The following is a 111452-nucleotide window of genomic DNA, read 5'->3' as shown; positions in this document are numbered from 1 at the left end:
ATCGAGACCCATACGCCCTGGCATCGCGGCAATGGACGTTTCGAGGGACCCCTGATCCGGGGGCTGCTCGAAATCGTCGGTGTCGACGGCGATCACGTTCACATCAGGGCCCTCGACGACTTCGAGGCGGAAGTCCCGGTGGCAGATTTGCATTCCTACGACGTGATCCTGGCCATGACGCGCAACGCCGAGCCCCTCGGTATCCGTGAGTTCGGGCCGCTGTTCGTCCTTTACCCCTTCGATGCCCATCCCGAGCTGCTCAACGAGGCCGTGCGCTTCCGCTCGGTATGGCATGTCGAGCGAATCATCGTACCCTGAGATGCCCTGGATGCGCAGACATGGCCTGCTGGACTACCCCCTCAGTCTCAAGCTGGGCGCCATCGCCGCGCTGGTGTTCTTCGCAGCGGCTCTGGTAGTGGCGGGCCTGGTCGCTTGGCGTCAGGAAAGGCTGGCCGAGAGTGTGGGCGGGGATGCCGCCTGGCACGCCTACAAGCTCGATCGGGACACGGTGGAACTGCGAAGCTTCCTGGCTCGTCCCGACCTGGGCGCCGAGCCCCTGCCAGACCTGCGCATGCGCTTCGAGCTGCTCTACAGCCGGGTCAATCTGCTTCAGGATGGCGACATCACTCAGTTGCTGGAGAACATCGACGTCGCCGATGAGCTGGTGGCGGAGGTCGAGCGGCACCTCGATATTCTGGATGCGCGGATCCATGGCCTCCAGCGGCTCGATGCCGAGGCTCGGACGGATCTGATCGCGCGGTTGGGGGTCCTGGGGGGAGTCACCGAGCGGCTGATCGTCTCCATTAATGGCCATCTGGCGGAGGCTGCCACCCGTGAGCGGAAAGAGCTGCAGACCCTCTATGGGCTATTGCTGCTGCTGATCCTTGCCATGAGCCTGGCAGCGTCGCTGGTGGTGGTCTTTCTCTTCCGCGAGTCCGGCGACAACGCCGCCGCTCGACGGGAACTGGAAACGTTGAGTCGTGAGCTGCAGGTCACCGCACGCCGGGCCGAATCCTCGAGCCGCGCCAAGTCGGAATTTCTCGCGACCGTCAGCCATGAAATCCGAACACCGCTAAATGGTGTGATCGGCATGAGTGACCTGCTGCAAGATCAGCCGCTGCCCGAGGAGGCACGCCACTATGCCGATACCATCCATTACAGCGCCCAGCGGCTGCTCGACCTGATCAACGACATCCTGGATTTTTCCAAGATCGAGGCACAGCGGCTCGAGTTCGAGGACCAACCTTTCGAGCTGGCCGAACTGGTCGACGGCGCGGTCTCGCTGCTCGCGCCGCGGGCACAGGCCCGGGGCCTCCGCCTGGAGTGCGAGCTGGATCCCCTGCTGCCGGTGCATCTCCGGGGAGATGCCGGCCGCCTACGCCAGGTCCTGCTCAACCTGCTCTCCAATGCCATCAAGTTCACCGAGCATGGCGAGATCAGGCTGGCTGTGCACGCCCACGGCGCAGGGCAGGTAATGTTCGAGGTGATCGACTCGGGGGTAGGTATCGCCCCCGAGCGCCAGGCCCAGCTGTTCGAGCCCTTCCAACAGGGTGATCCTTCCACCGCACGACGCTACGGCGGCACCGGGCTGGGGCTCGCCATCTGCAAGCAACTGATCGAGGCGCAGGGAGGGCGACTCGCTTTCGAGAGCGAGGTGGGCCTGGGAAGCCGATTCTGGTTCGTGCTGACGCTGGCATCGGCTTCCTCCATCGAGGCGGTGGAGGGCACGACGGTGGCTGCCCAGGAGGGGCATCTGACCGACGTCCGATTGCTGGTGGTCGAGGATGACCCCGTCAACCAGCAGGTAGCCCGTGCCATGCTCGAACGGCTGGGTTGCCGGGTAAGCGTGGCCGAGACAGCAGGCGAGGCGCTTTCCCAGGCCTCGCGTGAGCGCTTCGACCTGATCTTCATGGATGTACAGATGCCCGGTATGGACGGGCTTGAGGCCACACGACGCCTGCGGGCTCGCGGTGACTGGTCCGCCCGGGTACCGATAGTGGCCATGACTGCCGGAGGACCGAGCGGTGACCAGGCGCGTTGTCTGGCCGCCGGCATGAACGGCTATCTGACCAAGCCGCTCTTCCAGGATTCCCTGGTGGCGCTGCTGTGTCGGCATCTGCGCCCTGCGGGGCTTGCTCCATCGGCCGACCTGTCGCTCGATTCGACTACCCTGTCGGCCCTACGGGAGAGCATAGGCCAGCAGGGACTGACGGATCTGATCACCGTCTACCGGCATCAGTCGACGGAGCACCTGGCTGACCTCGAGAAGGCTGCGGCCGATGGGCTGCCTCGCCGTGTCGAGTCCCTCGCCCATCGCCTCAAGGGGGAGTCCGCCAGCCTGGGCGCGACGCAGGTGGCGGGGCTTGCCAGCCGCCTGGAGCAAGTGGGGAAAGAGGTCCGCCTGGACGAGATCGCTGTCACCCTGAGTGCCCTGCATCGCTGCCTGGCACTGACTCTGGTGGCTCTGCAGGCTTGGTCACCGAGTGACCGATGATGCGCCGTTCAGGGACTTCGACGCCTCCCAGAAGGGCCGTCTGGCGCTGGTGCGCCAGCCGGTCGCGCTGCCTTGATCTTGATCGTGCCTGGGCGGGTCAGGGCGAGGAGTCAGGTCAGGGCGGCGGCGCGGTGGGCCTCGTCCCGGATCTCCTCGAGGAGAAGGCATTCGCCGCGTTTGCTGGCGATGAAATGAACCAGCAGGGCGTCCAGCGTCGAGAGGTGGTGATACCGAGCCATCAGTTCGCTGAACTGTCGCGAGTGCTGGGCGAAGGCCAGGGCGTAGCCCAGGGTCTGGCAAGCCATGGCGTCGTCGGTGATGAAGAGATGGAGCCGGTTCTCTTTCCCTGGCCCTCGGCGGTGGTAGGGAGCAGCCGGCAGGCAGTGACGCAGCTGCAGCTCGTCGGCGAGCGCCTCCAGAGCGACGAGGCGTTGCTCACACTCGATGCCCAGCGCGGCCATCAGGCGGCTGACATGAGGGCGAGTGGGAAGGAAGCTAAGGGCAAGGCCGCGGTACCGCTCCATCTCTCGGGACTCGTGGTCGTGAGCGATGGACAGTGGTTCATCTGCAGCTCTTTTGCGGGTGTCCCCTCCGGGGAGGCTGGCAGGCATGGGCATCTCCTCTTCTTGTCATCCGGGCCTCTTCCGGGCACCGTCTGGACAGGGTAGCCGCTTCCGTTCATGACCACCCTTGACGTCAGTCAATTTCGTTCCCGGATCAGCACAAAGTATCAGACGGCATGATGCCAATGAGGAGGTATCTCCTCTTCGCCATGGATCGGCGTTGTCGCCCCATGTACCGGCGAATACACCGCCGTTAAACGAGACAGGCAGGCCGACATGCTCGATCTTTCCACCGCCACGCCCGGCGTTTCCGGCTCGGCCGACACGCGTGTGCCGCTTCGCACGGCCGCGAGTCACCGGCGTGATCCACGGGCCGCGGCATCCAGGCCGGGCGTGTCTGGACCAACTGCTACCACCAGTACCCGGCCCATGCCGCCTTCGGCGGCTACAGGAAGCCCGGGGTCGGGCGCGAGACCCACAAGGTGGCCCTCGAGCACTACCAGCAGACCAAGAACCTGCTAGTGAACTATGACATCAACCCGTTGGGCGTCTTCTGACCGAGTCGGCCGAAAGACGCCTCTGCGAGCACCGAGCAGGCAAGTTGGGCGCGACGCCAGTCGCGCCTTTTTTCGTTCGGTGCTACACGCCCTGCACTCTTTGCGTCATCATCTGTCGCCCGGTCCCCGCGGAGACGCCATGACGATCATCGACCTAGAAGCCCCCGACCTCCACCAGGCGCGACTGCAGCGTGCGGCGTCTCTGATCAGGAGTAGCGGTGCACGGCGGGTGCTCGACCTTGGCTGTGGCTCCGGGGGGTTGCTGCAGTACCTGCTGCGGGATAGGCAGTTCGAACGGGTGGTGGGCCTGGAGCTCTCCGGCGAGCTGCTCGCCCAGGCCAAGCTGAGACTGGAGAACCTGCCGGCGGCCCATGCAGGGCGCCTCGAGCTGGTCTGCGGGTCCTATGCCGAAGCCCACCCGGCGTTGGTGGGCTTCGAGGCTGCGGCCATGGTGGAGACCATCGAGCATGTCCCACCAGAGGAGCTCTCTCGGGTCGAGCGTGCGGTCTTCGCCGGGCTGCGGCCGCATCTGCTGGTGATGACCACACCCAACCACGAATACAACCCGCTTTATGACATGGCGCTGGGCGAGTTCCGCGATCCTGACCACAAGTTCGAGTGGGGCCGGGCGCGCTTTCGTGACTGGACACTGGGCGTGGCCCGGCGCAACGGCTATCGGGTGCGCTTCTCCGGGGTCGGCGAGATGGATGCTCACCTCGGCCAGCCGACCCAGGTGGCGGTGTTCACGCGGCACCTCGCGCCGGGGTCGAGCTGATCCGGTCGTTCCAGTTCCATGAAGCACCGGTGAGGCGTCAGTCGTCCGAGAACACCACAGGTGGCAGGGGCGAGCGGCTCACCGACAGCGAGAAGATATCGGGCCGGGCATAGTGGCCGCAGACATCCAGTGAGCGGCGGGCCCGGCGTGCGTTTTCGACCTCTATCTCAGCATAGAGGATGCCCTTCTCGCGGTTGAGCGGCCCCGCCACCACCTCGCCCGACGGTGCGATGACGACGGCATTGCCCACATTGATCCACTCCTCCGGGGTGAATAGCCTGTCGCGTTCCGGGAAGGACGCAGGGATGTCGCTGCCCTGGATGGCGGTGGCCGTGCCGATCACCCAGCAGCCCGCTTCCCTGGCAATGTGGCGCAGCGTGGCGAGACAGGCATCGCTTGAGTCCCAGGTCGGGTTGATGAAGATCTCCAGGTCCTGGGCATAGAGGGCGTAGCGGGCCAGCGGCATGTAGCTTTCCCAGCAGATCAGGCTGCCGAGTCGCCCGACGGGGGTCTCGACGACCCTGAGTCCGCTGGCGTCGCCCATGCCCCAGACCATGCGCTCGGGATTGGTCGGCATCAGCTTGCGGTGGCGGTTCAGCAGGCGGCCATCCGGGCCGATCACCACCACGCTGTTGTATAGGGTGGTGCCGCTGTAGCGGCGGTCGATCTCGGTGAGGCCCGTCACCAGAGTCACCCCATGCCGTGCGGCGGCGTCCCGCAGGGGCTGGAGGGTGTCTCCGTCAAGGTCGACGGCATTTTCGCGCAGCCGGGCATGCAGTTCGCTTGCAAGCGACATGTCGCCGCCCGGTGCGAGTCGCCAGATCCAGGTCGGATAGCCGGGGAGATGGGCCTCCGGGAACACCAGCAGGCTAGCCCCGACGCCGACCGCCTCGTCGATGGAGGCCAGCATCCTGTCCAGTGTCTCGTCTCGCTCGAGCAACACGGGGGGCTTCTGAATCACCGCGACGTTTGTGGCCATGGCGGGGTCCTCGTGCGCGGTGCGGGCGCCGAAGGGCGCCTGTCACGGGCACTGTCCTGATCTTCACTATAGCGGCGAGGGGCGCAGAGCGCCGTGATCGGGGACGACAACGCCTCGTAGTACGAAAACCTCGAGGCGCTCGCCGCACCCGGGGCAGGTCCAGGCCGGGCGAGACGGGATAGATGGCTGATGGCATGACTCCTTGGGGGCCCAGGCGGGCCGGGGTTGACGTTGCCAGTCTCATCGCTCGGGGTGCAAGCGGCATGCAGCGAGGTTGCAAAGGCCGTGCATCCGCTGGGACTCACTCCTCCGGCTGATACTTGTAGCCGACTCCGTAGACCGAGCGGATCACCTCGCGTTCCGGCCAGGTCTCGGCAATCTTGCGGCGCAGCTTCTTGACGTGGCTGTCCACGGTTCGCTCGGAGACGATGCGGTGATCGCGGTACATGTGATCCATCAGCTGCTCGCGGGTGAAGATGCGCCCAGGCGAATGCATCATCACCTTCAGCAGCTGAAACTCCACCGCGGTCAGCCCCAGGTCCCGGCCATCGGCGAGTGCGCGCCAGCCCTCCTCGTCGAGGATCAGGTCGCTTGCCCCGGCGAGCGCGGGGTCCCTGGCCGCTCGACTGCGTCGCAGCACGGCCTTGATCCGCGCCACTACCTCGCGTGGGCTGAAGGGCTTGCAGATGTAGTCATCAGCACCCAGTTCCAGCCCGAGCAGGCGGTCGACCTCCTCGACCCTGGCGGTGAGCATGATGATGGCGATCCCCGGCCAGCGCTGACGGACCTCTCGACAGAGGGTCAGGCCATCGGTGCCCGGGAGCATCAGGTCGAGCAGTATCAGTTCGGGGCGCGTCGTTTGGGCTCCGAGCCAGGGAAGCACGGCATCGCCATGCTCCAGATGGTGGCTGGTGAAGCCGCTGCCTTGCAGGTAGTCGGCGACCAGGCGGGCGATCTTGGGTTCATCCTCGACGATCAGGACCTGGGGCTGATCGGTGTCCGGGGTGCTCATGCGGCGTCCTCCCTGAGCGGGTGATCCTGAATGGCGGTGAAGGTCAGGGTCCAGCATAACCCGCCGAAGGCCGACGGTGAGGCCTCCATCCTTGCGCCATGTGCGCGAGCCAGTGCCGTGGCGATGGACAGTCCCAGGCCGCTGCCGCCGCTGGCACGGTTGCGAGACCCCTCGACCCGGTAGAGCCGCTCGGTAAGCCTCGACAGGTCGGCTTCGGGCACCCCCGGGGCGCTGTCTTCCCAGGTCACCCGCACCTGGCCGTCGTGGCAGGCCAGGCGCACGCGCAGCCTTCCCGGGGGCCGGGTGTAGGCGCAGGTATTGTCGATCAGGTTGTTCCATAGCTGACGCAGGCGCTGGGTGTCGCCGCGGATCCAGGCCGGCCCGTCGATCTCCTGTTCCAGTCGGATGCCGCTGTCGTCCAGCCAGCCGATGGCCTCTTCGAGTCGCGAGGCGAGGCTCTCGGCCAGGTCCAGCGGGGCCAACTGGACTTCCAGTGCGCCTGCATCGCTCTGAGAGAGCAGCCGCAGGTCGGCGACCAGGCGTTCCAGTTGGCCGACTTCCTGGGCCAGCGAATGCAGGTTGTCCTGATCCAGCGGGCGGATGCCGTCCTGCAGCGCCTCGATCTCGCCGCGCAACACCGCCAGCGGCGTGCGCAGCTCATGGGCGATATCGGACACCCAGCGATTGCGCGCCTCGCGGCTGGCCTCCAGGGTGGCGGCCAGCACATTGAAGTCATGGGCCAGGCTGGCGAGCTCGTCGCGGCCATGCTCCGCCAGTCGGGTGCTGTAGTCGCCCTCGGTGAGACGCCGGGTGGCCTGGGCCATGCCGCGGGTGCGCCGCCCCAGCCACCAGGAAAGGCCGCCGGCCAGCAGCAGTGAGGCCAGCCCCAGGGCCGCGACGATGATGCCCAGGTTACGCTGCTGGCGGGAGAGGAAGATGCGGTCCATGCGTGCCATCAGCTGCTGGGGCGGGCGGTAGCCGAGGATTCCGACCTCCTCGCCGTCGCTCAGTATGGGCAGCCAGCGCAGCTCAGCCGCCTGCTGGTCGTCGTCCGGGGGCAGGCCGATCACCGGCAGGCCGCCGGCGTCGTGGAGTACGAAGTCCTTGGGGTCGCCGAGGCGTCGCTCGATGCCCTCCGGTGGTAGCGTGTCTCCGGGCCACAGCTGGCGGCGCACGAGACGATGCCAGGCGCGAGGTGACTGGCGCAGCCACTGCCAGTCGCCGCGATGCGCCCACTCCTCGGCGAGTCCCTCTGCCAGTGTCTCGGCGCGGCGGGTCTGGGTCTGGTCAAGGTACTCGATGAAGCCCTGATCGAGGCTGCGCGAGACCGCCAGGAACACCAGTCCGGAGATGGCCACGTTGACCACCAGGATGATCGCGAACAGCTTGACGCCGAGTCGCGATACGGCCAGGCGGGGGAGGCATGGCGCGCGCATGGGCAGGCTCCAGGGTCGAGGGACAGCGAGTCAGTCAGGCATTCTCGCCGCCCGGCGTGCAGCCTTCGGTCAGTTTCTGTGCAGGCAATGTGAAGGTTGTCGCCAGCCTCGCGCACTCGGCGGGTGTGGGCAAGGCCGAAAACTGCTCAAAGCGAGAGCAGGAAGAGGATCAACGGCGGGGAAAGCAGCGAGAGAATGAAGCCCGAGACCACGGCCACCGGGACGCAGTCCACGCCGCCGTGCTGCTGAATCACCGGCAGGGTGAAGTCCATGGAGGTGGCGCCCCCGTAGCCGATGGCCAGCGCAGCATGGCGACGGATCACCAACGGGATCAGCACGAAGGCGAGGAGCTCCCGAGCCAGGTCGTTGAAGAAGGCAACACCGCCCAGCAGCGGACCGAGCTGGTCGCCGACCAGGATGCCGGAGAGGGAGTACCAGCCGAAGCCGGCCGCCATGGCCAGCCCTTCGTTCCAGGCCAGGTCCAGCATCGGGGCCGCGAGCAGGCCGCCGACCAGCGAGCTTCCGGCCAGGGTCAAGGCGATGGCCAGGCCGAAGCGATTGAGCACGATCTGGCGCAGTGGCATGCCGGAGTTGCGCAGCTGACAGCCGATCAGCGCCAGCAGGGCGTAGAGCACCCACTCCGCCAGGACCTCGGCGGACTCGAACAGGTCGCTGCCGGTCAACCATTCCAGCAAAAGGCCGATCACCATGCCGGCCACCACCACGGCTACTAGTGACAGCGAACCGACCATGGCGGCCAGCTTGCTGGTGGGCGCACCAGTCACCACCTTCGAGGTGCCGGCGGTGAGGCCGAGCCGCTGTGACAGCCACCACAGGGCGGCCAGGTTGCAGGACGAGATCACCGCAAACAGCAGCAGGGCCTGGCCGCCCAGACGCGAGAGCTGGCCTGCCAGGTTGTCGAGTCCGGCCAGGCTCACCCCCATCAGCAGCAGGATCACATAGATCGAGGCATTCACGCCGCGGTTGATCAGGGCCATCAGCCGGGCATCGTGTGCCGGGATCAGATAGCCCAGCACCAGGGGCAATAGCACGATCAGCAGGCCGGTCAGCATCGAGACTCCCTTCCCGTCAAGGGTCGCCGGCGGCGACCAAAAGCCGCCCACTCTAGTCAATTTCCCTTCGGGGAGGAAGCGCGCTCAGCGCGGGCCCAGGGCGAGTTCGATCAGGGTCAGGCGGCTTCGACGCTTGCCATCGCGGTGGTACTCCATGGCGAGCAGCAGGCCTGGCACGCCGGGGTGAAAGCTGAAGGTCATCTTGCGACCGGGCTCGTCCGGCTCACTGGCCTCTACCCTGACGGCCTCGAAGTTACCGGGTGGTAACGAGAGTGTGTCGCGCAAGAGCACCCGGTACTCGATCAGCTTCTCGCGACCGCGGTGGTCGAGATAGCGCAGTCGGCAGGGGTGCGCGCAGTCTGCCGCAGCGGCGCGTCGGGATAGATCGATCAGGGCGGTCTGACGGTCGGGTAATCGAGCCAGAGCCTCGTGGTCCAGCTCGTATTCCTTGCCGAATCCCATCAGGGTGTAGCCGCTGGCGTAGTGCAGCGAGCGGATGGCTTGGCCGGCGAGGAAGCGGCTCCGCTCGCTGCCCCGGGCCACCCCGATGTCGGCGCTCATCTCGCTAATCCACTGTTTCCCGTCGCGGGACAGTCGGTGCTCGATGGTGGCATTCGGCCAGCCCTTGACCTCGAGGCGGTAGCGGGCGTCGAAGGGGCTCGGTTCCATGGCGAGGGCGCTGCCGGTCGCCAGCAGCAGTAGCAGCAGGAGGGCGGTGCAACGGCGTGGCAGTGATGGCATGACGGGCCTCCATGGCCTTCTCTCGGGCAGGGGTGAGAGTCCTGGCGGGCCGCAGGGTTCCCGGGAGTGAGCCATGGCGGCCTCTCCTCGCTGCCAGGCGTTCCGCCAAGAGTGGCGTGTCCGTCGCCGTCACGCCAGCGAGGAGACCCCCATGGCCAGTAGTGTTGCTGGTCGCCGATGACCATGCCGAGATCACGGCCCCGGTGCCCCGGCCTGGTTGAAGCAGTTTGCCGCCCTGCAGAACCGAGCCTCGGTCGAGTTTGACGCAGATAGACGACTGGTCTATTCTTTCCAGCATGAAGACGCAAGCCACCCGTGACAAGCTGATCCAGATCGGCGCCGAGCTGATTGCCGAGCAGGGCTTCAACGCCACCGGCATCAACGCGGTGCTGAGCAGGGCAGGGGTCCCCAAGGGCTCCTTCTATCACTACTTCTCGAGCAAGGAGGATTTCGGCCTGGCCGTGATCGATGCCTTCGCCGAGCAGTACGATGACCGGCTGGCGGCCATCTTCCACGACCCGGAACTGACGCCCCTGGGTCGCCTGCGGCGCTATTTCGACGCGGGCAGGGCCGACATGCTCTCCTGCGACCACGCCCGCGGCTGCCTGATCGGCAACCTGGGGCAGGAGCTGTCGTCGCGCAGCGAGGTGTTCCGCGCTCGCCTCGACCAGGTGTTCCGCCGCTGGGAGCGTCGGCTGGTGGCCTGCCTCGAGGAGGCGAGGGCCGCCGGCGAGGTGTCGGAAGACCTCGATACCGAGGTCCTTGCCGGCTTCATCCTGACCGGCTGGCAGGGCGCCATGCTGCGCGCCAAGACGACCAAGTCGTTGGCGCCTATGGAGTCCTTCGAGCAGGTCCTGTTCCGTCACATGCTGTCACGCGAGGTTCCAGCGGTGACGTGACTCACGTTACCTCCCTGACAACGTATTGCGTCCCGTCACTAGTAGACTGGTCTATACACGATACGCGGCGCGAGCCTGGCTCGACGGCCCGATATTCCCACGACCCCGGCCGGACCGCTCGGGGTCATTCCAACGATTACCCTCACAGGAGACGTTTCCATGTCCGAGATCAACGGCAAGGTCGTGATCATTACCGGGGCCAGCAGCGGCCTCGGCGAAGCCACCGCCCACCGCCTGGCGAAGGCCGGAGCCAAGCTAGTGCTCGGCGCACGCCGCGAGGAGCGCCTGCAGGCCCTGCGTGACGCCATCGTCGAGCAGGGCGGCGAGGCGATCTACCACGTCACCGACGTGACCGAGCGCGATCAGGTCGAGGCGCTAGCGCAGGCCGCCAAGGAGGCCTACGGCCGCATCGACGTACTGATCAACAACGCCGGCCTGATGCCGCTGTCGCCGCTCGACCAGCTCAAGGTCGACGAGTGGGAGCAGATGATCGACGTCAACATCAAGGGCGTGCTCTACGGCATCGCCGCGGTGCTGCCGACCATGCGCGAGCAGCATGCCGGCCACATCATCAACCTCTCCTCCGTGGCGGGCCACGTGGTGTTCCCCTCCGCCGCCGTCTACTGCGCCACCAAGTACGCGGTCAAGGCGCTGTCCGAGGGCATTCGCCAGGAGGGGGGCGAGGAGATTCGCTCCACCAACATCTCGCCGGGGGCGGTGGCGACCGAGCTCACCTCCACCATCAGCGACCCGGATACCGCCAAGGGCGTTAACGAGCTCTACGAGATGGCCATCGATGCCGATGCCATCGCCCGGGCGATCGTCTACGCCATCGAGCAGCCGGCCGACGTCGACGTCAACGAGCTGATCATCCGGCCGACCAAACAGCCGCTGTAAGCCCCTCGTCCGCCGAGTGCGGCGGGCAGGTCCCCGGCGGGTCGCCGCCGGGGCAGGCCATGTCATCGACACGACAGCGAGGAACGATCATGACGGACAAGACGCAGTATCAGCCCCCCAGGGTATGGACCTGGGAAGGCGAGAGCGGTGGCAAGTTCGCCAGCATCAACCGCCCGGTGTCCGGGGCCACCCACTACCAGAGTCTGCCCATCGGCCAGCAACCGCTGCAGCTCTACTCGCTGGCCACGCCCAACGGCGTCAAGGTGACGATCCTGCTGGAGGAACTGCTGGCGCTGGGCCACCAGGAAGCAGAATACGATGCCTGGCTGATCAGGATCGGCGAGGGGGACCAGTTCTCCAGCGGCTTCGTCGAGGCCAACCCCAACTCCAAGATCCCCGCGCTGGTGGATCACGGCGGCGACGCGCCGCAGCGGGTGTTCGAGTCCGGCTCGATTCTACTCTACCTGGCCGAGAAGTTCGGCGCCTTCCTGCCACAGGACCTCGGGGCGCGTACCGAGACCCTGAACTGGCTGTTCTGGCAGATGGGGTCGGCTCCCTATATCGGTGGCGGCTTCGGCCACTTCTACGCCTACGCCCCGGAGAAGCTCGAATACCCGATCAACCGCTTCACCATGGAGGCCAAGCGCCAGCTCGACGTGCTGGATCGCACCCTGGCCGAACGCGAGTACATCGCCGGTGACGAGTACACCATTGCGGATATCGCCATCTATCCCTGGTACGGAGTCCTGGCCCAGGGCCGGCTCTACGATGCCGGGGAATTCCTGTCCGTCGACGAGTACCCACACCTGCAGCGCTGGGCGAGAGCCATCGCCGAGCGGCCGGCGGTCAAGCGGGGGCGCATGGTCAACCGTACCTGGGGGGAGGCCTCGGAGCAGCTGCACGAGCGTCACGCGGCCAGCGACTTCGAGACTCGCACCGAAGACAAGGCATAGCGGTACCGCCTGCGGGGCACCCTGGTAAAAGAGGAAGGGCACACGGTTTTCCGGTGTGCCCTTGCTTCGTTATAAGGACAGGGTTGTCAGCCCGGTCAATAACCGGCCTCTGGATCGACGGTATCGATCGGCTTCCCCGCCTCCAGGGCGCGCAGTGCCTCCGCCACCTGGTCGATCGCTTCACCCAGCGGTGTGGGCCCCGCCATGTGGGGCGTGATCCAGACCCGCGGATGCGACCAGAGCCGGCTGTCCTGGGGCAGCGGCTCCACCGGGAAGGCGTCGAGGATGGCGCCGCGCAGGCGGCCCTGCGTCTCTCCTCCAAGGTCGCTGCCGTGATCCAGCGCCTCGAGCAGCGCGGCCTCGTCGATCAGGGTGCCGCGGCCCGGGTTGATCAGGCTGGCCCCCTCGGGAAGCCTCGCCAGAGCGGCGGCATCGATGACATGGTGCGTCGATGGAGTGTCCGGCAGCAGCAGGACCAGGCTCTTCACCCGGCCGAGCAGTTCGATCAGCCCCTTGTCGCCATGGTGACAGGTGATGGTCGGTAGCGACTTGGGCGAGCGGCTCCAGCCATGCACCGGGAAGCCATCTGCGGCCACCATGGCCGCCACTCTGGCGCCGATGGCGCCAAGCCCCAGCACCCCCACCGGCCAGTCAGCCTTGTCGGTCACGGCATGTTCATGCCAGTCGCGGCGAGCCTGCTGGCGGCGATAGCGGTCGAAATCGCGCTGGAAGTGCAGGATGCTGTAGCGGACATAGTCACCGATCAGCTCTGCCATGCCCGCATCGCGCAGCTTGACGATGGGCACCCCCTCGGGGAGTCCCGGGTTCCCCAGCAGGGCATCGACCCCGGCACCCAGGTTGATGATGCCCTTGAGCCCCACGGGCTCACCCAGCAACTCGGCGGAGGGTTTCCACGCGGCGAGGTAGTCCGCCTTGCGACGCTGCTCGGCCGGTGCGGCGCTGGTGATGACCTCGGCCTCGGGCAGCCGCTCGGCCAGGGCTTCTCGCCACTGCTCGGCGTCGTCGATATGGAGCAGAACCTTCATGCTGCCTTCCTCGCCTTGTGTCTGTCCCCATCATGGGAGCGGTGACGGCCATGAACAAGCGTGACTTCTCCGAGGAAATGCTTGACCGCCCACCATGGGGTGGCAGTAACCTTCCCCCCCAAGGTAATCGATTGATTGTCCGGAGCGACAGCCTGGCCCATGACCAGAACAGCCTTCGACAGTGATGCGGCACCCCGGCCCGGCCTTCTCGACGCAGAGCAGAGAGGGCCGATTTCTTGATGATGCGATGGCGAGTGGCTTCATGATTCAGGTTTCCCTTCCCTTCACTCGTGAAGAATATGCGACCCGCCTGTGGAAGGTGCGCGCCGAGATGGCCAGCCGTGGCATCGACGTGCTGATCGTCAGCGATCCCTCCAACATGGCCTGGTTGACCGGCTATGACGGCTGGTCCTTCTACGTGCACCAGTGTGTGCTGGTCGGCCTGGAGGGGGAGCCGGTGTGGTACGGCCGGCGAATGGATGCCAATGGTGCACTGCGCACCTGCTGGATCGACCCGGACAACATCACCTACTACCCGGATTACTACGTCCAGAATCCGGACATGCATCCCATGGACTATCTCGCTCAGACCATCTTGCCCGACCGAGGCTGGCACGAAGGCGTCGTGGGGATGGAGATGGACAACTACTACTTCTCGGCCAAGGCCTACCAGTGCCTGCTGAGCGAGCTGCCCCATGCACGCTTCATGGATGCCAACGCCCTGGTCAACTGGTGTCGTGCCATCAAGTCGCCCCAGGAGATCGAGTACATGCGCGTGGCGGCGAAGATCGTCGAGGGCATGCATACGCGGATACTGGAGGTGATCGAGCCGGGGCTGCCCAAGAGCAAGCTGGTCTCCGAGATCTACCGGGTCGGCATCGAGGGCTGGCGCGATGATCAGGGCAAGATCTATGGAGGCGACTATCCCGCCATCGTGCCCATGCTGCCCACCGGCTCCGATGCCGCCGCCCCGCACCTGACCTGGGACGACACGCCGTTCCGCGAAGGCGAGGGCACCTTCTTCGAGATCGCCGGTGTCTTCAAGCGCTACCATGCCCCCATGTCGCGGACCGTATTCCTGGGCAAGCCGCCGCAGGAGTTTGTGCGTGCCGAATCGGCGCTGCTCGAGGGCATCGAGAATGGCCTGGCGGTGGCAAAGCCAGGCAACCGAACCGCGGATATCGCCATGGCACTGGGCTCGGCGATGGACAAGTATGGTTTCGACCGCGGCGGGGCCCGTTGTGGTTACCCCATCGGCATCAGCTACCCCCCGGACTGGGGCGAGCGCACCATGAGCCTGCGCCCCTCGGACGAGACTATCCTGCGGCCGGGCATGACCTTCCACTTCATGCCCGGCCTGTGGGAGGAAAACTGGGGCCTGGAAATAACCGAGAGCATCCTGATCACCGAGACCGGCTGCGAGACGCTGGCCGATTTCCCCCGTCAGCTGTTCGTGTGCTGAGGCAGCCGCGAGACGCCCGCCAAGACGCTCGTACAAGACAAGGAGAACACTACATGAGTACGCGACCCGGCCAAAAGCGGCCCAGTCCGATTTCCGCCACCGTCGACTTCGATGCCGACGGCGTACAGCACGGGTTTCTCAAGCTGCCGATCTCCAATGACGACTCTGCCTGGGGGGCGGTGATGATCCCTGTCACGGTGGTCAAGAACGGCGATGGCCCGACCGCACTGTTGACCGGCGGCAACCATGGTGACGAGTACGAGGGCATCACCGCGCTGATGAAGCTGACCAGCTCCCTCAAGGCGGAAGACGTGAATGGCCGGGTGATCATCGTGCCGATGATGAACGTGCCGGCGGCGATGGTCGGCAGGCGAACCTCGCCGATGGACGGCGGCAATCTCAACCGCAGCTTTCCCGGTGATCCGGACGGCACCGTGACCGAGAAGATCGCCGACTACTTCACCCGGGTGATGGTGCCGATGTGCGATGTGGTTCTCGATCTGCATTCCGGCGGCCGCACTCTGGACATCATTCCGTTCGGCGCCTCCCACGTGCTGGAGAATGCCGACCAACAGCGTCAGGCGCTGGAGGGAGCCAAGGCCTTCGGGGCTCCCTACGCCATGATGATGTTCGAGCTCGACGCGGCGGCGCTGTTCGATACCGCGGTGGAGGCACAGGGCAAGGTCTTCGTTGCCACCGAGCTGGGCGGCGGTGGCACCTCCACCCCGGATAGCCTTGAGATCACCGAGCGTGGCGTGCGCAACTTCCTGATCCAGTTTGGTCTGATCGAGGGTCGTGTGGAGATGCCCGCCGAGCCCCAGGTCTTCCTGGACATGCCCGATGCCAGTTGCTATGTGCAGAGCGAGCATTCGGGCCTGCTGGAGCTGACCCTGGCCCTGGGCGACACGGTGCAGGAAGGGCAAGTGATCGCCCGCGTCTATGACATGACCCGCAGCGGCACGCCCCCGGTGGAGTACTTCGCCGAGCGCAGCGGGATCCTCGCTGCCCGGCGTTTTCCGGCACAGGTCAACATGGGTGATACCATTGCGGTGATTGCCGAGATCGTCGATTCGCTCGGCTGAACAGCACAGAGAAACGCATGAAGCTCGATCGTTATGATCTGAAGATCCTCGAGATTTTGTCCCGCGATGGACGCATCACCAAGTCGAAGCTGGCCGAGGCGATCAACCTCTCGGTCAGTCCCTGCTGGGAGCGGGTGCGGCGGCTCGAGAAGGCCGGCATCATCGAAGGCTACGCGGCGCGCATCAATGCCGAGGTTCTCGTCAAGCAAACGCCGGTATGGGTGCAGATCGAGCTCAAGGCACACAATGCCGAGAGCTTTGCCCGCTTCGAGGCTCTGGTCCACGCCACCCCTGAAGTCACCGAGTGCGTGGCCGTCGGTGGTGGCGTAGACTATCTGATCAAGTTCGAGACCGAGTCCATCGATGCCTACCAGCGCCTTATGGATGCCTGGCTGACCGGGGAGGCCGGAATCGAGCGCTACTTCACCTACATCGTCACCAAGACGGTGAAGCGTCCCGCTCCGGGGTTTTCCCCTGTCGACGTCGCCTGAATGCAATTTCAACGTTGAAGTCCCCCCGCCTCATATGGCATAAGCTGGTAGCATGAGGGTGAGCCAGAGTTCACCCGGCCGGGCGATCCACCCGGCATGCTTTCGATGGTGCCGGTTCGAGTTCGATACTGCCCCGGAAGTCCTCAAGATCGCCTGACGCAGAGAGATCCAATGTCCTATTTCACGATTGCTGGGGTGCAGATGCACGCCCACCACCATGGTGACAACACCGAGGCCATGCGCCACCGGATCGACGTGCTGATGAGCCGTTTTCCCCAGGTGCAGATGGTCCTGTTCAGTGAGCTGATGCCCATGGGGGCCTCGACTCACCATGCCCAACCGATGCCCAGCGACGCTGAGGCGCTGTTCTGCCGGATTGCCGAGCAGCATCGCATCTGGCTGATTCCCGGCTCGATGTTCGAGCAGGCCGAGGACGGCATCTACAACACCCTCTCGGTGATCAACCCCCACGGGCAGGTGGTCAACCGTTTCCGCAAGCTGTTCCCTTTCCGTCCCTATGAGATAGGGGTCGAGAGCGGCACCGAGTTCGTGGTCTTTGACGTCCCCAATGTCGGTCGCTTCGGGGTCTCGATCTGCTACGACATGTGGTTCCCCGAGACCACCCGCACCCTGGCCGCCATGGGCGCCGAGGTGATCCTGCACCCGACCATGACCGACACCATCGACCGCGACATCGAACTGTCCATGGCGCGCACCAATGCCGCGATCAACCAGTGCTACTTCTTCGACATCAACGGTGCCGGGGCCTTGGGCAACGGTCGTTCCATCGTGGTAGGGCCCTCCGGCGACGTCATTCACCAGGCGGGTATCGGCGAGGAGATCATGCCGATCGAGATCGACATGACGAGAGTGCGTCGTGAACGCGAGGCGGGGCTGCGTGGCCTGGGCCAGCCGCTGAAGAGCTTCCGCGACCGCAAGGTGGATTTTTCGCTGTACCGGAGCGAGACCGGCTCAACTCCTTTCCTCGACACCCTGGGTCCGTTGGCCAAGCCGGTACGTGCCGACGTTGAAGAATATTGACCCCTCGTCTGCGGGCGGTGCATAGAAGAGAAGAAACTTACAAAGGACAGGAGACCTCATGCTGGAGTACCTGACTCGACTGCTGCGCCGCCTGCTTGGCCAACCGATTGCAGACATTTCCCCGCAGACGGCGCCCGGCGCCTCTCCCGTATCCGATGGAGTGACCACGATGAGCAAAATAACAACCATTGCCGATGTACGCCGCCACTTCCTTAATAATAAGGAGCCGATCTACTTCATCTCGGCTACCAACTTCAACCTGCTGGGGATCGGCGATTGGGTGGGCAACTTCCGCCACATCAACTATATCGATTGCTTCGAGGGCCAGCAGCGCAACGTCTTCGTTCCGAAGGAGAAGTTTCCCCGCGACTTCGAGAGCATCGAGGACATCAACAACTACCTCCTCGAGCACAAGGAAGTCATCGACTTCATCCAGTCTCGAACCGACGGTGAGAATGGCGGCACTGCCGCCTTCCTGATGTTCGATGAGCACACCGAGGAAGTCTGCGAGCAACTCGGCCTCAAGGTGGCGTTCCCTCCGGCCAAGCTGCGTTCGCGCATGGACAACAAGATCGAGACCGTGCGCATCGGCAACAAGGCTGGCGTGCCCAGCGTGCCCAACGTGCTGGCCAAGGTGGGCAGCTACCAGGAGCTGTGCGAGGTGAGCAAGGAGCTGGGCGACGACCTGGTGGTTCAGACTGCCTTCGGCGATTCCGGCCACACCACCTTCTTCATCTCCAATGAAGACGACTACTACAAGCATGCCGAGGAGATCGAGGCCGAGTCCGAGGTCAAGATCATGAAGCGCATCAACTGCCGCGGCTCGGCCATCGAGGCCTGTGCGACCCGCTGTGGCACCGTGGTCGGCCCGCTGATGACCGAGCTGGTAGGCTTCAAGACGCTGACCCCCTACAAGGGTGGCTGGTGCGGCAACGAGATGTTCGCCGGCGCCTTCGACCAGTCGGTCCGCGACAAGGCCCGCGAGTACACCTTCCAGTTCGGCGAGGCGTTGCGCGAGGAGGGCTATCGCGGCTACTTCGAGCTCGACTTCCTGATCGACATGGACAACGGCGAGGTCTATCTGGGCGAACTCAATCCGCGTGTCACCGGGGCCAGCTCGCTGACCAACGTGGCGGCCTTCGCCCACTCAGACATCCCGCTGTTCCTGTTCCACCTGCTGGAGTTCTCCGACGTCGATTTCGATCTCGATATCAACGAGATCAATGAGCGCTGGGCGCATCCGGAGAGTGTCGACAGCTGGAGCCAGCTGGTGATCAAGCACACCGACGAGAGCGTCGACCTGCTGACCGAGGCACCGCGTACAGGGGTCTGGAAGATGGCGGGAGACGGCAGCATTGGCTACCACCACTACAACTATCACCCCCATGCTGCCGAGGATGAAAGCGAAGGCTTCTTCCTGCGCATCAGCGGGGCCGGTGACTTTCGCTACGAGGGTGCCGATCTTGGCATCCTGATCACCCGCGGACGACTGATGGATGACGACTTTCAGCTCAACGAGCGCGCCAAGGCGTGGATCGAGGGCATCCGTGGCCAGTATGCTGGTCAGTCCCTCCAGGATCCGGTGGTGGAGAAGGTGGCCGTCAGCCATGCCGTCGGCGGCGGCAACTTCAAGATCCTGTGAATACAGCGATCGAATACCCTTCGCCCCGGGAGGTGCCTCCGGCCGATATGGACAAGATGCTCGATTTCCGGACCGTGCGCGAGGAAACGGCAGGCCCCCGTTGGCAGGCGTTGTTCGAGTACCACTGGCCGGCCTACGAACAGTGGTACCTCAGCGAGGGAGAGCGTGAGCGGCCGGGGTATCTCGCCTGCTATAACGCCCTGCGCAAGCACATGCCGGAGCTTCTCGATACCTACCGCACCCTTTGCCAGCTGGCAGGTGGCAGCGATCTGGCCGCGCGATTCTTGAGCCTCTACCAGCCGCCGGCCTACATCACCGGCTGCTCCCAGGCGGTGCTGGCTAGTCCCGCGTCGACGGTGCTGGCGCGCAACTATGACTATCCCCCCGAGCTGTGCGAGGGGACCATCCTCTACACCCACTGGAACGAGCGGCGGGTGATCGCCATGACCGACTGCCTGTGGGGCGTGCTGGATGGCATGAACGACCGTGGACTCACCGTGTCGCTTGCCTTCGGCGGACGCAAGACGGTGGGCCAGGGCTTCGGTGCGCCGATCATCCTGCGCTACATTCTGGAGTTCTGCGACACCGTGCCCGAGGCGTCCGAGGTGCTCGCCCGGATTCCCACCCACATGGCCTACAACATCACCGTAGCCGATGCCGCGGGTCGCTACGTGACGGCGATGATCGGCCCGGATCGTCGTGCCAGCATCCGGCGTGTGCCGGTGGCGACCAATCACCAGAAGAAGATCGAGTGGTATGCCCATGCCCTGGCCTCGGAGACGCTGATTCGCGAGCGTCAGCTATCGATCCTGGTCGACGACGAGGCCACCACCGAGGAGCGGTTGATCACCGCCTTCTCGGCACCACCATTGTTCCGCCATGATTACCGGCGGGGGCTGGGTACCATCTATACCGCGGTCTATCGTCCCGCTTCGGGACAGGCAGAATTCCACTGGCCCGGCCTGAAACTTGACCTGACCTTTGACGACTTTCCCGAGGAGCGGATCACCGTGCGCTATGGCACGCGGGGACTGCATGTTGGCTGAACTCGGGACGGCCTATGCATTTCATGAGATGCATTTCATAAAATAACGAACACGGATGGGTGTTTCCATGCCAGAGACGAGTCAAACCGAGACGCCCTATACCGCCCTGGGCTTCTACCACAAGATCTCCCAGTTGCGTGCCGACACCTGGAACGCGCTCAAGCGCGACCTGGGCCACCTGATTCGCCTGAATGACGCGAGCCGCGCCAAGAATCTGGTCAAGGCCATCGACGTCAAGCTCACCCGCCTCGAGATCATCGAGGACTATCATGCCTTTCCCTCCAAGGAAGACTTCCGCCACCTCTGGTCGCTGTTCAATCGCGAGGAATACGGGCTTCTGGAGAAGGTGGTCAAGCGCCTGGTACGGGCGCTGATCAGCGAGTCCTACCGGCGTCGCCATGTCGATTTGAGCGAGAACGATGCCGACGCCGAGGATCTGGAGACCCTGGATGCACTGAACCAGCTCCGTCGTGGCCATCCGGCCTCCAACAGTTCGGCCCAGCCTTACTTCGAGCTGCTGATCGTCGATAACCTCTCGGCCCCCGAGGAGGAGGTGGTTCGCGAGGCCTTCCACAACATGCGTCGTCCTGAAGACCGCTTCGTCTATGACGTGGTCACGGTACGCAGCTTCGAGGACGCGCTGATCGCGGTGCTGGTCAACCCCAACATCCAGGCCTGCCTGATTCGCTACGAGTTTCCCTACAAGTCCAAGTACAATCTCAGCGCCCTGCGCAGCTACCTCGAGGGGCTCTCCGAGCAGTCTCTGGAGTACCAGTCAGAGGCCGAGCGCAGCATCCTGCTCAGCTCGATGATCCACGAGCTGCGGCCCGAGATCGACCAGTTCCTGGTCACCAGTGGCGACGTGGAGGCCACGGCCAGTCGCGACATCCGTCACTTCAATCGCATCTTCTACCGCGAGACGGACTACATCGAGCAGCACCACACCATCATGCGGGCCATCGACAACCGCTACCGCACGCCCTTCTTCGATGCCCTGCGCGAGTACAGCAAGAAGCCCACCGGGGTCTTCCATGCCATGCCCATCTCCCGGGGCAAGTCCATCACCCGCTCCCACTGGGCTGGGCAGATGATCGACTTCTACGGCATCAACATCTTCCTCGCCGAGACTTCGGCCACCTCCGGTGGGCTGGATTCACTGTTGCAGCCATACGGGCCGATCAAGAAGGCCCAGGAGTACGCCGCCCGGGCCTTCGGGGCGCGCCAGACCTTCTTCGTCACCAACGGCACCTCCACGGCCAACAAGATCGTGGTACAGGCGCTGGTCAAGCCCCGTGACATCGTGCTGATCGACCGCGACTGCCACAAGTCGCACCACTACGGCATGGTGCTGGCCGGCGCCCATGTCAGCTACCTGGATTCCTATCCGCTGGACGACTACTCCATGTACGGCGCCGTGCCGCTCAAGGAGATCAAGAAGACGCTGCTCGAGTACAAGCGCTCCGGCCAGCTGCACAAGGTCAAGATGCTGCTGCTCACCAACTGCACCTTCGACGGGGTGGTCTACAACGTGCGGCGTGTGATGGAGGAGTGCCTGGCGATTAAGCCCGACCTGGTCTTCCTGTGGGACGAGGCCTGGTTTGCCTTCGCCGGCTTCAACCCGACCTACCGACCGCGTACCGCCATGCATGCCGCCAGGACGCTGCGTGACCGCTACCGCAGCGAGTCCTACCGTGAGGAGTATGACGCCTGGAAGGCAGAGTTCGAGACACTCGACCCCGACGACGATGCCACCTGGCTCGACCGGCGCCTGATGCCCGACCCCGACGCGGTCCGCATCCGGGCCTATGCTACCCACTCCACCCACAAGACCCTGACCTCACTGCGCCAGGGCTCGATGATCCATGTCTGGGATCAGGATTATCGCCAGAAGGTCGAGGCACCCTTCCACGAAGCCTACATGACACACACCTCGACCTCGCCGAACTACCAGATCATCGCCTCGTTGGATGTGGGGCGCATGCAGGCCGAGATGGAGGGCTTCGAGCTGGTCCATGCTCAGGTCGAGACAGCGCTGTCACTACGTGAGCAGCTCTATACCCACCCGCTTTTGAAGAAGTACTTCCGGGTGCTGGTCAACAAGGACATGGTGCCGCTGGATTTCCGTGAGTCGGGGGTGGAGACCTTCTACGATCCGGTCACCGGCTGGAACAAGATGGAGGAGGCCTGGGCCAATGATGAGTTCGTCGTTGACCCCTGCCGCATCACCATCGCCATCGGCGCGACCGGCATCGATGGCGATACCTTCAAGAATGAATACCTGATGAACAAGTACGGTATCCAGATCAACAAGACCTCGCGCAATACCGTGCTGTTCATGACCAACATCGGCACCTCGCGCGGCGCCATCGCCTACCTGCTCGACGTGCTGATCAAGCTGGCCAAGGAGTTCGAGTACCGTTGGGAGGAGAGCAGCCGACCCGAGCGCAAGATCATCGAGAATCGTGTTCACTCCCTGACCAAGGAGCTGCCGCCGTTGCCGGACTTCAGCCGCTTCCACGATGCCTTCCGCCCCGCGCCCGGTGGCAATACCCCGGAGGGGGATATCCGTCGTGCCTACTTCCTCAGCTACGACGAGGAGAACACCGAGTACCTGCGTTTCGATAATGGGGAACTACAGGCGCAGATGCGCAACGGGCGCGACGTGGTCTCGGCGAGTTTCGTGATTCCCTATCCGCCGGGTTTCCCGGTGCTGGTGCCCGGACAGGTGGTCAGCGAGGAGATCCTCTACTTCCTCCAGGCACTGGACGTGACCGAAATCCACGGCTATCGGCCTGAGCTTGGCCTGCTGGTCTTCACCGAGGAGGCCCTCAGCGACCCGCCGCTCGGCTGAACCCCGGGCCCAACAGAAAAAAGCGCACGATCTCGGCACAGGACAAAAAATCCTGTGCCGTTATACGAGGCTAACGAAAAGTCTCGCCCCGCCAGACCCCTTATCCTGTACCCATCGAGCCGCCCTGGAGCTTCACGAACAGGCGGCTCGCCCGTTTTTATCCACGCCGGCCGTGAGTCTGCCGGCGCGTCAGGGGAGGTACAGCATGACATTATCCAACAAGCTCAGCGATCCGCGTCTGTTCCGTCAGTATGCCTATGTGGACGGAAAGTGGACCCACGGCGAAGGCGGCCGCGAGGAGGCCGTTTTCGACCCGGCCACCGGCGAGAAGCTGGGACATATCCCCTGGCTGGAAGCCCACCAGATCTCCGAGGCCGTGGATGCCGCCGAGGCTGCCTTCGTGCATTGGCGCGCCCTGCGTGCCGATGAACGCTACGAGCGCCTGCTCGCCTGGTATGACCTCCTGCAGGCCAACCGCGAGGACTTGGCCCTGATCATGACCCTCGAGCAGGGCAAGCCGCTGCCCGACGCCCGCGGAGAGGTGGAGTACGGGGCCAGCTTCGTGCGCTGGTTTGCCGAGGAAGGCAAGCGCACCTTCGGCGAGACCATCCCGAGCCATATCCCCAATGCTGCCCTGGGCACCATCAAGGAGCCGGTAGGGATCGCCGCCCTGATCACGCCCTGGAACTTCCCGCTGGCGATGATCACCCGCAAGGCCGCCGCCGCCATGGCGGCTGGCTGCACGGTGATCGTCAAGCCCGCCGGCGAGACCCCGTTCTCGGCGTTGGCACTGGCGGAGCTGGCCGAGCGTGCCGGCATCCCGGCCGGGGTGTTCAACGTGGTGCTGGGTGATCCGCCCGAGGTGTCGCGGATCCTGTGTGCCGAGGATCGCGTCAAGGCGCTCTCCTTCACCGGCTCCACCCGTGTCGGCCGATTGCTGCTGGAGCAGTGCGCCAACACCGTGAAGCGCGTCTCGCTGGAACTGGGGGGCAACGCACCCTTCATCGTCGGGCCGGACATGGACCCCAAGGAAGCGGCCTTCGCTGCGGTGGCGGCCAAGTTTCAGACCGCCGGGCAGGACTGCCTGGCTGCCGACCGCATCCTGGTTCACGAGTCGATCCATGACGAGTTCGTCGAGTACTTCGCCGAGCGCATGGCGGCCCTGACCGTGGGCAACGGCCTGGAGAGCGAGGTCGACCTGGGGCCGCTGATTCACCGCCAGGCGGTGGAGAAGGCCGCGGCCATCGTCGATGACGCCATCTCCAAGGGCGCTACCCTGCTGGCCGGCGATCAGACCCAGGCCCCGGGGGAGAACTTCTTCATGCCGGTGCTGCTAACGGGCGTGACCCATGACATGAAGATCTGGCATGAGGAGAGCTTCGCTCCGGTGGCGGGGATCACAGCCTATGCGGACGACGACCAGGTCATCGAGATGGCCAATGACACCGAGTATGGCCTGGCGGCCTATATCTACACCCACGACATCCGCCGCATCTGGAAGCTTTTGCGGGCACTGGAGTTCGGCATGGTGTCGGTGAACTCGGTGAAGATGACCGGCCCCCCGGTGCCCTTCGGAGGTGTGAAGCACTCCGGCCTCGGTCGCGAGGGTGGGGTGACCGGCATCGACGAATATCTGGAGACCAAGTACTACTGCCTGGGTGCCTTGGGCTCCGTATCCGGGAGCTAGGCTCGCGGAGCGCTCCAGCCTGCCGACGAACCGATGTACCACCTCCCCGCCGCGGCGGGGAGACCTGATGAGAAAGAGGGAACGAGATGAGCCAGCAGCACCGGGACCTGATCGAGCGCGATCGCAAGGTTACCTTCCATGCCTCCACCCACCTGCGTGATTTCGCCCATGGCGATGCGCCGGGGCGCGTGATCTCGGGCGGCAAGGGCATCCACATCGTCGACAAGGATGGCCGCGAGTTCATCGACGGCTTCGCCGGCCTTTACTGCGTCAACATCGGCTATGGCCGCACCGAGGTGGCCGAGGCCATCTACCGCCAGGCCCTCGAGCTCTCCTACTACCACACCTACGTGGGGCACTCCAACGAGCCGCAGATCGCGCTCTCCGAGAAGATCCTCGAGCTCGCCGGCCCCGGCATGTCCAAGGTCTACTATGGCATGTCCGGCTCGGACGCCAACGAGACCCAGCTGAAGATCGTGCGCTACTACAACAACGTGCGCGGCCTGCCGCAGAAGAAGAAGGTCATCTCGCGCATGCGCGGCTACCACGGGTCCGGCATCGCCTCGGGCTCGCTGACCGGCCTCAAGGCGTTCCACGACCACTTCGACCTGCCCATCGACACCATCCGCCACACCGAGGCGCCGTTCTACTACCAGCGGGCCGCAGAGCTGGAGGGCATGACCGAGCGCGAGTTCTCGAAGCACTGCGCCACCAGGCTCGAGGAGATGATCCTGGCCGAGGGGCCGGACACAGTGGCCGCCTTCATCGGCGAGCCGGTGCTCGGCACCGGGGGCATCGTGCCGCCGCCAGAAGGCTACTGGGACGAGATCCAGGCGGTGCTGGCCAAGTACGACGTGTTGCTGATCGCCGACGAGGTCGTCTGCGGTTTCGGGCGCATCGGCACCGACTTCGGCAGCCACTTCTACGGCATCAAGCCCGATCTGATCACTGTAGCCAAAGGCCTGACCAGCGCCTACCAGCCGCTCTCCGGTGTGATCGTCGGCGACCGCGTCTGGAAGGTTCTGGAGCAGGGCACCGGCGAGTATGGCCCGATCGGTCACGGCTGGACCTACTCCGGCCATGCTCTGGGCTGCGCCGCGGGGCTGGCCAATCTGGCGATCATCGAGCGTGAGGGTCTGACACGCAACGCCGCCGAGACCGGCGCCTATCTCCAGCAGCGGATGCAGGCCACCTTCGGTGACCACCCCATCGTCGGCGACGTGCGTGGCGTGGGCATGCTGGCGGCGCTGGAATTCGCCGCCGATCCGGCCCGACGGGTGAGCTTCGACCCGGCGCTCAAGGTAGGCCCGCGTATCGCCGCCGCGGCGATGCAGGAAAACCTCATCGCCCGTGCCATGCCGCAGGGTGACATCCTGGGCTTCGCGCCGCCGCTGATCACCACCCGCGAGGAAGTCGACGAGATCGTCGCCCGAGCCCGCCGCGCCGTGGATGCCGTGCTTGACGAGCTGGTCCGCGAGGGCGCCATCCAGGCGATGGCGGACACGGTCGCCTGACGACCTGCCGAGATCCCGGCCTCCTTCGGGAGGCCATCACCCCTGAGCGTCGGCGCGGGCCGGCCCCCGGCGCCGGCGGTGGCGAGGTGGAAAGGATGCACCATCACGGCGTCACCCTTGAGAGGCTCTATCAGGCGCGTCGGCGCATCGCCGGCCAGGTGGTGCGCACGCCCCTGGTGCGCTCGGCGGCCCTCTCGGCGCGCTTCGAGGCCGAGATCCTGCTCAAGCTCGAGACCTGCCAGCCCACCGGCGCCTTCAAGCTACGCGGCGCCACCAACATGATCGCCGCCTTGATCGAGCGTCACGGCCACGAGGCCCTGGCGGCCGGGGTGGTGACCGCCTCCACCGGCAACCATGGCCGGGCCGTGGCCCATGCCGCGGCGCATCAGGGGATACCGGCGGTGATCTGCCTATCGCGCCTGGTGCCACCCAACAAGGTGGCCGCCATCGAGGCCCTGGGCGCCGAGGTGAGGCGCGTCGGGGCCAGTCAGGACGAGGCCTTCGAGGAGGTCGAACGACTGGTGAACGAGCAGGGCATGACCCTGATCCCGCCCTTCGACGATCCCCTCGTCGTGGCGGGGCAGGGGACCATCGGCCTGGAGCTGATGGAGGATGCACCAGATCTGGACCGCGTCATCGTCGGGCTATCCGGCGGTGGCCTGCTGGGTGGCATCGGCACCGCGATCAAGGCGATCAGGCCCGACTGCCGAGTCACTGGGGTGAGCCTGTCGAGGGGGGCGGCCATGTGGGAAAGCCTCAAGGCAGGCCATCCCGTGGTCGTAGAGGAGGTCGAGAGCCTGGGGGATTCGCTGGGCGGCGGCATCGGGCGTGACAACCGCTGTACCCTGGCCCTGGTGCGCGAGGTGATGGACGATCACTTCCAGGTATCGGAGCCTGCCATCGCCCGGGCCATGGTGGCGATCCTCGAGCACGAGAAGCGGCTGGTGGAAGGTGCTGCCGCCGTGGGGCTCGCGGCCATCCAGGAGCATGCCCTGAAGAAACAGGCTTTCGAGGTGCGAGGCCAGAAGATCGCGCTGATCCTCTCCGGCAACGCGGTGTCCCTCGAGACTCTTGACCAGGCTCGGGTCCTGGCGAGACGCTGACGCCTCAGCCCTTTCACAGAGATCTCCATGCGGCTCCACCATCGCGATGCCATCGAACGGGCCGTCGGGATCGACCACGATGCCCTGGCCGCCGTGGGTTCGGACAGCCCGGAGAAGCGGGAGCTCGATGCCTCGGTGCTGACCCGCGCCGACGCCTTCGTCTGCGATACCCGGGCCCAGAGCGAGGGCAACGGCGAGCTCAAGGCGTTCGAGGGCGGTGAAGTCCCCTTCAAGGTCCATGAGCTGGGTCGGGTCATCGCCGAGGGCCAGCGTCTGCGTCTGTCGGACGATACCCTCACGGTGTGCGATCTCACCGGCACAGGTGTACAGGATACCGCCATCGCGGGCTTTGCCCTGTCACGACTGGTGGCCGGCTGAGCCATTTCGCCTCGGGTCGACTTGTCGCGGCAAGTGTCCTGGCGCAGGCTTGGGGCATTCACCGATGAAAGGAGCAGGGGCATGGCAACGATACTCGCCTTCGACGTCTACGGAACCCTGATCGACACCCATGGCGTGGTCGCCGAGCTCGAGCAGCGCCTCGCCGGACAGGTTCGTTCCGACCTGGCTCCGGAGTTCTCGCGCCGCTGGCGCGACAAGCAGCTGGAATACAGCTTCCGCCGCAGCCTGATGGGGGCCTATGTGGACTTCTCCCAGTGCACCAGAGAGGCGCTGGAGTTCACCGATCGCGCCCTCCAGACCCGATTCTCCGAGACCGACAAGGAACACCTGATGGAAATCTATGCGCGGTTGCCGGCCTTCCCCGAGGCGTCGGCTGCGCTGGACCGTCTCGTGGATGCGGGGGTGCGCTGCGTGGCCTTCTCCAATGGCAGCCGCGTGGCGGTAGAGGGATTGCTGATGCAGGCCGGGATCCGCGAGCGCTTCGATGATGTGGTCAGCGTCGATGAGATCAAGCGTTTCAAGCCCGATCCGGCAGTTTACGCCCATCTGCGTTACCGGCTCGAGAGCGAGCCTGGCGACACCTGGCTGATCTCCAGCAATGCCTTCGACGTGATCGGCGCCCGCCATGCCGGCCTGCATGCTGCCTGGGTGCGACGCAGCCCGGATGCTCCCTTCGACCCCTGGGGGATCGATCCGGACATGACGGTGGCCGACCTCGGTGCCCTGGCCGAGCGACTGGTCTGAGGGGCTGGGCCGAGCCCGTGCCAATCGCCCCGACCCTTCTACGGGCCAACGTGAAGACGCCCTGGCCGGTTTCCGGCCGGGGCGTCTTATGTCGAGGCGAGCGAGGAGATTATCGCTGTAAGGTGCAGGTGAAAACGCCGACAGAGTAATCACAGATCAACGGCAACAACACGACAATCGCGATGGCCGGACAGGAGATCCCGAGCATGACGCAGCAGCATTCGCAGACAAGACGCTTCTGGCTGGGCGGCAAGCGGGATGCCGAGCAGGACCGGTTCTTCCGTGAGGCCCTCGAGCCTCTGGGCTGGCAGGCCGGGAACGAGCATGACTGGCATGCCGGTTGGGTCACCGGCATGCCGGATGCCGCGCAGTTCCGGCGGGTCTCTCCGACACGCAAGATGAACCACTTCCCGGGCAATGCGGCGCTCACCGTCAAGAGCCGCCTACATGACAGCCTGTCCACCCTTCGCGAGCGCATCCAGGACGGCCATGGGACCGACCACGAACTCGCCCGGCGGTTGGCGTTCTTTCCCCGTGCCTATGTGATGCCCGGTGACTACCACGCACTGCAGAAGGCCGCCCTGGCCAACCCTGCCCAGCGCTGGATACTCAAGCCCACCAATGCCTCCAAGGGCAAGGGCGTGCGGGTGCTCACTGAGGTCGCCGAGGCACCTCTCGCTCCGAACTGGCTGGTGCAGGAGTATCTGGCCAATCCTCATACCATCCGTGGCCACAAGTACGTGCTGCGGCTCTACGTACTGATCACCTCTCTCGAGCCGCTGCGCGTCTACCTCTACCGCCAGGGCTTCGCCAAGCTGGCCTCTGCGCCCTGGGATCCCGACGATGCCGACAACCCCTATAGCCAGCTGACCAATCCGGACATCAACGCCCTGAATACCGGCGCCGAGGTGCCAGTGGAGTTCATCGACCTCGATCGCTACCGCCAGTGGCTGCGTGACCAGGGGCACGACGACGAAACCCTCTTCGCCCGGATCGAGGATCTGGTGGCCCTCACGCTGATCTCCGCCGTCGATGCCCTGCGAAGCCGCACGGAAGAAGCCGGAGCCGACCCGCGTGGCTGCTACGAATTGCTGGGACTCGACTGCCTGGTCGACGACGCCCTCAAGCCCTGGATTCTGGAGTGCAACCTCAGCCCGTCGTTGGGCATCTGTGCCGCCCCGGAGACAGGCGGGCGTATCGAGGAGGCCGTGAAGGGTGGGCTGGTGCATGACATGGTCTCGCTGGTCGATATCCCTGGAGAAGCCTTATCCGAGGCTGGCACTGCCGGGCAGGCGTCTGACGCCAGCGTTGCGCGGCTGGTCGCCGAGGCCGAGGCCGAGCAGGCTCGCGCCGGTGGATTCCTGCGGCTGCTGCCGGCCGCCGAGCCCGAACGCTACCTGCCCTATTTCACCCTGCCGACACTGGCCGATCTCCGGCTGGCCGAGGGGCTGACGGGACGCCCCATGCCGCCCCTGCGGCTGCAGCGGCGAGACGTGGCGGAAGTGATCGACGCGGAGCGCCTCGCCCTTTACGACACGCGCAGCGGTGACGTCTACCGGCCCAACGACACGGCGGCCCTGATCTGGTTGCTGGCGACCGAGGGGCTTTCCCCCGATGCCATCGCGGATGAACTGGCCCGTGCCTCCGCCGAGGCGGGTGCGCCGGCGCCGATATCGACGCTGCATCAGGAGGTCTGGCGCACCCTGCATCACTGGTGCCGAGTCGGCCTGCTCTGCCAGCAGGGCGACCGATCAGGGGCCTTGCCTGTGGAGCCCGAGATTCCCGAGGCGAGCGAAGCGGTGGCGCCGGCTAGGCGCGCCATGCTTCTGAGCCTCGATGGGCGAGACTGGCGGCTGGACGTGGGCAGTGACCCCGCCATGGCGAGGTTGACGACATGGTTCGGTGAGCGGCTTTCACCGCTCACCGATGAAGCGACGAGCCGTCTTCCGCGGCTGGCGGTGCTGCGCGAGTCCGGTGGCTATGCCCTGGCCACCAATGACCGGCTGTTGGCATCGCGACTGACGCTGGCGCAACTGGGCCCCGTGTTGACGGCTCACCTTATTCGTCAGGCCGCGATGCCCGGGCGCCCGGTGGTCGACGCTGGCCTGCTGGTCACGCCCCATGGCACCGGGGTGCTCTGTCTGCTCCCCGGCGGGGAGGAGAACCGCATCCTGCTGCAGAGACTGCTGGCGGCCTCGGGTGGCGTTCTGACCCGCGGCGTGCGCCTGGATATCTCGGACCCGACGATGGCCGAACCCCTGGATTTCCCCCTGCCTGACGTCGCTGGCGAGACCCCGCCTGGATTGCCCGAATCGGTGGCCCTTTGCGGCGTGTTGCTGCCGGCCGATGAGGCCGCCGAGGAGGCCCTTGCCCCGGTTGCCATGCTGGACGCGCTTGGCGCCCTGCTGCCGCATTGCCTGACCAGCCATGGCCAGGCGCTGGATGCCCACAGCGTGACGGTCCTGAGTGAATGGCTTTCCACCATTGACTCGATTGCCATCAGGTCAGGGCCAGGTGCACAAGATGCCGATGTAATTGCCGCATGGTTGCTCACCCGGATCGAGTCCGACTCCGCCGTCGCCCGCCCCGCCATGGCGAGGGGCTAAAAAGGGGCATGAGCATACGGTGATGCTGCTGCATCGCCGGTGAGGAAGCCGGTCAGAAGGGCCGACTTCACCGCATGACGACATGCCCGGCATGTCGACCATGCATTTCGAGAGTGTGTTACGAGAGTGTGTTACGAGAGTACATACCAAGGAGTTCATGATCATGACACTGCAAGAAGAGAAGCGTCGTAGCCTGCTGAGTCGCCTCAGCCGCCAACTGGGCTATACGGCACCGGCCCTCGCACTGGTCGCCAGCGGTGTGGCCTTTCAGGCCGTGGCCAGCGAACCCTCTGATGAGCTGGCTTATACCAGCGGGCAGGAGGCTCCCCTGATGCTGGCCGAGGCGCATGCCGAGGGTGGTGCCGAGGGGGGCGCCGAGGCAGAAGGCGAAGCCGAGGGTGCGGCAGAAGGTGAAGCCGAGGGTGAGGCTGAAGCAGAAGCAGAAGCCGAAGCCGAAGCCGAAGGATGATGTCGCGATAGCCGATGGATGAGAAGCCGGGCCGTTCCCCCTGGGTGACGGCCCTGGTTTCTCCCACGCCCTCGGGCGATCCCCTAACGGAACCCACAGGAGTCCCGTCATGACATCACCTCTACCCAGGCCGTTTCCTGCTGCCACGGCGAGCCTCGTCGAGGAGAATCTGCTGACCCTTGCCCAGCTGAGGGACATGGTCACGGGCCTCGGCCCCGAATGCTATCGACAGGTCTTCGGCCAGCACGGACGTCACACCCTGGGCAAGCATGTTCGCCACATCATCGATCATTACGACGCGCTGCTCGCCGGCCTCGAACGAGGATCAGAGATCATCGACTACGAGCAGCGTCGACGCGACGAAACCCTCGAGCAATGGCCCCGTGAAGCGGCGAGTCATCTGGCTGGCATCGAGGCGCGGCTGTCGACACTGGTTGACAGGCTGTCTCCGGAAACGCTGACCCTGGACTATCCTCTGGACGACGAGACGCACTCCCTGGTGTCCAGCCTGGATCGAGAGCTTGCCTTCCTGACCAGCCACAGCATCCATCACATGGCGATCATCGCCCAGCTGGCCGAACAGTCTGGTATCCATCTGCCCGAGTCGTTCGGGGTTCATCCCTCCACCCTTCGCCACTGGCAGCGGGGACCGGCAGAGCAGACGCCGCTCTCGCGGAGGAGTGCCTGATGAGGCGCACGGTACTGGCACCATGGCTGCTGGCGCTGATTCTGGCCGGCCCGGCTAGCGGCGACACCCGCTGGCCTGAACAGGGATGGCACGTCACGCCCATCTCACTTGGCTATTCCGAGACGCTGGGGGCCCTGCGAGAGGCGGTCGAGGCCGAGGGTATGTTCGTGGTCACCGAGGCCGGGCCCACCGAGGCCGCGGCCAGCAGAGGGGTCGCCATCCCCGGCAACCGGGTCGTGGGAGTGTTTCGCAACGACTATGCCGTGCGAATCCTGAGGCTGAGCGTCCCGGCGATGATCGAGGCCCCGATGCGCTTCTATGTCACCGAGAACGACGATGGCAGCACCACGCTCTCCTGGAAGTCACCGAGCCATCTGCTCACTCCCTACATGGATGGCGCCGGAGCCGAGCTGGCATCGATCGCCCACGAACTCGACACCCTGTTTGCCGACATCGTATGGCGGGTCGCTGAGGCATCGGAGTAGCGCCTGATCTCACTCAGGGGCAGGAAGGGGAAGCGGGCGTCGAGGAGAAGGCCATATGCGTAAGCCAGGCCGTGGCATCGACGCCAGCATTGTCGCCGTCGCTCATCAGGGCCAGGCCATCGATGCTGTTCGCGGGACTGCCGAAGAGTCGCCGATACCCGCCAGCACCACTGAAGGTATGGTGTCTCGCGCAGGTCGATCTCGCGCTCCAGATATTTCGCCGACGCCTGCTGTCGGGCGCTTGCCTGGCTGGACAGGCCCGTGAAATCGGGCCCGGGTACCTTGCCATGGGCCTGGACGTTGGCCAACCTGAGCGGGAGTTCATTGAAAAGGAAGGCGTCATCATGTGGAAATCGTTGACTGGCACGGCCTTGGGCATGCTCTTGGCCGTGCCGCTGATCGTGCAGGCACAAACGCATGGCATCATGCATCTCACTTCGGGTGACGATATCGAGCGTGTCGAGGAGCGACTGCGTGCGGCGATCGACGAGAAGGGACTGACCCTGATGAACGTTGTCGATCATGCTGCCAATGCTAAGCAGGCTGGATTGTCACTGCCGGCGACCCGTACCTTCATCTTCGGCAACCCGGCGGTGGGCACGCCGATGATGCAGTGCCAGGGCAGCATGGCGCTGGATTTGCCGCAGAAAATGGTGGTGAGGGAGACCGACGACGGCGTTCGGTTGGAATGGAACTCCCCCCACTACATGGCCGAGCGCCACGGCCTGCAAGGTTGCGACCTGCCCCTGGACAAGGTCGCCGGTGTGCTGGAGGGGGTGGCAGGCGCGGCCGCAGGCCCGTGAAGCCTGCCCCGAGGTCCCTGAAACCGGGCCCGTAAAACATTTTACATTTTCGGGCCCTCATGGCCCGTCATCATCCTGCTCCGGACCGAAGTGCTTGCCGACGTCGTGTAGCAGCGTGAACTGCTTGTCACACTTTCGGCAGTCACCGCACATGGAAAGGTGCAGACGCAGCGAGAGCCTTTCCTGGAAGGTGAGTGGGCGATCCTGTCTGAGCGACATCATGCGGGTCGCCTCCTTGCACATCATCATGCTGTTTCCCCCCTGAGCCAGCCCTGCTCGATGCAGGCCCGAAGTTTCAGCCGAGCGCGATGCAGCATGACCCAGCAGTTGTTTTCCTTGATGCCCATTTCCTTGCAGATATCGTCGGTGGAAAGCCCCATCAGTTCGCGCAGGGAAAATATTCTGGCGGCGCTGTCCGGCAAGGCGATCATGCAGGCATCGAAGACCTGCCAGAAATGGTCGCTCTCGAAGGCCGCCTCGGGTTCTCCCCAGCTGGAGGGACGGGCATCTTTCCGCCAGTGGCCGTTCTTCTGGAACTGCCGGTCGATGGTGTCGTCATCGTCCTCATCCTCCAGAGGCTGCCAGTGTCCATGACGCTTCTGGGCGCGCATGGCATCGAGGATCTTGTACTTGAGGATGCCGAAGACCCAGGTCTCATAGCCGGACCTCCCGGCAAAGCTGTCATTCTTTTCGATGGCGGACATCATGGCCTCCTGAACGACATCCTCGGCCTGGCTTCGATCACGCAGGTGCATGAGAGCGAAAGAGACCAGGCGCGGCCTGACTGCCGTAAGTCTCTGTAACCTGCTTTCTTTTTCATCCATCTGTGAACCCCTGTTCCCTTTGCTGTTGCTTTCCCCGATGCCGGAAAATTCTAGCAGCTGGTTTCAGCTGCAGGGGAGGCACTTCCTTGGGTCGTCATGTCCGATGGTCGAGCCCGATGTCCCCGAACAGAGCGCCGTGACGGGCCAGGCGCTCAAGGTCCTCGAGCCGGTCGACACCCCGGTCGGTCGAGGCAGGCAAGCCGCCAGCCGGACATCGAAGCGTCCCCAGACGACCGGACCAGCACCCTTGATGCCAGGGGACGTGCCCGGACCACCGTATCGTCGAGGCTGCCGTCGTCCATGACCAGTATCTCCACGCCGCTGGCCTGCAGCTCTCTCAGTCGGGTCAGCAGCGCCTCGATGGTGGCCGCCTCGTTGAGTGTCGAGACGATGATGCTGAACCGGTCCGGCATGCCGCCTGTCCTCCTGATGTGACTATCGGTGCAGTGATGCCTTGGGTCGGACCATTCGCCTCGGCCTTACACTGTGGCGGTGGCTGCCGGTCCTGTAAGGCGTCCTCCGACGATACGACAGAAACACAGAGCCGCCGATAGGCTGGCGGCGTTGATCAATGAGTCCGCCGGGCGGAAGGGGGAAGCGATGAATGGGTCGCGCAGTATCCTGGTGTCACTGGCCGCCTTACTGCTCTCGGCGTCACCGGCCTTGGCGGGAGTGCCCACCGTCTTTCCTGCCGAGGTGCCCGTGGGCCATACCCTCGAGGCATTTCGCCAGGCGGTGCGCCCGGGTGGCCCCGGAAAGGATGGTATTCCCTCCCTCGACCGGCCCCGCTTTCACTCGGCCGATGCCGCGGATGCGATGCTCGATGATCGCGACAGGGTCGTCGGCCTCTACCTGGAAGGTGAGGCGCGTGCCTATCCCCAGCGCATCCTGGTATGGCATGAGATCGTCAACGATGAGCTCCGTGGCAAGCCCGTCAGCATCACCTACTGCCCCCTGACGGGGACCGCACTGGGCTTTCATCGCGGGGATAGCGAATTGGGCGTGTCCGGCCGGCTGGTGAACAGCAACCTGGTCATGTACGACCGCGCCACCGACAGCAAATGGCCCCAGATGCTCGGCGTGGCCATCGACGGCCCCCTGGCGGGACAGGGGCTCGATGAGCTGAGGGTCATCTGGACCACCTGGGGGGCCTGGAAGGCACGCCATCCCGACACCCGCGCGCTCTCGCCCGAGACGGGACATGTGCGCAACTATCGACGCGACCCCTACGGAAGCTATAACCCGCTGAGCGGCTACTACCTGCCGGAGAGCTCCCGGCTGTTCCCGGTGATGGCGGAAAGTCGGCGCCTGCCGCCCAAGGCCACCGTGCTCGGGTTTCGCACCTCGGCAGGGGCGGCCGCCGTGACCACGCACGCCTTGCGTGGCGAGGCAGTGATCGATCTGGCCGTGGGGGGCACCTACTATTCGGTGATCCACGATGCCGTCCTGGATACCGGCTGGGTCGTTCATAACCCACGGCGTAGCGAGATCCGTGTCGAGGACCTGCAGTTCGGTCCACAAGGCGTCACCGGCGGCGGCACCGAAGGTCTCGCTGCCGTGAATGCCTTCGAGGCCATGTGGTTTGCCTGGAAGGCCTTCTACCCCGATACCCTGCTCTACCAGGGTGAGGAGCAGCGGCCATGAAACTCCTTCGCACCCTGTGGGAGAGTCTGCGTCATTGGCCGCTGGGCCTCGGGCTGGCGGGGGGCGTGGCGCTGGTCTATGGCGGGCTCTTTCTCTGGCTGACTGGAGATCTGGGAGGCGGGGGAGGCGGAGGCCTGCATGCGACCTTTCCTTCCTGGGAGCGTGTCTGGGAGGCACGCGGTCCCTTCCATTTCGAACCGGTCGGGCTGATCGAGGCCGGTCCCCTCGTATGGACCTTCAGCCCGGTCAATACCCTTGTGGCATGGGGGCTTGGCCTGTTGCTGGGCACCAACCTGGTCCTGGCATGGAGGCTGCGCCGGGTGTCTCGTATCTGTGGGTGGCAGGCCTCGGGCAGCACCTTGCTGTCGAGCCTGCCGGCCCTGTTGGCGGGAGGCGCGTGCTGCGCTCCGCTGGTACTGATCTGGCTGGGTCTGCCGCTGGCGAGGGCCTTGGCATCGATGACCCCCTGGCTCATCCCGCTGGCCACATTATTGCTGCTGGCGAGTCTCGTTTACCTGACCATGGCCCTGGCGTCTTCTATCTACTGAGCTGCTGGAGGGATCCATGATGTCCAACATGCTGGACCGTTGCGGCCGTGGGCTCGGTGGCTGGCTGTCCTGCCCCAGGCCCTGGCATCGCCCCCTGCAGCCCGTCGAGGAGGGCTTTCGGGAATGTCTCGAGCCCGGTGATGTCCTGCTGGTCGAGGGCTCCTCGAGAATCAGTACGGTGATCAAGTACCTCACGCAGTCGACCTGGTCCCACGCCGCCCTCTACGTGGGGGATGGCGGCTTCGTCGAGGCAGATCTGTCGGATGGGGTGCGAATCGTGGGCTTCGCGGCCTATGAGGGCCATGCACTGCGCATCTGCCGCCCGGTGGGGTTGGGCCCGGACGAGATCGATCGCCTGGTCGCCTTTGCCTGCGGGCGGGTGGGCCACCGCTATGACCTGCGCAACATCCTGGACCTGGCTCGCTACCTGCTCCCCCTGCCGCCAGTGCCGATGCCATGGCGACGCCACATGCTGGGGCTCGGCAGCGGGGACCCCACCCGGGCCATCTGCTCGACCCTGATCGCCGAGGCCTTCCAGTCGGTACGCTACCCGATACTACCGATCCTCGTGGCAGGCCAGGCGCGGGTATTCAAGCGCCGCCACCATAGCCTGTTCACTCCCCGGGATTTCGACCTGTCTCCCTGGTTCGAGGTCGTCAAGCCCCACCTGGTGGGCGGCTTCGACCCGCACGGCCTGACGTGGCAGGAGCCGGCGTGAAGGTCTCGCGGCTCAGGGCAACAGCTCGATCACCCGCCCGCCGGCCGCCTTGGCGTCCTCCCGGTCGTGGGTGACCAGCAGGCTGGGCAGGCCGGCCTCGCGAAGTCGTTCGAACACCAGCTGGCGCATCTCGCGGCGCAGGTGCGTGTCGAGCTTCGAGAAGGGCTCGTCGAGCAGCACCGCGCAGGGGGCCGACAGCAGCAGGCGCATCAGCGCCACCCGGGCCTTCTGGCCGCCGGACAGCGTGGCCGGGTCGCGGTCGCCGAAGCCGGCGAGGCCGATGCGTGCCAGGGCCCGGTCGACCCGGGCGGCCTTGTCGGCGGTGGCCAGGGGCATCCCGAAGCGCAGGTTGCCGGCCACCGACAGGTGGGGGAAGAGCAGCGGGTCCTGGAACAGCAGGCCGATGCCGCGGCGCTCGGCCGGCAGGTCGCCGATGTCGCGTCCGTCCAGCAGGACCCGGCCAGCGGCCTGGAACCCGGGTGCCAGGAAGCCGGCCAGGTGGGCGAGCAGAGTCGACTTGCCCGAGCCGGAGGGCCCCATCACGGTAAGCACCTCGCCCGGTCCGATGTGAGTGTCGAGTGACACCAGCGTCTTGCCGTCCAGACGGATCCGGACGTCGCGGAGTTCGAGTCGATGGGTCGTGTTCATGGGGATCCCTGCATGCCGCGGCGGTTCGACCATAGCAACTTCGGCAGGCCGATGGCGATCACGAAGCCCGCCAGGGGCAGGCAGGCCTGGACCAGTGCCCAGACCCCGATCACCCGTCGGTTGCCGCCGGCGGCCAGCGAGACTGCCTCGGTAGTGACGGTGGTCACCCGTCCCGCTCCCAGCAGCTGGGTAGGAAGGTACTGGCCTATGCTCACCGCCAGTCCCACGGCCATGGCGGTGAGCAGTGGGGCCAGCAGCATCGGCAGGCGTACCCGCCAGAAGGCGGCATTGCGTGAGGCCCCGAGCGTCAGGGCCAGCTGGGACCAGCGCGGATCGAAGCGCCGGTAGGCCTCCGAGAGTGAGAGGAACACATAGGGCAGCACGAACAGCAGGTGACCGAAGGTGATCAGGCCGTGGGTCGGCCGGGTGCCGAGCTGCTCCATCACCACCACCAGGCCGAACAGGAAGGCGATCTGCGGAACGATCAGCGGGAGGTAGAGCAGCCAGAGGGCCTTCGAGGCCGGTCGGCGGGTGCGCTGCTCGTTCTCCAGTGCCGCCAGGGCCAGGACCCCAGCGAGCAGGGTCGAGAACAGCGCGATCAGGGCCGTCGAGGCGAGAGGCTCGCCGAGAGAGGGGAGGGCCTGGGCCCAGTGGTCCATGGTCATGCTGCGGGGCAGGGCATCGGGAAACCGCCAGAACCCGGCCACGGAGTGGATCGCCAGGCCGCCGATGCCGGTGAAGGCGACCGCCGCGGTGAGCAGGATCAACAGTTTGCCGGTGAGGTGCAGGCTCGCCTCGCCTCGCCTCCGGCCCCCGCGTGCGATCCAGCCGTCCATGGATCTTGCCACGAGCCGTTCAAGCCCCCACCAGATCAATAGCGCCGTGGCGGTGACGCCGAGCTGCAGGATCGCGCCTGCCGAGGCCAGGAAGCGCTGGTCGAGGTCGGGGTCACTGAACCAGGTGAGGATCGACACGGCCAGCGTCGGCGGCAGGGTGGGGCCGAGGATCATCGCCACATCCACCACCGACGAGGCGTAGGCGATGACCGCGAACACCGGCAGGCGGATCAGCGGGTATAGGGCCGGCGCCACGACCTTGAGCCAGGCGATGGCGGGCCGGTAGCCCAGCGAACGAGCCATGGCCACGCGACGCTCTGGATCGAGCTGGGGCAGCGCCGCCAGGCTCATCAGCAGCAGGAAGGGCACCTCCTTGATCACCAGCCCCGCGATCAGCGACAGCCCCCAGGGATCCTGGACGATCAGCAGGTCCGGCGGGCGTTCCCAGCCGGTCAGCGACGGTGACGTCAACCGCGCGATCAGCCCGGAAGGGGCGATCAGGAAGGCCAGGCCGAAGGCCGCGGCGGCATGGGGAATGGAGAGCAGCGGTGAGACCAGTCGCCGGATCCACCGGTCCAGCCGGCTGCCCGTCGCGGCGGCCAGGTAAAGCAGCACCACCGACAGCGAGATGGCGGTGGCGATCAGTCCGCTGGCGAGGCTGATGGCGACCGAGCGTCCGATGCCCGGCTGGGCGGCCAGCGCCCGCCAGGGGGCCAGCGAAAAGCTGTCTCCGCCGAGTGCTGGCAGGTAGCCGAAGGCCGGCAGCAGCGCCATGGCGAGGCCCGCCAGGATCGGTGCGACCAGCAGGATGACCATGAGCACGGGTGCCAGGCGCAGCATCATCGGCTCGACCTCGCCTCGCGGATGCCCAGGGCGCTCTGCGTCGTCATCATTGGCCGATGTAGCGAGCCTGCCAGGCATCCTGCAGGGCCTTCATCCAGCTGGGGTGCGGCTCGGGCAGCGTCTGTTGCAGGGCGCCCGCCGGCAGCATCGCCGGATTGCTCGACGCCAGGGAGAACAGCGACCTGTCATCTTCCTCCAGGCGGGCCACGTCGAGCACGGTGCGATCCCCCCAGACGTCGAGGTCCTGCTTGGTTGCCTGGGCCTCAGGCGACAGCAGGAAGTCGGCGACCACCATGGCGCCGGCCTTGTGGGGCGAGTTGAAGGGGATGGCCACGAAGTGCACGTTGCCCAGTGTACCGCTCTTCGGCACGTAGCTGCGCGTGCTCTCCGGCAGCTCGTAGTCGGCCACTGCCGCGGCCGGCTCCGAGGGCGTGAAGGTGAAGGCCAGCGACAGCGCGCCATCGCCCATCAGGCTGCGCATCTCGGGCCCGCTGGCGGGAAACTGGCGGCCGCTGCGCCAGAGGTGGGGGTGGAGAGCATCCAGATAGTCCCAGAGCGGGGCGGTGACGGATTCGAAGTCGCTCTGCTCGACCGGCGCGTAAAGCGCCTCACCTTGATCGCTCAGCTCGATCAACGCCTGCTTGAGGAAGGTGCTGCCGGTGAAGTCGGGAATGCGCGGGTAGGTGAAGCGGCCCGGGTTCTCCCGGGCCCAGGCCAGCAGCGCGTCGATGTCCTGGGGCGGCGTCTCGACCGCTTCATCGTCGTAATAGAAAGTGATCTGGGCCCGGCCCCAGGGGGATTCGTACCCCTCGGTAGGCAGGGTGAAGTCGGTGACGACCTCGGGGTTGTGCTCGGGATGGGTCAGGGCGAAGTTCGGCAATGACCGGGCGAAGGGCCCGAACAGCAGGTCGTTCTCCTTCATGGCGGCGAAGTTCTCGCCGTTGATCCAGATCAGGTCGACATTGCCGGCGTCATCGTTGCCGGCCTGCTTCTCCGCCAGCACCCGGGAGACCGCCTCGGCGGTATTGCCGATCTTGACGTGCTCAAGCTCGATGCCGAACTGCTCGTCGATCCGCCCGGCCACCCAGGCGATGTATTCGTTGGTGCGCTGCTCGCCGGCCCAGGCATACCAGTAGACCGTCTGTCCTCGGGCCTCGTCGAGCACAGCCTCCCAGTCGTCCGGGTCGGGGGCGGCCTGCAGGACCGAGGACCAAAGCAGCAGGGCCGGCAGGAGGGCGGCTAGCCGGAGGGAGAAAGCGCGCATCGCGGGGTTCCTTTTTCCGGGGGTTGATAAGGGAGCTTGATTGATAAGGGGGGCGGTCAAGAGTGGACATGATTCAACTGCGAGCATGAGGGGAGAGCAGGCGTTCCATCACGCGACTCTCTTGCCGGACATGCTCGATGTCGGACACGGGAAGGTATCGGTCGACGCGGTCGCGGACATGGGTGACCACCGCGTCGTCGCTCAACTCCGCCGACCAGTCCTCGCCACAGCCCCGGGTATCCCGCGAACGCCGATGGCTGGCTCGCCACTTCGCGCACCCGCTCGAGCCGTACATGGTGATGGGCCAGGCCTGTGTCTGCCATCGGATGCATGGCCTCTATATCCACATCATGACCGGTGCGGGACAAGGCCATGCCCCGGCAATGGCAGAGGGCCGAAGGGGCCTGTGGCAGACCGGGGCGGCAGGCAGTATCCGGCATGACGATCCTTGATGGGTGAATGGTAGGTCATCGATGGTCGCACGAGGGGGGCTTTCCTTACATCGCCGCCGGCAGGATACTCAGGGTGTCGTGCCAGGGCAGACCGGGGCGGTCATTTCCCCCTCGTTTGTAAGCCCGCGTTCCTTCCTTCGACACAACGGGAGCGTTGATGCGCTATCAGCGTCCCCGAGATCTTCCCAACAAGCACAACAGAGGGTGAAAGATCATGTCACAGCATGACGATAAACGCCGCCGACTCCTGAGTCGCCTGAATCGGCAACTGGCCTACACGGCTCCGCTGCTCGCGTTGGTGGCGGGGGGCAGCGTCCTTCACGCCTCGGCAAGCGACGACGCGGCCATGTCGGAATTCTCCTCGCCTTCCGATGCGTCCCTGCTGCTGGCCAGCCATCACGTCGAGGGAGAAGCCGAAGCCCAGGGTGAAGCCGAAGCCGAGGGAGAAGCCGAAGCCGAGGGAGAAGCCGAAGCCGAGGGAGAAGCCGAAGCCGAGGGAGAAGCTGAAGCCGAGGGAGAAGCTGAAGCCGAGGGAGAGGCCGAAGCAGCAGGCGGCTCCAGTGCTCTGGTCGCAAGGCCCGAGGACTACTCGCCGGCGTACAGCGAGACCGGCGACAATCCCGAGGAGATGCTGGCCCGCGGCGAGGCGCTCTACAATGACACCTCCTTGAGCACCAATGGACTGGCCTGCGCGAGCTGTCACGGCGGTGATGGTCAGGATACGGCCTTCAATCCGACCTTCCAGCAGCCCTTCCCCCACCCGGTGGGGATGGCCGCCAACCAGTTCGGCATGTCGGAGGTATACGCCGACGAGATGGTACAGATATGCATGGTTGCGCCGATGGCCGCCGAGCCTCTCGAGTGGGGCAGCGACGAGCTGACCTCGCTGGCGGCCTACATGGTGGAGGTGCAGAAGCGTGCTGCCGGAAAGCCTCATAAGCTCTGAGCCTGGCGTCAGGCAATGATCGGGCCCGCCATTCGGCGGGTCCGAGCTGTTCAGGGCATTGGCCGATAGCACACCACGCTCGCGTCAGGGCAGGCTGTTGCCGCCGCCGGGGCCACTGCCTACGCTGATATCGGTAATGACTGAACCACTGTCCCGCGATGATGTTCTCAGGGGCAGGTGTCTCACGGTGAGCAGGCGATGACGAATCGATATCACAGGAGCATGAACGGACGCATCCTGTTGCTGGCCAGCCTGCTGTGCCTGGCGCTGGGTGCCCTGCTGGCCTGGCAGGTCCAGGCCCAGCAGGGCGAGCGCATCGCCCTGGTGATGACGGTAGACGATGCCATCGGGCCGGCCATCGGCGACTACTTCCAGCGTGGCCTGGAGGTGGCCGAGGAACGCGAGGCCGAGCTGGTGGTGGTGGAAATGGACACCCCCGGCGGGCTCGACGCCTCGATGCGCGCCATGATTCGCAGCATGCTCGCTTCCAGCGTGCCCGTCGCCATCTACGTCTCGCCGGCGGGTGCCCGGGCCGCGAGTGCCGGCACCTACCTGCTCTATGCCAGCCATGTGGCGGCGATGGGGCCGGCTACCCACCTCGGCTCGGCGACCCCGGTGCAACTGGGTGGCGGTGGGGGGCTGCCGGGCCTGGGCGAGCCGGAGCAGGAGGGTGCCCCGGAGGATCCCGCCGACGGTAAGGCCGCAGGCAAGGCCGAACCGTCAGGGGAAGACGTCGCCGGGCGGGAGTCGCCGGCAAAGCGTCGGGGCGAGACGGCCATGGAGCGCAAGGTGCTGGAGGATGCCGTCGCCTATATCCGGTCGCTGGCCGAGCGCCACGGTCGCAACGCCGACTGGGCCGAACTGGCCGTGCGTGAGGCAGTCAACCTCACCGCCCGGGAGGCCCTGGAACAGAATGTCATCGATGTAGTGGCCACTGACATCGATGACCTGTTGGAGCAGGTCGATGGGCGCAAGGTGGTGATGTCCGACGGTTCCCTGACCCTCTCCACCTCGGACCTGGTCGTCGAACGTTTCGATCCGGACTGGCGGACCAAGCTGTTGTCGGTGATCACAAATCCCAATGTCGCCTACTTCCTGATGATCATCGGCTTCTACGGACTGATCTTCGAGTTGTCCAATCCCGGCGGCCTGGTGCCGGGCACCATCGGTATCATCTCGTTGCTGCTGGCGCTGTTCGCCTTCCAGGTGCTGCCGGTCAACTATGCTGGACTGGCGCTGATCCTGGTGGGGCTGGGGCTGATCGTGGGCGAGGCCTTGATGCCCAGTTTCGGCATTCTCGGGATAGGTGGCATCGTCGCCTTCGTGATCGGATCGGTGATACTGATGGATGCGGACACCCTGAACATCTCGCTGCCGATGATCGGCGGCATCGCCCTCCTCGCGGCCGGCCTGATGCTGTGGGTCATGACCCGCTTCATCGGATTGCGTCGTCGCACGCCGCGGACCGGCCAGGAGGAGCTCCTGGGCAGCGAGGCCACCGCACTCGAGGACTTTTCCGGCCAGGGACATGTGCGCTTGATGGGCGAGCGCTGGAATGCCCGAAGCACCCAGCCGCTGTCACGCGGGCAGTCGGTTCGCGTGACGGCGGTCGATGGCCTGACCCTGGAGGTCGAACCGCTGGCATCGTCACCCTGATGCAAGACTGGCGCGGTCGATGATTCGCATCGCCCGGCCCAACCGAGGAGTCGACATCATGTTGCTTTCCTATCTCGTACCGGTCGTCCTGCTGATTCTGTTGCTGGCAGCATCGATCCGCATCATGCCCGAATACAAGCGGGGGGTGGTGTTCTTCCTTGGCCGCTTCCAGGCGGTGAAGGGCCCGGGCCTGCTCATCATCATCCCGGGCATCCAGAAGATGCAGGTGGTCGATCTACGGGTGATCACCATGGATGTCCCGGAGCAGGACGTCATTTCCCAGGACAACGTCACCGTCAAGGTCAATGCGGTGCTCTACTTCCGGGTGGTGGATCCCGAGAAGGCGATCATCCAGGTGGAGAACTTCGTCAACGCCACCAGCCAGCTGGCACAGACCACCTTGCGTTCGGTGCTCGGCAAGCACGATCTGGATGAGATGCTCTCCGAGCGCGACAAGCTCAACGACGATATCCAGGAGATCATCGATAGCTCCGCCGAGAGCTGGGGGATCAAGGTGGCCAATGTGGAGATCAAGCATGTCGACCTCGACGAGAGCATGATCCGCGCCATCGCCCGCCAGGCCGAGGCTGAGCGCGAGCGTCGCGCCAAGGTTATCCATGCCGAGGGCGAACTGCAGGCTTCCAAGAAGCTGGTGGAGGCGGCCAATGTCATGTCCGAGAACTCCGCCGCGCTGCAGTTGCGCTACCTGCAGACCATGAGCGACATGAGCAACAATAACGCCTCGACCATCGTGGTGCCGCTGCCCATGGACATCATGGAGGCCTTCCGGCAGATGAAGGCATCGCCCGCGGCCAGGGCGCGCACCGGCGGCGCTTCACCGGATGATGGCTCTTGATGCCCTCTTGATGCCCGGTGGGAGGCCCCGCAAGAGGGGCCGGCGAGGGGCCTCTGGTCTGCGCCATCACCCTGCGGGATGATCGACCTGGGGCGCTCTGGCCGGCCCGGCGGCCCGGATGCACCCCCGCCCCATCTCTGCTAGTATTCCGCGGTCTTGTGGGTGCATGGATTAGACTTTCGTTGCTTCATGCCCCGCTCTCCTGACTTTCGGCGATGCTCACCGTTTCGAGCCAGGCATCGCTCGGCATCACGTCGATGCCCCCTGTGTCCCTGCGCACGTCCTCGCGATATTCATCCTCTCCATCGAGACGCCCACGGCGACAGCATCGTGCGGGGGCCGGGGAAGGCACGCGCATCAGACGACCCGAATGCCTCATGGCCCTCACATCTCTCCTGACTGGACCGCAGCATGTATGAAAAAATGAAACTGAGTTGGTTTTCCAACCTCAAGGGTGACACGCTCTCGGGCATCGTCGTCGCCCTGGCCCTGATCCCCGAGGCCATCGCCTTCTCCATCATTGCCGGGGTCGACCCCAAGGTGGGGCTCTACGCCTCCTTCGCCATCTGCGTGATCATCGCCTTCGCCGGCGGGCGCTCGGGCATGATATCGGCGGCCACCGGTGCCATGGCGTTGTTGATGGTCACCCTGGTCAAGGAACATGGCCTCCAGTACCTGCTGGCCGCCACCCTGCTTACGGGGGGCATCCAGATACTGGCGGGGTATCTCAAGCTCGCCGAACTGATGCGCTTCGTCTCGCGCTCGGTGGTCACCGGCTTCGTCAATGCCCTGGCGATCCTGATCTTCATGGCCCAGCTCCCCGAGCTGACAGGCGTGACCTGGCACGTGTACGCCATGACGGCGGCCGGCCTTGCGATCATCTACGGCTTCCCCCATGTGCCGGTGGTAGGCAGGCTGTTGCCGTCGCCGCTGGTCTGCATCCTGGTGTTGACCGCGGTCTACATGATCACCGGCATGGAGATCAGAAGCGTGGGAGACATGGGCGAACTGCCCGATACCCTCCCGGTGTTCCTGTGGCCGGAGGTGCCGCTCAACCTCGAGACCCTGATGATCATCCTGCCCTACTCGCTGATGCTGGCCGTGGTAGGGCTGCTGGAGTCGATGATGACCGCCACCATCGTCGACGACCTGACCGACACCAAGAGCGACAAGAATCGTGAGTGCAAGGGTCAGGGCATCGCCAATCTCGGCGCGGGCCTGCTGGGTGGCATGGCGGGCTGCGCGATGATTGGCCAGTCGGTCATCAACATCAAGTCCGGGGGGCGCCGGCGCCTGTCGACCCTCATCGCCGGCATGGTGCTGCTGGTGATGGTGGTCTTCTTGGCCGACTGGGTGTCGCAGATCCCCATGGCGGCGCTTGTCGCGGTAATGATCATGGTCTCCATCGGTACCTTCAGTTGGAGTTCCATCAAGGACCTCAAGAAGCACCCGATGAGCACCAACATCGTGATGGTGGCCACCGTGGCGGTGACCGTGGGCACCCACAACCTGGCCATCGGCGTCTTCGTCGGCGTGCTGCTGGCCGCCATGAACTTTGCCAACAAGGTGGGCAACATCCTCTACATCGGCAGCGAGGAGGCTGACGAGGGCACCGCGAGGGTCTACAAGGTGGTGGGCCAGGTGTTCTTCGCTTCCTCCGAGCGCTTCAGCAACGCCTTCGACTTCAAGGAGACGGTGGAGAAGGTCGTCATCGACCTGTCTCGCGCCCACTTCTGGGACATTACCGCTGTCCAGACCCTGGACCGGATGGTGATCAAGTTCCGTCGCGAAGGCACCGAGGTTGAGCTGATCGGCCTCAACGAGGCCACCGCCACCATCGTCGATCGCTACGCGGTGCATGACGACCCGGAAGCCGTCGAGAAGCTGATGGGCGGCCATTGACGCGCCGGGCGGATGGTGTAGAACGTGGATGAGACGACAATACACGCCAGTTTCAGGACAAGACGATGACAGAACAGGTGATGGCCGCCATCGACGGCTCGCAGTTTTCTGAAGGGGTCTGCGACTACGCGGCCTGGGCCAGCCTGGCGCTGGAAGCGCCGCTGACCTTCCTGCACGTGGTGGACAACCACCCGCAGACCGCCGAGACGGACCTATCCGGCAACATCGGGCTCGGGGCCCGAGAGCACCTGCTCGAGGAGCTTTCGCACCTGGACGAGCGGCGAGCCAAGGTAGCTCAGGAGCAGGGTCGGCTGATGCTCAAGGCGGCCAGGGAGCGGGCCGTCGGTCACGGCGTGGGCGATCCGGCCGGCCGCCAGCGCAACGGCACCCTGGTGGAGACCCTCGAGGAGTTGCAGGACGAGATCCGCCTGCTGGTGGTGGGCAAGCGCGGCGAGGGGGCACATCAAGCCAGCGACCACCTTGGCTCCAATCTGGAGCGGGTGGTGCGTACCCTGCACCGGCCGATCCTGATGGTACCGGACACCTACAAGAAGCCCGAGAAGGTGATGCTGGCCTTCGACGGCAGCAAGACCACCCGCAAGGGGGTCGAGCTCCTGGCCAGGAGCCCGCTTTTCAGTGGCATCCCCTGCCATGTGGTCATCGTCGGCGCCGAGACCGGCGACAACCGCTCCCAGCTGGACTGGGCGCTTTCGACCCTGCGCGATGCCGGGCATGAGGCCGAGGGGGCGATCCGCGCCGGCGAGGTGGAGGAGACCCTGCGCAGCTACCAGCAGGAACACGGCATCGATCTGCTGGTGATGGGGGCCTACGGCCACTCGCGTGTTCGCCATCTGCTCGTCGGCAGCACCACCACCACGATGCTGCGACGCGCCAGCCTGCCGGTGCTGCTGCTGCGCTGATCGTCATCGCCTGCTGAAAGGACGCCGGCCCACGGGCCGGCGTCGTCGCGTCAGGCCTCTAACTCTCGTCAGGCCCCTGGCCCTGGGCCTCGGGACTCGCCAGCACGCCCTGGGCCAGCGCCCAGCCGACGGCCAGAAACGCCAGCATGCCGACCAGCACCATAGAGAAGGAGGCGCCCAGGTCCAGTGCCATGCCCAGCACTGCCGGGGCGATGCCGGTAGAGAAGACCATGGCGGCGCTGAGGGTGGCACGCACCGTGCCCAGGTGCTCCGCTCCCCAAAGTCGCACCAGCAGGCTGGTGGCGATGGACTCCTGGGCCCCCATGGCGAGCCCCCCGCCCACCATCAGTGCCCAGACGCCGGCATGGCCGCCGACGGTGATGGCCATGACCAGTGCCAGGGCGAAGGGCAGCAGATAGAGCCTGGCCAGGCGCACCGGTCCCAGTCGGTCGACCCAGCGCCCGCCAAGCAGTGCGCCCGGCAGCTTGGCCAGTCCCATGCCGGTCAAGGCCAGGGCATAGACGCCCAGCGCACTGCCCAGGTCCTCGGTCATGCGCGCCTGGTAGATGAATATCCCGGTCATGGTCACCGGCAGGATCATCAGCAGCGGGAGCAGTTGCCAGAAGCGCGCCTCCCGAAAGGGGCGCGGCCCGTCACGGTGCTGGCCCTTGCTCGGTCGCTCGCCCGGCGCCTTCGGCCAGGAGCCGCGCAGCAGCAGCGGCACCCAGAAGACCGCCAGTGCCAGCACGAAGAGCCACCACAGCTGCCGCCAGCCCAGCCACACCAGCAGGGCCGCCATCAGCGGCGGCAACAGCGTTTCGCCCAGCATGGTGCCCATGCCGACCAGACCCAGTGCTCGGCCGCGAAGGCTGACGAACTCGCGACCGGCGAGGGTGTTGCCCAGGTGGGTCATCATGCCCTGGCCGCACAGGCGCACCAGGCCCAGCCCCAGCAGCCCCGTTATCCACCAGGGGGAGAGGGTGAGCAGCGCCACGCCGGTGAGCAGGGTGACGAGCACCGCCAGCGCGAAGCGCCGTGGCGCCAGCCAGTCGATGACCGGGCCGAAACGCAGCATGGCGAAGCCGGCCACCAGGGTGACAAGGGCATAGGCGGTGCCAAACTGGCCGGCGGTGAGTCCCAGCCTGGCGGAGATCGGCGCCTGGAAGAGGCCGATAAAGAAGCTCTGGCCCAGGCTCGAGGTGAACATCGCCAGGAAGGCAATGCCCAGCAGCCCGCGATGATCCCGCAGCAGGGTGCGGTAGCCCATGATGACCTCCGGATTGTCGTACATGAGTGCGGCCGCAAGACCGCAGTGGCAAGATGGAGCCCCTGTGGCCTGACGGCTGAAAGCGTCCTAGGATATCAGCCGAGCGCTGACCGTGGGGTGCGGAGCTGTCCCGACGTTCTCGGAAATGGAGGCGGTGATGAATCATCCTGACCTGGAGATGGAGGTCGTGGTGGAAAGGCTCCACGCGCTGCGCACCGAGCTGCTCGAGCAGAGCGAAGCCAGCCGCGGCTCCCGTGATACCGTGATGCTGGACCAGACCTCGGTGGGACGCCTGTCGCGCATGGACGCCCTGCAAGGCCAGGCCATGGCCAAGGCCGAGGAGGAGCGGCGCCAGCTCTCCCTGCGGCGTGTTACCAGCGCCCTCTCGCGCATCGACAAGGGCGGGTACGGTGAATGCATCGCATGTGGCGACTGGATCGACTCCCGGCGGCTGGAACGGGATCCCCTGGTGCTGAAATGCATCGATTGTGCCGAGTGACGCCACGCCGACGTGACCCGGGTAACAAACCCGACGGAGAGACCACGATGACCATCGAAAGACACGACACCAAGGCGCGCATGAGCCGTGCAGTGATCCACAACGGCATGGCATGGCTGTGTGGCCAGGTGGCCGGCCCCGAGGCCCGCCATGGTGATATCACCGAGCAGACCCGGAGCATGCTGGATCGGGTCGATGCACTGCTCGCCGAGATCGGCTCCGACCGCGAGCATCTGCTCTCGGCGACCCTCTACCTCAAGGACGGCCATGACGTTGCCGCCATGAACGCCGTCTGGGATGACTGGGTGCCCACCGGCCATGCACCGGCCCGCACCTGTGTCTGTGCATCGCTTCCCTCCGATGAGCTGAAGGTAGAGATCACGGTTACCGCCCTGGTGCCGGGCAACTGACGGGCCTGGGCATGACGTGGCCCGTGGTGAACGGTCGTGTCGCCTAGCGTTGGCAGGGGTCGTCGATGATGGCGGCTTCGCGTGGACGCAGCCGCCGGGAGAGGGCATCCACGGCGATGTTCAGCAACGCGGTGACCAGCAGCAGGAAGAAGGCCACATCGAACAGCAGGTACTCGAAGTTCGCGTCGATGTAGTAGCCCAGGGTAGCCACGCCCAGCATGCCGAGGATTGCCGTCTCGCGCAGGATCACCTCGGCGCGGTAGTAGAGCAGCGCCAGCATTCCCGGATAGATCCGCGGCAGCAGTTCGTAGGCGAGGCGGCCGGCGCCCGTGGCATCCGGCATCCCCGGTGTGACCGCATCGGCGTGACGCGCCACCAGGAAGGCGATCAGCGCACCGTTGTGCAGCGACAGCGCCAGCCAGGCAGGCAGCAGCGACGGGCCCAGCAGCAGCAGGAAGACAAAGGCCAGCATCAGCTCGGGTGTCGAGCGCAGGAAGAGCAGCAGGCTTCGGCCGGCGAACCGGGTCGCGGGATACCCGAATTGCCGGCAGGCGAGCGGCCACAGCGCCAGGGCCACCAGCAGCGACCCCACGCTGCCCAGCAGGCCGAGCAGCAGGGTGTTGCCGATAGCGGGGCCCAGATCGGGGATCTTCGCCAGCCAGTCGATGAGCCCTCGCCAGTCGCCCTCCAGCAGCGCCGGCGGCCAGATATCCTGGCTGACGAAGCGCCACAGCAGGCCGCCGTTCACTTCCGGCCAGGGTGCCAGCAGGAAGACACCGCCGACCGCCAGCAGCGGTATCAGCCGCCGGTGTCCCCACCACGGAAGGCTCGCGATCAGCAGGTAGAAGAGCCACAACAGTGCTCCGGCCTCGTGGTAGCGCCCCTCGCGAAAGGCGGTCTCGAGCTGGAAACCCAGCGTCGGCAGGCCGACGAAGCCCAGCAACACGCTGGCTCGCAGGGCGCACTCGAAGCGGTACCGGGTGTAGGCGGAGAGCCGGGTCCAGGCCAGCGGCAGCTCGGCGTAGACGAAGCGTGACAGCCGTCCGACGTCGGGCGACAGGGCGTCTCTCGGGGCGCCCGGGATCTGCTCGAGGATCTCTGCGTAGACCTTGGCGAAGATGCCCGCATAAGGAATGGCCAGGGCCATCAGCGCGGTGGTGGGGGAAAGGCCGAACACCTGCAGGAAGAGCAGCGCCCAGAACAGCTCATGGATCGCCCGCACGAAGGCGCAACCGGCACGCACCAGCCGTGACCGGGCAAACAGCAGCGCCAGGGGAAAGCCCAGCACCATCCCCCCCAGCGTCCCCCAGAGGGCCACCGCCACGGTCAGCCCGATGGCCTCCATGGGCGACTCCACCGTGCCCCATGCCGGCCAGGCCAGTCCCCGAGCCATGCGCGCCAGCTCCCCCCAGGGATCGCGGGTCAGCACCGACAGGTCGGCGAGTGGCAATAGCACCACCGCCAGTGCCACCAGAACCAGGCTGTGACGGGCCAGCCGCAGCCCTGTGCTCTGGCCGGTCAGCCAGCCGGGTCTGGGCGTAAGGCCTGCCGTCGTCACGACCGGCTCCCTGCCTCGGCTCGGGGTGATGTCGACGGTGTGGCCGACGCGGCGGTGTCACTACCGGCATCCGGATAGAGGGCATCCGGATAGAGGGCATCCAGATCCGAAAGGCTCAGTGACCGGGCCGGGGCGTCGATCACCAGTCGGCCGTCGCGCAGCCCCCAGACCCGGTCGAAGTGGGTAAGGGCCAGCTCGCGCTGGTGCAGGGCGATCACCGAGGTGGTGTGGCGCGCATCGATCAGGGCCAGCAGGCGCAGTGCCTGGTGGGGGTCGATGCTGGCCACCGGTTCATCGCCGAGGAACAGGGCGCGTTCCTGATAGAGCGCCCGGGCGATCGCCACCCGCTGGCGCTGGCCGCCGGAGAGCTGGCCGACGGTGCGGCGCATCAGTCCCTCCAGGCCCAGGGCGACGCAGAGCTCGGCGACCTGTCGCCAGGGTCCCGCCAGCGGACGCACCAGGTTCCAGAGGTTGGCCAGGGCCGAGTGCTCGGCCAGCCGCCCCATGTAGACGTTGTGGTAGACCGCAAGCTGAGGCACCAGGCCATGCTGCTGGGGGCACCAGGCGGCCGTATCTCCCAGTTGCTGGCGCAGGGCTCCCAGCAGGGTGGACTTGCCGGCCCCGCTTTGGCCGAGCAGGGCGACCCGCTCGCCGCGTCGCAGGTCGAGGCACACTCCCGGCAGTACCACCCGGTCGCCATGACCCAGGTCGACACCGGTCAGCGAGAGCAGGGTGTCGTGGGGCTCGCCCATCAGCGCAGCAGGCCGAGCTCTTCCGCTACGTTCTCGATGGGAGCGTAGAGGGCGTTGTCGGCGGGGATGAAGCTCTCGCGAGGGAAGCTCGCCAGCAGCTCGGGGTCGTCCATCTCGAGCAGCGCCGCGCGAAGCGACTCGGTGAAGCCCTCGCCGAACCCTTCGTCGACGTCACCGCGCACGGTCCAGTTGTAATCCGGGTAGGGCGGCGTGGCCCAGATCACGTCGACCTTGTCGGTATCCACCCGGCTGTCCTCTACCGCGGTCTCCCAGACGCTGAAGTTGACCGCCCCCAGATCCCAGGTGCCGGCCTCCACCAGGGCGATGGTGCGGGAGTGGTCCCCAGAGAAGCCGACCCGCGAGAAGAGCTCCTCTGGTGCCTCCTCGAAGCGCTGGCGCAGGAAGTGCTCGGGCATCAGGCGCCCGGACGTGGATGTACGCGAACCGAAGGTCAGGCTCATGCCCTGGATGGCCTCGGGAAGGGTCTCGGCCCGTTCGAGGCCGGTGGAGCGGTGGGCGATGAGGTAGCTCTTGAACTCGGCATCCTCGCTGCCCTGGGCCAGGGCCACGGAGCCCGGCACCAGGCGACGGGCCTGGACCCCGGAGAGGCCGCCGAACCAGGCCAGCTGGACCTGGTCGTTGCGGAAGGCGGTGACCGAGGCACCATAGGACTTCACCGGCACGTACTCCACCTCGACGTCGAGCCGCGTCTCCAGGTAGTCCGCCACCTTCGAGAAGCGCTCGACCAGGCGCGACTGGTTCTCGTCGGGAATGGCGGTGAAACGCAAGATGTCGGCGTCAACACCCTGTGCGAACAGGCAAAGGGCGAGGGTGAAAGCGGCGGGCCAGCGCATGTCGGTCTCCGGAGTGGGCGATGGCCCGCTATTGTTGTGTCTCGCCAGCGGCCTGGCAAGTCGGGCGGGGCATCAGGCCAGGGTTCATCAGTTCAGGCCATCGCCTCCGTCGGCGGGATAGCGGGTCACCTTCAGGCTGTCCTTGATCTTCTTCAGGTGGGGCAGGAAGTCCTCGCCGCGCCGCAGGGTCACTCCGGTCGCCAGGACATCGATCAGCGCGAGCTGGATCATCCGCGAGGTCATGGGCATGTAGTAGTCGGTATCCTCGGGGGTGGCGACCTCCAGGGTCTCGGTGCACTCGTTAGCCAGCGGGGAATCGGGAGCGGTGATGCCGAGTACCACGGCGCCGTTCTCGCGGGCCAGCTTGGCGATATCGACCAGATCTCGGGTGCGACCGGTCCAGGAGAGCACCACGACCACATCGCCGGTGTGGCAGGCGGCGGCCACCATGCGTTGCATCAGCACATCCATGTAGGCGGTGACCGGCAGGTTGAAGCGGAAGAACTTGTGTTGTGCATCCTGAGCCACGGCGCCCGAGGCGCCCAGGCCGAAGAAGTGCAGCTGCTTGGCCTGGGTCAGGTAGTCGACGACGCGCTCGATCCGCTCGGGGGCGACCTCGCGGCGAGCCTGATCCAGGGCGGCGATGGTGGCGCCGAAGATCTTGCCGGTGTACTCGGCCGCTGAGTCGTCAGGCTCCACCGCCTGGCTGACGTAGGGGGTGCCGCCGGCCAGGCTCTGGGCCAGCTTGATCTTGAAGTCCGGGTAGCCCTTGGCATCGAAGCTTCGGCAGAAGCGGTTGACCGTAGGCTCGCTGACCGAGGCGAGCTGGGCCAGGGTGGCGATGCTCATGCTGGTGGCCGAGGCAGGGTCGGCCAGGATGACGTCGGCCACCTTGCGTTCGGATCGGTTGAGCTCGACGAGCTGCCGGCGGATGCGGTCGAGTAGATCGTGTCTGACCATGGGCAATGAAGTCTCCGTGACGACGGGGCGCCATCGGCGGCGCGAGATGAAACACGGGTGATGTGGTGATTTAACTACATTATGGTGGCTATCCTGAGGAGAGCGCAAAGAGGTGGTGGCCGGGGTGCTTCGACAGGCGCTCTTTTTGTTGTAAACTTACATAATAAGTTTGCATGAATTACCCTCGGTACGCTATTTTTTAGGTAAGTTAACCAGATGGGGCGGACATGAAACAACGCAATCGACCCGGCGAGGCCCGGGCCACCGATGCCGGCAGCACGGAAATCGACCTGGCGCTGTTCGGTGCCCTTGGTGACCTGGCTCAGCGCAAGCTCTATCCGGCGCTCTATCATCTGGACCGCGAGGGCCTGCTGGACGATGGCACCCGGCTGCTGGGCCTGGCGCGCCAGGAGCTCGACCCGGAGGGCTTTCGTAGCAAGGTCGAGGCGTCGCTGAAGGCCCATGTCAAGGCCGCAGAGCTCGAACGGGACGTGCTGAAGCGTTTCCTCGCCCGCCTGGACTTCCTGCAGCTCGACTTTCTCGAGCCCGAGGGCTATAGCGCCGTGCGGGAGTGGCGGAAGGAGGGCCTGGCCCGCCCCATGGTCGTCTACCTCTCGGTGGGGGCGAAGATCTACGGCGACATCTGCCGCCACCTCGAGGCCAGCGGAAGCCTCGATGACCAGAGTCGCGTGGTGGTCGAGAAGCCCATCGGCCATGACCTCGACTCCTCCGCCGAGGTCAACGATGCCATCGGCGCGGTCTTCCCCGAGTCCCGGGTCTACCGCATCGATCACTACCTCGGCAAGGAGACGGTGCAGAACCTGATCGCGCTGCGCTTTGCCAACCCGCTGTTCGGCACCCAATGGAACCAGAACCATATCTCCCACGTGGAGATCACCGTGGCCGAGAAGGTGGGCATCGAGGGGCGCTGGGGTTACTTCGACGAGGCCGGCCAGCTGCGGGACATGGTGCAGAACCACCTGCTGCAGCTGGTCTGCCTGATCGCCATGGATCCGCCTGCCAACCTGGATGCCGATGCCATCCGTGACGAGAAGGTCAAGGTGCTCAAGGCGCTCAAGCCCTTCACCGACGACATGCTGGGGCGCGACGTGGTGCGCGGCCAGTACATGGCTGGCACCAACGACGGCCAGGCCGTACCGGGCTACCTCGAGGAGGAGGGTGCCAACACCGACAGCCATACCGAGACCTTCGTTGCCATGAAGACCGGTGTGGCCAACTGGCGCTGGGCCGGGGTGCCCTTCTACCTGCGCACCGGCAAGCGCATGCCGGAGAAGCTCTCCCAGATCATCATCCATTTCCGTCAGCAGCCCCACTACATCTTCGATCCCGACCAGCGCGGGCTCGCCGCCAACAAGCTGGTGATCCGGCTGCAGCCTGAGGAGGGTATTGCGCTGGAGGTGCTGACCAAGGACAGCGGCCTGGACAAGGGCATGCGCCTGCGCCGTGGCCCGCTGCACCTGGACTTCAGCAGCGCCTTCCCCAAGACCCGGATTCCGGATGCCTACGAGCGACTGCTGCTGGAGGTGATGAAGGGGCAGCAGTATCTCTTCGTGCGCCGTGACGAAGTCGAGCATGCCTGGAAGTGGTGCGACAGCCTGGTGGCCGCCTGGAGTGACCGTGAAGAGCGCCCTCGGCGCTATCCGGCCGGTTCCTGGGGGCCGGTTGCGTCCATTGCCATGATCACCCAGGACGGGCGCAGCTGGTATGAGGACTATTGAGATGACCGACACGAACCCGACGCCCCGTGAACAACTCGCCCGGCAACTGGCCGAGGCCGTGGCCGAGGCCTTGAGGGCGGACCTGGCCAGCCGTGAGCGCGCCCTGCTGGTAGTCTCCGGCGGCTCGACCCCGGTGGCGTTCTTCCAGGCCCTGGCCGCCATGGACCTGCCCTGGGCGCGCATCGAGGTGACGCTGGCCGACGAGCGCTGGGTGACCGAGGACGCGGACGACAGCAATGCCCGCCTGGTCCGCGAGCACCTGCTGCAGGGGCCGGCCGCCACGGCCACCTTTGTTCCCCTGACCAGTGCCACCGAGACGCCCGAGCAGGGCGTCGAGGAGGTGGCGGCACGCCTCGCGGGCCTGGCCTGGCCGGCCACTGCCGTGGTGCTGGGCATGGGCGGCGATGGCCACACGGCCTCGCTGTTTCCCGACAGCCGGGAGCTGAGCCTGGCGCTGACCACGGAAGAACCATTGGTGGCGGTGCGCACCCCGAGCCAGCCCCAGGCGCGCATCACCCTGAGTGCCGAGTGGCTGCATCGGGCCCGGCGCCACTTCCTGCACATCACCGGGGGCGACAAGCGCGACGTGCTGGCCAGGGCCCTCTCCGGGGATGACGTCCGCGAATTGCCGATCCGCGCCTTCCTGGCCTGCCCGGCAGCCATCTACTGGGCCCCCTGAGCCCGCGCCCAACTTTCTGGAGCTATCACATGACGATCGATAAGCAGCTGCCGTCCACCCGCACCACCGAGCTCGACAGCATCTGCCTCAAGGCCGAGGTGATCCCGGTGCTGGCGATCCAGCGCATCGAGGATGCCGTGCCCCTGGCCACGGCCCTGGTCGAGGGCGGCCTCTCGGTACTCGAGATCACCCTGCGTACCGACTGCGCGCTGGAGGCGATCGAGCGCATCAAGGCGGCGCTCCCCCAGGCCAGCATTGGCGTGGGCACCGTGCTGACCCCGGCCCAGTATCGCCAGGCCGAGCAGGTCGGCGCCGACTTCGTGGTCACCCCTGGCACCACCGAGGCGCTCTATCTCTACGGGGTCGGCAGCCCGGTGCCCATGCTGCCGGGCATCGCCACCGTCTCCGAGCTGATGGTCGGCTGGCAGTACGGCTACCGGCGCTTCAAGTTCTTCCCGGCCGAGGCCAGCGGCGGCGTCAAGGCGCTAAAGTCCTTCGCCGGCCCGATCCCCGAGGCACGCTTCTGCCCCACCGGCGGGATCGGCATCAACAACGCCGAGGACTACCTGGCCCTCAAGAACGTGATGTGTGTGGGCGGCTCCTGGCTGACACCTCAGTCGCTGGTCGAGGCCGAGGACTGGGATGCCATCCGCTCCCTGGCCCATGATGCGGCAAAGCGCTTCCACCACTGAGCCTGTCCTGTCCACACCCGATTGCTCCCGTGCTCTCTCGACAGCGAGTTGCTGTCCTTTCTCCCCGGCCACTGGCCGGGTTTTTTTGTTTGGCGGATTTGTGGCTGGCCCGTGGTTCGGGAGCAGAAGGAGGCGCGTGATCAGCGCCACAGGCGCGCCAGGTCTTCGCGGTCGGGAACCGATGCTTTGACCCGGTGCCGCGGGATATCGGTGAAGTCAGAAGGTCGGTGGCGTATTGACCCAGATAATACGGGCAGTAGTTCGCCCGGGGTTGCGGTAACGGTGCTTGCGATTGGACGCAAACCAGAAGGAATCCCCGGCTTGCAGAAAGAGGGTTTCATCATCGACCTGGAGCTCCATGCAGCCCTCGATCACCAGGCCTAGCTCCTCGCCTTCATGACTGATGGCGCCGTCGCTTTCGGCACCGGATTCGACGATGTGAATGTTTGCCTCGAGAAGGGCATTCTCCTCGGTAGGGGCCAGGCGTTCCAATGCGATCTGTCCGGAGTGGCTGGCGCTCTTGAGGCGAATCATCGGCCGATCCCCGGCACGTCTTACAATGCCGGTGGTCTTCGGGGTCTCGAACAGTGAGGCGATGCTGACATCCAGGGCATGCGCAATGCTGTGCAGGACCCGCAGTGAAGGCACGGTCTGGCCCGACTCGATCTTGGATACCATGCTTTCCGAACAGGCGGCCTGCTTGGCGACCTCACGCATGCGCAGGCCACGGCTCATGCGCATGTGTTTGATGCGTATGCCGAGCTCGCTATCGGCTTCACCGCCAGGTGTTGCTTTTGGATCTTTCCCCATCGATTGTTCTCTTCTCTATCTTTTCAGGTCAGGTCCCGAGGACTCTCTGTCTTTATCCTCTGTCCATATCCAAAGGGGCCTAGCCTGGCATGTCTGCATCATTTCAGTGCGCCAATGCAGCGCATTGTTCAAGCGGAGTGCTGAGGTCGGCCACTGCCTCCTATTGTATTCGCCGTGACGGGCAGGCGTCTCGAATCAGGCGGGCAGACAGGTAGTTTTAATATTTTCTGAAATGATAACAAATCGTTGAAGCGCTTCACGGCTAACTTTACGGCCTATCCTTCGTGACGAACTGCCCGTTGTGGCATGGTCTTTGCGTGTATCGAGGCTATGCAAGAGCTGTCTTCAGATTCAAGTGAATGAATATAGGTAAGGTCCGATCATCATGACGGCCGGCAAGCCAGGGCGCGATGCATCAAGCATAGCGGTATGCCAGGAGGTCGCCATCTATGGCGAGCACTTCGGTCAATTCTCCCCGGCACTGGTTCGACACTCTGTCCTGTCCATGGGCGGCGAGCATCGGTAGACGAGGTGGCAGGTGATGTCTGTGGCCTCCCGTGACGCCGGCATGGCGATCTTGGAGCCCATGCCCGGTGTCACTTACGACCCACAACGATAATACGAGGTATTGTTCCATGAAGCTTTCAGGCATGAAGACCGTCGTCGGAATGACAACCATGGTATTCGCGCTCGGCGCCGGGGCTGCCCAAGCCAAGGATACCGTCGAGGTGGCCTTTATCGGCCCACTCTCCGGAGGTGTGGCCGCCAACGGTCTCGGTGGACGCAACTCAGCTGAGCTGGCGGTGGAGCTGCGCAACCAGGATCCGGATTCCAAGTACCACTACGAGCTGCTGGTGCTCGATGATGAGTGCAAACCCAACATCGGTGTGCAGGTGGCGACCAAGGCGGCGGCCGACCGGGATGTTATCGCGGCGGTGACCCATTATTGTTCTGCGGTGGCCATGGCCACGGTCGATGTCTATCACCGTTTCAAGTTGCCGGCGGTGGTGTGGGGTGCCGTCCTGCCGGACGTTACCTATGGCAACGAGTACCCGGAAGTTCATCGCGTCAACGGCACGATGATCAACCAGAACGAGACTGCCGCGAAGTTCATGACCGAGCAGGGTTACAAGAAGTGGGTGGTCATTCATGACACCACGGATTATGGCAAGGGCCATAACGAGTACTTCTCGAAGTTTGTTGCCGAGAATGGTGGCGAGATCCTCGAGACCTTCGGTGTCTCCTCCGACCAGCAGGACTTCACTGCGGAGCTGACGCAGGCCAAGGCGCTTGAGCCGGATGTCATCTACTTCGGCGGCTTGTCGCCGCTGGGTGTGCGCCTCCGTCGCCAGATGGAGAAGCTCGGTGTCGAGGCGCAGTTCGAGGGGACCTCAGGCATCGTGTCCGATGCCTACCTGGAGGGGCTGGGTGACTTGGCCGAGGGCTCGATGGCCTTTATCGAAGGGGCGCCGATCGACAAGCTGCCAGGTGGCCAGTTCTTCCAAGAGCAGTACGAGGCGGCCGGCTATTCCGACCCGGCCGAAGCCTATGGTCCCTTCGCCTTCGCGGCCATGGACCTGGTGCTAGATACCATCGAAGAGGTAGGGCCGGATCGCGGCAAGGTCCTCGATGCGCTGGGCGACACCGAGGGCAAGGACTCCATCGTCGGCGATATCACCTTCGACGAACATGGCCAGAATGTCGTGGCCCTGATCACCAAGTATGTCGCCCAGGACGGCGAGTGGGTCGTATGGGAAGACAGTGAATATGCATCCGGCCAGCGCAGTCTGGTCAACGTCCAGTAACACCTCGACCCGTTCGGGAGCGCCTCCTCAGGGAGGTGCACTCCCGAACGTCCCTTCCCTCTCATGACTTTCGAGGTGCCTTCAATGGACATCGGACTCCTGGGTCAGTATGTCATCAATGGCCTCATGCTGGGGATGATGTACGCTCTGGTCGCCGTAGGGTTCACTCTCTTCTTCGGGGTGCTCAACGTCATTCAGTTTTCTCATGGCGATGTATTGATGGTGGGGTCTTTCGTTGGCTATACCGCCATCCTGGCGCTGGCGGCGATCGGGATCGATAACCCCGTCATCGAATTGCTGGGGGCGCTGTTGGCATCGGTCGGTGTGGTGGCCCTGCTGGGAGCATTGATCGCCAGATACCTGGTGCTGCCGCTGCGATCCTCGCCGCCGCTCAATACGCTGCTGATCACCCTCATGCTGGGCACCGTGCTACGCGAGAGTGTGCGCCTGTTCTTCCCCGATGGCTCCAATCCCAAGCGTTTTCCTGCCCTCCTGCCGGATACGGCCTTCACCTTTGGCAATTTCACCCTGCGCGTCGACAGCCTGATGCTGCTGATCGCCGGACTGCTGCTCATCGTCGCCCTGCATTTCGTGATCAATCGCACGCGGCTGGGCCTGGCCATTCGGGCGGTTGCTCAAGATGAAGAAACAGCCATGACCATGGGAATCAATTTCCGCCTGGTGGTTCTGCTGACCTTCGCTATCGGCTCGGGTGTCGCCGCCTTTGCCGGGGTCATGAATGGCCTGTATTACAACGAGATCAATTTCGGAAGCGGCCTGCTGCTCGGTGTGATCGGCTTTGCCGCCGCGATCATCGGTGGGCTCGGCAGCATCTACGGCGCCATTCTGGGCGGCTTCCTGTTCGCGGCCTTGCAGACCATCGGTTCCGTGGCCTTGCCGTTCGCCAGCGCCTACAAGGACGTCTTCGCGTTTGCCGTGGTGATCATGCTGATGGCGTGGCGACCGACCGGGCTGATCGCCGAACGTACCAGTGAAAGGGTCTGAGCCGATGCAACCTAATCTGATATCCCGAATCCCCGTGCTCTGCCGACTCTCGGAGTCGGCCCTGTCGCTGGTCGCGGGGCTGCTAGGCGCGCTGCTCACGACCGGCTTCGCGATCTGGTTTCTCAAGGCGGAAAACGAGTATGTCATCGGCTTCCTGGTGGCGCTTGCCGTAGCGGTAACGCTCAGCGTGTCTCGCCTAGGGGGGCTCGACCATGTCGGCCGTGCCTTCAAGGAGCATGAGAAACTCATGAATGGTGCCGCGGTGTGCGGCGTTCTGGCCCTGGCGGCGGTGTTTCGCGAGGATCACTTCACGCTGCTCATGATCTCGATCGTGCTGCTTTACATGCTGGCCGGTCTGGGGCTGACCATCCAGTTCGGCTATCTCGGGCTGGTCAACCTGTCCGGGGCATCCTTCCTCGGAGTAGGGGCCTATACCTCGGCTGTCCTGCTGGCCCATACCGCCGTGCCGCCCCTGCTGGTGCTGGTGAGCGGTGGGGTGATGTCGGCTCTGGTGGGGTGTCTGCTGGTGTTGCCGGTTCTTCGCACCAAGGGACACTACTCGGCGGTGGTGACCATCGCCTTCGCCATCCTGTTCATGAGCTTTCTGCAGGTCAACGATACGCTCGGCGGTCCACAGGGCCTGGCCACCGGTGAAATGGCGCTGTTCGGCTGGGGATTCAACACCGGAGTCGAGCTCGAGAACGGTTTCTATGCATCCTTCTACCTGAACTACCTGTTGCTGGCCCTGACCTTGCTGGTCATCGCCTTCGCCCTGGTCAAGCGCCTGGAACGCTCCTGGATCGGGTTGAGCATGGATGCCGTCAGGCTCGACGAGACGGCGGCCGCCTGTTACGGGTTGAGCATCGCCCGCTGGAAGGTCGTCGGCTTCACGCTGGGGAACTTTCTGATCGGCATGGCCGGTGCACTTTACGCCATGATGCTCGGCTTCATTGCACCTGCCAACTTCAGCTTCGGCGACTCCCTGATCCTGGTTTCCATCGTGTTGCTGGGCGGCATTGGCAACCCCTGGGGGCTGGCGGTGGCGGCAGCCATTGTCGTCATCTTGCCCGAGAAACTGCAGATGATTCAGGAGTACCGGTTCCTGCTGTTTGCCGGCCTGGTGGTCCTGGTGCTGCTGTTCAGGCCGGACGGACTGCTTCCTCGCGGCATGCGAACTTACATCCCGGGTGGGGGGGCCAGATCATGAGCACGTCAGATGTACTGCTGTCCTGCGAGGGGGTCACGCGCCGGTTCGGCGGCCTCGTCGCGCTGGACCAGCTCGATCTCGAGGTGAAACGTGGTGATATCCTGGGCTTTCTGGGGCCCAACGGTTCCGGTAAGACGACCTTCTTCAATGTCCTGACGGGCATCTACGACTTCAGTGACGGCCAGGCCCACTTTGCGGGTGAGAACATCAGCAAGCACTCGGCCCAGGCCGTGTATCGTGCCGGCATCGCACGCACCTTCCAGCGCTCACGCATGTGCCTGTCGCTTTCCCTGTTCGACAACATCATGGTCGGCAATCACAAGCACCTGAACCTGGGGCTGGGTTTCAACCTGTTTCGGCGTGGCGCCTTCGCGCGGGACTACGAACAGCGTTATGAGCAGGCCCGAGAACTCGTGCGGGTCTTCAGCCCGAACCTGGCCGATCGCATGTCCGAGGCGGTAGGGGGCTTTCCGATGCTGGATCGTCGGCGCATCGAGATCTGTCGAGCGCTGATCAGCCAGCCCAAGCTGCTGCTGCTCGACGAGCCGTCGGCGGGCATGACCCATGAGGAAACCCATCAGCTGATGGGCGATATCCTCTCGGTGCGCGAACATACCCCGGAGCTCTCGATCATCATCATCGAGCACGAAATGAGTGTCATGGAACGCATCACCGATCACTGTGCGGTGCTCAATTTCGGCAAGAAGATTTGCGAGGGCACCTACCAGGATGTCGTCAACAACCCACAGGTACGCGAAGCGTACCTCGGCATTGAGTGAGCGTTGTCATGACCGAAGGGCTAAAGATCGAGAACGTCTATACCGCCTATGACAAGGCGGATGTGCTGGAGGGGGTCTCCCTCGAGGTGCGGCCAGGGAAGATCACCTGCCTTCTCGGGTCCAACGGGGTGGGCAAGACCACCCTGATTCGCTCCATCTTGGGGCTGACCGTGCCGCGAGATGGACGGATCACCTTCAACGGGGAGGACATTACCGGGCTTTCGACCCACAAGGTGATCGCCAAGGGCATCTCCTGCATTCCTGAAGGGCGCAAGGTGTTTCCCAAGCTCACCGTCGAGGAGAACCTGCGTCTGGGGGCCTACCAGGTGACGTCCGAAGCGGTCATCCGGGAACGCATCGAGGAAGCCTACGAGATCTTTCCGCGCCTGAAGGAGCGTCATGTCCAACTCGCCGGGACCATGTCCGGTGGCGAGCAGGCGATGCTGTCCATCGGCCGAGGGCTCATGAGCTCACCACACCTGCTGCTCGTCGATGAGCCCTCGCTTGGGCTATCCCCGCTGTTCGTGAAGGAGAATTTCAGCATCATCGAGCGCATCAACGAGCGGGGGGTGACCATCTTCCTGGTGGAGCAGAACATGCGCCAGACCCTGGCGATTTCCGACTACGGCTACGTGCTGAGCAAGGGGGCGGTCGTGGCGGAGGGTGATGCCAAGGCCTTGAGCGAAAACGATGAGGTGCAACAGGCCTATTTCGGCTGAGGGCAGGTCCACAGGACCCTATCGGGTCGTACCGGCCAGCATCGCCGCTGGTCGATTCCATTCATCAGGCGAGGTTCATCATGCCGAGTTCTGTCGATCCCGTGGCGCTGACCCAGGCGCTGGTGCAGTTCAATACCATCAATCCCCCCGGGCAGGAGCGCGAGTGCGCCCATCACATCGGCGAGCTGCTGTCGGCGGCGGGATTCACGGTGACCTATCCGGAGGGCGAGGAGGGGCGCAGCAATCTCATCGCGCGTCGGGGGGGGCAGTCCGGCAAGCCGATCTGTTTCACCGGCCATATCGACACGGTGCCCCTGGGGGCCCAGCCCTGGAGCGTCGATCCGTTTCGCGGTGACATCATCGATGGCAAGCTCTACGGGCGCGGATCCACCGACATGAAGGCGGGCGTCGCTGCCTTCGTCGCCGCGGCCATCGATCTGGCGGACAGCTTCGATGAGGGGCCCGGCGTGGTGCTGGTGATTACCGCCGGAGAGGAAACCGGCTGTGAGGGAGCGTATTTTCTCACCGAGCAGGGGGATCTGCTCGGCGAGGCCGGTGCCATGATCGTGGCCGAGCCCACCAGCAACTTTCCCATGGTCGGGCACAAGGGGGCGCTTTGGCTCAATGCCCTCACTCAGGGGGTCACGGCGCATGGGTCGATGCCCCAGCATGGCGTCAATGCCGTGTACAAGGCCGCGCGAGTGGTCTCCAGGCTCGAGGCCTTCGAGTTTCACCGACCGCCGCATGCGGTGCTCGGCAGCGATACGCTGAATGTCGGTACCATTTCCGGTGGCTTGAACATGAACTCCGTGCCGGACCTGTGCCGTATCGGCATCGATATTCGCACGACGCCGGGCGCCTCGCACGATGCACTCCGCGATGATCTCGGGGGGCATCTCGCGCCCGACTTGAGCGAGCTGGAAACCGTCGTCGACCTCGAAGGCGTGTGGACCGACCCCCGGCATGCCTGGGTAAGGCAGGTGTTTGCCATCATGCAGCCCATGCTGGGCGACATGCCCGAGCCGCGTGGAGTCAACTACTTCACCGATGCCTCGGCACTCACGCCGCATTTCGGCGACATTCCCACCATTATCCTCGGGCCCGGGGAGGCGTCGCTTGCCCACCAGACGGATGAGTACTGCTTCGTCGATCGCATCGAGCAGGCCAAGGAGGCCTATGTCGCTATCATGGCCCATTGGAACGCCTCATGACGTCCACGACATGGCGCACCGCCCTGGACGGTCTGGCCGCCATCGGGGCCGGCGAGCTCACCAGCGAGGCGCTGATGCGTGAATGTCTGCAGCGCGTGGCGGTCCGCGAGCCTGATGTAGCCGCCTGGCAATATCTCGATGAGGATAGGGCGCTCGAGGAGGCCCGCCGTCGGGATGCTTCGGCATCACGGGGTCCGCTGCATGGCATGCCCGTCGCGGTGAAGGACCTGTTCAGCACCCATGACATGCCGACCGGCTGTGGCTCGGACATCTACGCCGACCATCTGCCGGCCTCGGACGCCGCCGTGGTGGCGCTGATTCGCCGCGCCGGGGGTATCGTCATGGGTAAGACCGTGACCACGGAGTTCGCCTTCTTCTCTCCAGGCGGCACGCGCAACCCGCATGATCCAACACGCACTCCCGGGGGGTCGTCCAGCGGCTCAGCCGCGGCGGTGGCGGATGGCATGGTGCCGTGGGCACTGGGTACCCAGACCGCCGGCTCCATCATCCGTCCCGCCTCCTATTGCGGCGTGGCGGGTTACAAGCCGACCTATGGCCTGATCAACACGGCGGGGCTCAAGCCCGCTGCCTGGTCGCTGGATACGGTGGGTGTGTTCGCCCGCAATGTCCCGGATGCCCGGCAATTGGCTGGCGTGCTGAGCGGGCGCGACCTGACTCCGTCCAGGCCAGCAACGCCTCCGCCGCGAGTGGGGCTATGCCTTACGCCCCAGTGGGAAGCCGCCACGGCGGATACCGAGCAGGCCCTCAGGGAGGCGGTGAGGTGTATCCGTGGCGCCGGCGGCGAGGTGCATGAAGTGAGCTTGCCAGCCAGCTTCGATGAGCTACTCGAGGCCCAGCGCACCATCATGATCTATGAAGCCAGTCGCAGCCTGGCCTTCGAGCGTGACCTGCATGGCGATCAGCTCAGCGACCAGCTCAAGGCGCTGCTGGATGAGGGGAGTGTCCTGCCGGCGGAGCGTTATGACCAGGCCCGGCGGATCGCGCGGGCCTGTCGAGCTGAGCTTGACCGGCTCTTCGCGGACAGTGATGTCCTGCTGGCGCCCAGCGCCCCAGGTGAGGCGCCGGCCCACGTCACAGGAACGGGTGACCCCGTCTTCAACCGCATCTGGACGCTGCTCGGGACACCTTGCGTCAACGTGCCGGGCCTGACGGGGGCCAACGGCATGCCCGTCGGCGTTCAGCTGATCGGCCCCCTTGATGGTGACCTGACGACCCTGGAGGTCGCCGACTGGCTGTTCTCGCGGCTGCAGGAAGGCTAGTGGTCGCTGTCCTGTCGATCGATGCCGTCATGAACCAAGCGGCATGACGGTCTGTCGCTAGAACGCTGCGAGGTCGTCGCGGTCGGGCAGGGCGGCATAGGCCCCGGGGCGGGTCACGGCATGGGCGCCGCAGCGGCAGGCTGTCTCCACGGCCCGGTGCAGGAAGGCTGTGTCCTGGTGCCAGCCGCCGTCGATACCCGTCGCGGCGGTGAACTCGGCGAGTTCTGCCAGCAGTCCACCGATGAAGGCGTCGCCACCGGCGGTGGTGTCCACGGCCTGCACGACCGGGGGCGTGATTCGCTCCTCCAGGTCGACTCCCAGCAGTGACACCTGGCCCGGGCCATCGGTGATCACCGCGACCTTCACACCGGCGGCGAAGCGTTCGGCCAGCCAGCCATCCCGCGGGTGGTCGGCGCGCAGGTCGTCGAGCTCATCAGTCGAGAGCTTGAGCAGGTCGGCGGCGTCGAGCAGGCGAGTGACCAGGCTGACGTCGGCCGTGCCGTCGGCCCATAAGTTATGGCGCAGGTTGGCGTCCACGCTCACCAGGCAGCCGGCGCGGCGCGCCATCTCGGCCATGGCCAGAGTGGTCTCGGCGAGCTCGGGCTCGGTCAGGCTGTTGCTGCAGAAGTGCACGATGGCCGGTTCTGCGAAGACCCCGGCGGGCAGGTGCTCCAGCCGATAGAGCAGGTCGGCCGCCGGCGGACGATAGAAGTCGAAGGTACGCTCGCCGTCGGCGTCGCGGGAGACGAAGGCAAGTGCAGTGCGCGCCTCGCGGGTGAGCACCACGCCGGAGGTGTCGACGCCGTGAGCGGCCAGCTCGGCAGCCAGGAAGTCGCCGAAATGGTCCTCGCCGAGCATGCCCAGGAAGCGGCTGGGCACGCCCAGGCGGGCGCAGGCCGCGGCCACATTGGCGGGGGCGCCGCCGGCGTAGGGGGTGAAGACTTCGGGGGCGTCCGTCGTCCCGTCGGACGCCTCGCCGAGGCGGCTCGAGAGCATGTCGACGAGGGCCTCGCCGAAGGTGATCACGGGGATCATGGTGTCGTCTCCTCGCGGCTCAGGGTGGTGCCCAGCAGGTGCTGGGCGCCGGGCACCAGCCAGACCGGGTCGATACGCGTATTGGCCGCCTCGACGCACAGGAAGTGGCGGGCCGCTTCCACGGAGGTGTCACCGGGTGGGGCGTCGCCGGGATGCCAGACCACCGCCGAGTCGCTGCTCTGGCGGGCGATACGCAGCCGACGGGTGCCATCATCGAGGCACAGCTCGGCATTGCTGCGGTAGATGCGATCGAGCGGCCCGCGTACGCCGAGCTCGCCCTGCTGTTCCCGTTCGGCGAAGTCGGCCAGCTTGTCCAGATAACGGGCGCCGGCCAGGCCCTCCACCCGGCAGGCGAAGGCATCGTCGACCGCCAGGTAGCTGTGCAGGGCCCCGGTGATCTTCACCGGCGTCTCGCCGACATGCTCGGTGATCAGCTCCACGTGCAGGCGCCGGCCGTTGGCCTGGATCACCGCGCGGGGGATCAGCTGGCCGTGAAGGCGCTCCCGTGGCGAGAGATGCAGCTCCACCCCCTCCTCGTGCTCGTCCACGGCATCGAGCCGCCAGTCCGCCTTGCGCGCGGGGCCGTGCATCGGTCCGGAATGGTCCGGTGACTCGTCGGCGGTGTTCTCGTCGGCGAACCAGGGCCAGCAGAGCGGAATGCCGCCGCGGATCGCACCGGGCAGCGCCTGCGGGGTGGGGGTGACCCACAGCCAGCCCTTATTATCATCGCCGGCAGGGCGGTAATGAAGGACCTGCGCGCCCTGCAGCGACACGGCGAGCTGTCCCCAGGCCTCGTTGGCCAACCAGACCTCACGACCAGCCCAGTGGGCGTGACGTTGACCGCGGGTCTCCTCGACCAGGGTGGCAAGCGATTCGGGAATCATTCGATCTCCTCGGGGGTCATTCGACCTCTGGATTGTGCAGGGCCTCGGCGGCGCCCAGCAGGCCCGTCCAGGGGGCGGTGACGACCTGCACCGGGATGGCCCCGGTATAGGCGCCCATGCGCCCCTTGGCGGTGAAGGCCTCGAGGAAGCGGCTCTCGGGAAGCCACTGGAGCAGCCGGGGCAGGATGCCGCCACACAGGGCAACGCCTCCGCGGGCCCCCATGGTCAGGGCGGCATCTCCGCAGACGTCGCCGAGGATCTTCAGGAATCGCAGCAGGGTATCACGGGCCACCGGGTCGCCGCCCGCGGCCGCCTCGGTAACCTCGGCCGGACTGGCAAGCCGAGGCGGCGCGCCCTTGAGGGAACAGTGGGCCAGATAGAGGTCGAGCAGGCCCTGGCCGCAGAGGATGCGCTCCACCGAGACGCGGCCGTAGCGGTTGCGGAAGTGGCGCAGCAGGTTCTGCTCACGCTCGTCGGTGGGCGCGAAGGTCACGTGGCCGCCCTCGGTGGGCAGCGGGATCCAGGCCTGGCGGCCGGGGAACAGCCCGGCCACGCCCAGCCCTGTGCCCGGGCCGATCACCAGCCGTGCCGCATGGGGGATCGCCTCGCCGCGCTGTATCTCCACCAGGTCGCCGGCGTCCACATGGGGCACGCCCAGTGCCTGGGCGGTGAAGTCGTTGATCGCCTTGAAGAGGCTGAGCCCCAGTGCCTGCTCGACCGCCCGGCGAGAGAACGTCCAGTGATTATTGGTCATGGTCACACGGTCGCCGCGGATCGGGCAGGCGAAGGCCAGGCAGGCCTCCCGCGGGGCGTCTTCGTCGGTCAGGCCGACCCGCGTCAGATAGTCGTGCGCCGCCTCCACCAGGCCGGGGTAGTCCGCACAGGGCAGGCTCTGGATGTCATGGGGCACGAAGGCACCCGGTGTCACCAAGGCGAAGCGCGCGTTGGTACCACCGATGTCGCCGATCAGGGCAGGGCGGGTCATTCAGGCGTCCTCGTCGTGGATCTGACCCTCCTGGCGCGCCAGGTCGTCGGCCTCGAACCCGCCGAAGACGCCGGCACCTTCCTCGCCGCGCATGGCCAGGTGGCGGAAGCCGCCGAACAACTCGCGGCCCAGGCCCACGTGGTAGTGGTCCAGGTCCCCGACCCGCAGGGGGCGCTCGGCCCACTCATGGCCGTCGATCTTGAGCTCGAGGCTGCCGGTGTCGGCATCCAGCCTCACGATATCGCCATCCCGGAGCTTCGCCAGGGGGCCACCATCCAGGGCCTCGGGGCTCATGTGGATGGCCGCCGGCACCTTGCCGGACGCGCCGGACATGCGGCCGTCGGTGACCAGTGCCACCTTGTAGCCCCGGTCCTGGAGCACGCCGAGGTAGGGGGTCAGCTTGTGCAGCTCGGGCATGCCGTTGGCCTTGGGGCCCTGGAAGCGCACCACGGCGATCACGTCACGGTCCAGGTCGCCGGCATCGAAGGCCGCCTTGAGGTCGTTCTGGTCCTCGAAGATCTGTACCGGCGCCTCGACCACGCGATGCTCGGCCTGGACCGCCGAGACCTTGATCACCCCGCGGCCCAGGTTGCCCTTGAGCACGGTGAGGCCGCCGGTGGGGGCGAAGGGCGTCGCGACCGGGCGAAGCACCTCCTCGTCGAGGCTCTGCTCCGGCCCCTCGCGCCATACCAGCTTGCCGTCCTCGAGGAAGGGCTCACGGGTGTATTCGGTCAGGTCGGTGCCGAACACCGTGGGGATGTCACCGTGGATCAGGCCGGCGCCGAGCAGCTCGCGAAACAGCAGGCTCATGCCGCCGGCGGCCTGGAAATGGTTGATGTCGGCCTGGCCGTTGGGATAGACCTGCATCAGGCTCGGCGTCGCCGCCGAGAGGTCGGTGAAGTCATCCCAGGTGATGGTCAGGCCGGCGGCGGCGGCCATGGCCACCAGGTGCAAGGTGTGGTTGGTGGAGCCGCCGGAGGCGAGCAGGCCGACGATGGCGTTGACGATGGCGCGCTCGTCGATCTGCCGGTAGAAGGGGCGATAGTCGCCACCCGGCTCGGTGTTGCGGACCGTCTGTTCGGTGGCGAAGCGGGTCAGCGCTTCGCGCATCTCGGTGCCGGGGTTGACGAACGACGTGCCGGGCAGGTGCAGGCCCATCATCTCCATCATCAGCTGGTTGGAGTTGGCGGTGCCGTAGAAGGTGCAGGTGCCGGGACTGTGGTAGGAGGCGGACTCGGCCTCGAGGAGATCCTCGCGGCTGGCCTTGCCCTCGGCGAAGAGTTGGCGGATGCGCGCCTTCTCCTTGTTTGGCAGGCCGCTGGGCATGGGGCCTGCCGGCACGAACGTTGCCGGCAGGTGGCCGAAGCGTGCCGCGGCGATGAACAGCCCCGGGACGATCTTGTCGCACACCCCGAGGTAGAGGGCGGCATCGAACATGTTATGGGAGAGCCCCACGGCCGTGGCCATGGCGATCACGTCGCGGGAGAACAGCGACAGTTCCATGCCAGGCTGGCCCTGAGTGACGCCGTCGCACATGGCGGGCACGCCGCCGGCGAACTGCGCGGTGGAGCCCATGTCGCGTGCCGCGGCCTTGATGGTCTCGGGGAAGGTCTCCAGCGGCTGGTGGGCCGAGAGCATGTCGTTGTAGGCCGAGATGATCCCCAGGTTGGCCGAGTTCATCAGCTTCAGTGAGTCCTTGTCCCCCGCGCCGCAGGCCGCGAAGCCGTGGGCCAGGTTGCCGCAGGAGAGCTCGCCGCGATGCACGCCGCGGCGGTGCTGGTCTTCCATGCGGCGCTCGTAGAGGGCGCGACGCTCGGCGGAGCGTTCACGGATACGGCGGGTGACGTCGGCGACGGTGTCGTTGAGGGCGGGGATCGTGCTGGCCATGAAGCACCTCGGCTGTATTGAATTTGGTAAGTTTACCAATAAAATTTGCGTTATTTCGCCCATGCTAGCCGCATTCTTGTCGGAATTGTAGTTTTATTACCTTAAATCCCCAGCAGCTTGAGTAGCCATGTCCGGTAGGGTGGATTCAGCAGCCCGACGGCGCTGCGTCGAGACTGGATGAAGACGCTGCGCTGGTGGCTGAAGCGCAGGAATCCGGCCTCGCCGTGGTAGGCGCCCATGCCGCTCTCGCCCACCCCGCCGAAGGGTAGGCCGGGCACGGCGCTGTGCCACAGGGTGTCGTTGAAGACCACGCCGCCTGAGCGCGTCTGCTCCATCAGGTGACGGCGACGGGCCGGGTCGTCGGTGAAGGCATACAGCGCCGGTGGGCTCGGACCCTCGGCGACACGCGCCAGTATGGCATCGAAGTCGCGCATGCCGATCACCGGCAGCCAGGGACCGAAGACCTCCTCGCGCATGATCGCAAGGTTCGCGGTGGGATCGATCACCAGGGTCGGCGGCAGCTTCATGCCTCGACTGAACTCCACCCGCTTGCCCAGATCGATCACCCGGCAGCCGTGGTCACGCGCCTCGGCGAGCATGCCCTCGAGCCGGGTGCGCGAAGCGTCGCCGGGCACCGCGGAATAGTCGTCGCCGGCGGTGCCGTGGGGATAGAACGACGCGACCGCCTCGCGCAGCGCCTCGATGAAGGCGGGCAGTCGTGCGGCATCGATCAGCACATGATCCGGGGCGATGCATGTCTGGCCGGCATTGAGCCACTTGCCGAAGGCGATGCGCCGTGCGGCATGGGCCAGGTCGGCGTCATCGGCGACGATGGCCGGGGTCTTGCCGCCCAGTTCCAGGGTCACCGGCGTCAGATTCTCGGCGGCGGCGGTCGCCACTTCCCGGCCGTTACGGGGATGACCCGTGAAGAGCAGGTGATCGAAGGGCAGCCCGGCGAAGGCGCGGCCGACCTGGGCATCGCCCTCGATCACGCAGAGTTCTTCCGGGTCGAAGTAGCGCTCCACCAGCTGAACCATCAGCGCGCTGGTGGTGGGGGCGTTTTCGCTCGGCTTGATCATCACCCGGTTGCCGGCGGCCAGGGCGTCCACGGCCGGTAGCAGCGCCAGGTGCCAGGGATAGTTGGCCGGCGCGATGATGCCCACCACGCCCAGCGGCTGGCGATGGATACGAGCCCGAGCGGGAGCCAGTCGCCAGGGCATGGCCGCCTTCCTGGGCTTCATCCAGCGAGTCAGGCGGCGGCGGGCATGACGCACGGCCTGGATCAGTGGGGCGATCTCCGCCATGCGTGTCTCGGCCTCAGCACGATGGCCGAAGTCCTGGCGGATCGCCTGGACGATCTCGTCGCGGTGGCGGCGGGTCATGGTCGCCAGCCGCTCGAGGCGATCACGGCGGGTCGCCGCCGAGGGAGAGGGCTCGGCGGCGAATGCGTCGCGCTGGTGGTCCAGGCGCGCCTGCAATGCGCGGGCGTCGGCCATGGGCGTCTCCCTGATGAAGTGGTGGAATCGGCGGAAGGGTCTGCGCACAATGTAGGCGCAATGCCGGTGGCTTGTCAGCCGCCGGCCCCTCTTTCCCGAGGTGTCCTGATGTCGGAACTGGTCATGTGCGAGGTATCCGCCATCGAGGCGGTATCGGCGGTGCGATGGAACGCCCTGGTCGACGATGACCACCCCTTCCTGCGTCACGAGTTCCTGCATGCCCTGGAGGCCAGCGGGGCCGCGAGCCCCGATACCGGCTGGGTGCCGCGTCACCTGACCCTCTGGCGGGGCGAGGCGCTGGTCGGGATCATGCCCCACTATCACAAGCATCACTCCTACGGTGAGTACGTCTTCGACTGGGGCTGGGCCGACGCCTGGGAGCGAGCCGGCGGCAACTATTACCCCAAGGGGCTCTCGGCGATCCCCTTCACCCCGGCCCCGGGGCCGCGCCTGGCCCTGGCCGCGGATGTCGATCCGCTGGCCGCCCGTCGTCTGCTGGCCCGGTCCTGGGAGGAGCGTGACCTGTCGAGCTGGCACCTGCTGTTCGCCGAACCGGCCGAGGTGGCGGCCTGGCGCGAGGCTCGCCCGGAGCTGTTGGCGCGCCACGGGGTGCAGTTCCAGTGGCGAGATCGCGGCTATGGCGACTTCGAGGGTTTCCTTGCCGCACTGACCGCCAAGCGGCGTAAGGCGATCCGGCGCGAGCGGCGACTGGTGGCCGACCAGGGGCTGACCCTGCACCGCCTGGAGGGGGAGGCCATCGACGAGGCGGCCATGGCGCACTTCTTCCGCTGCTACGAGATCACCTACCTGGAGCGCGGCCGACATGGCTACCTCGACCTCGACTTCTTCGAACGCCTGCGTCGCACCCTGCCTGAGGTACTGCTGCTGATCCAGGCGCGCCGGGAGGGGCGGCCGGTAGCCGCCGCGCTCTGCCTGCAGGGGGCGCGCACCCTCTATGGGCGCTACTGGGGCAGCGAGGTGGAAGCGGATTGCCTGCACTTCGAGGCCTGCTACTACCAGGGGATCGAACACTGCCTGGAGCGGGGGTTGACGCTCTTCGACCCCGGCACCCAGGGCGAGCACAAGCTCGCCCGGGGCTTCGCCCCGCAGCGGCTCACCTCGCTGCACCATATCGCCGACGCCCGGCTGCGCGATGCCGTCGCGCGCTTCTGCGCCGAGGAGGCGGCCCATGTCGATGGCTACTGCCGAGCGGCCGAGGCGGCGTTACCTTACCGGAGCGACTGACGCTCCAGTGTGCGGACGGTCGGACCCGTGCCATCCGTCGCCGGCGTGGTGATGGCGCCCTGCACCGAAGCGACCGGCCTCAAACCCGAGACATTGTCCCGGAGGTCCTGCCGGCGGGCATTGAAAATGGCATAATGCCGACATCGAATATCTCGTGACGGAACCCTCTGCATGCTCAAGTGGCTGGCCATCGTGCTCACCCTTCTTATCGCCCTGCTGCAGTATCGTCTGTGGCTCGGCGAGGGAGGCATGCGAGAGCTCAGCGAGGTGAGCCATCGTGTGGCCGCCCTGGAGGACGAGAACGCGCCCCTGCGGGCGCGCAAGGAGCGGCTCGCCGCCGAGGTCGTGGATCTCAAGACCGGTCTCGATGCCATCGAGGAGCGCGCGCGCAGCGATATCGGCATGGTGCGCACCGACGAGCAGTTCTTCTGGGTGCCCGGCGTGGCGGTGGACTCCACTGGTCTAGAGGTCAATGCCGAGCTGGTCGGCATGCCGGCCCCGGGTGCTGAGGCGCGCCAGTGAGCGGCCGGATATGGCTCGTGGTGCCCGCGGCGGGGCAGGGGCGAAGGATGGGCGCCGACCGGCCCAAGCAGTATCTGCCGCTGGCTGGCCGCCCGTTGCTGGTGCGGACCCTGACAAGGTTGCATGAGGCGCTCCCCGGGGCGCGGTTGTGCCTCTGCCTGGACCCGGACGATCACCACTTCGACCCCGCCTGGGTACCCTTCGCTCACTGGCGACGCACCCCCGGCGGGGCCGAGCGGGTCGATTCGGTGGCGAATGCCCTGGACGGTATCGCCCCGGATGCTGCGGACGACGACCTGGTGCTGGTCCACGACGTGGCCAGGCCCTGTGTCACCGTGGGCGACCTGAAGCGGCTGGTGGCTGCCATCGCCGATGATCCTGTGGGTGGGCTCCTGGCCACGCCGGTCGCCGACACCATGAAACGCGACGATGGCGCCGGGCGGGTGCGCGCCACCGAGTCCCGCGATGGGCTCTGGCATGCCCTCACGCCCCAGGGCTTCCGTTTCGGCCTGCTGCGCCGTGCCCTGAACGAGGCGCTGGCGCGGGGCCTTCGCGTGACGGACGAGGCCTCGGCTGTCGAGGTCGTCGGGCTGGCGCCGCAACTGGTGGCCGGGCGTCGCGATAATCTCAAGATCACCCACCCCGAGGACCTGGCCCTGGCCGAGCTGGTGCTGTCTGCCCAGGAATCTGCCCATGAACTGGCCGCCCAGGCCGCCTCGTCGACTCCCGAGGCGCCCCCGCGCGGGGCGAACAGCGCATGATGCGAATCGGCCATGGCTTCGACGTCCACCGCTTCGGCGAGGGCGATCATCTGATGATCGGCGGTGTCGCCATTCCCTTCGACCACGGCTTCGTGGCCCATTCCGACGGCGACGTACTGCTGCATGCGGTCTGCGACGCCCTGCTGGGGGCCTGCGCGCTCGGCGACATCGGTCGCCACTTCCCCGATACCGATCAGGCCTGGGCCGGTGCTGACAGCCGTGCCCTGCTGCGCCATGTTACGGGGCTGGTACGTCAGGCCGGCTACCGTGTCGGCAACCTGGACGCCACGGTACTCGCCCAGGCACCCAGGATGGCGGCGCATGTCAGCACCATGGCCGCTCAAATGGCCGATGACCTCGGCGTGGCGGTCTCCGCGGTAAACGTCAAGGCCACCACCACCGAGCGACTCGGCTTTACCGGCCGAGGCGAGGGCATCGCCGCCGAGGCGGTGGTGCTGCTGATTCGACAGGCTGGGGAGGCGGCCGATGAGTGAGCCCGCGTCGGCAGGACCCGAGGATGCCATCGACTGGCCGCCGGCCTGGCCGCGAGTACTGGACGACGACTGCGGTCCCCCGCCGACCGGCGATTATCGCGCCACCCCAGAGGACTTCCGGGTCGAGGAGGTCCTCGACTTCGCGCCCGAGGGCGAGGGCGAGCACCTCTGGCTGTTCATCGAGAAGCGCGACCTGACCACCGCCATGGTGGCCCGGGACCTGGCCCGGCTCTGCGAAGTCTCTCCCCGAGTGGTCGGCTATGCCGGGATGAAGGATCGCGTGGCCGTGACGCGCCAGTGGCTCTCGGTGCAGTTGCCGGGCCGAGATGCCCCCGAGGACCTGGTCGAGCGGCTCGCCGATCGTGGCATCCGGGTGCTCGATCAGGCCCGACATCCCCGCAAGCTCAAGCGAGGCGTGCACCGGGCCAACCGCTTCCAGCTGCGGCTCACCGGCGCGGCGACCACCGATGCCGGGTTCGCCTCGCGCTGGCAGCGCCTCTGCCGTGATGGCGTCGCCAATTATTTCGGTCCCCAGCGGTTCGGTCCCCACGGCCGCAACCTGCAGCGCGCCCGTGCCGTGCTGGCGCGCGGCTGGCGCAAGCGTGATGATCGCGAGGGCATGCTGCTCTCGGCGGCCCGCAGCTTCCTGTTCAACGAGCTGCTGGCCGAGCGCATCCGCGACGGCAGCTGGGCGACCCCCCTGCCCGGCGACGTGGTGATGCTCGACGGCAGTGCCAGCCAGTTCGGCGTCTCGCCGGACGACGCCGGGCAGCTCGCGGAGCTGCGCGAGAGGGCCGCACGACTCGACCTGCATCCCGCCGGCATACTGTGGGGCGTCGGCGCATCACGTGCCGCCTGCGAGGCCCGGGCCCGAGAGGCCGCCCTGGCCACGGGCTATCCTGGCCTGTGCGGCGGGCTCGAGCATGCCGGGGTCCGCCTGGCGCGCCGGTCGCTGCGGCTGCGCCTCGCTGAGCCGGCGCTGAGCCACGGTGACGAGGCGCTCTGGCTATCCTTCAGCCTGCCCCGGGGCGCGTTCGCCACGGCGGTGCTGCGTGAGCTTATCTCCCATCCCACTCTCGGCCCCCCGCCCTCCGACAGGAGCCCTTGATGCGTCGATTGCTGCTTTCCAATGATGACGGCGTCCATGCCCCGGGCCTGCGTGCCCTGCATGATGCCCTGCTGGCCCATGCGAAGCTGCGGGTAGTGGCGCCCGATCGTGACAAGAGCGGGGCTAGCAACTCGCTGACGCTGAGTCGGCCCCTGGCGCTCTCGTCGCTCGACAACGGCTTCTACAGCGTCGATGGCACGCCGGCTGACTGCGTCTATCTCGGGGTCAACGGTGTCTGGGACGAACGGCCTGACCTGGTGATCTCCGGCATCAACCACGGTGGAAACCTCGGTGACGACGTGCTCTACTCCGGCACCGTGGCGGCCGCCATGGAGGGGCGCAACCTGGGCATGACGGCCATCGCCATGTCGCTGGTCGGCGGGCGCTACTTCGAGACGGCGGGGCGTGTGGCGGCGAGCCTGGTGGGCGCGGCCGACCAGCTCTCGCTGCCTCCGCGCAGCCTGCTCAACGTCAATGTGCCGGACTTGCCGTGGAGCGAGATCCAGGGCTTTCGGGTCACCCGGCTGGGCTATCGCGGCCCGGCGGCCCGACCCCTGGAGGTACGGGACCCGCGAGGCCGTCTGCGTTACTGGATCGCCGCCGTGGGCGAGAATGCCGACGATGGCCCGGACACCGACTTTGCCGCCGTCGAGGCGGGCCATGTTTCCATCACGCCGCTGCAGACCGATTTGACCCGGCATGCAGCGCGCGACGACGTGCAGGACTGGCTGGATGCCCTCATCTGATCTGCTGCGCGGTGTCGGCATGACATCGCAGCGCACCCGTGACCGCATGACGGGCCGCCTGGCCGATCACGGCGTGCGTGATCGCCGGGTCCTGGAAGTCATGGCCCATGAGCCACGCCACCTCTTCCTCGACGAGGCCCTGGCGCATCGCGCCTACGAGGACACCTCCCTGCCCATCGGTCATGGCCAGACCCTCTCTCAGCCCTGGATGGTGGCCCGAATGACCGAGCTGGTGATCCAGGAGGCGCCGTCCCGCGTGCTGGAGGTGGGCACCGGCTCCGGCTACCAGACGCTGGTGCTGTCACGCCTGGTGCAGGAACTCTGGTCGGTGGAACGGATCAATGCCCTGCACCGGCGTGCCGGCGAGCGATTACGTCTGCTCAAGGCACACAATGTCCATCTGCGCCTGGCCGACGGGGGCCATGGCTGGCCAGAAGAGGCGCCCTTCGATGTCATCCTGCTGACCGCCTGTGCTAGTGAACTGCCCGCGCCGTTGCTCGCCCAGCTCGGCGAGGAGGGCGTGCTGATCACGCCGCTGGCCCAGCCGGATGGCCGGCAATGGCTGACCCGCGTGCGCCGCCGGGGAGACAGCTTCGAGTCCGAGCGGCTGGAAACAGTGCGCTTCGTTCCGCTGCTGGAAGGTGTCATTCGCTGACAGGCGTCATTCGCTACAAGGAGTCATACGTTGAAAGGAGTTCGTCGTTGAAGCGTCATCTCGGTATCTTTCTCAGGGGCGCCGGCATGGGGGCGGCCGATGCCGTCCCCGGGGTGTCCGGCGGCACCGTTGCCTTCGTCACCGGCATCTACGAGGAGCTGATCCACACCATCAAGCAGTTCGGCCCCAGCGCCTTCGTTGCCTGGCGGCGCGGCGGGTTGCCGTTGCTGGTGGTCCACCTCAACCTGGCCTTCCTCCTGCCGCTGCTGGCCGGCATCTTCCTCAGCCTGTTCAGCGTGGCGCATCTGGCCGTCTGGCTGATGGACGACTATCCCCAGCTGCTCAACGGTTTCTTCTTCGGCCTGGTGGCCGCCTCGGCCATGGTGGTCAGCCGTCATCCGGCCGACTGGAAGTGGTGGCATCTGCTGCCGCTGGCCGGTGGCCTGCTGCTGGCCCATGGCCTGCCGTCGCTTATGCCGCTGGTCACCCAGCTCGGCAATCCCGACCTGGTGCTGGTGGTGGGCGGGGCCATTGCTATCAGCGCCCTGCTGCTTCCCGGCGTGTCGGGCAGCTTCCTGCTGCTGACCATGGGGCTCTACGGCCCGGTGATGCAGGCCATTCGCGTCTTCGACCTGGGGCTTCTCGCACTATTCGGCACGGGGTGCTTGATCGGCCTGTTCGGCTTCTCCCGCCTGCTTTCCTGGCTGCTGCGCCACTACCATACCGCGACCCTGCAATTGCTGGTCGGCTTCATCGTGGGCTCGCTGCCGGTACTCTGGCCGTGGCGTGAGCTGATACGCTACCAGCTGGGCCCCGAGGGTCAGATGATCCCCCTCGACTATCGCTTCCTGACCCCGGCCGACTTCGCCGAGTTGACCGGTGATCCCGCCCGGTTGCCGGCGGTAATCGTCCTGATGCTGGGCGGTGCCGCACTGGTTCTGCTGATCGGCTGGGCCAATCGCTCCGCCGGCCCCGGTGCCTCGTGGCCGGCGACTCGCCGGGATGAGGCCTCCGGGCCCCGACAAGATGCTGACAAGGAGAAAGACGTCGATGCATAAGGTATTTCTGATTTCCGGGCTGGCGCTGGCGCTGGCCGGCTGTGCCGCTCAGCAAGGCGAGAGCGGATCGGTTCAGGTCCGCGACCTCTCGACCAGCCGGGCGGACTCGAGGCCCGCGGCATATACCGTCGAGGCTGGGGATACGCTCTATGGCATCGCCTGGCGCCATGACATGGACTACCGTGACCTGGCTCGTCTCAACCGTATCGGCCCGCCCTATCGCATCGAGCCCGGCCAGCGTCTAGCGCTGGGCGGCGAAGGGGCCGCCGCGGCCGTGGCGTCCGGCCAGGCCGCTGAAGCGGGTGTTTCCGGCAGCTCCGGCGTCGTGGCCACCGGCCTCGGCGGTGAGGCGGCCGGGGACGGCGAAGAACTCGACTGGCTATTGCCCGACGAGACCGCCATCGAGCGCAACCGCCGTCTCTCGACCGAACCCCTGGAAGACGGCGATTCATCCCAGGGGGCCAGTCAGGCGGCCATGGAGAGTGCCGATGCCCCGTCGGGAGCCGACCAGGGTCCCGGGCCGGTCTACAGCTACGACAGTCCCGGGGCGGACGGCACTCTGAGCGAGAGCGACCTCGCCGAACGGCGAGCTCGCGCCGAGCAGTCCGACGCGGCGGCGTCGGAGGCAGCCGATACGCCTGACGCCGGGACGGAGGATCGCGCCGAGGAGGTCGCGCAGGCGTCGCCAGAGCGTGGCGTCGAAACCGTGGCCGCAGCCGATGCCGGGACCGCCGTCGCCGGTGATCCTTCCTCCGAGGAGCGGTCAGGGCGTCGCTACACCCCGGTGGATGAGGTCTCCTGGCAGTGGCCTGCGTCAGGCGAGTTGGTGGGCCGTTTCGGGGAGGGTGGCAGCATCACCGCCGGCATTGATATCGCTGGTCAAAAGGGGCAATCTGTCAAGGCAGCAGGGCCCGGAATAGTGGTCTATGCAGGCAGCGGCGTCAGGGGTTACGGCAACCTGGTGCTGCTCAAGCACAATGATCAGTTTCTGAGTGCCTATGCCCATAATGACACCCTGAACGTCAAGGAGAATGATGTGGTCGAGGCCGGTGAGGTCATCGCCACTATGGGTGACAGCGATGCCGAGGATGTCAGGCTGCATTTCGAGGTTCGTAAGGAGGGCCAGCCTCAGGATCCCCTGGAGTATCTGCCCACGCGCTGACCCTTGCGGCGGGCCGCTGCCTGATGCAGCACTTCCTGGGTGCAACACAATAATAATGTCGTGCGTCGATCGTCTGGCCTTGGACCTGCGGCGCCCGGTAGCAACCACGGGGTAGTAATTGATGAGCATGCTTGAACGGGATCTTCAGGATGTGAATCTGGCGTCCGCTGATGAGACGGATGAGGACGCTGTCGATGCGGAAGATGAGCTGGAGGTCGAGGAGGGCGACGAGGAGGAAACGCTAGACGACGAGGATGCCTTCGAGAAGGCGCTGAGTCGCGAGGATCGTCATCACCGTCAAAAGAGTCTCGATGCCACGCAGATCTATCTCAACGAGATAGGCTTCTCGCCGCTGCTGACGCCCGAAGAAGAGGTCTTCTTCGGGCGCCTGGCCCGCAAGGGAGATCCGCTGGGTCGCTCGCGGATGATCGAGTCAAACCTGCGCCTGGTGGTGAAGATCGCACGGCGCTACCTCAATCGCGGCCTTACCCTGCTCGACCTCATCGAGGAGGGCAACCTGGGCCTGATCCGCGCCGTCGAGAAGTTCGACCCCGAGCGTGGCTTCCGCTTCTCGACCTACGCGACCTGGTGGATTCGACAGACCATCGAACGGGCGCTGATGAACCAGACCCGCACCATCCGCCTGCCGATCCATGTGGTCAAGGAACTCAACATCTACTTGCGCGCGGCCCGCGAGCTGACACAGAAGCTGGATCATGAGGCCACGGCCGAGGAAATCGCCGACCACCTCGACAAGCCGGTGGAGGCCGTCAAGAAGATGATGGGCCTCAACGAGCGTGTCTCCTCCGTCGATTACCCGATGGGCAGTGAGAGCGATAAGCCGCTGATCGAGACCCTGGCCGACGACAATGATCAGGGCCCCGAGTCTACCCTGGTGGATGGTGACGTCCGCCAGCACGTCGATGAATGGCTGGCCGAGCTCACCGAGAAGCAGATGGAAGTGGTGGTTCGCCGCTTCGGCCTCCGGGGCCACGAGGCCGCCACCCTCGAGCAGGTCGGCGAAGAGATCGGCCTGACCCGCGAGAGGGTCCGCCAGATCCAGGTGGAAGCCCTCAAGAAGCTACGCCGCATGCTCGACAAGCAGGGCCTCTCCCTGGATGCCATCTTCGAGTGACACCGCCCGCCGGAGGTTCTCTCCGGCATGGCCATCCCGTTAGGTTCGCGATGGGCAGTTGATCGAGCTGCCCATCAGCTCCTGATTGGAATGAAACCCCAATCGGGGCATGTCATGCAGCGTCTCTTGCCATGAAATCCCGTATTCTTTGGGGGATAATCATGGCCTCCCCACGGCGCGACAGGATACCGATCATGGCCCGGCCGCTGATTGCCGACATCGACCTCGACGCCCTGCGTCACAACTACCGTCTCGCCCGGGACCAGGCGCCCCACAGCCAGGCCGTTGCCGTAATCAAGGCCGATGCCTATGGCCACGGGGCCGTGCCCTGTGCCCGGGCGCTCGAAGACCTGGCGCCGGCCTTCGCCGTGGCCTGCCTCGAGGAGGCCGAGACGCTTCGCGAGGGAGGCATCACCGCCCCCATCGTCCTGCTGGAGGGGGTCTTCGAGGCCGCCGAGCTAGAGCGGGTCGAGGCGCTGGGACTCTGGATGGCGGTCCACAGCGAGTGGCAGCTTCAGGCTCTGCTCGCCTATCGTCCCGCCCGTCCCATCCCGGTCTGGGTCAAGGTGGATTCCGGGATGCATCGCCTGGGCTTTCCGCCCGAGCAGGTGGAGCGGGTCTGGGAGCGGCTCGTCGCGGCCCCGGAGCACGCCTGCGACCTGCACCTGATGAGCCACTTCGCCACCGCCGATGCCCTGGCGCCCGACTACTTCCAGCACCAGATGACGCTTCTGGACGCCCTGGCGAGGCGGCTCGACGCCCCCACCTGCCTGGCCAACTCGCCTGCGACCCTGGCCTGGCCCGCCTCCCACGGTGCCTGGAACCGTCCCGGGGTGATGCTCTATGGCAGCGACCCGCTGGAAGCCTCCAACGAGGCCAGTCGCCGACTGGCCCCGGTGATGACCCTGCGCTCCGCGATCATCGCCGTGCTAGAGATCGCCGCGGGGGAGCCGGTGGGCTATGGCGGACGCTGGCGGGCGCCTCGGCCCTCGCGGATCGGCGTGGTGGCCTGCGGCTACGGCGACGGCTACGACCGCCACGCGGTCGACGGCACCCCAATACTGGTGAACGGCCAGCGCACGGCGCTGGCCGGCAAGGTCTCCATGGACATGCTGACGGTGGACATCACCGACCTGGCCGATGCCGATATCGGCAGCGAGGTAGTGCTCTGGGGCCGGGCGGACAACGGCGAGGTGCTGTCGGTGGACGAGGTGGCGCGCCATTGCGACACCATCAGCTACACCCTGCTCACCGGGGTGCTCCCCAGGGTGCCCAGGCGGTACCATGGGGCGGACTGATCGCCGCACTACGGGAAGCCGCATGTCCACGGACGACACCACCAAGACCTCCTTCGCCCATCCGCGCTACTGGCCCGCCTGGCTCGGCATCGGGGCCATGTACGCGGTGGCCTGGCTGCCCTGGCGGCTGAAGCTGTGGGTGGGCCGTGCCATCGGCCTGGCCGCCTGGCGCTTCGCCGGTCGGCGCCGGCACATCACCGAGACCAATATCCGGCTGTGCTTCCCGGAGCTCGACGCCGACAGGCAGGCCGCCCTGGTGCGGGAGAGCTTCATCGCCAACGGCATCGGCCTGGTCGAGACGGCCACCGGCTGGTGCCGGGATCACGAGCACCTGCGCCACCGGGTGATCTTCCGGGGGCAGGAGCACATGGCGCGGCTGCAGGCGCAGGGCCGGGGCGCGTTGATCCTGGGGATGCACTTCTCGACCCTCGACCTGGGGGGCGCCCTGCATGCGCTCTACTTTCGCGCCGACGCCGTGCAGCGCCCCCACGACAACCCGCTCTTCGACCGCTTCATGGCGCGCGCCCGGGCCCCGTATTTCGATGCGATCCTCGATCGTCACGACCTGCGCGGCGTGGTGCGTCGGATCAAGGCCGGCCATGCGGTCTGGTACTCGCCGGACCAGGACTTCGGCCGCGATGCCAGCGTCTTCGCACCCTTCTTTGGCGTCGAGGCGGCCACAGTGCGCATGACCGCCCGCATCGCGCGCATGACCGGAGCGCCGGTGATACCGCTGATCTTCCATCGCAATCCGGACGATCGCACCTACACCCTGGAATATCTGCCGCCCCTCGAGGACTTCCCCAGCGACGACGAGGTGGCCGATGCCGCCCGCGTCAACGCGGTGATCGAGGCGGCGATCCGCCGCCACCCGGAGCAGTACCTGTGGCTGCACCGTCGCTTCAAGACCCGCCCGCGGGGCGAGGCGAAGCTCTACTAACGCCTTCGGGCAGCGATAGGCTAAAAGCACCGAGTGCCAGCCCGAAAAAAGAGAAACCCCACGGACCTCTCGGCCGCAGGGTTTCTCTTCTAGGTTCTAGGTTATAGGTTCTAGCTCCAGCCCGCGAAGCGAGCGTCCTTCCAACGCCGGCGAAGCCGGTCAGGCGTCTATGCGCTTGTACTTCATGCGGTGCGGCGTGTCGTTGCCCACGCGCTTCTTGTGGTCCGCCTCGTAGTCGGTGTAGTTGCCCTCGAAGAACTCCACCCGGGACTCGCCCTCGAAGGCGAGGATGTGGGTGGCGATGCGGTCGAGGAACCAACGGTCGTGGGAGATCACCATGGCGCAGCCGGGGAAGGCCAGCAGGGCCTCTTCCAGGGCGCGCAGGGTCTCGATGTCCAGGTCGTTGGAGGGCTCGTCCAGCAGCAGCACATTGGCGCCCTGCTTCAGGGTCTGGGCCAGCTGCAGGCGACCACGTTCGCCGCCGGAAAGCTCCGAGAGGCGCTTCTGCTGGTCATTGCCCTTGAAGTTGAAGCGACCCACGTAGGCCCGAGAGGAGACCTCGTAGCCGTTGATGTTGAGGATGTCCTGGCCGTCGGAAACCGCTTCCCAGACAGTCTGCTTGTTGTCGAGGGCATCGCGGAGCTGCTCGACATAGGCGATGTCGACCGTGTCGCCGAGCACCACCTCGCCGGCATCGGGCTGCTCCTGACCCGAGATCAGCTTGAACAGGGTCGATTTGCCGGCGCCATTGCCGCCGACGATTCCGATGATCGCTCCCTTGGGTACGCTGAACGACAGATCCTCGTAGAGCAGCTGGCCGTCGAAGGCCTTGGCCACATCGTGGAACTCGATGACCTTGTCACCCAGGCGCGGGCCGGGCGGAATGTAGATCTCGTTGGTCTCGTTGCGCTTCTGGAAGTCGCCCGACTGCATCTCCTCGAAGCGGTTAAGGCGCGCCTTGCTCTTGGCCTGGCGGCCCTTGGCGTTGCTGCGCACCCACTCCAGCTCCTGCTTGATGGCCTTGTTCTTGGAGGCCTCCTGCTTGGCTTCCTGCTCGAGGCGCTTCTCCTTGGCCTCCAGCCAGCCGGAGTAGTTGCCCTCGAAGGGGATGCCCTGGCCGCGGTCGAGCTCGAGGATCCAGCCCGCCACGTTGTCAAGGAAGTAACGGTCGTGGGTGATGGCGACCACGGTGCCGCTGTAGTCGTGCAAGAAGCGCTCCAGCCAGGCCACTGACTCGGCGTCCAGGTGGTTGGTCGGCTCGTCGAGCAGCAGCATGTCCGGATTGGAGAGCAGCAGGCGGCAGAGCGCGACGCGGCGGCGCTCGCCACCGGATAGATGGCCGACGCGGGCCTCCCAGTCGGGCAAGCGCAGGGCCTCGGCCGCCACCTCGAGCTTGCGGTCCAGGTTGTGGGCATCGGAGGCCTCGATGATGTTCTCCAGGCGCGCCTGCTCGGCGGCCAGGGCATCGAAGTCGGCGTCCGGTTCGGCATAGGCGGCGTAGACGGCGTCGAGCTGCTCCTGAGCGGCCTTGATCTCGCCCAGGGCCTCTTCCACGGTCTCGCGGACGTTCTTGTCGTCGTCGAGATGGGGTTCCTGGGGCAGGTAGCCGACATTGATGCCCGGCATGGGGCGCGCCTCACCCTCGAACTCGGTATCGACGCCGGCCATGATGCGCAGCAGGGTCGACTTGCCGGCGCCGTTGAGGCCCAGCACGCCGATCTTTGCGCCCGGGAAGAACGACAGCGAGATGTCCTTGAGGATCTGCTTCTTGGGGGGCACGACCTTGCCCACCCGGTTCATGGTGTAGACGTATTGCGCCATGTAGAGCCACTTTAGTTGGGGAATTTCAGTGGCCACGATGATAGAGCCCGGGGACGGCAAAGGCCAGCGTCCCCGGGTGGTGAGGCAGGGCGTTACTCTTCTTCTTCCTCGAACTCTTCCCAGAGGGACCAGTCGTCCTCGATGGCCTGTCGCAGACGGCGCTCCTCGATCAACGCCTCCACGCGGCGTCGGGCTCGCAGGGTGTCGGCCCGACTGCCGGGGCGTCGGCGGGCCTCGTCGTCATTGACTGCCTCCAGGTAGTCCTGGTCATCATCGTAATGGGTGTCCAGAAGGGGTTCATGGCTCATGTGAAGTCCTCCCATGGCCCGGGGCCGAAGGCTGCCGCCTTCGGCGGATCACTCGATCGCTTCGCGTCCCGGGGGAGTGGAACCAGAAGCGCCAACGGCAACGCTCGTTGCCTGCTGGCTATATATACTCAAGGCGACAGGAGGGCAAGCCTCGGGCGGACTTTTTTACCGCCTCGCCGCCACCGCCCATGCGGGGGCCGTTTAGAGGCCGCGCCTGACAATGAACGGGGGCCGTTTAGAGGCCGCGCCTGACAATGAGCGGGAGCTGTTTAGAAGCCGCGCCCGACCATGCGCGGAATTCAGGAGAGGTCGTGTTCGGCTTTAAGCCGCTCGAGTTCCAGTTGCGCCTCGACACGTTCAGTCACGTCCTTCTGCACGCCGATGTAGTAGTTGAGGTTGTCGTCCTCGTCATGCACGGGCGTGATGGAAAGCTCGTTGTAGAACAGGGTGCCGTCCTTGCGATAATTGCGCAGCACCTCACGGCAGGGACGACCCTCCTGGATGGCTCGGCGGATGGCATCGAGTCCCGGCTGGTCGCGGTCCTCGTTCTGCAGGAAGCGGCAATCCTGGTAGAGGATCTCGTCTGCACTGTAGCCGGTGAGGCGCTCGAAGCCCTGATTGACGTAGATCAGGATGTTCTCGTCGCCCTCCTGCTCGGCGACCACGATGCCATCCTCAGAGGCATCGACGATGCGTTCCAGCAGTTCCGGGCTGATCAGCGGGGATCGTTTCATGCAGGGGCTTCCTGTCGCGGTGCCCATGCCGCGTATCCAGTCGGCGGCAAGGGGTGGGGTATGAGCAACATCATGGCCAGCCGGCGGCCGGATTTCAACGCGCCGATAGGGCTAACCATCACTCCACCTCGGGCAGACACTGTGCGCTGGCGGCGGCGGCGAGGCCCATCAGGGCGAGTACCGCCAGCAGCCCGGCACTGCCGAGCCACTGGGCCAGCAGGCCCACCATGCCGCCCACCACCAGCATCAGCACGCCGGTGAGGGTGTTGGAAAGTGCCACATAGAGTGCCCGGTTGTCGGCCCCGGCCATATCGACGACATAGGTCTTGCGGCCCAGCCGCACGCCGACGTGGACGATCACCAGTACCGCATAGACCAGGGCATAGGGCCAGACGGTCTCGCTCCAGGCCGCCGGCCACCAGGCGAAAACCGCTCCCAGCAGGCAGCCGGCAGCGGTTCCCAGGCCTCCATCGCGCATCACGCGTCGGCTCGAGACGTCGGCGCGCTTTCCCCACAGCGGACTCGCCAGCATGCCGGCTACGCCCGAGACCACGATCAGGATACCCAGGCCGCCGAGCTCGGCCCCGCTCTGCTGCTGACCCAGCAGTGCCACATAGGGCAGCGCCAGGGCGCTGGCCAGCAGCAGGGTGCGCGAGAGGTTGAAGTGCAGGAAATCACGGTCGTCTCGCAGCAGGCACATGCCCTGCTTGATGCTGGCCCAGGCATTTTCGCCGCCTTCCACGGCTCCAGGGATCTCCTCGATGCGCACCGCGCACAGGGCATTCACGGCCCAGCCAAGCGAGGCCACACCGAGCAGCGCGGCCAGCGCCAGCTCCCCGGGACGGTCGCCGAAGAGCATCAGCACGCCGCCGGCGGCGAGGGTGACACCGCCCGCCACGCTCCCGCTCCAGCCCATGAGGGTGCCGCGACGCTGCTTGGCGATGGTCTTGCCCAGTACATCCTTGGTGGCGATCGATGACAGGCCCCGGGCCAGCGACAGGGCCACCAGCACCACCAGCACCAGGGCACCCCCGATGCCTCCGCTGCCGAACAATGCCAGCAGGGCGAGCAGCGCCGCGGCGATGGCCTGCAGAACCCCGCCGAGTACCCACGCCCACTTGCGTTCGGGCTTGAGACGAATGAATCCCGCGATGAACAACTGGGGAAGCAGGGCGCCGGACTCACGGATCGGCACCAGCAGGCCCACCATCCACAGCGGGGCGCCCATCATCCCCAGCAACCAGGGCAGCACCAGGCGGGCGCTGGAGAGTTCGTCGGCCAGCTTGTTGCCCAGGGAGGCGGCGAGATGCAGGAAGAAGTTGCGTGGCTGCTCCCGGCAGGCTGCCTCGGGAATATCCCGACACATCCGGCTGTCCTCGTCGCCGGTGAGCCACTCATAGAGGCGGGTCTGGCTGATCTCGGAGGCGGCCATCGGTACTCCCTGGCTGTTATCATCGAGGCCTCATTGTCGCGACACTCGAGGCTGCATGTCACGTATCAGAATCCACTACTGTACTCAGTGCCAGTGGCTCTTGCGCAGCGCTTGGTACGCTCAGGAGCTGCTTTCCACCTTCGGTGAGGACCTCGCGGGCGTCGAGCTTGCACCCTCTCATGGGGGCCACTTCGAGATCCTCATGGACGAGGCCTCCCTCTGGGAGCGCAAGCGCGACGGAGGCTTCCCCGACATCAAGGCGCTCAAGCAGGCGGTCCGCGACCGTCTCGACCCCGCACGTGACCTCGGGCATATCGACCGATGAGCCAGGTGACCCCTCCCGATGATCGCCAGGCGCTGCTCTTCGGCCTGGGCGCGGTGGCGCTCTGGTCGACGGTCGCCACGGCCTTCAAGGTGGCGCTGGGATACATGTCGCCGCTGGAACTGATGTGGCTGGCCTCGCTGGTATCCTGGGCGCTGATCGGCGTGCTGGTGGCCCGGCAGGGTCTGCTTGGCCAGGCGCTCAGGCGTGGCTGGCGCACCGCGGCCTGGGCCGGGCTGATGAACCCGGTGGCCTACTACCTGGTGCTGTTCGGGGCCTATGATCGCCTTCCGGGACAGGAGGCCATGGCGCTCAACTACACCTGGGCGCTGGCGATGGCCTTTCTTGCCGTGCCGCTGCTCGGCCATCGTCTCACCCGCATCGATGTGCTGGCCGGCCTGATCGCCTACGCCGGGGTCTGGGTGATCGCCACCCGCGGCGCGGTGTTCGACGTGGCCTTCGCCGACCCGCTGGGAGTGGGCCTGGCACTCGTCTCGACACTGCTCTGGGCGCTCTACTGGCTGCTCAATGCCCGCGACCACCGCCCGCCACTGGTCGCGCAGTGGCAGAACTTCAGTGTCGGGGTGCCAGTGCTGACGATCCTGCTGCTGCTCGGCCCCGGGCTGCAGTGGCATGGCTGGGCGGGGCTGGGTGCCGGGGTCTATGTGGGGCTCTTCGAGATGGGCATCGCCTTCGTGCTCTGGCAGATGGCCGTCCACAAGGTGTCGCGCACGGCGAAGGTATCGAACCTGATCTTCCTCTCGCCGCCGGTGTCCCTGCTGCTGCTGTTCTTCATCGTCGGCGAACCGATCCTGCCCTCCACCCTGGTCGGCCTGGTGCTGATCCTCGGTGGCCTGGGACTCCAGCAGTGGCAGAAGACCCCGGCGGCGCCGACTCAGTCATGAGCCGCCAGGGTCAGGCAATGCTCTTCCAGTAGCGACGCGAGATCGGGCCAGACGATATCGAGGATGCGCGGCTGGGCGGCGGCGGTGGGGTGGATGCCGTCGTCCTGCATCAGGCTATCGTCCAGGGCGATGCCCTCGAGCAGGAAGGGCACCAGGGGAACGTCGAACTCATCGGCGAGTCGGTGATAGACCCCGGTGAAGGCGTCACGGTAGGCCTGGCCGTAGTTGGGCGGGATGTCGATGCCCAGCAGCAGCAACTCTGCACCGGCGGCCTGGCTGGCCTCGATCATGTCCGCCATGTTGGCCTCGAACTGCCGCGGCGGCAGGCCGCGCAGGCCATCGTTGCCGCCCAGTTCGATCAGAACAATGTCGGGTTCGTGCTGTCCGAGAAGGTCGGGAAGCCGGCTGGCCCCGCCACTGCTGGTCTCGCCGCTGATACTTGCGTTGATTACCCGCGCCTTTCCGTCCAGGCGCGTCTCGAGCAGGCTGACCCAGCCCTGCTGCTGTTCGATACCGTAGGCGGCGCTCAGGCTGTCGCCCATTACCAGCACCAGTGGGCGTTCCTCGGCCTGGGCGGGATGCACGACCAGGGCCAGCAGCAGGGCCAACACTCCGGCCAGGCCCGCCGCCGTTGCCACCCGGAGACAGTCCGCGAGACCCCGCGCCCGTCTCCGTGAATTGCTCTTAACTCTTACTCCAGGAACAGGGAAGCCCTTGATCATGTCCACCACCTCTCGAACGGAATTGACACCGATTCTACACGCCGACCAACTCCTCAAGCAGGTCCGCAGTGGCGAACGGCAACTCACCATTCTGAGTGGTCTTGGCCTCACGGTGTTCCCCGGCGAGAGCGTGGCGATCCTCGGCCAGAGCGGGGCGGGCAAGTCGACCCTGCTGGGTCTGCTGGCCGGGCTGGACGCACCCAGCGGCGGTACCCTTGAGCTGTTCGGCCAGCCGCTGGGTGAGCTCGACGAGGATGGCCGGGCACGACTGCGTGCCGGCCGGGTGGGCTTCGTCTTCCAGAACTTCCAGCTGCTGCCCACCCTGACGGCACTCGAGAACGTCCTGCTGCCGCTTGAACTCACGCCGCAGACCGATGCCGAGGCCAGGGCACGCGACTGGCTGACCCGGGTGGGCCTGGGCGAGCGCCTGGACCACCTCCCCAAGCAGCTCTCCGGTGGCGAGCAGCAGCGCGTCGCCCTCGCTCGGGCCTTCGTCACCGGCGCCGAGCTGGTATTCGCCGACGAGCCCACCGGCAACCTGGATCCGGCCACCGGCGAGCGCATCATCGCGGCGCTCTTCGAACTCAATCAGGAGGCGGGCACCACCCTGGTGCTGGTGACCCATGATCACGCCCTGGCGAGGCGCTGCGACCGCTGCCTGCGGCTGGAGGGCGGCCGGCTGGAAGAGATGGCCATGGACGAGGTAAGCGCATGAGTGATGCCAACCACCCGGGAGCGCTGACCCGGCTGCTGAGGTTCTCCCTGCGGGGCCTGGTCCGTGACCTGCGCGCCGCCGATGTGCGCGCGCTCTTCATCGCCCTGGCTCTGGCCGTGGCGGCCTCCACGATGATCGGCTTCTTCCTCGATCGCCTGGACAAGGGCCTGACCCGCCAGGCCGGACAACTGCTGGGCGGGGACCTGGTGCTCGAGCAGGGCGATCCCTTCGAGCAGGAGGTTCGCGACACCCTCGAGAACGCCGGTCTGGTGCTCAGCGACCAGGTCGACATGGTCTCCATGGTCAGCCACGGCGATGCCTTCCAGGTGGCCAGTCTCAAGGTCGTGGATTCGGTCTATCCGCATTTCGGCGCCAACCATGTCGATCGAGGCGACGGGGTCGAGCTGCTGGACCATGGGCCGCCGCCCGGCGAGGCCTGGCTGGCCCCGCGCCTGGCGCTGCTGATCGAGGTCGAGGTTGGCGACCGGATCCGGGTGGGCGAAACCGAGCTCGGCGTGGGCGGCCTGATTGAACGCGAGGCCGATCAGTCGGCAGGCTTCGGCAGCTTCAATCCGCGACTGATGATGCACGTCGACGACCTGTCGGCCACCAATCTGGTGCAGCCCGGCTCCCGGGTCGAATTCGAGATCCTTGCGGCGGGCCCCGCCGAGGCCGTGGCCGGCGTCCAGCCATTGCTCGAGCGACTGCGCCGCGACGGGGTGGAGGTTCGCGATGTGCGGCAGGATCGTCCGGGGCTGGGCAATGCCCTGGAGCGGGCCGAGAAGTACCTGAGCCTGGCCGGCCTCGCCGCCGTCTTGCTCGCTGGTGTGGCAGTGGCCATGGCCACGCGGCGCTACGTGGATCGTCACCTGGATACTGCGGCGCTGATGCGCTGCTTCGGGGCCACTCAGGCCGAACTCACCCGGCTCTTCGCCCTGCAACTGATGTGGCTGGCGCTGGCGGCATCAGTGGTCGGCGCCCTGCTGGGACTGGCCGGCCAGGCGGCGCTGCTCGGCCTGCTGACCACCTTCCTGCCGCTGGAGCTGCCGCCGCCCGGGGTGCTGCCCCTATGGCTGGGTATCCTCACCGCGCTGTCGGTGCTGGTGGGCTTCGCCGGGCCAACCCTGCTGCGGCTGAAGCGGGTCAGCGCGCTCAAGGTGCTGCGTCGCGAACTCGACCCCTTGCCGGCCTCGGCCTGGGTGGTGGTGGCGGCAGCCGCGCTGGTCTTCGGCGGACTGCTGTGGCTCTACTCCGGCGACCCGCTGCTCTCGGCCGGCCTGCTGGTCGGCGGCCTGGCGATGCTGGTGGTGCTGTGGTGGGTCGGCAATCTGCTGCTCGGGCTGCTGTTCCGGCTCGCTTCGCGCCTGCCCCGTCGCGGCGGTCAGGACGGCGGCCTTGTCCAGGCGCTGCGCCTGGGCGGCCAGCAGCTGGCCCGGCGGCGCCAGGCGAGCCTCGGCCAGTTGCTGGCCTTCTCGGTGACCTTCTTCGCCGTGGCGATGATCTTCCTGGTGCGTGGCGACCTGCTCACCACCTGGCAGGACCAGCTCCCCGAGGACACTCCCAACTACTTCGCCATCAATATCCAGCCCGGCGAGCGTGACGCCTTCTCGACGGTGCTGGAGGGTGCCGTGGATGCCCGCAGCGCCCTCTATCCCATGGTGCGCGGCCGGATCACCGCCCTCAACGGCGAGCCGCCGCGGGAGATGGTGCCGCCGGAGGCCCGGGGCGATAACGCCCTGCGCCGGGAGCTCAACCTCACCTGGCAGGAGCGCCTGCCCGAGGGCAACCGCCTGGTGGCGGGGGAGTGGTTCGATGCCCTCGGCTCTGATGCTCTCGACAACGACGAGTTTGAGGGCTGGATGACGGCAGTGGATGCCCAGCCCATTGCTGATGCGAGCCCGGCGCCGGTGCCCATGTCCATGGAGGATGGCCTCGCCGAGCGTTTCGGGATGGAACTCGGCGATACCCTGACCTTCACCATCGGCAGCGCCGAGGTCGTCGGCGAACTCGCCAGTCTTCGCAACCTGGACTGGGACAGCTTCCGACCCAATTTCTACGTCATCTTCCCGCCCGGGGTGCTGGAGCGTTTCGGCCACAGCTACATCACCGCCTTCCACCTGAACGACGCCGAGAACGACACGCTCCGTCAGCTGGTCCGCGACTTCCCTGGCGTCTCGCTGCTCAACATCGACGCCATCCTCGGCCAGGTACGCGATGTCCTCACCCAGGTGACCCGAGCGGTGGAGCTGGTGCTGGCCTTCGTGCTGCTGGCCGGTGTCAGCGTGCTCTATGCCGCCCTGACCGCCAGCCGCCCGGTGCGGGCCCACGAGAGCGGCCTGCTGCGCGTCTTCGGCGCCGGCAACCGCCTGCTCTCTAGGGTCCAGGGCGCCGAATTCGCGATCCTCGGCCTGGCCAGCGGCCTGATGGGTGCGCTGCTCGCCGAACTCGCCGCCGCGGGTATTTACCTGGCCTGGTTCGACCTGGCGCCTCGTTTCCACTGGGGGCTCTGGTTGGCGCTGCCGCTGGGCGGCGCGCTGCTGATCGGGGTGATCGGCCACCTGCTCTCCCGGGACTTGCGCCGCCAGGCCCCCGCGGCGAGCCTTGGCCTGCTCGGCGAGACCTGAGGCATGATCATGAGGCCGAGCCCCTGCGTGCTCGCCTGCTGACCGGCCCCGCCGCAATGGACCGGGCTGGATGACGATGCCGGTCAATGAAGCGGCTCGAGAAACTCCGCTGGGCTAGACTCGAGCGGAGCAACGACTGTCCCGAACCATGGCCGTGCGCGCATGGCCGTGCATCCATCAAGGAGGAGAACATGCGCATGTCGAGTTCGGTAATCAGGGCGAGTCTGCTCGCCGCATCATTGCTGTGTCTGGCGGTGTCCGCTCTGGCCGACGACCGTGCCCCGACCGAGCGGCTGGAGGACGATCTTCGGGCGCTGTTTGCCGACGAGGGAACGCTCGAGATCGGCGAGGTCGCCGAATCGATGATCCGTGAGCGGGTCACCGCCAGTGATCTTCACTTCGTCGGCCCCGAGGGGCAGCGGCTATGGCTCGATCGCTACGAGGTCAGCGGTGACTACGACCGGCCAGATGAGGTACGCATCGAGGGCATTCGTCTGGAGACGCCGGGTCGTGAGCAGTCGCTGCTGACCGCCGAGACGCTGCTGCTCGACGATCCTTCCCGAGCGGTCCTGCCCCTCCATCAGGAGACCTGGCCTGAGGGGTTCACGGTCGGGGGGCTCGTCGTCGAGGCACTGGTCGCCGAGTTTTCCGGGCAGGAGCTGGGAGAGGAGTTCGGCGAGGGACGCGGGCGGATCGCCGTCGAGCGCCTGCAGGCCGCAGGGGTGAGCCAGGATGCCATCGACAGCCTGGAGGTCAGCGGTTTGGAGGGGCAGGCCGAGGGCGATGACGAGTTCGGCAGTGGCACCTTCTCTCTGGCCTTTGCGCGGGTGGAGGGGCTGCGCGGCCTGCAGGGTCCGGAAGAGCAACGGGAAATCGATCGGCTCGAGATGCGCGACCTGGTCATCGATTCCGACCGGCTCGTGGCGACTCTGTCGTCCCTGGAGGTCGACGGCGACATGACGGACGGCGAAGGCGGCTTCCGGCTCGAGTCGCTGGATCTCGACCTGGCGAGGATGATCGCCCTGGCGCCGGAGGAGGAGCGCACCCAACTGCGCATGGCCAGCAACGTCTTGACCGGCGGCAGCGGGCAGCTCCGGCTCGATGCGGACTCCACAGGGCGCTGGGAATCGGGGAATACGGCCAGCCGCCTGCTGGGCGAGCTGACGATCACCGCCGACGAAGCCTTCGGCTGGACGCTGGATGCCGACTTGCCGGTGCGCCTGCCGGAAGGTGTCGAGCCGGCCGCCTTCCTGGCCAACATGGAGAGCCTGGAAGGGGTGACCCTGCTGGGAGGCCGTGTCGACGCGACGCTTTCCGATCTGGGGCTCTTCGGTCGCCTGCCGAAGATCATGGCGGCCAGTCAAGGCGTCAGCGAGGCGTTGTTCCTGGAACAGGCGCGCACCCAGGCCCAGGGCTTCGGCATGATGCTCGGCCCGGAGATCGAGGCGCTGTTCACCGGGCTGGTGGCGATGATGGCGGGAGAGGCCAGCGAGCTCACCATCCATCTGATCCTGCCCGCCGACAGCGAGCTCGAGGTGCTCGCCGCCGACCCCCTGGCCCTGCCGAAGCGGCTCGAGATGCGCGTGGAGAGTCGCTGAGCCGGACGATGCGGCGCGCGGGCGCCGCGGGAGCTTGAGTGAGACAGCGGTTGCCCATGATCGCCTTTCATGTGAAAGCCGCCGGGGGCTGGGGTATCATGTGGGGCCCAGATTCTCCCGTGATGCGAGGTTTCCCGCCGATGTTCAGCCGTGACATGCAGATTGCCGGTTTCGATGACGTCCTGTTCGATGCGATGCAGAAGGAAGTCGCTCGCCAGGAGGCGCACATCGAGCTGATCGCCTCCGAGAACTATGCGAGCCCCCGGGTGCTGGAGGCTCAGGGCAGCCAGCTGACCAACAAGTACGCGGAAGGCTATCCCGGCAAGCGCTACTACGGTGGCTGCGAGTACGTGGACATCGTCGAGCAGCTGGCCATCGACTATGCCAAGGAACTGTTCGGCGCCAGCTACGCCAACGTCCAGCCGCACTCCGGTTCCCAGGCCAACGGTGCCGTCTTCCAGGCCCTGGTCAAGCCGGGCGATACCATCCTCGGCATGAGCCTCGACGCCGGCGGTCACCTCACCCACGGTGCCAAGCCGAACTTCTCCGGCAAGCATTACAACGCAGTGCAATACGGTATCGACGAGAATGGCCGTATCGATTATGACGAGGTGGCGCGCCTGGCCCGCGAGCACCAGCCGAAGATGATCATCGCCGGCTTCTCCGCCTACTCACAGATCATCGACTGGGCCAGGTTCCGCGAGATCGCCGACGAGGTGGGCGCCTTCCTGTTGGTCGACATGGCCCATATCGCCGGACTGGTGGCCGCCGGTGTCTACCCGACGCCGCTGCCCCATGCCCACGTGGTCACCACTACCACCCACAAGACCCTGCGCGGCCCGCGCGGTGGCCTGATCCTCTCCGCCGAGGGCGACGAGGCCATCGAGAAGAAGCTGCAGTCCGCGGTCTTCCCGGGGGGGCAGGGCGGTCCGCTGGAGCATGTCATCGCGGCCAAGGCGATCTGCTTCAAGGAGGCCATGGAGCCCGGCTTCAAGGCCTACCAGCAGCAGGTGGTCAAGAACGCCCAGGCCATGGCCGGGGTGTTCATCGAGCGCGGCTTCGACATCGTCTCCGGCGGCACCGAGGATCACCTCTTCCTGCTCTCGCTGATCAAGCAGGGCCTGACCGGCAAGGACGCGGATGCCGCCCTGGGCCGCGCCCACATCACCGTCAACAAGAACGCCGTGCCCGGCGACCCCCAGAGCCCCTTCGTGACCTCGGGCCTGCGCATCGGCACCCCGGCGGTGACCACCCGCGGCTTCCTTGATCCCGAGTGCCGCGAACTCGCCGGCTGGATCTGTGACATCCTCGACGTGATGGCGAAAGGCGAAGACACCGCCGCCATCGAGGCCGAGGTCAAGGCCGAGGTCGAGGCGGTCTGCACTCGCCTGCCTGTCTATGGCTGAGCCGCTGTCTCATTGATTCGGGCGCTGCCGCGCCTGGGCTCCTGCGCTCCGTCATGATGCACCATGATGGGGCGTTTTTGTGTTCGTTTCTGGTGCGCCCTTCGTGTCGGCTGAGGTGGCGGTAGCCTATGCTCTCGTATCGGGGTGTTTTCGCTGCACCCTGGCACGCCCCCTGCATGGGCATCCACAGTCCACCACCCTGGAGCGGGACACGCCATGCCCTCCACATCAGCCTCGCCACGCGACCCCACCCTGCGGCCACGCCTGGTCTTCACCGACCTGGATGGCTCGCTGCTCGACCACCACAGCTATGACTGGGCACCTGCCAAGCCCTGGCTCGCCCGGCTGAAGGCCCAGGGCGTGCCGGTGATTCCGGTGACCAGCAAGACGCGCAGCGAGATCTTGCCGCTGCGTCGGGCCCTGGGGCTGACAGACGCGCCCTTCATCGCCGAGAACGGCGCCGTGGCCGGGCTTCCCCTTTCCTGGAGCCATGCTCGGCTGGAGCGCGGCCCCGGCTCTGACGGTCTGGCGATCAGGACCCTGGGGGTCGACATCGGCTTCATCCGCAAGCGCCTCTCGGTCTGGCGCGAGCGGCTGGGTGTGCGTTTCACCACCATGAGTGAGATGTCCCTGGAGGAGCTTGTCGACTTCACCGGGCTGGCGGAGCCGGAGGCGCGCCTGGCGAGGATGCGCGAGGGCAGCGAGCCGCTGATCTGGGAGGAGGTGGATGAGCGCCTCGCGACCTTCCGGGAGGGACTCGAGAGCGATGGCCTGCGCCTGGTGCGCGGCGGCCGCTTCTGGCACGTCACCGGCGATTGCCACAAGGGCAGCGCCGTGAGCTGGCTGATCGAGCGCTTTCAGGCGCTGCGCGGCAGTCGTCCGTTGACCCTGGCGCTGGGCGATGGCCCCAACGACATCGCTATGCTCGAGGTGGTCGACCAGGCGGTGGTGATACGCGGCTGTCATGACCTGGAGGTGTCGCCGGACCAGGTCTCGCTCTACCGCAGCGTGGTTACCGGGCCCGCCGGCTGGGCCGAGGGGGTGGCCTACTGGTGGGGGCGAGCCGACCGCCGACTGAGATCGGCGGACGCGGTGGTGAGACAGAGCGATCACCGGGGGGGGCAGGGGAGGGTGCCGGCATGAGCGATTTCCACCAGAACGGCATCATCACCGACTTCCACAACCTGACTCGCCGGCCAGTGGAGGACCTGGAAACGGACCTGGTGGCGTTCTCCGCCCGCCGCCCGATGAGCCTGATCCTGCCGTCGCTCTTCTCCGAACTGGAGGGGCCGGCACTTTCCAACATCGTCGACGAGATCGCCCGGGTGCCCTACCTCTCGGAGGTGGTGATCGGCCTGGATCGCGCCGACCGGGAGCAGTTTCTGCGGGCTCGGGAATTTTTCGCCAGGCTCCCCCAGCACCACCGCATCCTGTGGAACGATGGCCCTCGGCTACGGGCGCTGGACGCCGAGCTCGAGGCCCAGGGCCTGGCCCCCCAGCAGCCAGGCAAGGGCCGCAACGTCTGGTACTGCGGTGGCTATGTGCAGGCCTCGGGCCTCGGACGGGTGGTTGCCCTGCATGACTGTGACATTCTCACTTACGACCGGGGGCTGCTGGCGAGACTCTTCTATCCAGTGGTCCACCCTCAGTTCAACTACGAGTTCTGCAAGGGCTACTACCCGCGTATCGCCGAGGGGCGACTCAATGGCCGGGTCTCGCGGCTGATGGTCACTCCGCTGCTGCGGGCGCTCAAGAAGATCCACGGCCCCCTGCCCTACCTGGAGTACCTGGACAGCTTCCGCTATGCACTCTCCGGCGAGTTCTCCATGCGCACCGAGGTGCTCGACGGCATCCGCATCCCCGCCGACTGGGGCCTGGAGATCGGCGTGCTCTCCGAGGTTCACCGCAACTACTCCACCAAGCGGCTCTGTCAGGTGGATCTGGCCGATGCCTACGACCACAAGCATCAGCCGGTATCCGCCGAGGACGCCTCGGGCGGGCTCAACCGCATGAGCCTCGATATCGCCAAGTCGCTCTATCGCAAGCTGGCGACTCAGGGCGTGACCTTCAGCGCCGAGGACTTCCGAACGATCAAGGCGACCTACTACCGCCTGGCGCTGGACCTGATCGAGGCCTACGACCACGATGCCGTGATGAACGGCCTGCGCCTCGACCGGCACGCCGAGGAGCAGGCGGTGGAGCTGTTCGCCGCCAACCTGCTCGAGGCTGGCAGCGCCTTCCAGGACAACCCCGGCGAGCGGCCCTTCATCCCTAGCTGGAACCGGGTCAAGGCGGCCATTCCCGATCTGCCGGAACGCATGTTCCAGGCGGTGGAGCTCGACAACGCCGGGGAGGTCTAGCCACTCCCCCCCCACCACCAGGTGGAGAGCGAGTACCCGCGGCGGCGTGATGGCGGCATCGTCTCTGTAGGCCGTATGCCTCCCCCTGACGATGTTTGTCCACTATTGCTTCCAAGCGGACGCCGAAGGATCGTGTATCCGTTATGCTGATGCCAGGGGGCTGCCTCGGCAGTGTCTCCCCGGATGTCAGCCACAGGGAGCGCGACCATGTCGACACTGACCTTCCAGGGTGCGGTCAAGGAAGTCACCGGATCACGCTATCTCATCGAGGTGGACGGCAATGGCCGCTCGCACAAGCTGTTGCTGGAGTGTGGCCTGCATCAGGGCGGCGGCGATGCGGATGAGGCCAATGCCCGCCCCTTCGGCAGACTGGCCGGTGAGGTCGAGGCGGTGGTGCTGTCCCATGGTCATCTCGACCACTCGGGGCTGCTGCCGAAGCTGGTTCGGGAGGGCTATCGCGGGCCGATCCACTGTACGCGGGGCACCCGCGACCTGCTGGAGATCATGCTCCAGGATGCCGCCTTCATCATGGTCAAGGACGTCGAGTGGGAAAATAAGTGGCGCAGGCGTAACGGCAAGCCGTTGATCGAGCCGCTCTACGAGCTCGAGGACGTCGAACGCACCCTGGCACTCTGCGAGCCCCATCCCTATGGCCGGCCGGTCGAGCTGCCCGGCGGTGCCAGCCTGGTCTTCCGCGATGCCGGCCACATCCTTGGTTCGGCCATCGTCGAACTGGCCATTCCCTCGGGTGGTCAGGTCAAGCGCCTGATTTTCTCGGGGGACCTTGGCAACCCCAGTTCGGTGCTGATGAAGGATCCCGAGAAACTCCACGACGCCGACCTGGTGCTGATGGAGAGCACCTACGGCGACCGTGACCATCGTCCCCTGGATGAGACCCTCGAGGAGTTCGCCCGAGTGCTGGAAGAGGCCCATGAGGCGGGCGGCAACGTGCTGATCCCCGCCTTTGCCGTAGGGCGCACCCAGGAGATCCTCTACCACCTCAGCATGCTCTACCATGAGGGGCGGCTGCGTCAGCAGCTGGTGTTCCTCGACAGCCCCATGGCGATCAAGGTCACCGAGCTCTACCACCGGGCCCGCAAGACCCTGGATCCCGAGGACATCAAGGTGCTCAACGTGGCGGCCAGCGGCGACACCAGCCGCTATCTGCCGATCCTGCGCATGACGCGCACGGTGGAGGAGTCGATGGCCATCAATCGCATCCACGGCGGGGCGATCATCATCGCCGGCGCCGGGATGTGTAATGGCGGGCGTATCATCCACCACTTCCGCTACAACCTCGAGAAGCCCAGTACCCGGCTGGTAATCGTGGGTTTCCAGGCGGGGGGCACCGTGGGGCGCCAGATCGTCGACGGGGCCGAGCGGATCCGCGTGATGGGCCACGACCTGGCGGTCAAGGCCCGGGTTCATACCATCGGCGGTTTCTCGGCCCACGCCGGCCAGACCCAACTGCTGGGTTGGGCCGGCGCCTTCCGCAACCGGCCGCGCTTCTACCTGGTGCATGGCGAGCCCGGGGCCCAGCAGGCACTGCAGGCGGCCCTCGCCGGGAGCGACATCGAGGCAGAGATTCCCACCTATGGGGATCGCATCGAGCTCTAGGCCCGGCGATCTCCGCCGAGGGTGAGCCGATAACGTGCGAACTGGCTGTGACGGTCTTTAATCCCGAAAAAGTATAATGTTATAACCGATAATGGTTTATGATGGGGGTGTCGTTAGGCTGCGATGTTTCCGGAGGTCCCCGCATGTCTCACCCGAATTCAGCCCGTCCCATCGTCACCTGCTTCTTCGACGAGCCGACCAACACTTTCAGCTACGTGGTAAAGGACCCTGGCAGCCGCGCCTGTGCGATCCTCGATTCGGTGCTCGACTTCGACTATGCCGCCGGGCGCACCGACGTGCGCTCCGCCGACGAGATCATCGCCTTCGTGCGCGATAATGGCCTGGAGGTGGAGTGGATCCTCGAGACCCACGTCCACGCCGACCACCTCTCCGCGGCTCCCTACCTGGTCGAGAAACTTGGCGGCAAGACCGGTATCGGCGCCCAGATCACCGTGGTGCAGGATGTCTTCGGCAAGGCCTTCAATGCCGGCACCGAGTTCGCCCGCGACGGCAGCCAGTTCGATCGCCTCTTCGAGGAGGGCGATACCTTCACCATCGGCCACCTGGAGGGGCGGGTGCTGCACACCCCGGGCCATACCCCGGCCTGCCTGACCTATGTGCTCGGCGATGCCGCCTTCGTCGGCGACACCCTCTTCATGCCGGACTACGGCACCGCTCGCTGTGACTTCCCGGGCGGCGATGCGCGTACCCTCTTCCGCTCCATCCAGAAGGTGCTGGCCCTGCCGGGCGAGACCCGGCTGTTCCTGTGCCATGACTACAAGGCGCCGGATCGCGAGGAGTACCAGCACGAGACCAGCGTGGCGGAGCAGCGTGCCCACAACGTGCACGTCCACGAGGGGGTCAGCGAGGACGAGTTCGTGAAGATGCGTACCGAGCGTGACTCGACCCTGGGCATGCCCCGTCTGATCCTGCCGTCGGTGCAGGTCAACATGCGCGCCGGTCATATGCCGCCCTCTGAGGACAACGGCCAGGTCTATCTCAAGGTGCCGATCAACAAGTTCTGACGCTGGTTCGACCCATGTAACGTCTTCGATCAGAAACCCCGTCTGTCTCAGGAGTGCCCATGCAGATCCAAGAACTCGAACCCGGCTTCGCCATCAGCGATGCCGTCACGCCTGCCGATCTCGACGAGATCGCCCGTCGTGGCTTCCGCTCGGTGATCTGCAACCGCCGTGCCGGCGAGGCCGAGGATCATCCCGACGATCGTGCCCTGAGCGCCCGGGCCGCCGAACTGGGCCTCGAATGGCGCGCTATCCCGGTGACGCCGGGCGACTATGCAGAGGCCGACATCGAGGCCTTCGGCCAAGCCCTCGACGGGCTGCCCTCGCCCATCCTGGCGTTCTGCAGGACCGGCAAGCGGGCCGTGCACCTCTGGGCCCAGGCCCGGTCCCGTGAAGCCGGCTGCGACATTCCGGCACTGCTGGCAGCCGCTCACGCCGCCGGCCACGACCCCCAGCCTATCCACGAGATGCTTAAACCCTGACGGGCGCCTGGTACGACAACGCTACATCCGCCCTGGAGCCATGCCATGCACGACACGACCCCCGAGAATGCCTCCCGTCGACATGATGTCGTCGTCCTCGGCGGCGGCGCGGCGGGCATTGCCGTGACCGAGGCGGGGCAGGCCAGATGACGATACGCCCATGACCCTTTCACGCTGGATTCCCCTGATCGGCTGGCTGCGCGGCTACCGTCGTGATTTGCTGGCGCGTGACCTGCTGGCGGCGGTGATCGTCACCCTGATGCTGGTGCCCCAGGCGCTGGCCTATGCCCTGCTGGCCGGCCTGCCCCCGGAGGTGGGGCTCTACGCCAGCATGTTGCCGCTGGTGCTCTATGCCGTCTTCGGAACCAGCGCCACCCTGGCGGTGGGGCCGGTGGCGGTGGCCTCGTTGATGACCGCCTCGGCGCTCTCCGTTATCGCCACCCCCGGCAGCGCCGAGTACGTCGGGGCCGCCCTGGTGCTGGCTGCCCTGTCCGGCGTGTTGCTGGTGACCATGGGCCTGCTGCGCCTGGGTTTCCTGGCCAACTTCCTCAGCCATCCGGTCATCTCGGGCTTCGTCACCGCCTCGGGCATCCTGATCGGCGCCAGTCAGCTGCGACATGTGCTGGGCGTCGAGGCGTCTGGCCACAACCTGGTGGAGATGGGCTCGTCGCTGGTCGCGGGGCTTTCGGGCATCAACGTCATCACCCTGATGATCGGTCTCGGTGTCTGGGGCTATCTGTTGCTGTGCCGGCGTCATCTCAAGGGTGGCTTGATGCGCCTGGGGCTATCGGTGACGGTCGCGGACCTGCTGGCAAAGGCCGCACCGGTGTCGGCGGTGATCGTCACCACTCTGCTGGCCTGGGGGTTGGGACTCGGCGCGCAGGGCGTGGCCCTGGTCGGGGAGGTGCCCAGCGGACTGCCGACCCTGGCGCTCCCTAGCCTGGAGCCCGAACTTTGGTCGAGCCTGCTTCCGGCGGCAGTGCTGATCAGCCTGGTGGGTTTTGTGGAGTCGGTCTCGGTGGCCCAGACCCTGGCCGCCAAGCGGCGTCAGCGTATTGACCCGAACCAGGAGCTGATCGCCATGGGGCTGGCCAATATCGGGGCGGGAGCGAGCGGTGGATCGCCGGTCTCAGGTGGCTTCTCCCGTTCGGTGGTCAACTTCGAGGCGGGTGCCGCCACGCCGCTGGCCGGTGCCTTCACGGCCGTGGGCATCGCCGTGGCGACCCTGGCCTTGACCGCGCCGCTGGCCTTCCTGCCCAAGGCGACGCTTGCCGCCACGATCATCGTCGCCGTGGGCACCCTGATCGATCTGCCCGCCATTCGCCGTACCTGGGCCTATTCCCGGGCCGACGGAGTGGCGATGCTGGCCACTCTGGTGTTGACCCTGGTCCATGGCGTGCAGAGCGGTATCCTGACAGGTGTGGCCCTGTCACTCGGGCTCCACCTGTATCGCACCAGTCGCCCGCACAGCGCAGTGGTGGGTCGGGTCCCCGGGAGCGAGCACTTTCGCAACGTGCAGCGCCACGCGGTCGAGACCGACGAGCGGTTGGTGATCCTGCGGGTCGACGAGAGCCTATACTTCGCCAATGCTCGCTTCCTCGAGGATACCGTGATGGCGATCGCCACCCGGCAGCCCGGTCTCGGGCATATCGTGCTGGCCTGTCAGGCGGTCAACGTTATCGACGCCTCGGCGCTGGAGAGCCTGGAGGCGATCAACGCCCGCCTGAAGGACTCCGCTGTTACCCTGCATCTGGCCGAGGTCAAGGGACCGGTGATGGACCGCCTGCAGCATACCGAGTTCTGCCGGGAGCTGACCGGCCGGGTGTTCCTGAGCACCTATGACGCCTGGCGTGCGCTGCATGATGACGTCATGGCCGAGACCTCGGGGGCGGCATGTGGTGGAGCGGGCCTCGCCGGTAGCAAATAGACTGGGTAGCCATGGGTGGGACTCTGCCCACCTGGCATTGCGACGCCCGGCCTGGGGCCGGCGTCACGGTTGACAACAAGGAGAGTCACCATGAAGAAGAACGTCGGCAGTATCGACAAGATCGTTCGCATCGTCATCGGCGCCATTCTGATCGGGATGGCCATTACAGGCATGATCGGGGCCTGGGGCTGGATCGGGCTGGTGCCGCTGGTCACTGGCCTGCTCAACACCTGCCCCGCCTATCGCCTGCTGGGCATCAGTACCTGCAAGACGCAGAAGTAAACGACCGACACACTCGTTCTGGAGGACATGACACGTGGATTGGATGGCAAGTCTGCAGGGGCTGATCGGGGGCATCCTGATCGGCCTCTCGGCTACCTGGTTGATGGCGACCCTGGGTCGCATCGCTGGCATCAGCGGGATCATCGGGACCCTGGTCACGACGAGGCCCCGAGGGGACAGCGCCTGGCGCCTGGCCTTCCTGCTCGGTCTGATCAGCGGCCCGATCATGTTGATGCTCGCCGGCGGTGGGATCGGCGATTCGACATTCAGCCTCGGCAACGTGGCCGGCGCCCCGGGCGAAGTGATCGGTGAGCCCGCGGGGGGCATCCCGCTGATGCTGGTGGCCGGCCTGCTGGTGGGGCTCGGCACGGGTCTCGGCAGCGGCTGCACCAGCGGCCATGGCGTCTGCGGCCTGTCGCGGCTGTCGGTGCGCTCCCTGGTGGCCACGGTGACCTTCCTGGTCATGGGCATCATCACCGTCTTCGTGGTTCGCCACGTGATCGGAGGTGGCGCATGAAGACCACGACCCTGAAGACCGATAGGCTCAAGACCCTGATGGGTTATGTCGCCGGGCTGATCTTCGGTCTCGGCCTGGCCGTGTCCGGCATGACCGACCCCGCCCGGGTAATCGGCTTTCTGGATCTCGCGGGCGCCTGGGACCCGACCCTGATGTTCGTGCTGGGCGGCGCCGTGGTGACCAACTTCATCGGCTACCGGCTGGTGCTGCGCCGTCCCAACCCGGTCTTCGGCGAGCGCTTCCACCTGCCCACGCGAACCGACCTCGATGCCCGGCTGATCGGTGGCGCCGCCCTGTTCGGCATCGGCTGGGGGCTTTCCGGCTACTGTCCCGGGCCGGCCTTTGCCTCCATCGGCGGGATCACCGGCCCGCTTCTCGCCATGCTGGTGACGATGGTGATCGGCTGGTTCCTGGCGCGGGCAATCCCTGCCAGGGGCTGACCGGCTCTGCCGCTTCATCTCCTCTCGCCTCATCCTCCACCGCGCCGTCAGCGGTGGATGGATGCTTGCCATTTACCAATGGACATGAAAGGCGGTGAGCCCTGGCCGCGTCTGGCCGGGCTGTTTTCATCAGACGATGTCGACTTCAGGCAGCATCATGCCGAGTCTTGATCTGAGCCATTTAAACCGTCTTCTTATGCTGCTAGGCAATGAGGCATTCGACCCGCGGTTGAAAGTCTGAGATTCTTCATACTGCGCCTGTTAAGATGCCAGCCGTTGAGTGACGGAACTGGGCTCGTCCCCGTCGGTGGTTGCCCGATGCCGGCAAGGCATCAGTCCCTGCGGAGGGAAAAGACATGATCTATTCCCCCAGATGCTGAATTTCATCGCCACGGGGCTGGTGGTGTCGGGGGTCGGCATCCTGGTCTGTTCGGTTTTTCCCATCTGGAAGTTGATGGCCCTGTTGCCGCGCGAGGCGCTGCGACAAAGCTGGTATGTCCTTACCGCCCTGATCATGATTTTCATCATCGGTTATACGGCGTACATCGGCGTGTTCTGGGGAGCCCATGAGCGGCTCGCCAATCTGGTTGTCCCCGGCATTTTTTTTCTGGGGGCCTGCTTCGTGCTGCTGGTTAATTATCTGTCGCTGAAGACCACCCGCGACATACAGCGCATGCCCGTGCTCGAGCAGGAAAGCATTACCGATCCCCTCACTGAGTTATACAATCGACGCTATCTCGATCGCTGCCTCGCGACCGAGATCGACCGCGCTAATCGCTACGGCATATCGCTTTCGCTGCTATTGCTCGACATTGATCACTTCAAGCGCATCAATGACAGCTATGGTCACCAGGTGGGTGATGTCGTGCTGGCGGAACTGGCCCAGGTGATCGTCAACTCGGTAAGAACGACGGATGTCGTGACGCGTTATGGCGGGGAGGAGATCATGGTGATGGCCCCGAGTACGCCCCTGGAAACCGCCGTTGACCTGGCGGCACGCTTGCGCGAGACCATTGAGCGCGAATCCGTGGACGTGCCCGCCAAGCTACATCCCGAATTGAAAGAACTGAGGATCACCGTGAGCATCGGAGTGGCCAGCTTCCAGGATGGCAATGATCATGAAACCCTGATTCAGAGCGTCGACGAGGCGCTTTACCGTGCCAAGAGGAATGGTCGCAACTGTGTGAGTACAGTCCGCCCGGCGACGACTCAGCCGTGACGTCATTCTCTGGCGGTGGGCTTTTCGTGGATGATCGTTGATGGTGTGATGCTCGGGCCCGTTTGCGGGATGCAGAGGTGTCCGGTCGAGACAATGGCTTCAGGGGCTCGATGTGCCCATCATCGCCGCAAGGCGTGCCTCGTCGGGGGCCCCCTCGACCCGCTCCAGGCGGCCATCGTCGTTGCGGTAGTAGGTGGTGGGGGTGGCCATCAGTCCCATGCCCTCGAAGAGCTGGTTGTTGGCAAGGACCTGCTCCTCGATCTCGCGAGGCTGCGCCGAGGCCGCGATGCCGCCCTCGCTGGCCTGGTGGTCCTGCAACGCCGTGACGGGATCATCGGCCCCGAGCAGGGCGGCCGCCTTCGCCGGGCTGTCGTTGCGCAGGATGCCCACCATGATATGGCGTAGCTGGACCCTGCCGGCCTCGACCCAGGGTCGGCTCTGTTCGTGGAAGCGCGCGCAGTAGGGGCAGTTGGGGTCGGTGAAGGTGTAGAGGATGCGCTGCGCCTTTGGATCGCCATCCCGGATCCAGTGGCTCTGCTCGAGCCGCCGCCACACCTCGGCCTCCTGGGCGCTGCGAATGTGCTCGTCCAGCGGGGCGGCGGAGAGGTCGTTGCCCCGGGCATCGATGAGGGTGCCGACCACGGCATGCTCGCCATCCGGCGTGAGGTAGACGGCCATCTCGCGGCCGCGGTGGCTGGCGGCGAAGCCGTCAAGGCCACCCGGCGCCTCGAACTCGCTGTGAACCTCCAGGCCCTGGTCCACCAGGGCCTGGATCGGGGCGGGCCATGAGGTGTCGGCGCTGAGCATGGTGGCGGCGGTCATCGAGACCAGGCCGACTGTCAGGGAGAGGGTTCGCATCGTGATGTCCTGTCATGAGGGGATGTCGGTAGGGCGAGGAGGGGGTGAGTTGGGGACCCGTCCAGGGCCCCGGAGTTCCCATCCTTTCACGCCGGCACCAGCCATGAAGTAGCCGCCGAGTCGCGCGGCGAGGCGAGATGTCGCACCCCGCTGCCCGTCGCTGTCATGTCAGGATAGGCTCGAGTCCTTGCCGTGAATACCGGAGTCTACCCCATGCGCCTTGCCGCCCTCCCGCTCGCCCTGCTCTGCCTTTCCCCGTTGCCTCTCGCGGTGTTCAGCGCCGCCGTAGAGGCCCAGTCGATCACCGTCGACGATCCCCGGGTGCGGGCCGTGCCACCGGGTTCCACTACCACCGCCGCCTTCATGACGCTGAGCAACCCGGGCGAGACAGATCTGGCCCTGGTAGGGGGGCGCTCGCCCCTGGCCGTGACCCTGGAGCTTCACAATCATGTGATGGTGGATGGCGTGATGCAGATGCGCCGGGTCGAGGCGATTCCGCTGCCGGCCGGCGAGACCGTGCACCTGGCGCCGGGGGGCTGGCACCTGATGATGTTCGATCTGGCTGCTGTCCCGGTAGAAGGCGAACGCGTCGAGTTGACCCTGACCCTGGACAATGGGGAGCGCCTGGTCGTAGAGGCGCCGGTGAGGCGCTTGAAGCCGATGGAGATGATCAAGGGCGAAGAGACGGGCAAGCACTCGGCCCACTGATTGTCGCTCACTGATTATTCGCCCATCGATCGGCCCCGGTTATCGCCCCGGGGCCACCAGCCAGAGGCTGCGGTAGGGAGCCAGGCTTGTTTCTGCGGTACCTTCCTCGTTCCCTTCTCCGGCCCCTCCTCCGGCCCAGGGCGCATCCTCCATCAGGTCGTGCCAGCCGGGCGTGGCCAGGGCCTCGAGGACGAGCGGCTGGCGGCGGTCGGTGACGTTGTGGATCGCCAGCAGGCGACGACCGTCGGCCAGTGGGCCACGCTCCAGTACCAGCAGCTCCGGTGGGGTCGGGATCACGCGCTGCCGCGCATCCGGGTGGAAGCAGGGTTCCTGGCGGCGCACGGCCAGGCGACGCTTGAGGGCCAGGAACACCTCTCGGGTGGGGGTGTTGCGGCTGTCCAGCAGTTCCTCGAGCACGGGGGTCTGCCAGCGGTGCCGGTTGATCGCGCGCAGGCGGCCGGTGCGCTCCACGCCTTCCAGGTCGTTGAGGGAGGCGGTCAGCGAATGGATGTAGAGGGCGGGAATGCCCTGCAGGGCCAGCATCAGGTGCTGGCTGCACAGGAAGCGCTCCACTTGCCAGGGGTCGGCACCGCGGCGGGTTCCCTTCATGGCCTCGAACCAGGTGATGTTGATCTCGTAGGGAATGTCCCGTCCCTGCGAATCGGTGCGCATGCTCACGAAACCGCCGAAACGGTGCATCAGTTCCAGCAGGGCATCGAACTCGTGGCTCGGCAACCAGCCCTCCAGCGGCCGGACGCCGATGCCATCATGGCTGGCGGTGAAATTAAGATAGCTGCAGCCAGGTGGCAGCTCGGGCAGGCTCTCGAGCCAACCGGCCAGGGTCCCCGCCTCGCCGCTGGTCAGGGTATGCAGTAACAGGGGTGGCAGCGGGAACTGGTAGACCAGATGCGCCTCGTCCGGCGTCGCCAGCATCTCTTGTTGCTCTTCCGATGATCGATCGAGGCCCTCGTTGGGGCCCTCCAGGCCCCCGCCTGAAAGGCGTTGCAGACCAAAGTAACTGATGTTCTCCCGATGGGGCACGTTGGTCTCGGTGAGCAGCAGGGTGCCCGGCGCCATGTGATCGACCACGGCGCGCAGCAGCCGGACCACCTCATGGGTCTGGGGCAGGTGGATGCATGGGGTGCCCGGCTCCTTCCACAGGAAGGCGATGGCATCCAGACGGATGACCCGCGCGCCCTGCTCCATGTAGAAGAGCAGGATGCCGATGAATTCCAGCAGCACATCGGGATTGGCAAAGTTGAGGTCGATCTGGTCCTCGGAGAAGGTCGCCCAGAGGTGGCGAGTTCCGCGACGGGTCGGAACCGGCACCAGCAGCGGGCTGCTGCGCGGACGCACCACCGCGGAGAGGTCGGTGTCCGGGTCCATCTCGATGAAGTAGTCGCGCCCCGGCAGACTGCCGCTCAGGTAGTCGACGAACCACAGCGACTCCCGGGAGACATGGTTGAGCACCAGATCGACGATCAGGTCTCCCGTGGCGGCCAGTCGGCGAATGTCGGACCAGTCGCCCAGGGCCGGGTCGACCTCCCGATAGTGGATCACCGAGAAGCCGTCGTCGCTGCTCCAGGGAAAGAAGGGCAGCACATGCACGCCGCTGAAGGTATCCGGCAGGTGGGCCTCGATGAAGGAGTGCAGTACCGCCAGGGGCGGTTTGTCGCCGTTGAGGAGGCTGTCGCCGTAGCCGATCAGCCACTGGTCACGTTCGCTCCATAATGGGGCGTCGTCGTCAGGCCCGCGGGGGGGCAGGGCACCGCGCCGGTGCGACAGCAGCGTCATCAGGCGTCGCAGCACCTCCTCCCGGCGCGGCCCATAGATGACGTCGAGGTGGTTCCGGGCGCGGGCGGTGAAGCTAGCCTCGTCCAGGGGGCTGGCGAGCGAGCGTGACTGGGGCATGGTGGTTTCCATTGGCCAGGGGATGACAGGGTCTTGCAGGAGCCGTGCCATCCCGGATGCGCTGGGCGCTCCCGTCGTGAACCGTTACAATGCAGCGACACCCTATCATCGACGTCGGGTTCCCCCCTATGCATTGCCCCTTCTGTGGCGCCAACGATACCCGCGTGACCGACTCCCGCCTGGTGGTCGAGGGCGACCAGGTGCGGCGTCGTCGACAGTGTGCGGGCTGCGGCGAGCGCTTCACCACCTATGAGACCGCCGAACTGGTGATGCCGCGGGTGATCAAGTCCGACGGCACGCGGGAGGTTTTCGACGAGGGCAAGCTGCGCTCCGGCATGCTGCGCGCCCTTGAGAAGCGTCCGGTCAGTGCCGAGTCGATCGAGGCGGCGGTGGAGCGCATCCGCCAGCACCTGCGGGCCCGGGGCGAGCGCGAGATCCACGCCCGGGACATCGGCGAGGAGGTGATGCAGGCCCTCAAGCGCCTCGATCAGATCGCCTATATCCGCTTCGCCTCGGTCTATCGCCGCTTTCAGGACATCGACGAGTTCCGCGCCGAGATCGACCGGCTGGCCCAGGAACCCGGCTTTCCCGTCGACTCCTCCGGAGAGTCCTGATGCTTGCACCGACCCGGCCCGAGGCCTGGATGGCGCTCGCCCTGAAGCTGGCGCGCCACGGTCTCTATACCACCGATCCCAATCCTCGGGTCGGCTGCGTGCTGGTCAAGGCAGGGCGGGTCATCGGCGAAGGCTGGCACGAGCGGGCCGGAGAGCCCCATGCCGAGGTCCATGCCCTGCGCGCGGCAGGGGAGGCCGCCCGCGGCGCTACCGCCTACGTGACCCTGGAGCCCTGTTCCCACCAGGGACGCACCGGCCCTTGCGCCCTGGCGCTGGTCGAGGCCGGGGTGAAGCGGGTCGTGGTGGCCATGCAGGACCCCAACCCCCGGGTCGCCGGCCAGGGCATCGCCATGCTGCGGGAGGCCGGCATCGAGGTAAACGTGGGTGTGCTGGAGGACGAGGCCCTGGCGCTCAATCCCGGCTTCGTGATGCGCATGTCCCATGGCCGACCCTTCGTGCGTCTGAAGATGGCCATGAGCCTGGACGGGCGAACCGCCATGCGCTCAGGCGAGTCCCAGTGGATCACCGGGCCCCGCGCCCGCCGCGAGGTCCAGCGCCTGCGCGCCCGTTCCAGCGCCATCCTCACCGGGGTCGAGTCGATCATCTTCGACAATGCCCGGCTCACCGTGCGCTCCGACCAGCTGGAGCTGCCCGACGGCGAGGCGATCGCTGCCCGCCAGCCGCTGCGCGTGGTGGTGGATTCCCGCCTGCGGCTCCCGCTGGCGGCGGCCTGCCTGCGCGAGCCCGGCCGCACCCTGGTGGCCACCCTGGCCGAGCACGGCACCGAGCGGCGAGAAAGGCTCGAGGCGGCCGGCGCCGAGGTGGTGGTGATGCCCGCGGGGCAAGATGGCCGGGTCGACCTCGATGCCCTTTTGCACCACCTGGCGGCACAGGAACAGGCCAATGAGGTGCTGCTCGAGACCGGAGCGACGCTGGCCGGCGCCATGCTCGAGGCCAACCTGATCGACGAGATGCAGCTGTTCGTGGCGCCGACCCTGCTCGGCGGCGAGGCCCGCCCGCTCTTCGAGCTGCCGGGCCTCTCCCTTATGGCCCAGCAGAAGGGGCTGGAGATCCTCGATATCCGCGCGGTGGGCGAGGACTGGCGGATCACCGCCAGGCCCCGGCGGCGTTCGTCAACCTCTCGTGAGGGGCACGGGGGGCAGGCCTGAGAGGAGTTCCTGCTCCCTGGGTGGCGCCGGTAGCGCCCATGGACGGGTTCACAGCGCCTCCTCGCTGGTCTGACATTCCGGGCCCTTTGGCCTGATCAGCTCGAGTACATAGACCGGCCCTCGCCGCCGCGCCGCGATGGCTCTTCACTGGCGCCCGCCGCCGCGCCGCGATGGCTCTTCACTGGCGCCCGCCGCCGCGCCTTCTACTGGCGCCCGCCGCCGCGCCACGGTACCCTGACGCGGTTTCGAGGTGGCGACGCCCAATGGCGACCCGATCGTCGCGGGATACCGACAGCCACCACGCTGAATCAATGGAGACTCCATGGTGCAATCCTCATCCGGGGGCCTGGCCCCCATCGAAGAGCTGGTCGAGGACATCCGTCAGGGCAAGATGGTGATCCTGATGGATGACGAGGATCGCGAGAACGAAGGCGACATCATCATGGCCGCCGAGAAGGTCGAGGCCGAGCACATCAACTTCATGGCACGCCACGCCAGGGGGCTGAT

The 111452-nt window shown here is 66.1% G+C and carries 108 protein-coding genes and 1 pseudogene (2 of these 109 only partly in view); 76 read left to right on the top strand and 33 right to left on the bottom strand.

From position 1 onward, the window contains the following. Both ABE960_RS01495 and ABE960_RS01490 read left to right on the top strand, forming a co-directional pair. Window positions 1-318 carry the 3' portion of a putative pterin-binding protein gene (locus ABE960_RS01495; protein WP_349760448.1) on the top strand. It extends 198 nt beyond the left edge of the window, so only the last 318 of its 516 coding nucleotides appear in the window; the start codon falls outside the window, past its left edge; the stop codon is at window positions 316-318. A 10-nt stretch (window positions 319-328) separates the two neighbouring features. Continuing rightward, entirely contained in the window at window positions 329-2494 is a 2166-nt protein-coding gene (locus tag ABE960_RS01490) for an ATP-binding protein (RefSeq protein ID WP_349760447.1), read from the top strand. A gap of 110 nt (window positions 2495-2604) precedes the next feature. Here the strand turns inward: ABE960_RS01490 and ABE960_RS01485 are convergent, their stop codons facing one another. Next, complete coding sequence (locus ABE960_RS01485) at window positions 2605-3105, bottom strand: hypothetical protein (RefSeq protein ID WP_349760446.1); 501 nt, start codon at window positions 3103-3105, stop codon at window positions 2605-2607. A 323-nt stretch (window positions 3106-3428) separates the two neighbouring features. Between ABE960_RS01485 and ABE960_RS01480 the strand changes: the two are divergent. Continuing rightward, window positions 3429-3614: pseudogene (locus ABE960_RS01480) on the top strand (aldehyde dehydrogenase family protein); the annotation flags it as partial. Window positions 3615-3753: 139 nt separating this feature from the next. Then, a complete protein-coding gene (locus ABE960_RS01475) occupies window positions 3754-4389 on the top strand; it encodes a methyltransferase domain-containing protein (RefSeq protein ID WP_349760445.1) in 636 nt (211 codons plus the stop codon). Between the two features lie 37 nt (window positions 4390-4426). Here the strand turns inward: ABE960_RS01475 and ABE960_RS01470 are convergent, their stop codons facing one another. The 5 genes from ABE960_RS01470 to ABE960_RS01450 form a co-directional block, all read right to left on the bottom strand. Next, window positions 4427-5368: a carbon-nitrogen hydrolase family protein gene (locus ABE960_RS01470; protein WP_349760444.1), complete on the bottom strand. Its 942-nt coding sequence runs from the start codon at window positions 5366-5368 to the stop codon at window positions 4427-4429. A gap of 301 nt (window positions 5369-5669) precedes the next feature. Continuing rightward, window positions 5670-6380: a response regulator gene (locus ABE960_RS01465; protein WP_349760443.1), complete on the bottom strand. Its 711-nt coding sequence runs from the start codon at window positions 6378-6380 to the stop codon at window positions 5670-5672. Next, window positions 6377-7816 carry an ATP-binding protein gene (locus ABE960_RS01460; protein WP_349760442.1) on the bottom strand — a complete coding sequence of 480 codons (1440 nt, stop codon included), beginning with the start codon at window positions 7814-7816 and terminating at the stop codon, window positions 6377-6379. Before ABE960_RS01460 ends, ABE960_RS01465 begins: the two co-directional genes overlap by 4 nt. Window positions 7817-7962: 146 nt before the next feature. Next, on the bottom strand, window positions 7963-8889 hold the full coding sequence (locus tag ABE960_RS01455; protein WP_349760441.1) for a LysO family transporter: 927 nt from the start codon (window positions 8887-8889) through the stop codon (window positions 7963-7965). A gap of 84 nt (window positions 8890-8973) precedes the next feature. Then, a complete protein-coding gene (locus ABE960_RS01450) occupies window positions 8974-9630 on the bottom strand; it encodes a hypothetical protein (RefSeq protein ID WP_349760440.1) in 657 nt (218 codons plus the stop codon). Window positions 9631-9926: 296 nt separating this feature from the next. On the opposite strand from ABE960_RS01450, the gene ABE960_RS01445 reads away from it, so the two are divergent. The 3 genes from ABE960_RS01445 to yghU all read left to right on the top strand — a co-directional run bounded on the left by ABE960_RS01445 (window position 9927) and on the right by yghU (window position 12379). Continuing rightward, window positions 9927-10529 carry a TetR/AcrR family transcriptional regulator gene (locus ABE960_RS01445; protein ID WP_349760439.1) on the top strand — a complete coding sequence of 201 codons (603 nt, stop codon included), beginning with the start codon at window positions 9927-9929 and terminating at the stop codon, window positions 10527-10529. A 159-nt stretch (window positions 10530-10688) separates the two neighbouring features. Beyond that, window positions 10689-11426 carry an SDR family oxidoreductase gene (locus ABE960_RS01440; protein WP_349760438.1) on the top strand — a complete coding sequence of 246 codons (738 nt, stop codon included), beginning with the start codon at window positions 10689-10691 and terminating at the stop codon, window positions 11424-11426. 89 nt (window positions 11427-11515) lie between these two features. Then, window positions 11516-12379 (top strand): glutathione-dependent disulfide-bond oxidoreductase, encoded by an 864-nt coding sequence (gene yghU / locus ABE960_RS01435; protein WP_349760437.1) that lies wholly within the window; start codon window positions 11516-11518, stop codon window positions 12377-12379. 95 nt (window positions 12380-12474) lie between these two features. Here the strand turns inward: yghU and ABE960_RS01430 are convergent, their stop codons facing one another. Then, the gene (locus tag ABE960_RS01430) at window positions 12475-13425 is read right to left on the bottom strand and encodes a 2-hydroxyacid dehydrogenase (protein WP_349760436.1); all 951 of its coding nucleotides are present in this window, start codon (window positions 13423-13425) and stop codon (window positions 12475-12477) included. Between the two features lie 262 nt (window positions 13426-13687). On the opposite strand from ABE960_RS01430, the gene doeA reads away from it, so the two are divergent. The 16 genes from doeA to ABE960_RS01350 all read left to right on the top strand — a co-directional run bounded on the left by doeA (window position 13688) and on the right by ABE960_RS01350 (window position 32735). Further along, complete coding sequence (gene doeA, locus ABE960_RS01425) at window positions 13688-14887, top strand: ectoine hydrolase DoeA (protein ID WP_349760435.1); 1200 nt, start codon at window positions 13688-13690, stop codon at window positions 14885-14887. Window positions 14888-14940: 53 nt separating this feature from the next. Beyond that, a complete protein-coding gene (gene doeB / locus ABE960_RS01420) occupies window positions 14941-15969 on the top strand; it encodes a N(2)-acetyl-L-2,4-diaminobutanoate deacetylase DoeB (RefSeq protein WP_349760434.1) in 1029 nt (342 codons plus the stop codon). A 17-nt stretch (window positions 15970-15986) separates the two neighbouring features. After that, complete coding sequence (locus ABE960_RS01415; protein ID WP_349760433.1) at window positions 15987-16460, top strand: Lrp/AsnC family transcriptional regulator; 474 nt, start codon at window positions 15987-15989, stop codon at window positions 16458-16460. Between the two features lie 171 nt (window positions 16461-16631). Further along, entirely contained in the window at window positions 16632-17501 is an 870-nt protein-coding gene (locus tag ABE960_RS01410) for a carbon-nitrogen hydrolase family protein (protein ID WP_349760432.1), read from the top strand. Between the two features lie 58 nt (window positions 17502-17559). Next, a complete protein-coding gene (locus ABE960_RS01405) occupies window positions 17560-19143 on the top strand; it encodes a biotin carboxylase (protein ID WP_349760431.1) in 1584 nt (527 codons plus the stop codon). 47 nt (window positions 19144-19190) lie between these two features. Then, window positions 19191-20189 carry a C45 family autoproteolytic acyltransferase/hydrolase gene (locus ABE960_RS01400; RefSeq protein WP_349760430.1) on the top strand — a complete coding sequence of 333 codons (999 nt, stop codon included), beginning with the start codon at window positions 19191-19193 and terminating at the stop codon, window positions 20187-20189. Window positions 20190-20256: 67 nt separating this feature from the next. Beyond that, window positions 20257-23040: an aminotransferase class I/II-fold pyridoxal phosphate-dependent enzyme gene (locus ABE960_RS01395; RefSeq protein ID WP_349760429.1), complete on the top strand. Its 2784-nt coding sequence runs from the start codon at window positions 20257-20259 to the stop codon at window positions 23038-23040. A 205-nt stretch (window positions 23041-23245) separates the two neighbouring features. Continuing rightward, window positions 23246-24727, top strand: a complete 1482-nt coding sequence (locus ABE960_RS01390) for an NAD-dependent succinate-semialdehyde dehydrogenase (RefSeq protein ID WP_349760428.1) — start codon at window positions 23246-23248, stop codon at window positions 24725-24727. An 86-nt stretch (window positions 24728-24813) separates the two neighbouring features. Continuing rightward, window positions 24814-26241, top strand: a complete 1428-nt coding sequence (locus tag ABE960_RS01385; protein WP_349760427.1) for an aspartate aminotransferase family protein — start codon at window positions 24814-24816, stop codon at window positions 26239-26241. Window positions 26242-26336: 95 nt separating this feature from the next. After that, complete coding sequence (gene eutB, locus ABE960_RS01380; RefSeq protein ID WP_349760426.1) at window positions 26337-27344, top strand: hydroxyectoine utilization dehydratase EutB; 1008 nt, start codon at window positions 26337-26339, stop codon at window positions 27342-27344. Between the two features lie 27 nt (window positions 27345-27371). After that, complete coding sequence (locus ABE960_RS01375; RefSeq protein ID WP_349760425.1) at window positions 27372-27722, top strand: hypothetical protein; 351 nt, start codon at window positions 27372-27374, stop codon at window positions 27720-27722. Window positions 27723-27803: 81 nt separating this feature from the next. After that, entirely contained in the window at window positions 27804-28487 is a 684-nt protein-coding gene (locus ABE960_RS01370) for a haloacid dehalogenase type II (RefSeq protein ID WP_349760424.1), read from the top strand. A gap of 206 nt (window positions 28488-28693) precedes the next feature. Then, window positions 28694-31093 (top strand): PqqD family peptide modification chaperone, encoded by a 2400-nt coding sequence (locus ABE960_RS01365; RefSeq protein WP_349760423.1) that lies wholly within the window; start codon window positions 28694-28696, stop codon window positions 31091-31093. 163 nt (window positions 31094-31256) lie between these two features. After that, window positions 31257-31562 (top strand): hypothetical protein, encoded by a 306-nt coding sequence (locus ABE960_RS01360; RefSeq protein ID WP_349760422.1) that lies wholly within the window; start codon window positions 31257-31259, stop codon window positions 31560-31562. 109 nt (window positions 31563-31671) lie between these two features. Continuing rightward, window positions 31672-32250, top strand: a complete 579-nt coding sequence (locus ABE960_RS01355) for a DinB family protein (RefSeq protein ID WP_349760421.1) — start codon at window positions 31672-31674, stop codon at window positions 32248-32250. Next, entirely contained in the window at window positions 32250-32735 is a 486-nt protein-coding gene (locus tag ABE960_RS01350) for a DUF302 domain-containing protein (RefSeq protein WP_349760420.1), read from the top strand. The genes ABE960_RS01355 and ABE960_RS01350 overlap by 1 nt, the downstream gene beginning before the upstream one ends. Here the strand turns inward: ABE960_RS01350 and ABE960_RS14830 are convergent. Beyond that, window positions 32636-33043, bottom strand: coding sequence for a DUF3047 domain-containing protein (locus ABE960_RS14830; protein ID WP_432765323.1), 408 nt, complete (start codon window positions 33041-33043; stop codon window positions 32636-32638). The genes ABE960_RS01350 and ABE960_RS14830 overlap by 100 nt on opposite strands. Here ABE960_RS14830 and ABE960_RS01345 point away from each other — a divergent pair. Continuing rightward, window positions 33023-33538: a DUF302 domain-containing protein gene (locus ABE960_RS01345; protein WP_349760419.1), complete on the top strand. Its 516-nt coding sequence runs from the start codon at window positions 33023-33025 to the stop codon at window positions 33536-33538. The two genes, ABE960_RS14830 and ABE960_RS01345, sit on opposite strands and share 21 nt — an antisense overlap. Window positions 33539-33595: 57 nt before the next feature. On the opposite strand, the gene ABE960_RS01340 is transcribed toward ABE960_RS01345, so the two are convergent. The 3 genes from ABE960_RS01340 to ABE960_RS01330 form a co-directional block, all read right to left on the bottom strand. Then, complete coding sequence (locus tag ABE960_RS01340; RefSeq protein WP_349760418.1) at window positions 33596-33787, bottom strand: zf-HC2 domain-containing protein; 192 nt, start codon at window positions 33785-33787, stop codon at window positions 33596-33598. Continuing rightward, complete coding sequence (locus ABE960_RS01335; RefSeq protein WP_349760417.1) at window positions 33784-34362, bottom strand: sigma-70 family RNA polymerase sigma factor; 579 nt, start codon at window positions 34360-34362, stop codon at window positions 33784-33786. The genes ABE960_RS01340 and ABE960_RS01335 overlap by 4 nt, the downstream gene beginning before the upstream one ends. 152 nt (window positions 34363-34514) lie before the next feature. Then, a complete protein-coding gene (locus ABE960_RS01330) occupies window positions 34515-34775 on the bottom strand; it encodes a glycosyltransferase (RefSeq protein WP_349760416.1) in 261 nt (86 codons plus the stop codon). A gap of 187 nt (window positions 34776-34962) precedes the next feature. On the opposite strand from ABE960_RS01330, the gene ABE960_RS01325 reads away from it, so the two are divergent. Genes ABE960_RS01325 through ABE960_RS01315 form a run of 3 tightly spaced genes read left to right on the top strand, consistent with a single transcriptional unit; the run spans window position 34963 to window position 37272 of the window. After that, the gene (locus ABE960_RS01325; RefSeq protein ID WP_349760415.1) at window positions 34963-36006 is read left to right on the top strand and encodes a DUF3179 domain-containing protein; all 1044 of its coding nucleotides are present in this window, start codon (window positions 34963-34965) and stop codon (window positions 36004-36006) included. Continuing rightward, the gene (locus ABE960_RS01320) at window positions 36003-36554 is read left to right on the top strand and encodes a hypothetical protein (protein ID WP_349760414.1); all 552 of its coding nucleotides are present in this window, start codon (window positions 36003-36005) and stop codon (window positions 36552-36554) included. Before ABE960_RS01325 ends, ABE960_RS01320 begins: the two co-directional genes overlap by 4 nt. 16 nt (window positions 36555-36570) lie before the next feature. Beyond that, the gene (locus tag ABE960_RS01315) at window positions 36571-37272 is read left to right on the top strand and encodes a C40 family peptidase (protein ID WP_349760413.1); all 702 of its coding nucleotides are present in this window, start codon (window positions 36571-36573) and stop codon (window positions 37270-37272) included. A gap of 12 nt (window positions 37273-37284) precedes the next feature. On the opposite strand, the gene ABE960_RS01310 is transcribed toward ABE960_RS01315, so the two are convergent. The 4 genes from ABE960_RS01310 to ABE960_RS01295 all read right to left on the bottom strand — a co-directional run bounded on the left by ABE960_RS01310 (window position 37285) and on the right by ABE960_RS01295 (window position 41068). Next, complete coding sequence (locus ABE960_RS01310; RefSeq protein ID WP_349760412.1) at window positions 37285-37920, bottom strand: ATP-binding cassette domain-containing protein; 636 nt, start codon at window positions 37918-37920, stop codon at window positions 37285-37287. Then, on the bottom strand, window positions 37917-39596 hold the full coding sequence (locus ABE960_RS01305) for an ABC transporter permease (protein WP_349760788.1): 1680 nt from the start codon (window positions 39594-39596) through the stop codon (window positions 37917-37919). Before ABE960_RS01305 ends, ABE960_RS01310 begins: the two co-directional genes overlap by 4 nt. A 49-nt stretch (window positions 39597-39645) precedes the next feature. Continuing rightward, window positions 39646-40863, bottom strand: a complete 1218-nt coding sequence (locus ABE960_RS01300) for an ABC transporter substrate-binding protein (protein ID WP_349760411.1) — start codon at window positions 40861-40863, stop codon at window positions 39646-39648. 73 nt (window positions 40864-40936) lie between these two features. Then, window positions 40937-41068 carry a hypothetical protein gene (locus tag ABE960_RS01295; RefSeq protein ID WP_349760410.1) on the bottom strand — a complete coding sequence of 44 codons (132 nt, stop codon included), beginning with the start codon at window positions 41066-41068 and terminating at the stop codon, window positions 40937-40939. Between the two features lie 461 nt (window positions 41069-41529). Between ABE960_RS01295 and ABE960_RS01290 the strand changes: the two genes are divergently transcribed. The 5 genes from ABE960_RS01290 (at window position 41530) to ABE960_RS01270 (ending at window position 47595) form a co-directional block, all read left to right on the top strand. Beyond that, on the top strand, window positions 41530-42261 hold the full coding sequence (locus tag ABE960_RS01290; RefSeq protein ID WP_349760409.1) for a c-type cytochrome: 732 nt from the start codon (window positions 41530-41532) through the stop codon (window positions 42259-42261). A 222-nt stretch (window positions 42262-42483) separates the two neighbouring features. Beyond that, the gene (locus tag ABE960_RS01285; protein ID WP_349760408.1) at window positions 42484-43917 is read left to right on the top strand and encodes an NfeD family protein; all 1434 of its coding nucleotides are present in this window, start codon (window positions 42484-42486) and stop codon (window positions 43915-43917) included. Window positions 43918-43975: 58 nt separating this feature from the next. Beyond that, a complete protein-coding gene (locus tag ABE960_RS01280) occupies window positions 43976-44773 on the top strand; it encodes a slipin family protein (protein WP_349760407.1) in 798 nt (265 codons plus the stop codon). 411 nt (window positions 44774-45184) lie between these two features. Continuing rightward, a complete protein-coding gene (locus ABE960_RS01275) occupies window positions 45185-46675 on the top strand; it encodes a SulP family inorganic anion transporter (protein ID WP_349760406.1) in 1491 nt (496 codons plus the stop codon). Window positions 46676-46740: 65 nt separating this feature from the next. Further along, window positions 46741-47595 (top strand): universal stress protein, encoded by an 855-nt coding sequence (locus ABE960_RS01270; RefSeq protein ID WP_349760405.1) that lies wholly within the window; start codon window positions 46741-46743, stop codon window positions 47593-47595. 58 nt (window positions 47596-47653) lie between these two features. Here ABE960_RS01270 and ABE960_RS01265 read toward each other — a convergent pair whose 3' ends face one another. Beyond that, window positions 47654-48886 (bottom strand): MFS transporter, encoded by a 1233-nt coding sequence (locus tag ABE960_RS01265; RefSeq protein WP_349760404.1) that lies wholly within the window; start codon window positions 48884-48886, stop codon window positions 47654-47656. A gap of 133 nt (window positions 48887-49019) precedes the next feature. Here ABE960_RS01265 and ABE960_RS01260 point away from each other — a divergent pair, with 133 nt between their 5' ends. Next, window positions 49020-49361 (top strand): TraR/DksA family transcriptional regulator, encoded by a 342-nt coding sequence (locus ABE960_RS01260; RefSeq protein WP_349760403.1) that lies wholly within the window; start codon window positions 49020-49022, stop codon window positions 49359-49361. A gap of 47 nt (window positions 49362-49408) precedes the next feature. Next, the gene (locus ABE960_RS01255; RefSeq protein WP_349760402.1) at window positions 49409-49771 is read left to right on the top strand and encodes a RidA family protein; all 363 of its coding nucleotides are present in this window, start codon (window positions 49409-49411) and stop codon (window positions 49769-49771) included. A gap of 43 nt (window positions 49772-49814) precedes the next feature. Here ABE960_RS01255 and ABE960_RS01250 read toward each other — a convergent pair whose 3' ends face one another. The 4 genes from ABE960_RS01250 to ABE960_RS01235 all read right to left on the bottom strand — a co-directional run bounded on the left by ABE960_RS01250 (window position 49815) and on the right by ABE960_RS01235 (window position 53895). Continuing rightward, window positions 49815-51329 (bottom strand): PhnE/PtxC family ABC transporter permease, encoded by a 1515-nt coding sequence (locus tag ABE960_RS01250; RefSeq protein ID WP_349760401.1) that lies wholly within the window; start codon window positions 51327-51329, stop codon window positions 49815-49817. Continuing rightward, entirely contained in the window at window positions 51326-52081 is a 756-nt protein-coding gene (locus ABE960_RS01245; protein WP_349760400.1) for an ATP-binding cassette domain-containing protein, read from the bottom strand. The genes ABE960_RS01250 and ABE960_RS01245 overlap by 4 nt, the downstream gene beginning before the upstream one ends. Further along, window positions 52081-52935, bottom strand: coding sequence for a putative selenate ABC transporter substrate-binding protein (locus ABE960_RS01240; protein ID WP_349760399.1), 855 nt, complete (start codon window positions 52933-52935; stop codon window positions 52081-52083). Before ABE960_RS01240 ends, ABE960_RS01245 begins: the two co-directional genes overlap by 1 nt. Window positions 52936-53022: 87 nt before the next feature. After that, the gene (locus tag ABE960_RS01235; RefSeq protein WP_349760398.1) at window positions 53023-53895 is read right to left on the bottom strand and encodes a MurR/RpiR family transcriptional regulator; all 873 of its coding nucleotides are present in this window, start codon (window positions 53893-53895) and stop codon (window positions 53023-53025) included. A gap of 227 nt (window positions 53896-54122) precedes the next feature. On the opposite strand from ABE960_RS01235, the gene zwf reads away from it, so the two are divergent. From zwf to ABE960_RS01220, 3 genes are read left to right on the top strand one after another with little or no spacing between them, the layout of a single operon-like run. Further along, window positions 54123-55634, top strand: coding sequence for a glucose-6-phosphate dehydrogenase (zwf, locus tag ABE960_RS01230; protein WP_349760397.1), 1512 nt, complete (start codon window positions 54123-54125; stop codon window positions 55632-55634). A gap of 1 nt (window position 55635) precedes the next feature. Further along, window positions 55636-56313 carry a 6-phosphogluconolactonase gene (gene pgl, locus ABE960_RS01225; protein ID WP_349760396.1) on the top strand — a complete coding sequence of 226 codons (678 nt, stop codon included), beginning with the start codon at window positions 55636-55638 and terminating at the stop codon, window positions 56311-56313. A 29-nt stretch (window positions 56314-56342) separates the two neighbouring features. Then, on the top strand, window positions 56343-57005 hold the full coding sequence (locus ABE960_RS01220; protein ID WP_349760395.1) for a bifunctional 4-hydroxy-2-oxoglutarate aldolase/2-dehydro-3-deoxy-phosphogluconate aldolase: 663 nt from the start codon (window positions 56343-56345) through the stop codon (window positions 57003-57005). A gap of 216 nt (window positions 57006-57221) precedes the next feature. On the opposite strand, the gene ABE960_RS01215 is transcribed toward ABE960_RS01220, so the two are convergent. Beyond that, window positions 57222-57815 (bottom strand): cupin domain-containing protein, encoded by a 594-nt coding sequence (locus tag ABE960_RS01215; RefSeq protein WP_349760394.1) that lies wholly within the window; start codon window positions 57813-57815, stop codon window positions 57222-57224. Between the two features lie 677 nt (window positions 57816-58492). Here ABE960_RS01215 and ABE960_RS01210 point away from each other — a divergent pair. The 7 genes from ABE960_RS01210 (at window position 58493) to ABE960_RS01180 (ending at window position 65821) form a co-directional block, all read left to right on the top strand. Beyond that, the gene (locus ABE960_RS01210) at window positions 58493-59620 is read left to right on the top strand and encodes a branched-chain amino acid ABC transporter substrate-binding protein (protein ID WP_349760393.1); all 1128 of its coding nucleotides are present in this window, start codon (window positions 58493-58495) and stop codon (window positions 59618-59620) included. Window positions 59621-59683: 63 nt separating this feature from the next. Then, window positions 59684-60625, top strand: coding sequence for a branched-chain amino acid ABC transporter permease (locus tag ABE960_RS01205; protein WP_349760392.1), 942 nt, complete (start codon window positions 59684-59686; stop codon window positions 60623-60625). A gap of 4 nt (window positions 60626-60629) precedes the next feature. Then, on the top strand, window positions 60630-61832 hold the full coding sequence (locus ABE960_RS01200) for a branched-chain amino acid ABC transporter permease (protein WP_349760391.1): 1203 nt from the start codon (window positions 60630-60632) through the stop codon (window positions 61830-61832). Beyond that, a complete protein-coding gene (locus tag ABE960_RS01195) occupies window positions 61829-62611 on the top strand; it encodes an ABC transporter ATP-binding protein (RefSeq protein ID WP_349760390.1) in 783 nt (260 codons plus the stop codon). The genes ABE960_RS01200 and ABE960_RS01195 overlap by 4 nt, the downstream gene beginning before the upstream one ends. Window positions 62612-62619: 8 nt before the next feature. Beyond that, window positions 62620-63330, top strand: a complete 711-nt coding sequence (locus ABE960_RS01190; RefSeq protein ID WP_349760389.1) for an ABC transporter ATP-binding protein — start codon at window positions 62620-62622, stop codon at window positions 63328-63330. An 80-nt stretch (window positions 63331-63410) separates the two neighbouring features. Then, window positions 63411-64541 (top strand): M20 family metallopeptidase, encoded by a 1131-nt coding sequence (locus ABE960_RS01185; protein ID WP_349760388.1) that lies wholly within the window; start codon window positions 63411-63413, stop codon window positions 64539-64541. Then, complete coding sequence (locus tag ABE960_RS01180; RefSeq protein ID WP_349760387.1) at window positions 64538-65821, top strand: amidase; 1284 nt, start codon at window positions 64538-64540, stop codon at window positions 65819-65821. Before ABE960_RS01185 ends, ABE960_RS01180 begins: the two co-directional genes overlap by 4 nt. 57 nt (window positions 65822-65878) lie before the next feature. On the opposite strand, the gene ABE960_RS01175 is transcribed toward ABE960_RS01180, so the two are convergent. The 5 genes from ABE960_RS01175 to ABE960_RS01155 all read right to left on the bottom strand — a co-directional run bounded on the left by ABE960_RS01175 (window position 65879) and on the right by ABE960_RS01155 (window position 72327). After that, window positions 65879-66856 (bottom strand): carbohydrate kinase family protein, encoded by a 978-nt coding sequence (locus tag ABE960_RS01175; protein WP_349760386.1) that lies wholly within the window; start codon window positions 66854-66856, stop codon window positions 65879-65881. After that, window positions 66853-67740, bottom strand: coding sequence for a D-hexose-6-phosphate mutarotase (locus ABE960_RS01170; RefSeq protein ID WP_349760385.1), 888 nt, complete (start codon window positions 67738-67740; stop codon window positions 66853-66855). Before ABE960_RS01170 ends, ABE960_RS01175 begins: the two co-directional genes overlap by 4 nt. A gap of 16 nt (window positions 67741-67756) precedes the next feature. Then, window positions 67757-68725: a glucokinase gene (gene glk, locus ABE960_RS01165; RefSeq protein ID WP_349760384.1), complete on the bottom strand. Its 969-nt coding sequence runs from the start codon at window positions 68723-68725 to the stop codon at window positions 67757-67759. Beyond that, complete coding sequence (gene edd / locus ABE960_RS01160) at window positions 68726-70612, bottom strand: phosphogluconate dehydratase (protein WP_349760383.1); 1887 nt, start codon at window positions 70610-70612, stop codon at window positions 68726-68728. 101 nt (window positions 70613-70713) lie between these two features. Beyond that, complete coding sequence (locus ABE960_RS01155; RefSeq protein WP_349760382.1) at window positions 70714-72327, bottom strand: coniferyl aldehyde dehydrogenase; 1614 nt, start codon at window positions 72325-72327, stop codon at window positions 70714-70716. Between ABE960_RS01155 and ABE960_RS01150 the strand changes: the two genes are divergently transcribed. The 12 genes from ABE960_RS01150 (at window position 72217) to lpxL (ending at window position 83232) form a co-directional block, all read left to right on the top strand. Then, entirely contained in the window at window positions 72217-73353 is a 1137-nt protein-coding gene (locus tag ABE960_RS01150) for a GNAT family N-acetyltransferase (RefSeq protein ID WP_349760381.1), read from the top strand. The genes ABE960_RS01155 and ABE960_RS01150 overlap by 111 nt on opposite strands. Before the next feature lie 171 nt (window positions 73354-73524). After that, complete coding sequence (gene ftsB / locus ABE960_RS01145; RefSeq protein ID WP_349760380.1) at window positions 73525-73875, top strand: cell division protein FtsB; 351 nt, start codon at window positions 73525-73527, stop codon at window positions 73873-73875. Next, window positions 73872-74636, top strand: coding sequence for a 2-C-methyl-D-erythritol 4-phosphate cytidylyltransferase (ispD, locus tag ABE960_RS01140; RefSeq protein WP_349760379.1), 765 nt, complete (start codon window positions 73872-73874; stop codon window positions 74634-74636). Before ftsB ends, ispD begins: the two co-directional genes overlap by 4 nt. After that, window positions 74636-75130 carry a 2-C-methyl-D-erythritol 2,4-cyclodiphosphate synthase gene (ispF, locus tag ABE960_RS01135; protein WP_349760787.1) on the top strand — a complete coding sequence of 165 codons (495 nt, stop codon included), beginning with the start codon at window positions 74636-74638 and terminating at the stop codon, window positions 75128-75130. Before ispD ends, ispF begins: the two co-directional genes overlap by 1 nt. Beyond that, window positions 75123-76238, top strand: a complete 1116-nt coding sequence (truD, locus tag ABE960_RS01130) for a tRNA pseudouridine(13) synthase TruD (protein WP_349760378.1) — start codon at window positions 75123-75125, stop codon at window positions 76236-76238. The genes ispF and truD overlap by 8 nt, the downstream gene beginning before the upstream one ends. Continuing rightward, window positions 76238-76984 (top strand): 5'/3'-nucleotidase SurE, encoded by a 747-nt coding sequence (surE, locus tag ABE960_RS01125; RefSeq protein ID WP_349760377.1) that lies wholly within the window; start codon window positions 76238-76240, stop codon window positions 76982-76984. The genes truD and surE overlap by 1 nt, the downstream gene beginning before the upstream one ends. Beyond that, a complete protein-coding gene (locus ABE960_RS01120; RefSeq protein WP_349760376.1) occupies window positions 76971-77639 on the top strand; it encodes a protein-L-isoaspartate(D-aspartate) O-methyltransferase in 669 nt (222 codons plus the stop codon). The genes surE and ABE960_RS01120 overlap by 14 nt, the downstream gene beginning before the upstream one ends. A 47-nt stretch (window positions 77640-77686) precedes the next feature. Continuing rightward, a complete protein-coding gene (locus tag ABE960_RS01115) occupies window positions 77687-78697 on the top strand; it encodes a DUF368 domain-containing protein (RefSeq protein ID WP_349760375.1) in 1011 nt (336 codons plus the stop codon). Then, window positions 78690-79859, top strand: a complete 1170-nt coding sequence (locus ABE960_RS01110; RefSeq protein ID WP_349760374.1) for a peptidoglycan DD-metalloendopeptidase family protein — start codon at window positions 78690-78692, stop codon at window positions 79857-79859. Before ABE960_RS01115 ends, ABE960_RS01110 begins: the two co-directional genes overlap by 8 nt. 121 nt (window positions 79860-79980) lie before the next feature. Further along, window positions 79981-80994, top strand: a complete 1014-nt coding sequence (gene rpoS, locus ABE960_RS01105) for an RNA polymerase sigma factor RpoS (RefSeq protein WP_432765322.1) — start codon at window positions 79981-79983, stop codon at window positions 80992-80994. Between the two features lie 194 nt (window positions 80995-81188). Next, window positions 81189-82292 (top strand): alanine racemase, encoded by a 1104-nt coding sequence (gene alr / locus ABE960_RS01100; protein ID WP_349760373.1) that lies wholly within the window; start codon window positions 81189-81191, stop codon window positions 82290-82292. Between the two features lie 22 nt (window positions 82293-82314). Then, the gene (gene lpxL, locus ABE960_RS01095; RefSeq protein WP_349760372.1) at window positions 82315-83232 is read left to right on the top strand and encodes an LpxL/LpxP family Kdo(2)-lipid IV(A) lauroyl/palmitoleoyl acyltransferase; all 918 of its coding nucleotides are present in this window, start codon (window positions 82315-82317) and stop codon (window positions 83230-83232) included. Between the two features lie 159 nt (window positions 83233-83391). On the opposite strand, the gene ettA is transcribed toward lpxL, so the two are convergent. The 4 genes from ettA to ABE960_RS01075 form a co-directional block, all read right to left on the bottom strand. Beyond that, on the bottom strand, window positions 83392-85053 hold the full coding sequence (gene ettA / locus ABE960_RS01090) for an energy-dependent translational throttle protein EttA (protein ID WP_349760371.1): 1662 nt from the start codon (window positions 85051-85053) through the stop codon (window positions 83392-83394). Between the two features lie 92 nt (window positions 85054-85145). Next, on the bottom strand, window positions 85146-85361 hold the full coding sequence (locus tag ABE960_RS01085; RefSeq protein ID WP_349760370.1) for a PA3496 family putative envelope integrity protein: 216 nt from the start codon (window positions 85359-85361) through the stop codon (window positions 85146-85148). A 299-nt stretch (window positions 85362-85660) separates the two neighbouring features. After that, window positions 85661-86095: a PAS domain-containing protein gene (locus tag ABE960_RS01080; protein WP_349760369.1), complete on the bottom strand. Its 435-nt coding sequence runs from the start codon at window positions 86093-86095 to the stop codon at window positions 85661-85663. A gap of 118 nt (window positions 86096-86213) precedes the next feature. Continuing rightward, window positions 86214-87527 (bottom strand): MFS transporter, encoded by a 1314-nt coding sequence (locus tag ABE960_RS01075; RefSeq protein ID WP_349760368.1) that lies wholly within the window; start codon window positions 87525-87527, stop codon window positions 86214-86216. Window positions 87528-87582: 55 nt separating this feature from the next. Here ABE960_RS01075 and ABE960_RS01070 point away from each other — a divergent pair, with 55 nt between their 5' ends. Next, entirely contained in the window at window positions 87583-87852 is a 270-nt protein-coding gene (locus ABE960_RS01070; RefSeq protein ID WP_349760367.1) for an Rdx family protein, read from the top strand. Beyond that, window positions 87849-88754: a DMT family transporter gene (locus tag ABE960_RS01065; protein WP_349760366.1), complete on the top strand. Its 906-nt coding sequence runs from the start codon at window positions 87849-87851 to the stop codon at window positions 88752-88754. The genes ABE960_RS01070 and ABE960_RS01065 overlap by 4 nt, the downstream gene beginning before the upstream one ends. On the opposite strand, the gene ABE960_RS01060 is transcribed toward ABE960_RS01065, so the two are convergent. Continuing rightward, window positions 88745-89392: an arylesterase gene (locus ABE960_RS01060; protein ID WP_432765321.1), complete on the bottom strand. Its 648-nt coding sequence runs from the start codon at window positions 89390-89392 to the stop codon at window positions 88745-88747. The genes ABE960_RS01065 and ABE960_RS01060 overlap by 10 nt on opposite strands. Before the next feature lie 82 nt (window positions 89393-89474). Between ABE960_RS01060 and ABE960_RS01055 the strand changes: the two genes are divergently transcribed. The 14 genes from ABE960_RS01055 to ABE960_RS00990 all read left to right on the top strand — a co-directional run bounded on the left by ABE960_RS01055 (window position 89475) and on the right by ABE960_RS00990 (window position 105685). Then, complete coding sequence (locus ABE960_RS01055) at window positions 89475-90191, top strand: ABC transporter ATP-binding protein (RefSeq protein WP_349760365.1); 717 nt, start codon at window positions 89475-89477, stop codon at window positions 90189-90191. After that, a complete protein-coding gene (locus ABE960_RS01050; RefSeq protein WP_349760364.1) occupies window positions 90188-92815 on the top strand; it encodes an ABC transporter permease in 2628 nt (875 codons plus the stop codon). The genes ABE960_RS01055 and ABE960_RS01050 overlap by 4 nt, the downstream gene beginning before the upstream one ends. A gap of 197 nt (window positions 92816-93012) precedes the next feature. After that, window positions 93013-94413, top strand: a complete 1401-nt coding sequence (locus tag ABE960_RS01045; RefSeq protein WP_349760363.1) for a hypothetical protein — start codon at window positions 93013-93015, stop codon at window positions 94411-94413. A gap of 140 nt (window positions 94414-94553) precedes the next feature. Beyond that, a complete protein-coding gene (gene glyA, locus ABE960_RS01040) occupies window positions 94554-95819 on the top strand; it encodes a serine hydroxymethyltransferase (protein ID WP_349760362.1) in 1266 nt (421 codons plus the stop codon). 216 nt (window positions 95820-96035) lie between these two features. Continuing rightward, window positions 96036-96962, top strand: coding sequence for an HAD-IIB family hydrolase (locus ABE960_RS01035; RefSeq protein ID WP_349760361.1), 927 nt, complete (start codon window positions 96036-96038; stop codon window positions 96960-96962). Next, window positions 96959-98179, top strand: coding sequence for a glycosyltransferase family protein (locus ABE960_RS01030; protein WP_349760360.1), 1221 nt, complete (start codon window positions 96959-96961; stop codon window positions 98177-98179). Before ABE960_RS01035 ends, ABE960_RS01030 begins: the two co-directional genes overlap by 4 nt. Before the next feature lie 207 nt (window positions 98180-98386). Beyond that, on the top strand, window positions 98387-99796 hold the full coding sequence (locus tag ABE960_RS01025; protein WP_349760359.1) for an MBL fold metallo-hydrolase RNA specificity domain-containing protein: 1410 nt from the start codon (window positions 98387-98389) through the stop codon (window positions 99794-99796). A gap of 143 nt (window positions 99797-99939) precedes the next feature. After that, a complete protein-coding gene (locus ABE960_RS01020; protein WP_349760358.1) occupies window positions 99940-100821 on the top strand; it encodes an MBL fold metallo-hydrolase in 882 nt (293 codons plus the stop codon). Window positions 100822-100880: 59 nt separating this feature from the next. Then, window positions 100881-101300, top strand: a complete 420-nt coding sequence (locus tag ABE960_RS01015) for a protein tyrosine phosphatase family protein (RefSeq protein ID WP_349760357.1) — start codon at window positions 100881-100883, stop codon at window positions 101298-101300. 160 nt (window positions 101301-101460) lie between these two features. After that, complete coding sequence (locus ABE960_RS01010) at window positions 101461-103227, top strand: SulP family inorganic anion transporter (protein ID WP_349760356.1); 1767 nt, start codon at window positions 101461-101463, stop codon at window positions 103225-103227. A 90-nt stretch (window positions 103228-103317) separates the two neighbouring features. Then, window positions 103318-103509, top strand: a complete 192-nt coding sequence (locus tag ABE960_RS01005) for a YgaP family membrane protein (protein ID WP_349760355.1) — start codon at window positions 103318-103320, stop codon at window positions 103507-103509. Between the two features lie 34 nt (window positions 103510-103543). After that, window positions 103544-104026 (top strand): YeeE/YedE family protein, encoded by a 483-nt coding sequence (locus tag ABE960_RS01000; RefSeq protein WP_349760354.1) that lies wholly within the window; start codon window positions 103544-103546, stop codon window positions 104024-104026. Next, a complete protein-coding gene (locus ABE960_RS00995; RefSeq protein ID WP_349760353.1) occupies window positions 104023-104466 on the top strand; it encodes a DUF6691 family protein in 444 nt (147 codons plus the stop codon). The genes ABE960_RS01000 and ABE960_RS00995 overlap by 4 nt, the downstream gene beginning before the upstream one ends. 373 nt (window positions 104467-104839) lie before the next feature. Continuing rightward, window positions 104840-105685 (top strand): GGDEF domain-containing protein, encoded by an 846-nt coding sequence (locus ABE960_RS00990; protein ID WP_349760352.1) that lies wholly within the window; start codon window positions 104840-104842, stop codon window positions 105683-105685. Between the two features lie 99 nt (window positions 105686-105784). Here ABE960_RS00990 and dsbG read toward each other — a convergent pair whose 3' ends face one another. Continuing rightward, window positions 105785-106543 (bottom strand): thiol:disulfide interchange protein DsbG, encoded by a 759-nt coding sequence (dsbG, locus tag ABE960_RS00985; RefSeq protein WP_349760351.1) that lies wholly within the window; start codon window positions 106541-106543, stop codon window positions 105785-105787. A gap of 213 nt (window positions 106544-106756) precedes the next feature. Between dsbG and ABE960_RS00980 the strand changes: the two genes are divergently transcribed. After that, window positions 106757-107251, top strand: a complete 495-nt coding sequence (locus tag ABE960_RS00980; RefSeq protein WP_349760350.1) for a copper chaperone PCu(A)C — start codon at window positions 106757-106759, stop codon at window positions 107249-107251. Between the two features lie 39 nt (window positions 107252-107290). On the opposite strand, the gene ABE960_RS00975 is transcribed toward ABE960_RS00980, so the two are convergent. After that, complete coding sequence (locus tag ABE960_RS00975) at window positions 107291-109162, bottom strand: sugar phosphorylase (protein ID WP_349760349.1); 1872 nt, start codon at window positions 109160-109162, stop codon at window positions 107291-107293. Window positions 109163-109290: 128 nt separating this feature from the next. On the opposite strand from ABE960_RS00975, the gene nrdR reads away from it, so the two are divergent. The 3 genes from nrdR to ribBA form a co-directional block, all read left to right on the top strand. Then, window positions 109291-109776 carry a transcriptional regulator NrdR gene (gene nrdR / locus ABE960_RS00970; RefSeq protein ID WP_349760348.1) on the top strand — a complete coding sequence of 162 codons (486 nt, stop codon included), beginning with the start codon at window positions 109291-109293 and terminating at the stop codon, window positions 109774-109776. Further along, the gene (gene ribD, locus ABE960_RS00965) at window positions 109776-110945 is read left to right on the top strand and encodes a bifunctional diaminohydroxyphosphoribosylaminopyrimidine deaminase/5-amino-6-(5-phosphoribosylamino)uracil reductase RibD (protein ID WP_349760347.1); all 1170 of its coding nucleotides are present in this window, start codon (window positions 109776-109778) and stop codon (window positions 110943-110945) included. Before nrdR ends, ribD begins: the two co-directional genes overlap by 1 nt. 322 nt (window positions 110946-111267) lie before the next feature. Continuing rightward, a protein-coding gene (gene ribBA / locus ABE960_RS00960; protein WP_349760346.1) for a bifunctional 3,4-dihydroxy-2-butanone-4-phosphate synthase/GTP cyclohydrolase II crosses the window boundary here: on the top strand, window positions 111268-111452 show its beginning. 979 nt of this gene lie beyond the right edge of the window; only the first 185 of its 1164 coding nucleotides appear in the window; the start codon lies at window positions 111268-111270; its stop codon lies off the right edge, out of view.

The organism is Halomonas aquatica (assembly GCF_040196335.1).
Taxonomy (GTDB): Bacteria; Pseudomonadota; Gammaproteobacteria; order Pseudomonadales; family Halomonadaceae; genus Halomonas; species Halomonas aquatica.
The sequence above is the reverse complement of the archived record's forward strand: the minus strand, read 5'-3'. Positions and strand labels throughout refer to the sequence as shown.

Coding starts and splice junctions, on each gene's coding strand:
- ABE960_RS01490 (WP_349760447.1), top strand. CDS start 329: ATGCGCAGACATGGCCTGCTGGACTACCCCCTCAGTCTCAAGCTGGGC.
- ABE960_RS01485 (WP_349760446.1), bottom strand. CDS start 3,105: ATGCCTGCCAGCCTCCCCGGAGGGGACACCCGCAAAAGAGCTGCAGAT.
- ABE960_RS01475 (WP_349760445.1), top strand. CDS start 3,754: ATGACGATCATCGACCTAGAAGCCCCCGACCTCCACCAGGCGCGACTG.
- ABE960_RS01470 (WP_349760444.1), bottom strand. CDS start 5,368: ATGGCCACAAACGTCGCGGTGATTCAGAAGCCCCCCGTGTTGCTCGAG.
- ABE960_RS01465 (WP_349760443.1), bottom strand. CDS start 6,380: ATGAGCACCCCGGACACCGATCAGCCCCAGGTCCTGATCGTCGAGGAT.
- ABE960_RS01460 (WP_349760442.1), bottom strand. CDS start 7,816: ATGCGCGCGCCATGCCTCCCCCGCCTGGCCGTATCGCGACTCGGCGTC.
- ABE960_RS01455 (WP_349760441.1), bottom strand. CDS start 8,889: ATGCTGACCGGCCTGCTGATCGTGCTATTGCCCCTGGTGCTGGGCTAT.
- ABE960_RS01450 (WP_349760440.1), bottom strand. CDS start 9,630: ATGCCATCACTGCCACGCCGTTGCACCGCCCTCCTGCTGCTACTGCTG.
- ABE960_RS01445 (WP_349760439.1), top strand. CDS start 9,927: ATGAAGACGCAAGCCACCCGTGACAAGCTGATCCAGATCGGCGCCGAG.
- ABE960_RS01440 (WP_349760438.1), top strand. CDS start 10,689: ATGTCCGAGATCAACGGCAAGGTCGTGATCATTACCGGGGCCAGCAGC.
- yghU (WP_349760437.1), top strand. CDS start 11,516: ATGACGGACAAGACGCAGTATCAGCCCCCCAGGGTATGGACCTGGGAA.
- ABE960_RS01430 (WP_349760436.1), bottom strand. CDS start 13,425: ATGAAGGTTCTGCTCCATATCGACGACGCCGAGCAGTGGCGAGAAGCC.
- doeA (WP_349760435.1), top strand. CDS start 13,688: ATGATTCAGGTTTCCCTTCCCTTCACTCGTGAAGAATATGCGACCCGC.
- doeB (WP_349760434.1), top strand. CDS start 14,941: ATGAGTACGCGACCCGGCCAAAAGCGGCCCAGTCCGATTTCCGCCACC.
- ABE960_RS01415 (WP_349760433.1), top strand. CDS start 15,987: ATGAAGCTCGATCGTTATGATCTGAAGATCCTCGAGATTTTGTCCCGC.
- ABE960_RS01410 (WP_349760432.1), top strand. CDS start 16,632: ATGTCCTATTTCACGATTGCTGGGGTGCAGATGCACGCCCACCACCAT.
- ABE960_RS01405 (WP_349760431.1), top strand. CDS start 17,560: ATGCTGGAGTACCTGACTCGACTGCTGCGCCGCCTGCTTGGCCAACCG.
- ABE960_RS01400 (WP_349760430.1), top strand. CDS start 19,191: ATGGACAAGATGCTCGATTTCCGGACCGTGCGCGAGGAAACGGCAGGC.
- ABE960_RS01395 (WP_349760429.1), top strand. CDS start 20,257: ATGCCAGAGACGAGTCAAACCGAGACGCCCTATACCGCCCTGGGCTTC.
- ABE960_RS01390 (WP_349760428.1), top strand. CDS start 23,246: ATGACATTATCCAACAAGCTCAGCGATCCGCGTCTGTTCCGTCAGTAT.
- ABE960_RS01385 (WP_349760427.1), top strand. CDS start 24,814: ATGAGCCAGCAGCACCGGGACCTGATCGAGCGCGATCGCAAGGTTACC.
- eutB (WP_349760426.1), top strand. CDS start 26,337: ATGCACCATCACGGCGTCACCCTTGAGAGGCTCTATCAGGCGCGTCGG.
- ABE960_RS01375 (WP_349760425.1), top strand. CDS start 27,372: ATGCGGCTCCACCATCGCGATGCCATCGAACGGGCCGTCGGGATCGAC.
- ABE960_RS01370 (WP_349760424.1), top strand. CDS start 27,804: ATGGCAACGATACTCGCCTTCGACGTCTACGGAACCCTGATCGACACC.
- ABE960_RS01365 (WP_349760423.1), top strand. CDS start 28,694: ATGACGCAGCAGCATTCGCAGACAAGACGCTTCTGGCTGGGCGGCAAG.
- ABE960_RS01360 (WP_349760422.1), top strand. CDS start 31,257: ATGACACTGCAAGAAGAGAAGCGTCGTAGCCTGCTGAGTCGCCTCAGC.
- ABE960_RS01355 (WP_349760421.1), top strand. CDS start 31,672: ATGACATCACCTCTACCCAGGCCGTTTCCTGCTGCCACGGCGAGCCTC.
- ABE960_RS01350 (WP_349760420.1), top strand. CDS start 32,250: ATGAGGCGCACGGTACTGGCACCATGGCTGCTGGCGCTGATTCTGGCC.
- ABE960_RS01345 (WP_349760419.1), top strand. CDS start 33,023: ATGGGCCTGGACGTTGGCCAACCTGAGCGGGAGTTCATTGAAAAGGAA.
- ABE960_RS01340 (WP_349760418.1), bottom strand. CDS start 33,787: ATGATGATGTGCAAGGAGGCGACCCGCATGATGTCGCTCAGACAGGAT.
- ABE960_RS01335 (WP_349760417.1), bottom strand. CDS start 34,362: ATGGATGAAAAAGAAAGCAGGTTACAGAGACTTACGGCAGTCAGGCCG.
- ABE960_RS01330 (WP_349760416.1), bottom strand. CDS start 34,775: ATGCCGGACCGGTTCAGCATCATCGTCTCGACACTCAACGAGGCGGCC.
- ABE960_RS01325 (WP_349760415.1), top strand. CDS start 34,963: ATGAATGGGTCGCGCAGTATCCTGGTGTCACTGGCCGCCTTACTGCTC.
- ABE960_RS01320 (WP_349760414.1), top strand. CDS start 36,003: ATGAAACTCCTTCGCACCCTGTGGGAGAGTCTGCGTCATTGGCCGCTG.
- ABE960_RS01315 (WP_349760413.1), top strand. CDS start 36,571: ATGATGTCCAACATGCTGGACCGTTGCGGCCGTGGGCTCGGTGGCTGG.
- ABE960_RS01310 (WP_349760412.1), bottom strand. CDS start 37,920: ATGAACACGACCCATCGACTCGAACTCCGCGACGTCCGGATCCGTCTG.
- ABE960_RS01305 (WP_349760788.1), bottom strand. CDS start 39,596: ATGCTGCGCCTGGCACCCGTGCTCATGGTCATCCTGCTGGTCGCACCG.
- ABE960_RS01300 (WP_349760411.1), bottom strand. CDS start 40,863: ATGCGCGCTTTCTCCCTCCGGCTAGCCGCCCTCCTGCCGGCCCTGCTG.
- ABE960_RS01290 (WP_349760409.1), top strand. CDS start 41,530: ATGTCACAGCATGACGATAAACGCCGCCGACTCCTGAGTCGCCTGAAT.
- ABE960_RS01285 (WP_349760408.1), top strand. CDS start 42,484: ATGAACGGACGCATCCTGTTGCTGGCCAGCCTGCTGTGCCTGGCGCTG.
- ABE960_RS01280 (WP_349760407.1), top strand. CDS start 43,976: ATGTTGCTTTCCTATCTCGTACCGGTCGTCCTGCTGATTCTGTTGCTG.
- ABE960_RS01275 (WP_349760406.1), top strand. CDS start 45,185: ATGTATGAAAAAATGAAACTGAGTTGGTTTTCCAACCTCAAGGGTGAC.
- ABE960_RS01270 (WP_349760405.1), top strand. CDS start 46,741: ATGACAGAACAGGTGATGGCCGCCATCGACGGCTCGCAGTTTTCTGAA.
- ABE960_RS01265 (WP_349760404.1), bottom strand. CDS start 48,886: ATGTACGACAATCCGGAGGTCATCATGGGCTACCGCACCCTGCTGCGG.
- ABE960_RS01260 (WP_349760403.1), top strand. CDS start 49,020: ATGAATCATCCTGACCTGGAGATGGAGGTCGTGGTGGAAAGGCTCCAC.
- ABE960_RS01255 (WP_349760402.1), top strand. CDS start 49,409: ATGACCATCGAAAGACACGACACCAAGGCGCGCATGAGCCGTGCAGTG.
- ABE960_RS01245 (WP_349760400.1), bottom strand. CDS start 52,081: ATGGGCGAGCCCCACGACACCCTGCTCTCGCTGACCGGTGTCGACCTG.
- ABE960_RS01240 (WP_349760399.1), bottom strand. CDS start 52,935: ATGCGCTGGCCCGCCGCTTTCACCCTCGCCCTTTGCCTGTTCGCACAG.
- ABE960_RS01235 (WP_349760398.1), bottom strand. CDS start 53,895: ATGGTCAGACACGATCTACTCGACCGCATCCGCCGGCAGCTCGTCGAG.
- zwf (WP_349760397.1), top strand. CDS start 54,123: ATGAAACAACGCAATCGACCCGGCGAGGCCCGGGCCACCGATGCCGGC.
- pgl (WP_349760396.1), top strand. CDS start 55,636: ATGACCGACACGAACCCGACGCCCCGTGAACAACTCGCCCGGCAACTG.
- ABE960_RS01220 (WP_349760395.1), top strand. CDS start 56,343: ATGACGATCGATAAGCAGCTGCCGTCCACCCGCACCACCGAGCTCGAC.
- ABE960_RS01215 (WP_349760394.1), bottom strand. CDS start 57,815: ATGGGGAAAGATCCAAAAGCAACACCTGGCGGTGAAGCCGATAGCGAG.
- ABE960_RS01210 (WP_349760393.1), top strand. CDS start 58,493: ATGGTATTCGCGCTCGGCGCCGGGGCTGCCCAAGCCAAGGATACCGTC.
- ABE960_RS01205 (WP_349760392.1), top strand. CDS start 59,684: ATGACTTTCGAGGTGCCTTCAATGGACATCGGACTCCTGGGTCAGTAT.
- ABE960_RS01200 (WP_349760391.1), top strand. CDS start 60,630: ATGCAACCTAATCTGATATCCCGAATCCCCGTGCTCTGCCGACTCTCG.
- ABE960_RS01195 (WP_349760390.1), top strand. CDS start 61,829: ATGAGCACGTCAGATGTACTGCTGTCCTGCGAGGGGGTCACGCGCCGG.
- ABE960_RS01190 (WP_349760389.1), top strand. CDS start 62,620: ATGACCGAAGGGCTAAAGATCGAGAACGTCTATACCGCCTATGACAAG.
- ABE960_RS01185 (WP_349760388.1), top strand. CDS start 63,411: ATGCCGAGTTCTGTCGATCCCGTGGCGCTGACCCAGGCGCTGGTGCAG.
- ABE960_RS01180 (WP_349760387.1), top strand. CDS start 64,538: ATGACGTCCACGACATGGCGCACCGCCCTGGACGGTCTGGCCGCCATC.
- ABE960_RS01175 (WP_349760386.1), bottom strand. CDS start 66,856: ATGATCCCCGTGATCACCTTCGGCGAGGCCCTCGTCGACATGCTCTCG.
- ABE960_RS01170 (WP_349760385.1), bottom strand. CDS start 67,740: ATGATTCCCGAATCGCTTGCCACCCTGGTCGAGGAGACCCGCGGTCAA.
- glk (WP_349760384.1), bottom strand. CDS start 68,725: ATGACCCGCCCTGCCCTGATCGGCGACATCGGTGGTACCAACGCGCGC.
- edd (WP_349760383.1), bottom strand. CDS start 70,612: ATGGCCAGCACGATCCCCGCCCTCAACGACACCGTCGCCGACGTCACC.
- ABE960_RS01150 (WP_349760381.1), top strand. CDS start 72,217: ATGTCGGAACTGGTCATGTGCGAGGTATCCGCCATCGAGGCGGTATCG.
- ABE960_RS01155 (WP_349760382.1), bottom strand. CDS start 72,327: ATGCAGGAACTCGTGACGCAGGAAGGGGTGGTCATCGTCGACCAGGGC.
- ftsB (WP_349760380.1), top strand. CDS start 73,525: ATGCTCAAGTGGCTGGCCATCGTGCTCACCCTTCTTATCGCCCTGCTG.
- ispF (WP_349760787.1), top strand. CDS start 74,636: ATGCGAATCGGCCATGGCTTCGACGTCCACCGCTTCGGCGAGGGCGAT.
- truD (WP_349760378.1), top strand. CDS start 75,123: ATGAGTGAGCCCGCGTCGGCAGGACCCGAGGATGCCATCGACTGGCCG.
- surE (WP_349760377.1), top strand. CDS start 76,238: ATGCGTCGATTGCTGCTTTCCAATGATGACGGCGTCCATGCCCCGGGC.
- ABE960_RS01120 (WP_349760376.1), top strand. CDS start 76,971: ATGCCCTCATCTGATCTGCTGCGCGGTGTCGGCATGACATCGCAGCGC.
- ABE960_RS01110 (WP_349760374.1), top strand. CDS start 78,690: ATGCATAAGGTATTTCTGATTTCCGGGCTGGCGCTGGCGCTGGCCGGC.
- rpoS (WP_432765322.1), top strand. CDS start 79,981: ATGAGCATGCTTGAACGGGATCTTCAGGATGTGAATCTGGCGTCCGCT.
- alr (WP_349760373.1), top strand. CDS start 81,189: ATGGCCCGGCCGCTGATTGCCGACATCGACCTCGACGCCCTGCGTCAC.
- lpxL (WP_349760372.1), top strand. CDS start 82,315: ATGTCCACGGACGACACCACCAAGACCTCCTTCGCCCATCCGCGCTAC.
- ettA (WP_349760371.1), bottom strand. CDS start 85,053: ATGGCGCAATACGTCTACACCATGAACCGGGTGGGCAAGGTCGTGCCC.
- ABE960_RS01085 (WP_349760370.1), bottom strand. CDS start 85,361: ATGAGCCATGAACCCCTTCTGGACACCCATTACGATGATGACCAGGAC.
- ABE960_RS01080 (WP_349760369.1), bottom strand. CDS start 86,095: ATGAAACGATCCCCGCTGATCAGCCCGGAACTGCTGGAACGCATCGTC.
- ABE960_RS01075 (WP_349760368.1), bottom strand. CDS start 87,527: ATGGCCGCCTCCGAGATCAGCCAGACCCGCCTCTATGAGTGGCTCACC.
- ABE960_RS01070 (WP_349760367.1), top strand. CDS start 87,583: ATGTCACGTATCAGAATCCACTACTGTACTCAGTGCCAGTGGCTCTTG.
- ABE960_RS01065 (WP_349760366.1), top strand. CDS start 87,849: ATGAGCCAGGTGACCCCTCCCGATGATCGCCAGGCGCTGCTCTTCGGC.
- ABE960_RS01055 (WP_349760365.1), top strand. CDS start 89,475: ATGTCCACCACCTCTCGAACGGAATTGACACCGATTCTACACGCCGAC.
- ABE960_RS01050 (WP_349760364.1), top strand. CDS start 90,188: ATGAGTGATGCCAACCACCCGGGAGCGCTGACCCGGCTGCTGAGGTTC.
- ABE960_RS01045 (WP_349760363.1), top strand. CDS start 93,013: ATGTCGAGTTCGGTAATCAGGGCGAGTCTGCTCGCCGCATCATTGCTG.
- glyA (WP_349760362.1), top strand. CDS start 94,554: ATGTTCAGCCGTGACATGCAGATTGCCGGTTTCGATGACGTCCTGTTC.
- ABE960_RS01035 (WP_349760361.1), top strand. CDS start 96,036: ATGCCCTCCACATCAGCCTCGCCACGCGACCCCACCCTGCGGCCACGC.
- ABE960_RS01030 (WP_349760360.1), top strand. CDS start 96,959: ATGAGCGATTTCCACCAGAACGGCATCATCACCGACTTCCACAACCTG.
- ABE960_RS01025 (WP_349760359.1), top strand. CDS start 98,387: ATGTCGACACTGACCTTCCAGGGTGCGGTCAAGGAAGTCACCGGATCA.
- ABE960_RS01020 (WP_349760358.1), top strand. CDS start 99,940: ATGTCTCACCCGAATTCAGCCCGTCCCATCGTCACCTGCTTCTTCGAC.
- ABE960_RS01015 (WP_349760357.1), top strand. CDS start 100,881: ATGCAGATCCAAGAACTCGAACCCGGCTTCGCCATCAGCGATGCCGTC.
- ABE960_RS01010 (WP_349760356.1), top strand. CDS start 101,461: ATGACCCTTTCACGCTGGATTCCCCTGATCGGCTGGCTGCGCGGCTAC.
- ABE960_RS01005 (WP_349760355.1), top strand. CDS start 103,318: ATGAAGAAGAACGTCGGCAGTATCGACAAGATCGTTCGCATCGTCATC.
- ABE960_RS00995 (WP_349760353.1), top strand. CDS start 104,023: ATGAAGACCACGACCCTGAAGACCGATAGGCTCAAGACCCTGATGGGT.
- ABE960_RS00990 (WP_349760352.1), top strand. CDS start 104,840: ATGCTGAATTTCATCGCCACGGGGCTGGTGGTGTCGGGGGTCGGCATC.
- dsbG (WP_349760351.1), bottom strand. CDS start 106,543: ATGCGAACCCTCTCCCTGACAGTCGGCCTGGTCTCGATGACCGCCGCC.
- ABE960_RS00980 (WP_349760350.1), top strand. CDS start 106,757: ATGCGCCTTGCCGCCCTCCCGCTCGCCCTGCTCTGCCTTTCCCCGTTG.
- ABE960_RS00975 (WP_349760349.1), bottom strand. CDS start 109,162: ATGCCCCAGTCACGCTCGCTCGCCAGCCCCCTGGACGAGGCTAGCTTC.
- nrdR (WP_349760348.1), top strand. CDS start 109,291: ATGCATTGCCCCTTCTGTGGCGCCAACGATACCCGCGTGACCGACTCC.
- ribD (WP_349760347.1), top strand. CDS start 109,776: ATGCTTGCACCGACCCGGCCCGAGGCCTGGATGGCGCTCGCCCTGAAG.